Annotated in this window: 95 protein-coding genes (1 of these 95 running past the window's edge); 46 read left to right on the top strand and 49 right to left on the bottom strand. The window is 64.3% G+C overall.

Translation table 11 applies throughout. The features are described from left to right. Positions 1–5 precede the first annotated feature (5 nt). The 4 genes from J2Z17_RS05490 to J2Z17_RS05475 all read right to left on the bottom strand — a co-directional run bounded on the left by J2Z17_RS05490 (position 6) and on the right by J2Z17_RS05475 (position 2574). On the bottom strand, positions 6–224 hold the full coding sequence (locus J2Z17_RS05490) for a BAR domain-containing protein (protein WP_209942923.1): 219 nt from the start codon (positions 222–224) through the stop codon (positions 6–8). 130 nt (positions 225–354) lie between these two features. Next, the gene (locus J2Z17_RS05485) at positions 355–573 is read right to left on the bottom strand and encodes a hypothetical protein (RefSeq protein ID WP_209942922.1); all 219 of its coding nucleotides are present in this window, start codon (positions 571–573) and stop codon (positions 355–357) included. 474 nt (positions 574–1047) lie between these two features. Then, a complete protein-coding gene (locus J2Z17_RS05480; RefSeq protein ID WP_209942921.1) occupies positions 1048–2301 on the bottom strand; it encodes a type II toxin-antitoxin system HipA family toxin in 1254 nt (417 codons plus the stop codon). A gap of 12 nt (positions 2302–2313) precedes the next feature. After that, positions 2314–2574, bottom strand: coding sequence for a helix-turn-helix domain-containing protein (locus tag J2Z17_RS05475; RefSeq protein WP_209942920.1), 261 nt, complete (start codon positions 2572–2574; stop codon positions 2314–2316). A 256-nt stretch (positions 2575–2830) separates the two neighbouring features. Between J2Z17_RS05475 and J2Z17_RS25135 the strand changes: the two genes are divergently transcribed. From J2Z17_RS25135 to J2Z17_RS05450, 5 genes are all read left to right on the top strand, one after another. After that, positions 2831–5908, top strand: coding sequence for a DNA translocase FtsK (locus J2Z17_RS25135; protein ID WP_245223880.1), 3078 nt, complete (start codon positions 2831–2833; stop codon positions 5906–5908). A gap of 366 nt (positions 5909–6274) precedes the next feature. Continuing rightward, positions 6275–7444 (top strand): PQQ-dependent sugar dehydrogenase, encoded by a 1170-nt coding sequence (locus J2Z17_RS05465; RefSeq protein WP_209942918.1) that lies wholly within the window; start codon positions 6275–6277, stop codon positions 7442–7444. A 123-nt stretch (positions 7445–7567) separates the two neighbouring features. Continuing rightward, positions 7568–8593 (top strand): TRAP transporter substrate-binding protein, encoded by a 1026-nt coding sequence (locus J2Z17_RS05460; RefSeq protein WP_209942916.1) that lies wholly within the window; start codon positions 7568–7570, stop codon positions 8591–8593. 259 nt (positions 8594–8852) lie between these two features. Further along, entirely contained in the window at positions 8853–9356 is a 504-nt protein-coding gene (locus tag J2Z17_RS05455; protein ID WP_209942914.1) for a TRAP transporter small permease, read from the top strand. Between the two features lie 2 nt (positions 9357–9358). Next, the gene (locus J2Z17_RS05450; protein ID WP_209942912.1) at positions 9359–10639 is read left to right on the top strand and encodes a TRAP transporter large permease; all 1281 of its coding nucleotides are present in this window, start codon (positions 9359–9361) and stop codon (positions 10637–10639) included. Between the two features lie 70 nt (positions 10640–10709). Here J2Z17_RS05450 and J2Z17_RS05445 read toward each other — a convergent pair whose 3' ends face one another. The 3 genes from J2Z17_RS05445 to J2Z17_RS05435 form a co-directional block, all read right to left on the bottom strand. Continuing rightward, positions 10710–11090 carry a PRC-barrel domain-containing protein gene (locus J2Z17_RS05445; RefSeq protein ID WP_209942910.1) on the bottom strand — a complete coding sequence of 127 codons (381 nt, stop codon included), beginning with the start codon at positions 11088–11090 and terminating at the stop codon, positions 10710–10712. Positions 11091–11167: 77 nt separating this feature from the next. Beyond that, positions 11168–11638, bottom strand: a complete 471-nt coding sequence (locus J2Z17_RS05440; protein WP_209942908.1) for a DoxX family protein — start codon at positions 11636–11638, stop codon at positions 11168–11170. Next, on the bottom strand, positions 11625–12668 hold the full coding sequence (locus J2Z17_RS05435) for an alpha/beta fold hydrolase (RefSeq protein WP_209942906.1): 1044 nt from the start codon (positions 12666–12668) through the stop codon (positions 11625–11627). The genes J2Z17_RS05440 and J2Z17_RS05435 overlap by 14 nt, the downstream gene beginning before the upstream one ends. A gap of 244 nt (positions 12669–12912) precedes the next feature. Between J2Z17_RS05435 and J2Z17_RS05430 the strand changes: the two genes are divergently transcribed. The 3 genes from J2Z17_RS05430 to J2Z17_RS05420 all read left to right on the top strand — a co-directional run bounded on the left by J2Z17_RS05430 (position 12913) and on the right by J2Z17_RS05420 (position 16045). Further along, complete coding sequence (locus tag J2Z17_RS05430; protein ID WP_245223879.1) at positions 12913–13554, top strand: hypothetical protein; 642 nt, start codon at positions 12913–12915, stop codon at positions 13552–13554. Positions 13555–13713: 159 nt separating this feature from the next. Further along, positions 13714–14259, top strand: a complete 546-nt coding sequence (locus J2Z17_RS05425) for an iron transporter (protein WP_209942904.1) — start codon at positions 13714–13716, stop codon at positions 14257–14259. 220 nt (positions 14260–14479) lie between these two features. Continuing rightward, on the top strand, positions 14480–16045 hold the full coding sequence (locus tag J2Z17_RS05420; protein WP_209942902.1) for a putative bifunctional diguanylate cyclase/phosphodiesterase: 1566 nt from the start codon (positions 14480–14482) through the stop codon (positions 16043–16045). Between the two features lie 18 nt (positions 16046–16063). Here J2Z17_RS05420 and J2Z17_RS05415 read toward each other — a convergent pair whose 3' ends face one another. The 5 genes from J2Z17_RS05415 to J2Z17_RS05395 all read right to left on the bottom strand — a co-directional run bounded on the left by J2Z17_RS05415 (position 16064) and on the right by J2Z17_RS05395 (position 20854). Then, positions 16064–16576, bottom strand: coding sequence for a GNAT family N-acetyltransferase (locus J2Z17_RS05415; protein WP_209942900.1), 513 nt, complete (start codon positions 16574–16576; stop codon positions 16064–16066). Positions 16577–16597: 21 nt separating this feature from the next. Beyond that, the gene (locus tag J2Z17_RS05410; RefSeq protein WP_209942898.1) at positions 16598–17479 is read right to left on the bottom strand and encodes a carbohydrate ABC transporter permease; all 882 of its coding nucleotides are present in this window, start codon (positions 17477–17479) and stop codon (positions 16598–16600) included. Positions 17480–17481: 2 nt separating this feature from the next. After that, entirely contained in the window at positions 17482–18372 is an 891-nt protein-coding gene (locus J2Z17_RS05405; RefSeq protein WP_209942896.1) for a carbohydrate ABC transporter permease, read from the bottom strand. Further along, positions 18369–19469, bottom strand: a complete 1101-nt coding sequence (locus J2Z17_RS05400; protein ID WP_209942893.1) for an ABC transporter ATP-binding protein — start codon at positions 19467–19469, stop codon at positions 18369–18371. Before J2Z17_RS05400 ends, J2Z17_RS05405 begins: the two co-directional genes overlap by 4 nt. A gap of 131 nt (positions 19470–19600) precedes the next feature. Then, positions 19601–20854, bottom strand: a complete 1254-nt coding sequence (locus J2Z17_RS05395; RefSeq protein WP_209942891.1) for an ABC transporter substrate-binding protein — start codon at positions 20852–20854, stop codon at positions 19601–19603. Between the two features lie 193 nt (positions 20855–21047). Between J2Z17_RS05395 and J2Z17_RS05390 the strand changes: the two genes are divergently transcribed. The 3 genes from J2Z17_RS05390 (at position 21048) to J2Z17_RS05380 (ending at position 23150) form a co-directional block, all read left to right on the top strand. After that, entirely contained in the window at positions 21048–21824 is a 777-nt protein-coding gene (locus J2Z17_RS05390) for a GntR family transcriptional regulator (protein WP_209943000.1), read from the top strand. Positions 21825–21925: 101 nt separating this feature from the next. After that, positions 21926–22246: a putative quinol monooxygenase gene (locus J2Z17_RS05385; protein WP_209942889.1), complete on the top strand. Its 321-nt coding sequence runs from the start codon at positions 21926–21928 to the stop codon at positions 22244–22246. A gap of 28 nt (positions 22247–22274) precedes the next feature. Beyond that, entirely contained in the window at positions 22275–23150 is an 876-nt protein-coding gene (locus J2Z17_RS05380; RefSeq protein ID WP_209942886.1) for a sigma-70 family RNA polymerase sigma factor, read from the top strand. Between the two features lie 18 nt (positions 23151–23168). On the opposite strand, the gene J2Z17_RS05375 is transcribed toward J2Z17_RS05380, so the two are convergent. The 3 genes from J2Z17_RS05375 to J2Z17_RS25360 all read right to left on the bottom strand — a co-directional run bounded on the left by J2Z17_RS05375 (position 23169) and on the right by J2Z17_RS25360 (position 26167). Continuing rightward, positions 23169–24740 (bottom strand): DHA2 family efflux MFS transporter permease subunit, encoded by a 1572-nt coding sequence (locus tag J2Z17_RS05375; RefSeq protein ID WP_209942884.1) that lies wholly within the window; start codon positions 24738–24740, stop codon positions 23169–23171. A gap of 1 nt (position 24741) precedes the next feature. Beyond that, positions 24742–25947 carry an HlyD family secretion protein gene (locus J2Z17_RS05370; protein WP_245223897.1) on the bottom strand — a complete coding sequence of 402 codons (1206 nt, stop codon included), beginning with the start codon at positions 25945–25947 and terminating at the stop codon, positions 24742–24744. 88 nt (positions 25948–26035) lie between these two features. Further along, the gene (locus J2Z17_RS25360) at positions 26036–26167 is read right to left on the bottom strand and encodes a hypothetical protein (RefSeq protein ID WP_280923335.1); all 132 of its coding nucleotides are present in this window, start codon (positions 26165–26167) and stop codon (positions 26036–26038) included. On the opposite strand from J2Z17_RS25360, the gene J2Z17_RS05365 reads away from it, so the two are divergent. Together J2Z17_RS05365 and J2Z17_RS05360 are read left to right on the top strand one after the other, a co-directional pair. Beyond that, a complete protein-coding gene (locus J2Z17_RS05365) occupies positions 26166–27398 on the top strand; it encodes a metallophosphoesterase family protein (RefSeq protein WP_209942882.1) in 1233 nt (410 codons plus the stop codon). The two genes, J2Z17_RS25360 and J2Z17_RS05365, sit on opposite strands and share 2 nt — an antisense overlap. A 2-nt stretch (positions 27399–27400) precedes the next feature. Then, positions 27401–30841 carry an ATP-binding protein gene (locus tag J2Z17_RS05360; protein ID WP_209942881.1) on the top strand — a complete coding sequence of 1147 codons (3441 nt, stop codon included), beginning with the start codon at positions 27401–27403 and terminating at the stop codon, positions 30839–30841. Positions 30842–30940: 99 nt separating this feature from the next. On the opposite strand, the gene J2Z17_RS05355 is transcribed toward J2Z17_RS05360, so the two are convergent. The 3 genes from J2Z17_RS05355 to J2Z17_RS05345 form a co-directional block, all read right to left on the bottom strand. After that, a complete protein-coding gene (locus tag J2Z17_RS05355; RefSeq protein ID WP_209942880.1) occupies positions 30941–31966 on the bottom strand; it encodes a GlxA family transcriptional regulator in 1026 nt (341 codons plus the stop codon). Positions 31967–32102: 136 nt separating this feature from the next. Then, a complete protein-coding gene (locus tag J2Z17_RS05350; RefSeq protein WP_245223877.1) occupies positions 32103–32561 on the bottom strand; it encodes a VOC family protein in 459 nt (152 codons plus the stop codon). Continuing rightward, positions 32561–32776: a hypothetical protein gene (locus J2Z17_RS05345; RefSeq protein ID WP_209943002.1), complete on the bottom strand. Its 216-nt coding sequence runs from the start codon at positions 32774–32776 to the stop codon at positions 32561–32563. The genes J2Z17_RS05350 and J2Z17_RS05345 overlap by 1 nt, the downstream gene beginning before the upstream one ends. 96 nt (positions 32777–32872) lie before the next feature. Between J2Z17_RS05345 and J2Z17_RS05340 the strand changes: the two genes are divergently transcribed. Continuing rightward, entirely contained in the window at positions 32873–34273 is a 1401-nt protein-coding gene (locus J2Z17_RS05340) for a dihydrolipoyl dehydrogenase (protein ID WP_342454373.1), read from the top strand. On the opposite strand, the gene J2Z17_RS05335 is transcribed toward J2Z17_RS05340, so the two are convergent. From J2Z17_RS05335 to J2Z17_RS05315, 5 genes are all read right to left on the bottom strand, one after another. Further along, on the bottom strand, positions 34274–35158 hold the full coding sequence (locus J2Z17_RS05335) for a PCC domain-containing protein (protein ID WP_209942878.1): 885 nt from the start codon (positions 35156–35158) through the stop codon (positions 34274–34276). It lies immediately after the preceding gene. Continuing rightward, positions 35155–35910 carry an SDR family NAD(P)-dependent oxidoreductase gene (locus J2Z17_RS05330; protein ID WP_209942876.1) on the bottom strand — a complete coding sequence of 252 codons (756 nt, stop codon included), beginning with the start codon at positions 35908–35910 and terminating at the stop codon, positions 35155–35157. Before J2Z17_RS05330 ends, J2Z17_RS05335 begins: the two co-directional genes overlap by 4 nt. A gap of 23 nt (positions 35911–35933) precedes the next feature. Next, complete coding sequence (locus J2Z17_RS05325; RefSeq protein ID WP_209942874.1) at positions 35934–37565, bottom strand: acyl-CoA synthetase; 1632 nt, start codon at positions 37563–37565, stop codon at positions 35934–35936. Continuing rightward, positions 37562–38734, bottom strand: coding sequence for an acetyl-CoA acetyltransferase (locus tag J2Z17_RS05320; protein WP_209942872.1), 1173 nt, complete (start codon positions 38732–38734; stop codon positions 37562–37564). Before J2Z17_RS05320 ends, J2Z17_RS05325 begins: the two co-directional genes overlap by 4 nt. A 111-nt stretch (positions 38735–38845) precedes the next feature. Beyond that, positions 38846–39643: an IclR family transcriptional regulator gene (locus J2Z17_RS05315; RefSeq protein ID WP_209942998.1), complete on the bottom strand. Its 798-nt coding sequence runs from the start codon at positions 39641–39643 to the stop codon at positions 38846–38848. A 215-nt stretch (positions 39644–39858) separates the two neighbouring features. Between J2Z17_RS05315 and J2Z17_RS05310 the strand changes: the two genes are divergently transcribed. The 3 genes from J2Z17_RS05310 (at position 39859) to J2Z17_RS05300 (ending at position 42740) form a co-directional block, all read left to right on the top strand. After that, a complete protein-coding gene (locus J2Z17_RS05310) occupies positions 39859–40863 on the top strand; it encodes a DctP family TRAP transporter solute-binding subunit (RefSeq protein WP_209942870.1) in 1005 nt (334 codons plus the stop codon). 70 nt (positions 40864–40933) lie between these two features. After that, positions 40934–41419 (top strand): TRAP transporter small permease, encoded by a 486-nt coding sequence (locus tag J2Z17_RS05305; protein ID WP_209942868.1) that lies wholly within the window; start codon positions 40934–40936, stop codon positions 41417–41419. Further along, a complete protein-coding gene (locus tag J2Z17_RS05300) occupies positions 41412–42740 on the top strand; it encodes a TRAP transporter large permease (RefSeq protein WP_209942866.1) in 1329 nt (442 codons plus the stop codon). Before J2Z17_RS05305 ends, J2Z17_RS05300 begins: the two co-directional genes overlap by 8 nt. Before the next feature lie 45 nt (positions 42741–42785). On the opposite strand, the gene J2Z17_RS05295 is transcribed toward J2Z17_RS05300, so the two are convergent. Continuing rightward, positions 42786–43277 carry a MarR family winged helix-turn-helix transcriptional regulator gene (locus J2Z17_RS05295; protein ID WP_377300001.1) on the bottom strand — a complete coding sequence of 164 codons (492 nt, stop codon included), beginning with the start codon at positions 43275–43277 and terminating at the stop codon, positions 42786–42788. A gap of 96 nt (positions 43278–43373) precedes the next feature. Further along, positions 43374–44960: a phytoene desaturase family protein gene (locus J2Z17_RS05290; RefSeq protein WP_209942864.1), complete on the bottom strand. Its 1587-nt coding sequence runs from the start codon at positions 44958–44960 to the stop codon at positions 43374–43376. Positions 44961–45261: 301 nt separating this feature from the next. Here J2Z17_RS05290 and J2Z17_RS05285 point away from each other — a divergent pair, with 301 nt between their 5' ends. From J2Z17_RS05285 to J2Z17_RS05270, 4 genes are all read left to right on the top strand, one after another. Continuing rightward, a complete protein-coding gene (locus J2Z17_RS05285; protein WP_209942862.1) occupies positions 45262–46047 on the top strand; it encodes a cyclase family protein in 786 nt (261 codons plus the stop codon). Between the two features lie 57 nt (positions 46048–46104). After that, a complete protein-coding gene (locus J2Z17_RS05280) occupies positions 46105–47694 on the top strand; it encodes a phytoene desaturase family protein (RefSeq protein WP_209942860.1) in 1590 nt (529 codons plus the stop codon). 13 nt (positions 47695–47707) lie between these two features. Further along, on the top strand, positions 47708–48214 hold the full coding sequence (locus J2Z17_RS05275) for a MarR family winged helix-turn-helix transcriptional regulator (protein WP_209942859.1): 507 nt from the start codon (positions 47708–47710) through the stop codon (positions 48212–48214). A 475-nt stretch (positions 48215–48689) separates the two neighbouring features. Further along, positions 48690–50792 (top strand): TonB-dependent siderophore receptor, encoded by a 2103-nt coding sequence (locus J2Z17_RS05270; protein ID WP_245223875.1) that lies wholly within the window; start codon positions 48690–48692, stop codon positions 50790–50792. A gap of 42 nt (positions 50793–50834) precedes the next feature. Here J2Z17_RS05270 and J2Z17_RS05265 read toward each other — a convergent pair whose 3' ends face one another. From J2Z17_RS05265 to J2Z17_RS05255, 3 genes are all read right to left on the bottom strand, one after another. Then, complete coding sequence (locus tag J2Z17_RS05265; protein WP_209942858.1) at positions 50835–51725, bottom strand: helix-turn-helix domain-containing protein; 891 nt, start codon at positions 51723–51725, stop codon at positions 50835–50837. 293 nt (positions 51726–52018) lie between these two features. Continuing rightward, positions 52019–52597: a flavodoxin family protein gene (locus J2Z17_RS05260; protein ID WP_209942857.1), complete on the bottom strand. Its 579-nt coding sequence runs from the start codon at positions 52595–52597 to the stop codon at positions 52019–52021. Positions 52598–52696: 99 nt separating this feature from the next. After that, positions 52697–53047, bottom strand: a complete 351-nt coding sequence (locus J2Z17_RS05255; protein WP_209942856.1) for a DoxX family protein — start codon at positions 53045–53047, stop codon at positions 52697–52699. Between the two features lie 133 nt (positions 53048–53180). On the opposite strand from J2Z17_RS05255, the gene J2Z17_RS05250 reads away from it, so the two are divergent. Continuing rightward, the gene (locus J2Z17_RS05250) at positions 53181–53753 is read left to right on the top strand and encodes a TetR/AcrR family transcriptional regulator (RefSeq protein WP_209942855.1); all 573 of its coding nucleotides are present in this window, start codon (positions 53181–53183) and stop codon (positions 53751–53753) included. A gap of 330 nt (positions 53754–54083) precedes the next feature. Here J2Z17_RS05250 and J2Z17_RS05245 read toward each other — a convergent pair whose 3' ends face one another. Then, positions 54084–55634 (bottom strand): indolepyruvate oxidoreductase subunit beta family protein, encoded by a 1551-nt coding sequence (locus J2Z17_RS05245; protein ID WP_209942854.1) that lies wholly within the window; start codon positions 55632–55634, stop codon positions 54084–54086. 10 nt (positions 55635–55644) lie between these two features. Continuing rightward, positions 55645–57798 (bottom strand): ferredoxin family protein, encoded by a 2154-nt coding sequence (locus tag J2Z17_RS05240; RefSeq protein WP_209942852.1) that lies wholly within the window; start codon positions 57796–57798, stop codon positions 55645–55647. 336 nt (positions 57799–58134) lie between these two features. Between J2Z17_RS05240 and J2Z17_RS05235 the strand changes: the two genes are divergently transcribed. From J2Z17_RS05235 to J2Z17_RS05165, 15 genes are all read left to right on the top strand, one after another. Beyond that, positions 58135–59670 carry an ABC transporter substrate-binding protein gene (locus J2Z17_RS05235; RefSeq protein ID WP_209942850.1) on the top strand — a complete coding sequence of 512 codons (1536 nt, stop codon included), beginning with the start codon at positions 58135–58137 and terminating at the stop codon, positions 59668–59670. A gap of 81 nt (positions 59671–59751) precedes the next feature. Continuing rightward, positions 59752–60759, top strand: coding sequence for an ABC transporter permease (locus J2Z17_RS05230; protein ID WP_209942849.1), 1008 nt, complete (start codon positions 59752–59754; stop codon positions 60757–60759). Beyond that, positions 60752–61657, top strand: a complete 906-nt coding sequence (locus tag J2Z17_RS05225; RefSeq protein WP_209942846.1) for an ABC transporter permease — start codon at positions 60752–60754, stop codon at positions 61655–61657. Before J2Z17_RS05230 ends, J2Z17_RS05225 begins: the two co-directional genes overlap by 8 nt. Further along, entirely contained in the window at positions 61654–62529 is an 876-nt protein-coding gene (locus tag J2Z17_RS05220) for an ABC transporter ATP-binding protein (RefSeq protein WP_209942843.1), read from the top strand. The genes J2Z17_RS05225 and J2Z17_RS05220 overlap by 4 nt, the downstream gene beginning before the upstream one ends. Continuing rightward, positions 62526–63362: an ATP-binding cassette domain-containing protein gene (locus J2Z17_RS05215; protein ID WP_209942840.1), complete on the top strand. Its 837-nt coding sequence runs from the start codon at positions 62526–62528 to the stop codon at positions 63360–63362. The genes J2Z17_RS05220 and J2Z17_RS05215 overlap by 4 nt, the downstream gene beginning before the upstream one ends. Positions 63363–63528: 166 nt before the next feature. After that, a complete protein-coding gene (locus J2Z17_RS05210; protein WP_377299963.1) occupies positions 63529–64128 on the top strand; it encodes a VOC family protein in 600 nt (199 codons plus the stop codon). Between the two features lie 116 nt (positions 64129–64244). Next, the gene (locus J2Z17_RS05205; protein WP_209942836.1) at positions 64245–66572 is read left to right on the top strand and encodes a bifunctional salicylyl-CoA 5-hydroxylase/oxidoreductase; all 2328 of its coding nucleotides are present in this window, start codon (positions 64245–64247) and stop codon (positions 66570–66572) included. Positions 66573–66585: 13 nt separating this feature from the next. Continuing rightward, on the top strand, positions 66586–67374 hold the full coding sequence (locus tag J2Z17_RS05200; protein ID WP_209942834.1) for an SDR family NAD(P)-dependent oxidoreductase: 789 nt from the start codon (positions 66586–66588) through the stop codon (positions 67372–67374). Beyond that, positions 67371–68222 (top strand): enoyl-CoA hydratase family protein, encoded by an 852-nt coding sequence (locus J2Z17_RS05195; RefSeq protein WP_209942832.1) that lies wholly within the window; start codon positions 67371–67373, stop codon positions 68220–68222. The genes J2Z17_RS05200 and J2Z17_RS05195 overlap by 4 nt, the downstream gene beginning before the upstream one ends. A 3-nt stretch (positions 68223–68225) precedes the next feature. Beyond that, on the top strand, positions 68226–69419 hold the full coding sequence (locus J2Z17_RS05190; RefSeq protein ID WP_209942830.1) for an acyl-CoA dehydrogenase family protein: 1194 nt from the start codon (positions 68226–68228) through the stop codon (positions 69417–69419). Positions 69420–69421: 2 nt separating this feature from the next. Beyond that, positions 69422–70603, top strand: coding sequence for an acyl-CoA dehydrogenase (locus tag J2Z17_RS05185; RefSeq protein WP_377299965.1), 1182 nt, complete (start codon positions 69422–69424; stop codon positions 70601–70603). A gap of 8 nt (positions 70604–70611) precedes the next feature. Further along, positions 70612–71019, top strand: a complete 408-nt coding sequence (locus tag J2Z17_RS05180; protein WP_342454372.1) for an acyl-CoA thioesterase — start codon at positions 70612–70614, stop codon at positions 71017–71019. Next, complete coding sequence (locus J2Z17_RS05175; protein ID WP_209942827.1) at positions 71020–71421, top strand: RidA family protein; 402 nt, start codon at positions 71020–71022, stop codon at positions 71419–71421. It begins immediately after the preceding gene. Positions 71422–71431: 10 nt separating this feature from the next. Continuing rightward, a complete protein-coding gene (locus J2Z17_RS05170; protein WP_209942826.1) occupies positions 71432–73417 on the top strand; it encodes a 3-hydroxyacyl-CoA dehydrogenase NAD-binding domain-containing protein in 1986 nt (661 codons plus the stop codon). Positions 73418–73427: 10 nt separating this feature from the next. Beyond that, complete coding sequence (locus tag J2Z17_RS05165; RefSeq protein ID WP_245223874.1) at positions 73428–73826, top strand: acyl-CoA thioesterase; 399 nt, start codon at positions 73428–73430, stop codon at positions 73824–73826. 23 nt (positions 73827–73849) lie between these two features. Here the strand turns inward: J2Z17_RS05165 and J2Z17_RS05160 are convergent, their stop codons facing one another. The 9 genes from J2Z17_RS05160 to J2Z17_RS05120 form a co-directional block, all read right to left on the bottom strand. After that, entirely contained in the window at positions 73850–74389 is a 540-nt protein-coding gene (locus tag J2Z17_RS05160; RefSeq protein ID WP_245223873.1) for a flavin reductase, read from the bottom strand. A 17-nt stretch (positions 74390–74406) separates the two neighbouring features. Further along, entirely contained in the window at positions 74407–75498 is a 1092-nt protein-coding gene (locus J2Z17_RS05155) for an LLM class flavin-dependent oxidoreductase (protein ID WP_209942825.1), read from the bottom strand. Then, a complete protein-coding gene (locus J2Z17_RS05150; RefSeq protein WP_209942823.1) occupies positions 75498–76214 on the bottom strand; it encodes a GntR family transcriptional regulator in 717 nt (238 codons plus the stop codon). Before J2Z17_RS05150 ends, J2Z17_RS05155 begins: the two co-directional genes overlap by 1 nt. A gap of 114 nt (positions 76215–76328) precedes the next feature. Further along, positions 76329–77132, bottom strand: a complete 804-nt coding sequence (locus tag J2Z17_RS05145) for an aspartate/glutamate racemase family protein (protein ID WP_209942821.1) — start codon at positions 77130–77132, stop codon at positions 76329–76331. 17 nt (positions 77133–77149) lie between these two features. After that, the gene (locus J2Z17_RS05140; protein WP_209942819.1) at positions 77150–77962 is read right to left on the bottom strand and encodes a cyclase family protein; all 813 of its coding nucleotides are present in this window, start codon (positions 77960–77962) and stop codon (positions 77150–77152) included. A gap of 5 nt (positions 77963–77967) precedes the next feature. Further along, positions 77968–79233: an SDR family NAD(P)-dependent oxidoreductase gene (locus J2Z17_RS05135; protein WP_209942817.1), complete on the bottom strand. Its 1266-nt coding sequence runs from the start codon at positions 79231–79233 to the stop codon at positions 77968–77970. After that, complete coding sequence (locus J2Z17_RS05130) at positions 79230–80432, bottom strand: thiolase family protein (protein WP_245223872.1); 1203 nt, start codon at positions 80430–80432, stop codon at positions 79230–79232. The genes J2Z17_RS05135 and J2Z17_RS05130 overlap by 4 nt, the downstream gene beginning before the upstream one ends. Positions 80433–80441: 9 nt before the next feature. Next, complete coding sequence (locus J2Z17_RS05125; protein WP_209942815.1) at positions 80442–80867, bottom strand: organic hydroperoxide resistance protein; 426 nt, start codon at positions 80865–80867, stop codon at positions 80442–80444. 42 nt (positions 80868–80909) lie between these two features. Beyond that, positions 80910–82556, bottom strand: coding sequence for an AMP-binding protein (locus tag J2Z17_RS05120; protein WP_209942813.1), 1647 nt, complete (start codon positions 82554–82556; stop codon positions 80910–80912). A 108-nt stretch (positions 82557–82664) separates the two neighbouring features. Here J2Z17_RS05120 and J2Z17_RS05115 point away from each other — a divergent pair, with 108 nt between their 5' ends. From J2Z17_RS05115 to J2Z17_RS05100, 4 genes are all read left to right on the top strand, one after another. Continuing rightward, entirely contained in the window at positions 82665–83546 is an 882-nt protein-coding gene (locus J2Z17_RS05115) for a LysR family transcriptional regulator (protein ID WP_209942811.1), read from the top strand. A gap of 137 nt (positions 83547–83683) precedes the next feature. Next, a complete protein-coding gene (locus J2Z17_RS05110; RefSeq protein WP_209942810.1) occupies positions 83684–84442 on the top strand; it encodes an HpcH/HpaI aldolase family protein in 759 nt (252 codons plus the stop codon). Positions 84443–84455: 13 nt separating this feature from the next. Beyond that, entirely contained in the window at positions 84456–85421 is a 966-nt protein-coding gene (locus J2Z17_RS05105) for a C-terminal binding protein (protein ID WP_209942809.1), read from the top strand. A gap of 4 nt (positions 85422–85425) precedes the next feature. After that, the gene (locus tag J2Z17_RS05100; protein WP_209942806.1) at positions 85426–86355 is read left to right on the top strand and encodes an NADP-dependent oxidoreductase; all 930 of its coding nucleotides are present in this window, start codon (positions 85426–85428) and stop codon (positions 86353–86355) included. A 27-nt stretch (positions 86356–86382) separates the two neighbouring features. On the opposite strand, the gene J2Z17_RS05095 is transcribed toward J2Z17_RS05100, so the two are convergent. The 6 genes from J2Z17_RS05095 to J2Z17_RS05070 all read right to left on the bottom strand — a co-directional run bounded on the left by J2Z17_RS05095 (position 86383) and on the right by J2Z17_RS05070 (position 92611). Further along, positions 86383–87090: a hypothetical protein gene (locus J2Z17_RS05095; protein WP_209942804.1), complete on the bottom strand. Its 708-nt coding sequence runs from the start codon at positions 87088–87090 to the stop codon at positions 86383–86385. Positions 87091–87100: 10 nt separating this feature from the next. Next, on the bottom strand, positions 87101–88420 hold the full coding sequence (locus tag J2Z17_RS05090) for a TRAP transporter large permease (protein WP_342454371.1): 1320 nt from the start codon (positions 88418–88420) through the stop codon (positions 87101–87103). Between the two features lie 2 nt (positions 88421–88422). Then, positions 88423–88935: a TRAP transporter small permease gene (locus J2Z17_RS05085; protein WP_209942802.1), complete on the bottom strand. Its 513-nt coding sequence runs from the start codon at positions 88933–88935 to the stop codon at positions 88423–88425. Positions 88936–89062: 127 nt separating this feature from the next. Further along, positions 89063–90037 (bottom strand): TRAP transporter substrate-binding protein DctP, encoded by a 975-nt coding sequence (gene dctP / locus J2Z17_RS05080; RefSeq protein ID WP_209942801.1) that lies wholly within the window; start codon positions 90035–90037, stop codon positions 89063–89065. A gap of 316 nt (positions 90038–90353) precedes the next feature. Then, complete coding sequence (locus J2Z17_RS05075) at positions 90354–92000, bottom strand: AMP-binding protein (protein ID WP_209942799.1); 1647 nt, start codon at positions 91998–92000, stop codon at positions 90354–90356. Between the two features lie 146 nt (positions 92001–92146). Continuing rightward, a complete protein-coding gene (locus tag J2Z17_RS05070; RefSeq protein ID WP_209942797.1) occupies positions 92147–92611 on the bottom strand; it encodes an Lrp/AsnC family transcriptional regulator in 465 nt (154 codons plus the stop codon). A 153-nt stretch (positions 92612–92764) separates the two neighbouring features. Here J2Z17_RS05070 and J2Z17_RS05065 point away from each other — a divergent pair, with 153 nt between their 5' ends. After that, on the top strand, positions 92765–93514 hold the full coding sequence (locus J2Z17_RS05065; RefSeq protein ID WP_209942795.1) for a tryptophan 2,3-dioxygenase family protein: 750 nt from the start codon (positions 92765–92767) through the stop codon (positions 93512–93514). 297 nt (positions 93515–93811) lie between these two features. Here J2Z17_RS05065 and J2Z17_RS05060 read toward each other — a convergent pair whose 3' ends face one another. The 4 genes from J2Z17_RS05060 to J2Z17_RS05045 are packed head-to-tail and all read right to left on the bottom strand — an operon-like array spanning position 93812 to position 97222. Next, positions 93812–94786, bottom strand: a complete 975-nt coding sequence (locus J2Z17_RS05060; RefSeq protein WP_209942793.1) for a branched-chain amino acid ABC transporter permease — start codon at positions 94784–94786, stop codon at positions 93812–93814. Continuing rightward, positions 94783–95691, bottom strand: a complete 909-nt coding sequence (locus J2Z17_RS05055; protein ID WP_209942791.1) for a branched-chain amino acid ABC transporter permease — start codon at positions 95689–95691, stop codon at positions 94783–94785. The genes J2Z17_RS05060 and J2Z17_RS05055 overlap by 4 nt, the downstream gene beginning before the upstream one ends. After that, a complete protein-coding gene (locus J2Z17_RS05050) occupies positions 95688–96434 on the bottom strand; it encodes an ABC transporter ATP-binding protein (RefSeq protein ID WP_209942789.1) in 747 nt (248 codons plus the stop codon). The genes J2Z17_RS05055 and J2Z17_RS05050 overlap by 4 nt, the downstream gene beginning before the upstream one ends. Beyond that, positions 96431–97222: an ABC transporter ATP-binding protein gene (locus J2Z17_RS05045; RefSeq protein WP_245223894.1), complete on the bottom strand. Its 792-nt coding sequence runs from the start codon at positions 97220–97222 to the stop codon at positions 96431–96433. Before J2Z17_RS05045 ends, J2Z17_RS05050 begins: the two co-directional genes overlap by 4 nt. Positions 97223–97334: 112 nt before the next feature. On the opposite strand from J2Z17_RS05045, the gene J2Z17_RS05040 reads away from it, so the two are divergent. The 4 genes in view from J2Z17_RS05040 to J2Z17_RS05025 are tightly spaced (each overlapping or abutting the next) and all read left to right on the top strand, a layout consistent with a single transcriptional unit that may run on beyond the window. Next, positions 97335–98087 carry a GntR family transcriptional regulator gene (locus J2Z17_RS05040; protein WP_209942785.1) on the top strand — a complete coding sequence of 251 codons (753 nt, stop codon included), beginning with the start codon at positions 97335–97337 and terminating at the stop codon, positions 98085–98087. Then, positions 98084–98572, top strand: a complete 489-nt coding sequence (locus J2Z17_RS05035) for a DUF3830 family protein (RefSeq protein WP_209942783.1) — start codon at positions 98084–98086, stop codon at positions 98570–98572. Before J2Z17_RS05040 ends, J2Z17_RS05035 begins: the two co-directional genes overlap by 4 nt. Beyond that, positions 98569–98928: a TIGR04076 family protein gene (locus J2Z17_RS05030; RefSeq protein WP_209942781.1), complete on the top strand. Its 360-nt coding sequence runs from the start codon at positions 98569–98571 to the stop codon at positions 98926–98928. Before J2Z17_RS05035 ends, J2Z17_RS05030 begins: the two co-directional genes overlap by 4 nt. Further along, a protein-coding gene (locus J2Z17_RS05025) for an aldo/keto reductase (protein WP_209942779.1) crosses the window boundary here: on the top strand, positions 98925–99706 show its 5' portion. It continues 274 nt past the right edge of the window; only the first 782 of its 1056 coding nucleotides appear in the window; its start codon is at positions 98925–98927; its stop codon lies off the right edge, out of view. The genes J2Z17_RS05030 and J2Z17_RS05025 overlap by 4 nt, the downstream gene beginning before the upstream one ends.

The following is a 99706-nucleotide window of genomic DNA, read 5'->3' as shown; positions in this document are numbered from 1 at the left end:
GGGCCTTAGTGGTCGTTGGCTGTGCGGGTAACGAGCGACAGCGTGCGGTCGCCGTTGACCTTGTAGACTTCGTGCACCTGCTTGCCGTGGGCGAAGTATTCGTTGAACACGGTCGAGCCGACCGGGGCTTCGGACAGGGTGGCGGAGGCGGAGATCGGGCCGGCAAAGGCAGCGGAGGTGCCGAGAGCTGCGAGAACGGCGGCGGTTGCGATGAGGGTCTTCATGATGGTGTTTCCTTTGTCTCTTTTGGATGTCCGGCTGTCTTGATTGTTGGCGGGGCAGCCGTGACGCAGATGTCTTGTGGGGGATGTCGGCGGCGCCCGGGGTCAGACGACCCGGGCGGCCGTCAGGGCCTTAGTGGTCGTTGGCGGTGCGGGTAACGAGCGACAGCGTGCGGTCGCCGTTGACCTTGTAGACTTCGTGCACCTGCTTGCCGTTGGCGAAGTATTCGTTGAACACGGTCGAACCGATCGGGGCTTCCGACAGGGTGGCGGAGGCGGAGATCGGGCCGGCAAAGGCAGCGGACGTGCCGAGAGCTGCGAGAACGGCGGCGGTTGCGATGAGGGTCTTCATGATGGTGTTTCCTTCCTAGGGTCTCGATGTCCGTGCGGGTGTCTGGAGCGATATCTTGGGAGGGCTCCGGCCCTGCGCGGGGTGTTTGTTATTTTCTATATCGAACTGCTTGGTTCGATGAGCTGTATCTGGTCCTGTTCGACGTGGTTTGCAAGGGGTATTTTTGCAAATCGAACCGCATGGTTCGATGTTGTGTGTCCGTCTCACGAGAAATGTCATGCAATACCAATGGCTTGACTGTTTCATTCATATAACTGTGAACGAAGAGATTGATTATTGTGAACAACGACATCCGGTTCGAGCGCCGGTTCTGCGGTGTCCGGCAGACGGCCAGGCCCGCAGCGGAGCGCAGGAAAGCTGGAGGGGGTGGGGATGGTGGAGCGGCAATCGAGGCCGTCAGGGCCGGCAGACACGCTGCCCTCCGCCCGTTCATCGGGCGGAACCGTTTCTAGCAAAGGTCAGGGCGCAAAGATGTCAGCGGACTTGCCGGCGGATGCGCGCGCAGCGCTTGGCAATCTCGTGGGTGACCCGCTCCAGCACGCGCGACGGATCGCCGCTCTGCGCCGCGATCGCCCGGGCCGCCTCGGCGGTATGGGACGTAACCCGTTCGGCCAGATCCTCGACGCGTCGCAGCGTCGCAGCGGCGCTCAGCCCCACGGTTTCGGCAAGCGCCTTCCAGTCGGCGCCATGCAACTCTGCCGCATGCAGCTTGCCGGCGATCGCCTGCGGCAGGCTCTGGTCGACATTTTGATAAACCGCCGCACACATCAGGTCGTAGAAGGGCGCAAGCCTTGCCGTGCTGCCGGCGCCGATCAGCACCGAATAATTCTTCGCATGCGAATCCGAATTGCAGATCAGCGCGTTGAAGATCACCCCGTCCATCAGCGCCAGCCTTTCGCCGGGCGAAACATGCGCGGCAACCGCCTGGAACAGGTGTGCGAGCGTGGCGCCCTGGTGCCCGATCCTGCCGCTGCGTTGGTATTTTTCGGCCGGCAACAGTCCGGTCAGCTGGCAGAGATCCTCCTGGTGCACCCGGCGCACCACACCCGCAGCGTCGGTGATCCGGTCATAGCGCGCCACCAGCAGATAGCGTCGACTGCCGGCGATGCCGACGGTCGCCTCGGCGGCAGGCAGGCCACACAGTTTCGCCAGCATCAGGCAGAAGGCCTCGTTTTCGACACTGCCGGCAAGCCGCCGGATATCGGGCTTCAGGATATGCGTCGAGGGTGTGCCGTCGACGGGGATGGAAATCGCGCCGCCGTCACCGACGAAGACCGGCAGCTTGTCCTGGACGCCGGCAAGCGACATCGACACGCCGTGCTCGCCGACGAGGAAGGGACGTTCGGGCAATGCGTCGATGATCCGCTCCAGCGCCGCCGCGTCCGGCACGGGCCGCAGATTGTTGCCGGCCTTGCGCGGCGCGCCGAAGGAAAAGGCGCCGGCCGTGTCGCGGCCGAGATGGGCAAGCAGCCCCAGCACATCCTGCGGCGAGACCTTCAACCGAAGGCCGATCTCGTTCAGATGAGTTTCCGGCAGGAGATTGGCGAGAAACGGCAGCACCCGTTCGGCCCCATAGGGCCCCTGCCCCAGCGGCATGGTCAGGGATAGCGGAAAGGCGGAGGCCCGCGCCTCCCATTCGCGCCGGTAGGCGAGCGCCAAGGGAGCCTCAAGGGGAGTCTCATCGTTCAGATCCGCCACCGGGATCGTATCATAATAGACAATCGTCATGGCCGGGCCCCGTCAAAAACGCGGCAGATGCGCGAGATCGTCATCGCCGGCTGCAGGAGCCGCGACTATCTCGTGGCGATCGACCAGATCGAGGCCGACGACGCGGGCGGCGATCAACGCCTTTTCCAGCTGGCAGCTCGGTTTCCCGGCCTCCAGCTCGACGATGAAGCGTTCGCCCGTGCCGCATCGCTCCGCCAGCTGGTTCTGCGTCCAGCCCAGCGCCTTGCGCTTTTTGCGGATCGATTGGCCGAATTCGGCGGCGGTGCGGATCATCGGTTTCTCCTGTGAGTGAACTTACCGTACAGGAAGATTTATCGATTTTCCAGTTTTTCTTACCGGAAGGGAAGTTTTCTCGCTTTCGCCGAAAAACTTCCCGATCGGGCAGCAAACCCGAAAGACACACCGGCAAGCCAAACCGTCAAAATTTTCGTGATCGTGCCATTCGAAGGCGTCTTGGCAAGATGTGGTTAAGGTTTGTTTTCTATTAACAGGGCTGGTGTGACAGCTTGTTTGAATGGTCCCGCGTAGCATGCAATTTTCCCGTACCAATATCCACGCTTCCAACGCTAACGACGTCGATTTCGAAGCCGGTCAGGCGCCTGCAAGGCAGGACGGACAGGGGTTCGAGGCACCGGCCCATGCCGGTCATGACGCACAGACCTGCGAGCCGCCTGCCTGTGGTGCGGTGCTCGATCCGGACGCCCTGCCGACTTGGCAGAAGGCCTTCGTCATCGGCCCGAACGTGCGCTTTACCCGCACGCCCGGCCAGAATTATGCGAAGCGCGACGAGGACGACGATAGTGCCGCCGGCGCGGCCGACCCGCAGCCCGCAGTGGCCGCATCGTCCCCGTCCGCCCAGCGGCCGATCACGACTTCGCCGGCCGTGCCCGCGTCTCCGTCGAGTGCCGGCAGCATGTCGCCGCCGTCCCAGACCGGTCCGGCCACGCCCTTTGCCGGCCATATCCTGACCCGCGGCAATCCGGCCTTCATCCCGTCGGGCCAGAATGCCCGCACGCTGGTCGGCGATCTCGAGCGCAAGCTCGCCGAACCCGCCCCGGTTGCGACACCGGTCGCGACGCAGGCCCCGGCCGCGATCACCATACCCGGCTTCATCATGCCGCCACGTACCGGCGCGCCGCTGAAGATTACTCCGCGGCCGATCCCGCCGCGCACAGAACAGGTCGCCCGCCCGGCGCCCGCGGTCCAGCCGGCAGTGGCATCGCCACCGCCGACGGTGCAGCCCATGGCCGTCTCGCTCCAGACCAGGACCACGACGCAGGCCATACCGCAGGCTATGCCGGCCGCCATGCGGATGCCGCAGCCACCAGCCGGCACGCCCGCTGGCGCCGCGCCGGCGGCCCATAATACTGCTCCGGCTCCTGCCGCCGCGGCCCATGCAGCGCCGGCAAAACCCGCGCGCGCACCGATCGGCATTCCCGATCACCTGATCTGGGAAATGATGAGCCTCGGCGCCTCGGATGGCGCAGACGCCAACCGTCGCCGCGCCGCGGCGCCCGTGACCGCCTCCAACGCGACCGCTCTGCCGGCACAGCCGAACCCGGTCGTCCAGATGCAGGTACAGGCGCCGCTCCAGGCCCCAAGACGTCTGACCGCACCGGTCACCGCCTATGTGCCGCCACGCGAAACGGTCGCCGGACCAACCGAGACCCCCGCACCGGCCGTGGCATCCGTGCCCCTGCCCGTTGCGGCAGACATCACCATCGGCCCCTCGGCCATCGATCTCTATCGCCAGATTGCCCTGCGCCAGCCGGGGGCAAGCCAGCCGGCGACGCCCGATCCGGTGACAGAAGCCGTCATGGCTCCATCAACATCCGCCGTCGCGGCAGCATCTTTCCCTGTCGCCCAGGCAGCCTCTCTCCCCGTCGCCCAGGCAGCATCTCTTCCCGTCGCCCAGGCAGCATCTTTCCCCGTCGCCCAGGCTCCGGCATCGATCGCCGCCGGCCTGCAGCCTCCGCCGCCCGGCGCCACGCCGGTCGCCGCCCGCACCACGGCGCTTTCGCCGCTCGTGCATGTCCAGACGGAAGACTATCTCTTCCCCTCCGTCGAACTGCTGCAGCCCGCCCGCTCCGGCCAGACGGGTGCGCTCAGCCAGGAGGCGCTGGAGCAGAGCGCCGGCCTGCTCGAAAGCATTCTCGAAGACTTCGGCGTCAAGGGCGAGATCATCGACGTGCGTCCCGGCCCGGTCGTCACGCTCTATGAATTCGAGCCGGCACCGGGGGTCAAATCCTCCCGCGTGATCAATCTCGCCGACGACATCGCCCGCTCGATGTCCTCGGTCTCTGCCCGCGTCGCGGTCGTGCCCGGCCGCAACGTGATCGGCATCGAGCTGCCGAACAACGAGCGCGAGACGGTCTATTTCCGCGAACTGATCGAAAGCGGCGCCTATGTCGGCACCGATTTCCGCCTGCCGCTCTGCCTCGGCAAGACGATCGGCGGCGAGCCGGTCGTCGCCGAACTCGCCAAGATGCCGCATCTGCTCGTCGCCGGCACCACCGGTTCGGGCAAATCGGTGGCGATCAACACGATGATCCTGTCGCTGATCTATCACCTGCGCCCGGAAGAATGCCGGTTGATCATGGTCGACCCGAAAATGCTCGAGCTTTCGGTCTATGACGGCATCCCGCATCTGCTCACCCCCGTCGTCACCGACCCGAAAAAGGCCGTGCTGGCACTGAAATGGGCCGTGCGCGAAATGGAGGAGCGCTATCGCAAGATGTCGCGGCTCGGCGTGCGCAATATCGACGGCTTCAATGCCCGCGTCGCCGAGGCCCGCAACAAGGGCGAACAGATCATGCTCTCGGTCCCGGTCGGCTTCGACAAGGGTACCGGCGAGCAGATCTTCGAGGAGCAGCAACTCGACCTGACGGCGCTCCCCTATATCGTCGTCATCGTCGACGAGATGGCCGACCTGATGATGGTCGCCGGCAAGGAAATCGAAGGCGCCATCCAGCGTCTCGCCCAGATGGCGCGCGCCGCCGGCATCCACCTGATCATGGCGACCCAGCGTCCCTCGGTCGACGTCATCACCGGCACGATCAAGGCCAATTTCCCGACCCGCATCTCCTTCCAGGTGACGTCGAAGATCGACAGCCGGACGATCCTCGGCGAACAGGGCGCGGAAAACCTGCTCGGCCAGGGCGACATGCTGCACATGAAGGGCGGCGGCCGTATCGCCCGCGTCCACGGTCCCTTCGTCGCCGACTCGGAAGTCGAGAAGGTCGTGGCCCATCTGAAGACGCAAGGGCAGCCCTCCTATCTCGGCAGCGTCACCGAGGACGAGGACGACGACAGCGAGGTCGAGGAAGACAGCGCCGTCTTCGACAACACCGCCATGGGTGCCGCCTCCGGCAGCGGCGACGAGGAAGGCGACGACCTCTATGAGCGGGCGATCAAGATCGTCCAGCGCGACAAGAAGTGCTCGACCTCCTATATCCAGCGCCGCCTGTCGATCGGCTACAACCGTGCGGCCTCGCTGGTGGAGCGCATGGAAAAGGACGGCCTGGTCGGTCCCGCCAACCATGTCGGCAAGCGCGAAATCCTCGAACCCCGCATCCAGCATGCGGTCGAGGACCAGCACGAGGAATAGGATTTGGGGGCCGGCACCGTGCCGGCCTTTCAATGCGATGGCGGGGGATCGGACGTCGTTCGCAACCAGCGCCACTGCATGCAAGGACTTCAATTGCCTCGGTTGCCGCGCGCAATCGATCGTCCACGACATCTATCCTGCCTTCGCGAAATCGTGCGGCAAACCTTTGCCCGAGATCAGACACCGACAGGGGCCGTGTCTGAAGATGTCCCTTGCCGCGCCTACGCCCCTCATTGCGCGCGCTGGCGGCGGTCCACCTCTCCCATCTAACGCGAATTTGACCACGGACCGTCCTGCAAAGGGGCAGAAAAGCAGAGGGACCCGCCCTACCTATCCCTGGTAACGACAAACGAGACGAGGGATGAGATGAACGGCCGAAAGACCACCGCTAGCCTGCTCGTTGCAGCGACCGCCCTGACCGCAGTGCTTGTCATCGGCGCGCCGCCCCGCGCCCTTGCCGCAGACCCGATCAACGCGGGGGAGCGGCAGCCGGATGACGACAAGCCCTTCAGCGCCCACAAGGTCGCCGCGTTCGATACCCCATGGGCGCTCGCCTTTCTGCCGGATGGGCGGATGCTGGTGACGGAAAAGCCCGGCCAGATGTTCGTGGTCACAGAAGCTGGCAAAAAGACCGAGATTGCCGGCGTGCCGAAGGTCGCAGCCTCCGGGCAGAACGGGCTGCTGGATGTCGCGCCGGCCCCGAGCTTTGCCGAGGACCACATTGTCTACATCACCTATGTTGCCCCGGCCGATGGCGGCAGCGTTCTGGAACTGGCGCGGGCGACGCTTGCCGAGACAGAGGGCAAGGCCGAGCTTTCCGATCTCGAGGTGATCTGGCGCCAGACGCCGCCAGGCGGTGGCGGGCAACCGGGCGGCATCATCGCCTTTTCGCCTGACAGCAAGCACCTTTTCCTGACCTCCGGCGACCGGATGCGGCCGCAAAAGGCGCAGGACCCCGACCAGACGCCGGGCAAGATCCTGCGGCTGAACCTCGACGGCAGCGTCCCCGACGACAACCCGGATGCCGCCAAAGGCGGCGTTCCGGCAATGTCCTGGACCACGGGGCACCGCAATCCCTACGGCCTTGCCTTCGCACCCGATGGCCGGCTCTGGGAACATGAGATGGGGCCAAGGGGCGGCGACGAGTTCAACCTGATCGAACAGAGCAAGAACTACGGCTGGCCGGAGGTCTCCAACGGCATCAATTACAATGGCTCGCCGATCCCGGACCACGCGACCCGCCCCGAATTCGCAGCCCCGCCGCTCTACTGGACACCGGTGATCGCACCGGCCGGTCTTGTCTTCTACGAAGGCGACCTGTTTCCCGACTGGAAGGGCACGGCGCTGATCGGCGGCCTTGCCTCCACCGCCCTGGTCCAGGTCGGCTTCGCCGCGGACGGCCAGCCAGATGAAATCGACCGCTTCGATATGGGAGCCCGCATCCGCGACGTCGCGGTTGGCCCGGATGGCGCCGTCTGGCTGATCGAGGACGACAGCCCGGGGGCCTTGCTGAAGCTGACGCCGAAGGCAAAATGAGCGGACAAAGGACGGGATAACGCCGGTGATCCTGCCGCACTGCCGCAACAGTGATTGACGAGGCGTTTGCCGGTCCCCTAGATTTTGGCGGATAAACCTTCCAGAAAAGTCAGGGGAACCAGCATGACAATCCGAACGGCGCTGCGTCGCCGCACCCTCATCACGGCCGTCGTCGGCGCGATGCTGCCGATTACCGCCCATGCCGCCGACTTCGTGGCCAAGATCGGCCATCTGGAATCGGCCCAGCAGACCCGCAACCAGATGCTCGAAAAGGTGGCCGCTCTTGTCAAGGAGCGGACCAATGGCGAAGTCGAGTTCGAGCTTTACCCGCAGGGACAGCTCGGCAACCAGCGCGAGATGAACGAGGGCGTGCAGCTCGGCACGCTCGAGGCGACCGTCTCGCCGGCGGCCTTCCTCGGCGGGTTCAATCCGGCGGTCTCGATCCTCGACATTCCCTATCTGCTGCCCGACGACCCGAAGAAGTCGGTCGAGCTGACCAACGGTCCCTTCGGACAGGCGGTCTGCGACAGCTTCTCCGCCTTCGGCGTGACCTGTCTCGGCCTCTGGCCGAACGGCCAGAAAAGCTTCACCTCCAACAAGCCGATCGCCAGCATCGACGACTTCGCCGGCCAGAAATTCCGGGTGATGGATTCCAACATCCTGATCGAGCAGTTCAAGTCGATCGGCGCCTCGGCGATCCCGATCGATTTCGGCGAACTCTACACCTCGCTGCAAACAGGCGTCGTCGATGGCGAGGAGAACCCGCTCGACACGATCAAGAACATGAAGTTCTACGAGGTGCAGAAGCACCTGCTGGTCTCCAATCACGGCGCCATGGAAGACGTGATCCTGTTCAACCCGGCCTTCTGGGAAAGCCTGCCGGAAAAGGATCGCACGATCATTTCCGATGCCTTCGAGGAAGTGATCCCCGACATGATCGCGCACAAGACGGCGGCCGTCGATGCAGCGCTTGAGACGATCAAGGAAAACGGCGTGGACGTGAAGGTCGCAAGCGACGCGGAAAAGGCGAGCCTGCGCGAAAAGATGTACCCGGCCGCCCGCGACGCCTATGTCGCCAAGGTCGGCGATGCCGGCCAGACGCTGATCGACACCTATGAGACCGAATACAAGAAGGTCATGGCCGAATAGGCGATTGCCTTCGATATCGCGGAGCGCGAAGGCCAGACAGCCGGCGCGCTCCTCATCTGATGTAGGGCAACTGCATGTGAAGGAAGGCCCCTCCCAACCCTCCCCACAAGGGGGAGGGCTTAACCCGGTCGCACCGTTCACAGACATAGATGAACGGTTTCCGCGGGTCTTCTCCCCCCCTTGTGGGGGAGATGGCCGGCAGGCCAGAGAGGGAATTTTCTCACAAGCAACCGCCCGCTTTCCCACGCAAGGGCATGCCATGTCATTCGTCCACGGTCTCCGGGTCATCGAGCGCACCGTCATCGTGTCGGTCTTCCTCGCCATGGTCGCGCTCTATTTTGCCAATGTGCTGCTGCGCGAATTCGGTGGCACGCTGGCATCCGATTTTGCCTGGATCGATGCGGCCGTCGGCGTGCTCAATCTCTATTTGGTGTTCCTGACGGCGGGTCTTGCGCTGGAAAGGGGCCGGCAGGTCGGGATCAACACCTGGCGTGACCGGATCGCGGCAAGAACACGCCTGCCGCTCAGGCTGATCATCAACATCACCGGCTTCCTGTTCTCGCTGCATCTGACCTGGCTCGGCTGGCAGATGTGCCGCTTCGTGCTGCGGCTGCACCAGACCAATCCGTCGCTCAACATCTCGACCGCCTGGATCTATGCCGCGCCGACCATCGGCTTCGGCCTGCTTGCGCTGCGCTTCCTGTTGAGCGCCACCGGACGCATAGACCGCTTCTCCGGCCCGATCGAGACGGAGGCGGCCTGATCATGCTTATCCTGGTTGCCGCTGTCGCGGTCGTCCTGCTGGTTGCCGGCTTCGAAATGTTCCTCGTGCTCGGCGTGCCGGCGCTGGCAATCAAGGAAATCTTCTACGGCCGATTGCCCGACGTGCTGATCATCCAGCGGATCGTCGGCGGCGTCGATCATTCGACGCTGCTCGCCATCCCCTTCTTCATCCTGGCCGCCGAACTGATGGGCGACGGCCAGATCGCGGCCCGGCTGATGGGTTTCGTGCGCACGCTGTTCGGCGGCATGCGCGGCGGCTTCGGCTATTCCGCTATCGGCGGCGCCATGGCCTTCGGCTCCGTCTCCGGCTCGGCGCCGGCAACGGTGGCGGCCATGGGCGGCATGGTCTATCCGGAAATGCGCAAGGCCGGTTTCAGCGAGAAATTCTCCCTCGGCCTGATCGTCTCCAGCGCCGAGACGGCGCTTCTCATTCCGCCCTCCATCACCTTCATCGTCTATGGCTGGATGACCGGAACCTCGGTGTCGAGCCTGTTCATCGGCGGCATCAGCGTCGGCGTCGTGCTGGCGTTGACCTTTGCCGTCCTTGTTGCCATCGAGGCCCGACGCTCGGGCGTCAAGGGCGATATCGGCATTACCTGGCGCGACCGCTGCACCGCCCTCAAGCGGGCGATCGGCGCCCTCGGCATGCCGGTCATCATTCTCGGCGGCATCTATTCCGGCTTCTTCACCCCGACGGAGGCGGCCGCCGTCAGCGTCATCTATGCCATCGTCGTCGAGGCCCTGTTCTATCGCACGCTGACGCTGGCAAAGCTGGTGACGATCACCGAGCGCGCGGCCATCTCCACCTCGATCATCTTCATCCTGCTGGGGGTCGGCAGCGTGCTTGCCTATTTCATCACGCTTGCCCAGGTGCCGGTGGCGATCACCGGCCTGCTGCACGAGATCGACGCCGGACCGGTCACCTTCCTGATCGTCGTCAATATCGTCTTCCTGATCGCCGGCATGTTCATCGATCCGAACTCGGCCCTGCTGATCCTCATTCCGCCGCTCTTTCCGGCCGCCCAGGCGCTCGGCATCGACCCGGTGCATCTCGGCATGATCGTCACCCTGAACATCAGTCTCGGCATGATCACCCCGCCCTTCGGGCTGGATATCTTCGTCGCGTCCTCGACGCTCGGCAAACCGGTGACAACGATCATCTCCGGCGTCTGGCCGTTCATCATCGCCAATCTGGTGGCGCTGGTGATCGTCACCTATGTGCCGGCAATCTCGCTGTTCCTGCCACATCTGCTGATGCAGTAGCGCCGGCGCCCGAAAAGACGCTCAAACGAAAACAGGCCCCGATCCGGGGCCTGTTTTTCGAGTTGGACGCTTACATCCAGTAAGGTGAGACGCCGTAGTAATCGTAGACCTTGCGGCCGGTCTCCGGCGTCCAGTCATAATCGTCACCGTCGTATTTCGGGGCGCCTTCGACCTGTTCCTTGGTCACGTCGGTGCGGTAGCCGCCGAGGTTCTCGTCATAGCTGAGCTTGGCCCAGGGCAGCGGATAGTGGTCGTGACCGATACCGAGGAAGCCGCCGAAGCTCATCACCGCATAGGACACGCGGCCGCTGCGCTTTTCGACGATCAGGCGCTCGATCGAACCGATATGTTCGCCGTCGCTGCCATAGACCTTGGTGCCCTCGACCTTGTCGCTGGCGATCAGGTCGTGGGTTTCCTTGACATCGGATTTAGGGGAATATTCGTAGGCCATGTCTTTCTCCTCACACATTGTGAGCACTGACAACGGCAGGCCGCTCGCTTGGTTCCCTCGGCAACCGCCGATCGCGGTCAGCGTGGCAACGCGCGCCCGACCACCGGCTCCGGTCCGGTGTCATCCACAGTCAGAGGCGACGTCTTCTGCCGGCACGGCCAGGTGACGGTACCGCCGGCAAACAGCGCGGCCCAGACGATCAGCGGCTGCAGCGGCAGGCGCAGGAGATGATAGGCCCATTGCAACGCGGTTCCATGGCCGGTTCCCAGCGCATCGATCGCCTGCTTGATATTGGCGGGGTAGACGCAGATCGCGTACAGCGCCAGCCCGATGCCCGCCGCGCGGCGCAGCGCCGGCGTGGAAAGGCCCAGCGCGCCGAAAAGCTCGGCAAGGCCGGTCAGCATGATCACCTCGGCCGGCCATGGTACCCAGTGCGGGGTGATCGACAGGAATGGCACCGGCAAGGTCAGATGCAGCACGCCGGCCGTCGCGTAGAACAGGATCAATGCGCGACGCAGGCGCCCGCGGCCGCGCTCAGGGCTTTCCATCGCCGGCAATCCTTTCCTCGACGGCCCTGCGGATGGCATCCAGATCGGGATGCTTGCCCGCCACCGTCTCGATGGCGGCCACGGCCAGATCGCGGGCGACATAGTCCGACTTGTGGCCGAGATTGTGGACAACGAACAGGCTGGCCCCCGGGATGTCGCGGGCGAGCTGCTCCGAATGGATCTGCGGCGAGACGATATCGTCGGTATCGCCGGTGATCACCACGGTTGGCGCACGAATATTCCGGTAGAGCGGTGAAGCGGTCTTTGCCCAGTCATTCAGTGCGGCGATCTCTTCGGCATTGCGATGGAAGGATACCGGGTTCAGCGCCTGCGATGCCTTGGTCTTTTGAACGTAGTCGGCGGGCATGGTATTGGGGGCAAACACCGCCTTTGCCGCCGTATCGAGGGCGAAGAAGCCGATCGGCGGGGCAATCAGCGTCGAAAAGATCCAGCCGGCGATCGGTACGCTCGCCGCATTGTAGTACCAGTCCACCCCGCCCTTCCACGGATAGACGGCCGGCGACAGGAAGACCAGACCGGCGACCTTGTCGGGATGGCGCACGGCAAGTTCCGCCGTGATCGCGCCGCCGAAGGAATGACCGACGATGATCGCTCTGGTGATCCCGCGCCTTTCCATCAGCAGTGCGATCGCATCGGCCTGCGCGTCCGGCAGGATGTATTTGGCTGGACCGGCACCCGATTTCCCGTGACCGGGGCGGTCGACGAACAGCAGCCGTGCCTTGCCCTCGAGCGCCTGGCGGAACGAGAACATCGGATCGAGAAGGCTCGTGCTGGCACCATGCAGGAAGACGACCGGAGGCAGTTGCGGCTTGCCGGCGGGCTCCAGAAGCACGCTGTTCAGCGTGATGTCGCCGACATCGATGCGCTCGCCATCCGGCGACGCGGCGTCGGCACGGCCGGCGCCTGCAAAGGCTGCCAGCGACAATCCGACAAGCAGCAGCGTCGCGGCGAGGTTGCGGCCGGGGCTGCGGCGGTATCGGATCAAGGGTCGGGGGACAAATTGCGGCATGACGTCCTTTGCATGTTCTTCGGGCGAACTTCCGGCGTGGCGGCCGGACATGGCCCCAAGCCTTGCCGCACGGGCCTGTCCGAACCGTCACCGGAGCGCTGTCTGCCCTTGAGTACGCGCCTGACGCGGAAAAGGTTTTATGTTCGCCTGCGATTTTAATCTTGCAGACCGATCCATCCTCCCTGCCGCGGCGTAAAGCTTTACAATAGCCAAGAGGCCCTCAACTCGAAAAAGGAGCGTGGTCATGCACCCCGCGGACACATCGCCAGCCTTCAACGAGCGGCCTGCCCCTTTAAAGCCGGTCGGCGCAAGCGGATCGTCCGGCAGACAAACGGCGCCCCGCTTTCCCTTTTTCACCTTCCGGTCCAGCGCGCCGCGCCCTCCCCTCGATCCTCTGACGCAGGCAACCGTTACCGTCTGCTGGGTTGTGGCGGCCAACAAGCCGCTCTATCCCCTCTATGTCTGGTGGCTGGTCGGGTCCGGCACCGTGGCCTCGCTGGCAACCATGCTGACAATGCCGCTGTTTGCCGCCATTGCGCTTCTTGCACGGCGCTTTCCCTTCGCCGCCCGGCTGGCGCTGCCGCTGATCGGCACCCTCGATACGCTGTTCGAAACCAAACTGTTCGGCGCTGCCTCCGGCACGGCACTGTTCCTCGCGGCCTGCGCAATGCTTGCCGCACTTGGCTTCCGCTGGACCGAGAAATGGTGGCAACGCGCATCCGCCATCCTGATCTTCCTCGCCTATCTGGCAGTGCGCGGCGGCCTTGGGACCCCACTGCATGTCTGGAACGCTGACGAGCTTGCAAGCCTCTTCGAGATCAACGCCTTTGCCGTCGCCTGCCTGATGGCCTTCATCGCGCTGCGCTATGCCGGGGTAAAGCGGTAGAGGCCGGCGCTTCATCCTCTCGGCCGACCATCTCCGCCTTCCGGCAGGAACCACTCCCGACCCCAAGGCATTCTCCCCTGGACGGCAACATAGGTCTCGTTGCCGAAAACGCGCCATTGCCGCTGCCATCAGGCGGTCCAGTCCAGGAGTACGACATCCATGCGAAAGCCCCCTGAAAAGCCGAGTGACGAAGCCGACCGCCACCAGATCGCCATGGCGAAAAAAGAAGGCGCTGCCTATCATGCCTCGCTCAAATACATGGCCGAGGAGGTCGCCGACAGCGGCGGCATGAAGCGGGCCGGCGACTATATCGTTGCCTATGCGCAGGAACGAGCCGAAGGCATGTATATGCTGAAATCCGAAGGCGAACTGGTCTGGGATGCGCCGACCGACGAGAACTGCCACCTGGAGGTTTCCGTCAGCGATGCCGGCGACGAGCGTTTCATTCCCTATCTCGCCATCGAGGCGACGCTGACGCCGGAGGACGGCAAGCCGGTCGGTCCGTTCGAGGTGCCCTTCGTCTGGCACCCCGGGCTCTATCACTATGGCTGCAATATCAAGGTGCCGGGTGACGGCAAATACAGGCTCGACATCAAGATCAAGCCACCGACCTTCATGCGCCATGACGAGGTCAACGGCAAGCGCTACGCAAAGACCGTCGAGGTACGTTTCGACGCCATCGACATCAAGACCGGTCAGGAATAACGGGCGCCGGCGAAGTAAAAGACTGGCTCTGTGAGCCCGTCCGGGGCGGCTCTCTTCGATGCAAGAGCCGCCTTTTTGCATGGCTCTGCGCGTTTCCTGGGGCCCCGCGTGAATAAACCCGCCCTCTGCAACGCCCACGCGAAATTCTGACCCTTCGCTGACAACAGAAAATTTAGACTTTTCGACAACTATGCTGGCGGGATGAGGAAATCGACGTGAGATGTACGAATTCATTGCAAGCCGGGCCGGTCGCCAATTCTTAGCCCTCGCAGGCATCGCGATTGCGATCTGGCTGCCGGGCGTGATCTTTCATGCCGACCTTTTTGCCGGTGTGCGACAGCTCAGCGGCCCGAATATCGATGTCTTCCTGCTGACGCTGACCGTCGGCGGCGGCATCAGCTTCATCTATTCGATGCTGCGGATCTTCGACCTGCGCAAGGAAATGGTCCAGCGCCGTGCCGCCGAGCACAAGGCCGACTGGATCGCCACCCATGACCAGTTGACCCGGCTTCCCAACCGCTATGCCTTCGAGCGCGTCGACCTGCGCAGTTTTTTCGGCGACATGGACACCAACGGCGTGCAGATCTCGGCGCCGACCGTCACCATCTTCTCGATCGACCTCGACGGCTTCAAGAAGGTCAATGACCTTGTCGGCCATCATGGCGGCGACCTGCTGCTGAGCGAGGTGGCAAAACGGCTCTGCCAGTTCGCCGCGACCCCGAATGTCTTCCGCTTCGGCGGCGACGAATTCATCGTCATTGCCCGCAACCTGCCGGTCGAGCGCGAGGAAAAATATGCGCAGCTGCTGATCCAGCTGATTACCCGGCCGATCCCGGTCGGCGATCTCGCGACGGAAGTCGGCGCCAGCATCGGCTATGCCCGCTGGCCGATGCAGGGCGCCACGCTGGAGGAGGTGTCGCACAAGTCCGACGTCGCGCTTTACGAGGCGAAGTCACGCGGACCGAACCGCGCCTTCCTGTTCAGCGACGAGATGCAGCATCGGGTGGCCAAGCGCGCGCAGCTGGAGGGCAAACTGCGCAAGGCGATCGAAAGCGGCGATATCCGTCCCTTCTACCAGCCGCTGATCGACCTGAAATCCGGCGCAGTCTGCGGTTTCGAGGCGCTTGCCCGCTGGACCGACGACGAGGGACACGCCATCTCGCCCCAGGTCTTCATCACGGTGGCCGAAGAGACCGGCCTCGTCACCCGGCTGTTCCAGCAGCTGCTGGCCCAGGCGGCCCGCGACGCTTGCGGCTGGCCGGAAGACATCGGGCTTTCCTTCAACGTCTCGCCCGTGCAGATGGAAGACCGGCTGCTGGCCTCGCGCATTCTTGACGTGCTGTCGGCCAATAATCTCGCCCCTCATCGCCTTGAGGTCGAGATCACCGAAAATGCACTGATGCAGGATCCGGAACTGGCCGCCGAGGTGATCCAGAGCCTGCACGATGCCGGCATCCAGATCGCCCTCGATGATTTCGGTACGGGGTATTCGAGCCTGTCGCAGCTCGCCCGCTACAAGTTCGACAAGGTCAAGATCGACAAGAGCTTCGTTGCCACCTTCGCCGACGACGAGCGTCAGGAAAAGATCGTCCAGGCCATGCTCGGCCTGTCGAAGAGCCTCAACCTGAAGACCACCGTCGAGGGCATCGAAGAGCACACCCAGCTCGGCTATTTCCTCAAGCAGGGCTGCGATGTCGGCCAGGGCTATCTGTTCGGCAAGGCAATGCCGGCCGAAGACGCGCTGAGCTTTCTGCACGCGCATCGCCAGACGATCAAAAGCGCCTGAGCTCTACCGAACAAGCCTTCAGGCCTTCGTCGCGGCCTCTTCTTCCTCTTCATCTGGACGCGGCATGCGCAGCATGCCCTTGTAGATGCCGGGCACCGAGCCCTCGATCGGGATCGCGCCGACACTCTTCTTGTAGAAATCCATCGGTCCGGCTCCGCCGATGATGCCGTAGCCGTAGCCGAGCGCCTTCATGTCGAGCAGGGTTGCCAGAAGCAGCGCGTGGCCGATGCCCTTGCCGCGCATGGCGCTGTCGACCCCGGTCGGGCCGAAAAAGCCCTTCATCGTCGCCTCGTGACAGGCAAAACCGACCAGCGCCTCATCCTTCACGGCTATGAAGCAGGTGGGCGGCTGGCGCATGGCCGCCACCGTCGCCTCGCCGACCCAGCCATGGCCGAAGCGCGGCTCGATCCAGTCGGTCAGAAGCTTCATTTCAGGCGGCAGGAGGCGGCGGATGGTGACGTTTTGGTCGCGCATGCGCCGGCCGAGCGCATGATCGCCCTGGAGTTCGTAGAGTTTGACGAGCATGTCCATGATATCGGTCCTTATGAAATTTCAACCCTTGACTGCGCCGGCCGTCAGCCCGGCAACGATGCGGCGCTGGAAGATCAGCACCAGCACGATCAGCGGCAGTGTCACGGCAACGGATGCGGCCATGATCTGGCCGAAGGGATATTCGTAGCGGCTGTCGCCGGCAATCAAGCCGATGGCGACCGGCACCGTGCGGTTCTCGTCGGTCAGCGTGAAGGTCAGCGCGAAGAGGAATTCGTTCCACGCCAGGATGAAGGCGAGAATGCCGGTAGACGCCAGCGACGGCCCCATCAGCGGCAGGAAGATCCTCGTCAGGATGCGGAAATGCGAACAGCCGTCGATGATCGCCGCCTCCTCCAGCTCACGCGGAAATTCGCGGATGAAGGTCGTCAGTATCCAGGTGGTAAACGGCACCGTCGACAGGAGATAGGTGAGGATCAGGCCGCTCGGGCGGTTGAACAGGCCAAGCCAGTTGATCAGCTCGAACATGCCGGAAAGAACGACCACCTGCGGGAAGATCGAGATCATCAGCACGATCATCAGCATCAGCCGCTTCTGCGGAAAGTCGATGCGGCCGAGCGCATAGGCGGCCGTAAGCCCGATCACCAGCGACAGGAATGTCGAGCTGACCGCGACATAGGCCGAGTTCAGCAGCGAGTGCATGAAGACCGGATTGTCGAGCAACTGCAGATAATAGTGGAAGTTCAGGGCCGGCACGAGGGCGCTGTCATAGAGTTCGTTGCCCTGCTTGGTGGAGGACACGATCGCCCAGTAATAGGGAAACAAGGTGTAGAGCAGCACCAGCGCCAGCGCGAAGAGCTTGCATGCTTTGAGGATCTGGCGTCGGGTGCGGTAATAGCTGCCGGAGCGGCGCACATGCTGTTTTTCGAAGACAAGGTCGGCCATGATCAATGCCCCGCTGCCCGGTCGAGTCGCAGAAACCCGATGATCAAGATTGCGACCAGCGCGACGAGGAAGAAGACCCAGGTGGAGGCCGCCGACCCCGCACCGAGCTCCTGAAAGCTTACCAGACGGTCGCGTGCATAGATCGAGACGGTCATGACGTTCTCGTTGCTGCCGGCCACCACATAGGCCAGATCGAACATCCGGATGGCGTCCAGCATGCGAAACAGCACCGCGACGCCGATCGCCGGGCGCAGCATCGGCAGGGTGATCGACCAGAACCGCTTCCAGGCCGGAATGCCGTCGACTTCGGCCGCTTCCATCAGCTCCGATGAGATCATCTGCAGTCCGGCCAGAATCAGCAGCACCATGAAAGGCGTGGTCATCCACACGTCGGCGACGATCAGCGACCCCATCAGCAGCGTGCCGTCTGCGGTCCAGGCAATGCCGCGGTCGATGAAGCCGAGGCTTTCGAGGATCTTGTTGATCACCCCGAACTGGTCGTTCAGCATCCATTCCCAGATCTTGGCGGCGACGACGACCGGGATGGACCAGGGAATAAGGATCGCGGCGCGCACCAGGCCGCGGCCGGGGATCGCCTCGTTGATCAGCAGCGCGATCGCAAGACCCAGCGCCGTCTCGATCGCCACCGAGACGATCGCGAAGACGGCGGTGTTTCGTACCGCATGCCACCAGGTCGGATCGTTCCAGACCTCAAGGAAATTGTCGAAGCCGACCATGGAATAATTGGTCGGATCGTCGAGATAGGCATCGGTCAGCGAGAAGAAGAAAGTGCGACCGAGCGGCCAGGCGGCGACCAGAAGCATGACCAGGATCACCGGGATCAAAAACATCCAGGCGGCAAAATGGTCGCGGCGGGCAAGCCTTGCACTCATCGCGCCACCCCTGCGGTCAGGCCATCCCGGGCGGGCAGGGTCAAGCGCCGTTCATCCTTGTCGAAAAGATAGACGTCGGCGGCATCGAAACGCAGACCGACCGGCGCGCCGACAAGCTCCCGGCCGGGCGCCTGGGCGATGCGGACGACCCAGAGCTGATCGTCACCCAGCCGGCAATAGGCGAAATGTTCGTGGCCGAGATCCTCGACCCGTTCGAGGACGCCGTCCAGCTGTCCCTCCCCGGCTGGCCCCAGCGACAGCGCCTCCGGCCGGATGCCGATCGAGGCCGCGTTTGCGACGCTATCGGGCTGACCGATCGCAAGCGAAAGCCCGCCCGGGCCGGAGATCGTCCCCCCTGTCGCCCTGACCGGCAGGAAGTTCATACGCGGCGAGCCGATGAAGCCGGCAACGAAACGGTTCACCGGTTCGCGGTAAAGCATCTGCGGCGTGCCGACCTGTTCGATGCGGCCACCGTTCAGTACCACGATGCGGTCCGCCAGCGTCATAGCCTCGGACTGGTCGTGGGTGACGTAGATCATCGTCGTCTTCAGCTCGTCATGCAGGCGCGCGATCTCCATGCGCATTTCCATGCGCAGGTCGGAATCGAGATTGGACAGCGGCTCGTCGAACAGGAAGATTTCGGGTTGCCGCACCAACGCGCGGCCGATCGCCACGCGTTGCCGCTGGCCTCCCGACAGTTCCCGCGGCCGGCGATCGAGCAGATGGTCGACCTTGAGCATGGACGCCACGCTTTTCACCTTGTCGGCGATCGCGGTACGCCTCAGGCCCAGGGTTTCCAGGGCGAAGCCTATGTTGCGGGCCACCGTCATATGCGGATAGAGCGCATAGGACTGGAAAACGAAGGCGACCCCGCGCTTGGATGCGGGAACATCGGTCACGTCGTCGCCACCGATCGAGACACCGCCTTTCGACGGAGACACGAGACCCGCGACGATGCGCAGAAGCGTGGACTTGCCGCAGCCGGACGGGCCGACGAAGACGACGAACTCCCCGTCCTCGATGGCGAGATCGACGCCGTGGATGACCGGATGGGTTCCGAAGCTCTTCGAAACCGAATTCAGGGAAACTGATGCCATGGGGTACCTGAGTGCTGCCTGAGCTGAAGGCGATGCCATCCACGCGAAAGCGTTCGGTTTTTCCCGCGCGGACCGTTCAAAACGTCAGAACCGGCTGCGGAGACTTCCGGCCCCCCGCAGCCGCCTTGAAGTCAGCGGCTCTCCTTGAGCTTTTCCAGCCGCTTCGACAGTTGCTTCAGGCCGGGTTCGACCTTAGTGTCACCCGACAGCATGCCATGGACGGAGCGGTAGAAGGCCTGCGACACGCGGTTGTAGCTGGTGCCGGTATAGCCGGACGGACGGACGGCCGCATCGGCGAAGGCCTGGCGGTTGTCCTTCAGGAAGGGGATCTTCTTCAGCACGTCCGGGTCTTCATAGAGAGCGGGCACCGAGGGGTTGACGGCATATTCGACCGCCCGGTCCTTCTGGGCGTCCTTGCCGGTGATGAAGCCGACGAAATCGGCCGAGGCATCCGGGTGGGAGGAATATTTCGAGACGCCGAAATACATCGGACCGAGGCAACCGGAGGATTTCTCGCCTTCCTTGCCGACCGGGAGCGGCATGACGCCGACCTTGTCGACGATCTTGCTGGCGTCCTCGTGCGAAGTGCCCCAGACATAGGGCCAGTTGCGGTGGAAGACGGAATTGCCGTTTTCGAAGATCGCGCGCGACGCTTCCTCGTCGTAGTTCAGTACGCCCTGCGGCGAGATCGTGCCGATCCAGCCCTTGGCCTTGTCGATCGCTTCGGCAGCCTGCGGGTTATCGATCGTCACCTTGCCGTCGTCGGAGATGATGGTGCCGCCGCCGTTCGAGGCAATCAGTTCGATCGCGTCGCAGGTGAGCCCTTCATAGCTCTTGGCCTGCCAGACATAGCCCCACATGTCCTTGTTGCCGGCCTCGCGCTCCTTGTCCTGGATGTCCTTGGCGGTCGCTGCCATGTCGTCCCAGGTCTTGGGTGGCGTCTTGCCGTATTTCTCCAGCAGATCCTTGCGATAGAACATCAGGCCGACATCCATGTAAGCCGGCATGGCCACCAGCGCGCCATCGAGCCTCGCGGCGCCCAGCGTCGATTCGAACTGCGCGTCCTGCTCTTCCTTCGGGATCAGCTTGGAGAGATCCAGCATGTTGTTCTTGAACATGCCGAGCCAGATCACGTCGAGGAACAGCACGTCCATGTCGGTCGACTTGGCCGCGAGCAGCTGCTGGTAGAGCGGGATCGCATCGTCCAGCAGCGCCGGCATCTTGTTGATCTTGGCTTCGTTGCCGGTCTTGTCCTTCCACTCGCCGGCAATCTTCGTGCAGAAATCATATTCGGTCGGGGCGCAGAAGACATTGATGGTCTCGGCATGCGCGCCGGTTGCCCACAAGGCGGCCATGAAGGCCGCGGCTGCAATGGTTTTCTTCATCTGGAACTGTTCCCTGTTGGCTGACGATGAATGCGGTCACGGAGCTCTTCGTCTCCTTGGCGCCCATTAGGTCTGGTTATATCCAGTCATGTCAATATGGACTTTCACTTGTTTTGCGCCGACACTGGTCTAAAGGACGAGAGGCTTAAGACTTGGGAAGGGACAGGATCTGAACAGCGACAGCCGCTCCGGCATCGACGCCGACAGGTGGGGATCGACGATCGATCGCGACGATGCGAGGCCGCTTCATCGCCAGGTTCATGACGCCCTGCTGACCGCCATCCGCAATGGCAAGTTGCCGCTCAGAGGCAAGCTTCCCTCGGAGCGCGAACTGGTCGACCTGTTCAATGTCAGCCGCATCACCATCCGACACGCCGTCCGCGAGCTGATCAGCCAGGGCATCGTGCACAGCCAGCCCGGCAAGGGCCTCTACGTCGCCGAACATGTCGGCGGCTTCGAGCTGCAGGTCTTGAAGAGCTTCACCAGCACGGCGCTTGCCAATGGCCGGGTGCCCGGCAACCGGCTCCTCGAGGCGCAGGTGATCCGCGCGCCGCTCGAGGTCAGCCGCCCGCTATTCCTGCCGTCGGGGGCCGAAGTTCTGGTGCTGGCAAGGCTGCGCCTGCTCGACAATGTGCCGGTGGTGATCCAGACCGACTGGCTGCCCGCCGCCCAGGTGCCGGGCCTTGCCGACCTCGACTGGTCGGGCGGCAACCGCTCGCTCTATGCCGAACTGAAGGACCGCCACCATATCCGGCCCGTCAGGGGCCAGACGACGTTGAGCGCCCGGCTGGCAACGGCCGACGAAGCCGAAATGCTCGGGCTCGATCTGCCCTCCGCCGTGCTCACCGTCGACCAGATCGCCTTCGACGACCGCAACCGCCCGGTCAACATGACGGCGCTCGTCCATCACCCCGAGCGCTATCCGCTGACGCTCGCCCAGGCGGACGGCGGCGAACTGGAACAATACTGAAGCGCCGCCGGCGGATTTCCAATTTTTTTGCTGGCCTCCGATCCGTTTGACCGGCCTCGCTCGTCCTTGGTGCATTCCCGCCTGAAGAAAGGAACCGCACCATGCCGCATGAACCGATAACACTGGTCAATCTTCTGAAAGTCGAACCGGAGAACCAGGAACGGCTGATCGCCCTACTGCAGCGAAATATCGACGGCGTGATCTGCACGCTGGACGGCTGGAGGACCAGCCGGCTGATAGCGGCCCAAGACGGCGCAAGCGTCGTGATCTATTCGGAATGGGAGACAGCCGAAGCCGTCGATGCCATGCGCCGTGATCCGCGCATGATGGCCTATTTCCCAAAGATCCGTGAGCTTGCAGAATTCAGTTCCGTGACGGGCCATGTCGTACTGACACGGGAACCGCAGATGGCAGTATCCTGAACGTCATAGGGGAGAGACGGGGAGACCGATGGCAGAGCGGCAGATCGAGGACATCCTGCAGGAACTGCGCCCGCGCCTGCATCGCTACTGCGCGCGCATGACAGGTTCGGCAATCGATGGCGAGGATGTCCTGCAGGATACGCTGGTCAAGGCGCTCGACGCCTCGCGGAACGGCATGGTTGTCGACAATGTCGAGGGCTGGTTGTTTCGCATCGCCCACAATTCCAGCCTCGATTTCCTGCGCAGCAGGGCACGCCGCACTGTCGTCCCGCTCGACGAGAGCATCGGCATGGTCGCGCTCCCGCCGTCGGATATCGCGTCGGTCAGCTTCCATGCCTTTCTGCAACTGCCGGAACTGCAGCGCTGCGCGGTTATCCTGAAGGATGTCCTCGGCCATTCGGTCGAGGACATCGCACAGATCGCGTCCTGCAGCCCGGCTGCGGCCAAATCGGCACTGCAGCGAGGACGTGCCACCCTGCGCCGGCTCGCCGAGATGCCGGACGATATACGGTTGCCGCTGATGCCGGAGGAGCATCGCCGGAAGATGGCGACCTTCGTCGACTTGTTTCGTGCCGGCGATTTCGACGCGATCCGCGCCATGCTCGCCGACGAGGTCCGGCTGGAGCTGGTCAACCGGCTGAAGCTGGTCAACCGGCTGAAGCTGGAGGGCCGCGACGGCATCGGTCCCTATTTCACCCGCTATGCGCAGGCGCGGAACTGGCGCTTCACCCTCGGGGCCATCGAGGGGCATCCCGTCATGCTGGTCTTCGACCGGCAGGCCGACAGCACCAAGCCTGCCCATTTCGTCCTGATCGACTGGCGCGGAGACCGGATCGCGGCAATCCGCGACTTCCTTTTTGCGCCCTATGTGCTCGAGGCCATCGAGTGGGCCCGGATCGGCTGAGCACAGACACGGCACTGACTAGGCGGCCTTGCCGCCCCGCGTGCGCAGCAGCAGGATGAAGGGGATGACGATCGCCACGCTCCACATCAGCACGCGGAAGACGTCGATATAGGCAAGCATCATCGCCTGTCCCTGGATCTGGCTGTAGAGCGCACCGAGCGCCTTGGTCTTCGAGCCGAGTTCCGCCGTCATCTGGCCGAGCGTATGCTGGAAATAGGGGTTGAGCTCGTTGACCGTCTCCGTCATCCGGCTCTGGTGGAACTGGTCGCGGCGCGCGAGCAGCGTCTGGGTCAGCGAAATGCCGAAGGCGCCGCCGAGATTGCGGAAGAAGTTCAGCATGGCCGAGGCCTTGTCGCTTTCATCCGGCGGCAGGCCGACATAGGCGACCGTGGTGATCGGGATGAACAGGAACGGCAGCGCGATCGACATGAAGAAGCGGCCCCAGGCGGCATCGGCAAAGGTGCTGTTCAGGTTGAAACCGGAAAACGACCAGAAGGCGACGGCCTGCATGGCGAAGGCCGGGATCAGGAGCAGCCGCGGATCGACCTTGCCGGTTATCGCCCCCGACAGCGGCATCATCAAAAGCGCGATCGCCCCGCCATAGGTCAGCACCAGGCCCGCATTGTAGGCGGTATAGCCGAAGACCTGCTGCAGCATCTGCGGGATGATCTGGATCGTGCCGAAGACGAGAACGCCGAGCAGCAGCATCATGACGGTAGAGATCGCCAGATTGCGATTCTTCAGCAGTTTCAGCGGCACGATCGGGTCGTCATGGTTCAGCTCCCAGATGGTCATGCCACCGAGCCCCAGCACCGCCATCGCCGTCATCCAGCGGATCAGCGTCGAGTCGAACCAGCCCTCGGTCTGCCCTCTGTCGAGCATGATCAGCAGGCCGGCAAGCCCGACGGCTGCGAGGATGAAGCCGACATAATCGACCTTCAGTCCTTTTTTCAGCCGCGCGGCGCGCTCGCGCACCAGGACATCCGGCTCCTTGACCAGCAGTTGCACCAGGAAGATGGCCAGAATGCCGACCGGCAGGTTGATCAGAAAGATCCAGTGCCAGGAGATGGTGTCGGTGATGTAGCCGCCGATGGTCGGGCCGATGATCGGCGCGACGACGACGACAAGACCGAAGGCGGCGAAGGCCTGGCCGCGCTTTTCCGGCGGGAAACTGTCGGTCAGCATCGATTGTTCGACGGGTGCCAGCCCGCCGCCCCCGATCCCCTGCAGCACGCGCGCCAGAATCAGGAAACCCAGATTGGGCGACAGCGCGCAGGCAAAGGACGAGGCGGTGAACAGAAAGATCGAAAACAGGAAATAGCGCTTGCGGCCGATTGCCCGCGACAGGAAGCCGCTGATCGGAATGACGATCGCGTTCGCCACGAGATAGCTGGTCACCATCCAGGTCGCCTGGTTCTCCGACACGCCAAGATTGCCGGCGATGTTGGACAGCGACACATTGGCAATCGAGGTGTCGAGGATCTCCATGAAGGTGGCGATCGAGATGATGAAGGTCATCAGCCACGGGCTGCGATTGCCCGCGGCCGAACGGGCATCCGTCCAGCCGCCTGCCGCTTTCTGCTGCGCCATCTCAGTCGACCCGGATGCTCGAGACGACCGACATGCCGGGGCCGAGCAGATAGCGCTTCGGATCGGGATTTTCGATCGAGATCCGCACCGGCACGCGCTGCACGACCTTGACGAAGTTACCCGTCGCATTTTCCGCCGGCAGCAGCTGGAAGGCCTGGCCGGCGCCCTGCTGGACGGAGATCACCTTCCCCTTGAAATCGACGTCGGGATAGGCGTCTACCGCCACATCCACGGCCTGGCCCACGCGGATGTCGGCAAGCTGGGTTTCCTTGTAATTAGCGGTGACGAAGATATCGTCCGGCACCAGCACCATCAGCGGATTGCCTTGGCTGGCAAAGGCGCCGACGCCGAGGCTGTTCTGCACGATCTGGCCCGACTGCTGGGCCGTGATGGTCGTGTGGTCGACATCGATCTGGGCGGTATCGACAGAGGCTTGCGCTGCCTGCACCGCAGCTTCTGCTGCCGTCACCTTGGCGTCGGCAACGCCGATGCTGGCCTTGGCGGTTGCGACTTCCTGGCGGCCGGCTTCGGCCTGCGCCTGCGCCTGCTTGTAGGCGGCTTCGGAATCATCGACCACCTTTTCCGAGATCGAGCCGGAATTGTCCTTGAACAGGCTCTGATTGCGCTTGAAATTCTCGTTGGCGTTCTCGGCCTCGACCTTCAGCGCATCGAGTTGCGCCTGCGACTGCGCTTCCTGCTGGCGGGCCTGTTCGGCGCTGGCCTTGGCCTGCTGCAGTTCCGCGCGGGCCTGGGCGAGCTGCGCCTTGGCGGATGCGAGGTTTGCCTTGGCGGGGGCCGGATCGATCGAGACCAGCAACTGGCCGCGATTGACATGGGTGTTATTGCCGACACCGACCGCGACGATCTGGCCGGAAGTCTGCGGCGAGATCTGGATCGTGTTGGCGTCGATGAAGGCGTCGTCGGTGGTTTCGTAAGGCGCGACATTGATCCAGTAATAGATGCCGCCGGCGATCAACGCGAGGATCACCACGGCAACGAAGATCAGGAATACAGGCCTTTTCCAGATCGGCTTTTTCGGCGCAGCGGCCTTGTCGTCGCCATCCCCGTCGTCTGCCTGGTCGGCATCGTTCCCATCGGCGCTGCTGTCGGCCGTCGCAGCTTCGGGCGGGGTCTCCTCGACCCGGTCTTCGTGCTCGCGCTCGTCCTCTTGCGGGTTGAGGGGACGTTCCTGTTTTCCGGTTTTCATATCCACGGCGGCAGTTCCTGTTTGACGCTGACCTCCCCGTTGCCATGAACGCATGACCCGCGGATTCGTTTCTAAAACAATTCGTCTGCTATCGACCAAGCGAGAGGATCGGCTGAAGGCCGGTGGGATCGGCGCGATCGACAATTCCGGTGATCTCAGCCGCGCAAAGCCCGTTCGGCGGTTTCTCAAGCCCGCCAAACCCTTTATAGAACATGCCCATGAAGCTTCTTCACACCGCAGACATCCATCTCGATTCGCCGCTGCGCTCGCTGGCCCTGCGCAATGCGGCGCTGCGAGACACGGTGCAGGCGGCCTCGCGCATCGCGCTGACGCGGATCGTCGACGCGGCGCTGTCTGAGAATGTCGCGGCCGTGCTGATCGCCGGCGACCTGTTCGACGGGCAGGAGCGCAGCGCCAAGACCGCCGCCTTCCTGATCGGCCAGCTGGAACGGCTGCGTCCGGCCGGCATCCAGGTGTTCTACATCAAGGGCAATCACGATGCCGAAAACCCGGTGACCGGCGAGGTCACGCTGCCCGATCACGTGCATGTCTTCGACGGGCGCGGCGGCAAGGTGCAGATCGGCAATTCGGATGTCTTCGTCCATGGCATCAGTTTTTCCGGCCGGCATGCGCCGGACAGCCTGCTGCCGAAATTCGGTGCGCCGGTCGCTGGCGCCGTCAACATCGCCATGCTGCACTCGTCGCTGGCCGGCGCCAGCGGCCACGACACCTATGCGCCCTGTTCCGTCAGCGAGCTTGCCGGCATGGGCTTCGACTACTGGGCGCTCGGGCATGTCCACAAGCGGCAGGTCCATGGCGACAAACCCTGGATCGTCATGCCCGGGATTCCGCAGGGGCGCGATATCGGCGAGGCAGACACCAAGACGGCGACGCTGCTGACGATCGAAGACGGGACGATCTCGGTCTCCGAGATCGTCACCTCGCATGTGGAATTCCGCGCGCTTGAGATCGACACTTCCCAGGCGGCCGACGGCGATGCCTTGCGGCGGATCCTGCGCCAGAGCCTACGGGACGAGGCCGAGCGGCTGCAATCCGACCACGCGATCCTGCGGGTGACATTGGCCGGCCGCTCGCCGATCGGCTGGACACTGTTGCGCGACCACGAGGTCTGGGAAGAGACCTTGGCGGGCTTGGCAGAAGAGACCGGGCGGCTCTGGATCGAGAAGGTGCGCTTCGACATCGATCTTGCGCCGGGCGGAGCGGATACGCCTTCTGCCGTCGGCGAATTGCAGGCGCTGATGCAGGCGATCGAAGGCGAGACCAGTTTCCAGACGGCCATTCTGGCCGAGGCCGAGGAGATGCTGGCGCTTCTGCCGCCGGACCGGCGGCAGGATCTGCTGCGCGAGGCCGACAGCGGCGCCACGCTTGCAAGGGCACTTGCCGAAACCGGGGCACGCCATGTCACGGCCCTGATGAAAGGCTCCGCGTAACCGTGCGTCTTCGCAAGCTCAACCTCGACTATTTCGGCCATTTCACCGACAAGGCCCTCGACTTCGGCGAGGCCCGGCCGGGCATCCCCGATTTCCACATCGTCTATGGCCCGAACGAGGCCGGCAAGACGACGACGATGGAAGGCTTCCTGCGGCTGCTCTACGGTTTCGAACACCGCGAGCCCTATGATTTCCAGCACCAGCGCAAGAATCTGCGCGTCTCCGGCGTGATCGATCTCAACGGCGAGGAGACCTTTTTTGCCCGCCTGCCGACACGGGCCGGCTCGCTGATCGACGCCAATGGCCATCCCCTGCCCGAGACCGCCCTTCAGGGTTCGCTGGCCGGCCTCGGCCAGGAGGATTACCGCAAGCTGCTTTGCCTCGACGACGAGACGATCGAGCGCGGCGGCGAGGAGATCGCAAGCTCGAAGGGCGATATCGGTCGCCTGCTGTTTTCCGCGGCCGCCGGCGTCAACGATCTTTCCGAGCGTCTGGCGACCGTGGAAGAGCAGGCCCGTGCGCTCTATCTGAAGGGCAGCTCCAAGGCCCATTTTGCCAGCCTGAAGAAGGAACTGGACGAAACCTCCGCGCAGATCAAGGCGCTCGACGTTCCGGCTTCGGCCTATCGCAAGCTGAAGACGGCGCTGGACGAGGCCAAGGCCGAGGAAATGCGGGCAACCGAGGCGCGCAAATCCGCCTTTGCCGAGAAGACGCAGCTGCAGGCGATCCATGACGCCTTGCCGATGCTTGACCGGATCGACAGGCTGGCGGACGAACTCGCACCGGTCGCGCACTATCCCGAGCGCCTCGACATCCATCCGGACCTGCTGGTGCGGATGCTGGCCGACCGGGAAACGCACCGCGCGCGGATCGAGCAATTGAGCGCCGACATCGCGGCGCAGGAGCGCGAACTGGGCGCGATCACGCTTGCACCGGAACGCCTGCCGCTTGGCCCTGCCCTGGCACCGCTCGGCGAACTCAATAGCCGCTTCGTCACCGCCGAGGTCGATCTGCCCAAGCGGCGCCGGGTACTGGCAGAGGCCGTCTCCGACATGACGGCCGTCGCAGCCTCCCTTGGCCTGGAGGGTGAGGTGTCATCGACCCTGCTGGTTCTGGCCCAGCCGGATCTGGCAAGGCTCGAGACGGCGCGCGAGGCCCTGCTCGACGCGCAAAAGGCGCTGGCCCGCGAGCAGTTGGAACAGGCCGGTCTCTCGGACCGCCTGCAGGAGGCCAGAATGGCTGCCGACAAGGCCGAGGCTGCAACCCTGCCCGACCAGGACCTTGCCACCTTCTGGCATAGCCAGGTCGGACCGAAACTGGTGGAGGACCATGCGGTCGCCGCCAATGCGGTAAAGACGGCGCGACACGCCTATCTTGCAAGCCTGAAGGCGCTGACAGTCAAGGGGCAGGCCTTCGACGGGGTGCCGATCGGGCAGCTGACGGTACGCGAGGCCGAAACACTCGGCCGCGACATCGCCGAAACGCGCACCGAACACGACCAGTTGCTTGACGAACGCGACCAGCTGAAGCGCCAGCTGGCCCGGATCTCCACACAGATCGAGGCGTTGAAGGCCGCCCACCAGCTGGTCTCCGACAGCGAAAGCCGCACCGCGCGGGCGGACCGCGACCGGCTCTGGGCCGAGCACCGGCAGACGCTGTCCGCCGAGAGCGCGCTTCCCTTCGAGACCGCCATGCAGACGCTGGACGGCATGTTCGAGCGCCGGCTGCTCGGCGCCGAGGCTGTCGGCCAGCTGCGCCAGCTCGAACAGGACGCGCTCGACCGGACGGCAAAACTCGCCGAAGCGGAGAGCCGGCTGGAAAAGCTGACGGCAGCGCTTGCCCGCCTGCAGACGCAGGCGGAAAAGGCATTGCAGGGGTCCGGGCTGACCGTCGATCTGTCGCTGGAAAGCTATGTCGACTGGCTGCGCCAATGCGATGCCGCGGCCAAGGCGAAGTCGGAACTGGACCTTGCCCTTGACGATCGCAGGCCGGTGCTGGACACCGCGGCGCGCCATGGCGCGCAGCTGAAGACACTGCTGAACGTCGCCCATGAGGATTTCGACACGCTCTATGCTCTCGGCCAGGAGCGGGTGCGCGACCACCGGGCGCGGCTGGAGATCCGGGAAAAGGCGCTCTCCCGGCTGGCCGATCTGCAGGCCGAGGCAGAGCGGCGCGAGGCAGCCCTCGACCGGATGTCGGCGGCGCGCGATCATGCTGCGACCGAATGGGCGCGCCTGATCGCCGACCTCCTGCCGCCCGGCCTTGCGCCCGAAACCCTGCTCCCCTCCCTGGATCCCTTGCGCCAGCTGCGCGAGATCGAGCTCGGCCGCAAACAGGCCGAACGCCAGGTCGACGCCATGGCACAGGACCAGGCAAGCTTTGCCGAGCAGCTGGCGATACTCTCCACCCGCTTCGGCCTGCCGGTCCCCGACGATGTTTCCGAGGCCTATGCAAGGCTGGCAGCCGCCGCAGAGCATGCGAAAAAGGCCGATGACGAGGCCCGGCGCCTGAGCGGCGTCATCGAGGACAACAGGCAAAAACTGGAACAGGCCCGCCAGCTGCTGGAGGAGATCGCCCACCAGATCGCCGCGCTCGGGCAGGCCTTCGACCCGGCCATCCCGACAGATACCCTTGAGGACCTGCGTCAGGCGGTCTCGACGTCAGCCCGCGTGATCGACAGCCGTCGGCGCCTTGCCGAAATGACGGGGGACCTGCTTGTCCGCCTCTCGGTCAAGGATTTGGAGGCCGTCAGGGTCCTGCTGGCCGATTACACCCTCCTAGATGTCGCGGCCCGGCTGGATGCGATCGAGCGGGATCTGCAGGAATTCGAGGAGCGCTATCGCCAGGCCATTGCCCGCCGCGCCGAGGCCGAAAGCGGGTTGCGGGCCGTCACCGGCGATGCGGATGTGGCAGTGCTGGTCGAGCGCCGCCGCACAATCGAACTCGAAATGCAGGAGACCATACTCTCCTATCTCGAGCTGCGCTTCGGCCACCAGCTGGCGGAAGAGGCGATCCGCCGCTACCGCGACCGCCACCGGAGCGGCATGCTGGAAGCGACCGAAAAGGCCTTTGCCGACCTGACGAACGGTGCCTATACGAAACTGCGCACCCAGCCGGAGGGCAATGCCGAGGTGCTGATGGCGCTCTCGGCCGAGGGTACACCGAAGCGTGCGCAGGACATGTCGAAGGGCACACGGTTCCAGCTCTATCTGGCCCTGCGTGCGGCGGCCTACGAACAGATGGCGGCCTCAGGCCATGTATTGCCCTTCTTCTGCGACGACATTTTCGAGACCTTCGACGAGGAACGCACCCGCGCTGCCTGTCACCTGATGGCCCGCATCGGCGCCACCGGCCAGGCGATCTATCTGACCCATCACCGGCATGTGGTGGAGATTGCCAGACAGGTTTGCGGCGATGATGTCAGGGTGCACGAGATTGGATGATGACTCAAATTAACCGAAATTGAGTTCATCGCATTTTTCGTATTATTATCAATGTCATAACATAGAGTCTTGAATCTGCATCGCAGCAGTTGACAGCCGTCAACCCTTGACCGCCGAGCGATTCTGTCGTCGCAGCGCATTGGGGGTTACCGAAAACGCCTTCTTGAAGCGCCGGTTGAAATGCGAGGTGTTCTCGAACCCGGTTTCGAGCGCGATCTCGATCAGCGGCCGGTCGGTTCCGGTCACCAGCCGCATGGCCTCTTCCAGCCGGATGCGCTGATAGGCAACGGCCGGCGACAGGTTGAGCTCGGTGAGGAAGATGCGTTCCAGCTGCCTCCGCGAGACACCGATGCGCCGGGCGATCTTTTCGACGCTCAGGACATTCTCGACATGCTGCTCCATCAACAGCAGGGCGGCGCCGATACGCTTGTCATGATAGCTGCCGCTCGCCAGCGGATTGCGCGGCTGCACCTCGGTCGCGTCGCGCCGGCGGATGATCTGCAGGATCTCCAGGGCGTTGCGCTCGGCGGCCGGCCCGACATGGCGACGGATCAGAAAGGCGGCGAGATCGGCCACGCTGCTGCCGCCCGCGCAGGTGATGATATTGCCATCCTCGACGAAAATGCTGTGCGAGGTCGCCTTGTTGTCGGGAAAGCGCTCAAGGAATTCGCGGTAATGCAGCCAGCTGACGCAGGCCAGCCGGTCTTCGAGCAGCCCGTTGTCGGCCAGGATGAAACTGCCGGTGCAGACCCCGATCACCGGAACGCCCGCCTCCACCGCCTTGTGCAGATAGGCGATCGTCTCGCGGTCGATCGGCTCCTCGACATTCAGCCGGCCGCCGATCACCGCGATATAGCTGAATTCCTGCGGCGGCTTCAGCGAGGCCGTCGGCGACAGCTGGATGCCGCAGCTGGACGTCAGCAGATGCCGGCTGGAGCTCAGGACTTCCCAGTCGCAGTGAATGCGCCTGGAACGGTCGGCCTCGTCGCTGCCGAGCCGCAGCGCATCGACGAACAGCGAAAACGCGCTCAGCGTGAAGCTGCGCGCCAGCACGAAGCCGACCTTCAGCACCTTCGCCGGAGGCGGCGCAGTCTTCGGGTTCTGGGCCGGTGAACGTTGATCCATGGGAAATGCTGAAACAGAATTCCATCCCGCAGGCAAGAGGCTTGCGCCGAATGAGCCAGGATCGTTGCAAAACAGGCGTGGCCGGGTAGGTAATCACGGCTCGGGCAAAGGTCGCTCGCCGATCACGCCCGCCTCGTCACGCCATCTTCTTCAGGCGAAGCTCGTCCATTGCAGCCGGGCTCTTGTCGAGATCGAGGCCCATGGCAGACAGCACTTCCGGGGTCTTGCTGTATTGCAGGTCGCGATATTCGACCACCTCGATTCGATTGCCCCAGGGGTCGAGAAAATCGAGGAAGCGACCGTCGAGCACGTCTGCGCCGGCCGCCCGTGCCAGCGCCTCGACGGCGCTGCGGTCGTCGACCACCAGGCCGAAATGCCGCCCGCCATCCGGCTTCGGATCACCGCCGGCACTCAGCGCCAAGAACTGGTCACCGAGATCGATGAAGGCCATTTCCAGCCTGTCATCCTCGCCGCGATGGGTGCCGCGCAGGTCGAAGGTGAAGATGCTGCCATAGAAATCGAGCGCCTGCTCGACGTCGCCCACTTCGAGCGCGACATGGTTGAGACCGACAAGTCGGGGTTTTCTGTGATTCATCAGGCCTTGTCTCCATTTTCCTTGCCGGCGCCCGGTTTCTCCAGGAAAGGTGGCGGCTCGGCACCCTCCAGGGCACCGGTCGCACCCTCGGTTTCCTCGTTCCGGGCAACCGCTCCGGTCGGGGCATCGCTGCCTTTTTCGAGCGAGGGGACGGTTTCGGCATCCGCCTTGGCATCCGTCCGGCCTGCGGCTCTGCGCCTTTGCGCAACTGTCATGTTCATCTCCGCTTGTAAAAACACATGGGGTCGGAACGAATGGGGCGGCCCGGCTGTTCCTCAAGCCTTGTGCATTTGCGTGAAGGAGCAGGGACAGTGGCCGAACGGAAAACAGAGATTGCCATCATCGGCGCGGGCACTGCGGGACTTGCCGCCGAGCGCAGCGCGCGGCGCGCCGGCGCCCGCACATTGCTGATCGACGACCGCTTTGCCGGCACCACCTGCGCCACCGTCGGCTGCATGCCCTCCAAGCTGCTGATTGCAGCGGCCAAGGCCGCGCAAGGGATCCGCGAGGCCGACCGGTTCGGCATCAGCGCCGGACCCGTCCGCATTGACGGCAAGGCCGTGATGCAGCGGGTCCGTCGCCTGCGCGACGATTTCGTCTCCTCGATCCTGGAGACGTTCGACGCGCTTCCCGCAGACAGCAAGCTGAAAGGCAAGGCCCGGTTCACGGGAGGCACCACGCTCGACGTGGACGGTCTTGCAGTCGAGGCAAGGGCGATCGTCATCGCCACCGGCTCGTTTGCCATGGTGCCGAAGCCCTACCGGGATCTCGACAACCTGCTGACCAATGAAAACGTCTTCGAGCTCGATGACCTGCCCGCCTCGCTGGGGGTCATCGGTGCCGGGCCGCTCGGGCTGGAACTTGCCCAGGCCTTTGCCCGGCTGGGGGTCAAGGTGCAGGTGTTCGGCGAGGGCGGAAAGATCGCCGGCCTCGGCGACGCGGCCGTCGCCACATCCCTTCGCGCACTTCTGGAAAAGGAATTCCCTGTCCATCTCGATGTCGAGATCACGCCGGAAAAGGTGTCCGGTGGAACCCGGATCCGTTGGTCGGGCAAAAGCGAAGGCAGTGCCGTCTTCAGCCATGTGCTGGTCGCCACCGGTCGCCCGCCGAAGCTCGACGGCCTCGGTCTGGAGGCGACCGGGCTCGATCTCGACGACCACGGCACCCCCGTGTTCGACATCACTACACTGCAATGCGGCGCCGCGCCGATCTTCATCGCCGGCGACACGAATGCGAAGGCGCCGCTGCTGCATGAAGCCTCGGCCGAGGGGGCGATTGCAGGCCATAATGCTGCGACCTTCCCGAAGGTCACCCCGTCGAAACGCAAGACCATGCTGGCAATCACCTTTACCGAACCGTCGAGCGCCATGATCGGCAAGCCGCCGGAAGACGACACGATCGTCGGCGAGGCCGATTACAGCGATCAGGGCCGCGCCAGGGTCGAAGGTCGTGCCGGCGGGCTGGTGCGGCTCTATGCCGATCCGAAGGGCCTGCTCACCGGCGCCAGCATGGCAGCGCCCGGCACGGAACACATGGCGCATCTGATTGCCTGGGCGATCGAGAGCCGCCAGACCGCCGCCGACCTCCTGAACCTGCCGATCTATCATCCGACGCTGGAGGAGGGTATGCGCGGGGCACTGCGGCAGATCTGCAAGACTGCCGCCCTTCCCGTGCCGGAGGACCGCGACGAGGGCAATGCCGCCGGGGTCTGATCAGACGCCGGCCGCCGCTTGTCCGCCGCGCATCTCGACGATCAGCAATTCGAAGGTGACGCAGACCGGGTTGGCGCCGCGTTTCAGCTCGCCTTTGGTCCAGTCGCCGTTCATGTCGACCACGGCGATGTCGAGCGTGGCGACCGGCGCGCCGTCCACGGTCACCACGCGGCCGCGGCGGATCAGCACCTCGGTCGCATAGGACGGCACATGCCGGCCATCGGCATAGTCGACACCGACAAGACTGCCGATGCCATGCACGATTGCGGCGGCAAACCCGGCCTGCCGGCAGATGATCTCGATCGTCTCGCAGAGATCGACATTCGGCTTGATCGTCGCCAGCAAGGCGCGCGACAGGCTGTCATGGCGCTCATCGACAAAGACCTCCGGCGAAAACAGACGGAAATTGGTCTCCGCATCGTCGCGCGCCACCAGTCCGGCCCCGGCGATCCCGAGCGCCGTGATCTCCACCGGTTCCAGCAGCCGCGCCTCCGCCGGCAGCAGGTGTCCCATCCGGGTGCCCTGCTGCGGGATCCGCCAGAGACCATGGCCATGCAGAAACGGTTCGTCGTCACGTTCTCCCAGATGAAGCCCGGCCGCCTCGATCACCCCGCCATGCGGCGGGCGGTGCGTCTCGCTGTACCAGGCGGCATGGGTGGCGTCCGGACTGCCGGCCGGTATCACATAGTCGAGCCGCACCATCGGCACCGAGGCCATGTGGGCATAGCCGAAGCGATAGCCTTCGCAGGCAAAGGCTTCGGCGATCGCAGCGCCGAGCGGCCGCCTGGCACTGACCGTCAGTTGCAAGGGCTCGACGCCGCAGGGTTGGACGCGGTAGCGCTCGGTGTCTATCGGACCGGGATGGCGGATCGTGCGCATGCTCATGCCGACAGCCCGGCGGTGACGAAACCGCCATCAACGGCCAGCACCTGCCCGTTCACATAGGCCGCATCGTCGGAGAGCAGGAAGGCAACCGCGCCCGCCACCTCTTCCGGCTGGCCATAGCGGCGCAGCGGCACGCGGTCATGCCATTGGCGGCGCACGTCATCGGTATGTACGGCGCGCGCAAGCGGCGTGTCGATCGGACCGGGCGCCACCGCGTTGACCCTTACGCCGGACGGGCCGAGCTCGTTGGCCATGATCATCGTCATGACATTGATGCCGCCTTTGGAGGCGCCATAGGCGGCCCGACCCTTGTTGCCGCAAAGCCCTGAAATCGAGGAGATGTTGACGATCGACCCGGTTTCGCCACGCGCGGTCCAGAACCTGGCCGCCGCCTTGCAGACGATGAAGCTGCCGATCAGGTTGATGTCGAGCACGCGGCGGAAATCCGCAACGCTGGTGGTCATTGCCGGCTGGTCGAAGCCGATCCCTGCCGAATTGACCACGCCGGCAAGGCCCGTCGCCCCCAGTTGCGCAATCGCCGCCTCGACCGAGGCTTCGTCCGAGACGTTGCAGACCAGGCCGAAGCCCGGGTCCATACCGAGATCGGCGCAGGCCTCGTCGAGCGCAGCCTGCTTCAGGTCGAGCAGCCAGACCGTCCAGCCGCGTTCGATGAGCAGCCGCGCCGTCGCAAGACCGATGCCCGAGGCACCGCCGGTGATGGCCACCGCCTTCTGTGTCGCATTCTCTCCCATGCGTTCCTCCCTCCGGTCCCGGCTCAGGCCGATTGTACCGTTTCACCATCCGCCAGGTCACCGCGCCGCGCCAATTCCTCGCGGATCAGCTTCTTGCTGATCTTGCCATAGGCCGATTTCGGCATCTCCTCCCAGAAGACCACCTGTTTCGGCAGCTTGTAGCGGGCGATCTTGTCGCCGAGCCAGGCTTTCAGATCGATCGCATGAGCATCGACCCCGGCCCGCGCAACGCAGACCGCGACCCCCACCTCCCCCCAGACGGGATCCGGCATGCCGAGCACCGCGACTTCCGAGATATCGGGATGGGTGAGGATCTTTTCCTCGATCTCCCGCGGATAGATGTTCGAACCGCCGGAGATATACATGTCGGAGGCCCGGCCGGTGATGTAGAGAAACCCCTCTTCGTCCATGTGGCCGAGATCGCCGGTCAGGAACCAGCCGTTGCGGAAGGCTTTGGCATTGGCCTCGGGATTGTCGTAATAACCGGCAAAGACGGCCGGCCCGATGACGCAGATCTCCCCTGTCCGGCCCGGGGACACTTCGTTGCCCTGCCCATCCTGGATCTCGACCTGCATGCCGGTGCGCTCATAGCCGCAGGTGCCGAGGCGCGCTTCCGGCCCGTCTTCGGCCCGGTGGTAGGCCGGCGGCAGGACGGTGATGTTGCCGGTGACTTCGCCAAGGCCGAAATACTGGACAAGCACCGGCCCGAGGGTTGCCAGCGCCCGCTTCTGGTCGGCCCGGTACATCGGCGCGCCGGCATAGATAACATAGCGCAGGCTCGAATGGTCGAAGCGCTCGACGCTGGGATGCTCGACCAGCATTTTCAGGATGGTTGGCACGGTGAAGGCGTTCGTCACCTTCCAGCGTTCGATGAGTTGCCAGACCGTTTCGACATCGAGCTTCTCGCCCGGCGGCAGCACCGTCTTGGCGCCGTGAGCGACCTGCATCAGCTGGTGGATGCCGGCGCCGTGGCTGAGCGGTGCCACCACGATCGAGGCGTCGCCCGGACCCGTGCCCGGCATCAGGTCGCAGAGATGGTTGTTGACGACGAAGGCCATCTGGCCATGGGTCAGCACCGCCGCCTTCGGCCGGCCCGTCGTGCCCGAGGTGAAGAAGAACCAGCACGGATCGTCGCGATCGACATCGGCAGCGCGGATGGTCTGCCCCAGATGGCGCTGGACCACCGCGTCGTACGCCTCGCCGAAGTCCGAGGCGCCGATCGACAGCACAAAGCCGATATCCGGCGCGGCGGCGCGGCATTCGGCGGCATGGCCGGCAAAGGCGGCGCCACAGATCATCCCGCGCGCACCGCTCGCCTTTGCCAGATAGGCGACTTCGGTCGGCGACTGCCGGTAATTGGTCGGCACCCAGACCGCGCCCAGCCGGAAGCAGGCGAACATCGATTCCAGCATCTGGTTGCAGTTGGCGGACTGGACGAGCACCCGGTCCCCCTTCGCCACGCCGAATTCGGTCGAGAGCGCGTAGGCCATGGCATGGACGCGCGCCTCGATCTCGGCCCAGCTCCAGGTCTTCTCGCCCCAGACGAGACCGATCTCGGCCCCATGGCGGCGGGCCGACTGGGTGAGGAAATTGGCAAGGTTCATCACCCGGACGCTGCAAGGTGCCGTGCCGCCCTTCGGTGCGGTCATGCTCATTTCACCCGCTCCAGGATCGACACATAATTGGCAACGGCGGCACCACCCATATTGAACACGCCGGCAAGCGTGGGATCAGCGAGCTGCATGTCGCCCGCCTCGCCCATCAGCTGCATGGCGGCCATCACATGCATGGAGACGCCGGTGGCACCGATCGGGTGCCCCTTGGACTTCAGCCCGCCGGAAGGATTGACCGGCAGGCGCCCGTCCTTCCTTGTGATGCCTTCGCGCACGACCTTATAGCCCTCGCCGGGGGCCGCCAGACCCATGGCTTCGTATTCGATCAGCTCGGCGATGGTGAAGCAGTCATGCGTCTCGACAAACGAGAGGTCGTCGAGCGCGGCGCCGGCCTGTTGCAGGGCACCGCTCCAGGCCCGCCTTGCCCCCTCGAAGGCCAGCACATCGGGCCGATGGCTGAGCGCGAGGATGTCGTTGGCATGGGCGCGGGCGCGAAAGCCGATGGCGCGCGAAAGACCGGCCGCCGTCTCCGCGTCGGCAAGCACGATGGCGGCTCCGCCATCCGAGACCAGTGAGCAGTCGGTGCGTCGCAGGGGGGCCGCCACATAAGGGTTCTTGTCCGAGACCGTATTGCAGAAGTCGAAGCCGAAATCACGGCGCATATGGGCGTAGGGATTGGCCATGCCGTTGGCGTGGTTCTTGGCCGCGATCATCGCCAGCTCTTCCGCGCGATCGCCGTAGCGCTGGAAATAGGCGCTGGCGATGCGGCCGAACAGGCCGGCAAAGCCGCCGTCGACATCGGCTTCCTCGCGGCGGTAGGAGGCGCCGAGCAGGATGTCGCCGACCTCCGCCGTCGGGGTCGCCGTCATCTTTTCCGCGCCGACCACAAGGGCGATCCGGCCCCGGCCCGCCTCGATGAAGTCCATGGCGCTGTAGAGCGCCGCAGACCCGGTGGCGCAGGCATTTTCCATCCGGACCGCCGGCACATGGGCGAGTGCCGCATTGCCCATCGCCACCAGCGCGCCCTGGAAATCCTGGGCGGAAAAGCCGTTGTTCATCACCCCGACAAAGATGCCGTCGACATCGCCGGCATCAAGCCCGGCATGCTCCAGCGCCGGGCCGACGACCGAGGCCATCAGCTGCTCGGTGTCCTCCAGCGGCGACCGGCCGAACTGCGAATGCGACCAGCCGACGATCTGTGCTCTGCTCATGACGATCTCCTCCTCGTCTTTGTCTGTCCGTGCCGAATTGCACCGCATTTCGGCTCCCGGTCCTGAGGCCAGGCGTCGGGCGACGCCGGCGCGCGACCCATGCGGCAAATTTCACCGCCCCGCAGCCGCTCCCCTGCGGGCTGCAAACATCGCCGCCAGCTTCTGCTCCACCTTGGCCGCCTCCTCCGTCAGATAGCCGGCAAGCTCGACCTGGCGGGCCTCCTGCATGCGGCTGTCGATCGCCGCGATGCTGAGCGCGCCGGCGGGCTTGCCGTCCGGCTGGCGGATCGCCACCCCGATGCCCCAGGAATTGGCAAGGATGCGCCCCGGATTGAGCGAATAGCCCTTGGCCCTGGTCTCCGCCAGATCGGCCCGGACCCGTGCCGCCGGCAGACCGGGATAGCGTTCGGCAAGAACCGGCGCATTGGCCTCCATCACCTGATCGACCTCCGCTTCGGAACAGGCGGCCAGCATTGCCATCGATCCGGCCCCGACGCCGAGCGGATGCTCAAAGCCCACCTGCAGTGCGTGGGTGCGCACCGGATAGGTGCCCTCCTCGCGGTGCAGGCAGACCGAATAGAACCCGCGCCGGACCGAGACGAAACTCGTGTCCTCCGTCTTGCGCGACAGTCGCGCCAGGCTGTCGAGGCAAAGCTCCACCAGGCCGAAGCGCGGCGAAGCGAGCGTGCCGAGCACATAGCTTTCCTCGCCGAGAAAATAGCGGCGGCTCTCCTCGTCCTGCTCGACGAGACCGGCACGGATCAGCGCCAGCAGAAGGCGCCGCACGGTCGGCTTGTTCAGCCCGCTCTCCTCCACCAGCGCCGACAGCTGTACGCCGCGCCCGGCATGGCGGCCGACCATGGACAGAAGCGAAAGCGCTCGGTCTGTACTCTGGGAGCCGCTCAACATGGGCAAGATCAAATACCGTTAGGTCTACAATATGGACCTTAAAATTAGCATTCCCGTTCATTTTTGTAAATATGGATAAGTCTCTGCAACGTTCCAAGCAAGAAGTTGCATTTTTAAGCTTTCGCTGCGAAATAAATTGATCCATGATATGGACCATAAGATTTTGAGAGGGGTACCTGGAGGAGACCGGTGCCCGATCGGAGTGGAGGAAGAGAATGAAGTTCACCAAGCTGGGCGCACTCGCCCTGTCATCGGCCCTTGCCTGTTTCGCTCTTGCCGCAGGGGCGCAGGCCGAGACCCTGCGCCTGTCGCACAACACAGGCGACACGACCACCTGGCAGAAGGGGGCCGACAAGTTCAACGAATTGCTGAGTGCCGCGACCGACGGCGAGCTGAAGGTCCGCGTCTTCCCCAATGCCCAGCTATCGGGCGGCGACCAGATGAAGCAGGCCGAGATGGTCAGCCGTGGCGCGCTCGATTTCGTCGTGACCTCGGCGATCAACGTGACGCCGCTGGTGCCCGAGATGGCGGTGTTCTCGCTGCCCTATCTGTATTCGAACTACGACCAGGTCGATGCCACCACCGATGGCGCACCGGGCGAGAAGATGAAGGAGATCATGGCAAGCCACGACATCATCGTGCTGGCCTGGGGCGAAAACGGTTTCCGGGAGGTCACCAACAACGTCCATCCGATCAAGTCGCCCGACGACATGAAGGGCCTGAAGATGCGCGTCGCCGGGCCGATGTATATCGACGTGATGAATGCACTCGGCGCCAACCCGCAGCAGATGCAGTGGACCGAGACCTTCACCGCCCTGCAGCAGGGGGTCGTCGATGGGCAGGAAAACCCGATCGGCGCGGTGATCATTCCCCAGCGCGTCTACGAGGTGCAGAAATACCTGACCACCTGGCACTATTCCTACGACCCGATCTTCCTCGGCATTTCCAAGAAGCGCTGGGACAGCTTCGACGATGCGACCAAGGAAAAGGTGCAGAAGGCGGCCACCGAGGCCATGGCCTACCAGAAGCAGATCACCCGCGAGAGCACGGATAGCGGCATCTCGCTGCTGAAGGAAAAGGGCATGGAGATCTACGAGCCGAGCGACGCCGAACTGCAGGCCTTCCGCGACGCGACGGCACCGGCCTTCGACACCTGGGCTGCCAAGGTCGGCCCGGAGCTGGTGGCCTCCTTCAAGGACACCGTCGCCTCTGCCAAATAGGCAGACCAACCGACGGGCCGGGCGCCTTGCGGCCGGCCCTTATCCTGACCGACTGCCGGAGACATCCCCCATGTCCTTCATCCTGCGCGATGCGGAAAAGATCATCTGCGCGGTCATCTTCCTCGCCATGACCCTGCTCGGCTTCGTCAATGTCGTGGTGCGCTATGCGACCAATTATTCGCTGGCCTCGTCGGAAGAGATCCTGACGAATGGCTTCCTGCTGCTGACGATTTTCGGCGCGGCGATCGCGGCGCGCAAGGGCGACCATCTGGCCGTCACCCTCGTCTATGAAATGATGCCGGGCGCCGGCCGCCGGGTCATGCTGATCGTCGCAAGCCTGCTGTCGATCTTCCTGCTGGTCGCCTCGGCCTGGTTCACCTGGCAGCTCGTCGAGAACCAGATCGCGAGCGGTATCAAGTCCTACGCGCTGCAGATCCCGGCGTGGTATTATTCCATCGGCCTGCCTTTCGGATTCCTGCTCGTCGCCCTGCGCTATGTCCAGCATGCGTTCGACACCTGGCGTGCGCTTTCGCTGGAGGATCCGACCCATGCCTGATATCGGCGCGGGCACACAGATGCTCATCCTGTTCTTCATCCTGCTGGTGCTGCGCCTGCCGGTCGCCTTCGCGCTCGGCCTGTCGGCGCTCTACGCCATGTGGGTGCTCGGCTTCGGGCTCGATCTCGTCGGCGACCTGATCGCGACCGGCATCGCCAAATATTCGCTGCTCGCCATCCCCTTCTTCATCCTTGCCGGCGCCCTGATGGGAAGCCTCGGCATCGCCGAGCGGATGATCCGCTTCTTCCGCGTGCTGATCGGCGGCTTGCCGGGCGGCATGGGCGTCGTCGGTACCGCCGTCTGCCTGTTCTGGGGTGCGGTCAGCGGCTCCGGCCCGGCTTCGGTTGCCGCCATCGGCCCGCTGATCATCAAGGGCATGGAGGAGGACGGCTATTCGCGCGCCTTCGCAGCCGGCCTCGTCTGTACCGGGGCCGCGCTTTCGATCGTCATCCCGCCCTCGATCGGCCTGGTCATCTACGGCGTGATCGCCGAGACCTCGATTTCGGACCTGTTCATCGCGGCCATCGTGCCCGGCCTGTTCATGGGTCTGCTGATGCTCGCCACCCTGCCCTTTGCCCGCAAGATCCCGCATCGCAGCGGCGATGGCTCGAGCCTCGACCGGCTGGTGCCGCCGCCCTATGCGGGCCTGCCCTATCACAAGCGCCTCGGGCGCGCCTTCCTCGACAGCTTCTGGGGGCTGATGACGCCGGTCGTCATTCTCGGCGGCATCTATTCCGGCGCCTTTACGCCGACCGAGGCCGCCCTTGTCGCCACGGTCTACGCCCTGCTCGTCGGCGGCCTGTTCTACAAGACGCTGACGCTGAAGGGCCTTTATGATTCGCTCGGCGAAGCCGCGGCCTCGTCGGCGGTGGTGATGCTGGTGGTCGCCTATGCCAGCCTGTTCGGCTGGGTCGTCACCGTCGACGACCTGATCGGCCAGTATTCCGACACCCTGCTCGGCATCAGCGACAACCAGTGGGTCATCCTCGCGGTCATCATGCTGGTCCTGCTGCTGGCGGGCATGTTCATGGACGCGATCACCATCATGTTCATCTGCCTGCCGATCTTCCTGCCGGTGGCAAGCCATCTCGGCTGGGACCCGGTCTGGTTCGGGGTGCTGGTGATGATCAACCTCGCCATCGGGCTGTTCACGCCGCCGGTCGGCATCAATCTCTATGTCGCGGCCAATGTCACGCGCCTGCCGCTGGAACGGGTGGCGCAAGGGGCAATCCCCTTCCTGATCATGAGCATCATCGGCATGGCGATCGTCGCGCTGCTGCCGGAAATGTCGACCGGGGTCGTGGCCCTGCTGAAGCCCTGAGGGCCGGGATGGACAGGTTTTCGCGCGATCAGGCCCGCCGCAGCCCTATTCGTCCTCGCCGCCGGACAGATGGTTCTGCGCCGAGCGCTTCAGCAACTCCATTTCGGAGAGAAGCCGCTCGATCGTGGCGGGCTCGACATCGGCCATCATGTCGTGCAGCCAGCCCTCATGGGCGGCCGCCATCCTGGCGAAGCTGTCGCGCCCCTGATCGGTCAGGCGCGCCACGGTCACGCGACGGTCGGCGCCGGGGGTTTCGCGGATCACCAGGCCATCGACTTCGAGCCGCTCGACAAGGCCGGTGACGTTGCCGTTGGTGACCATGGTGCGCTTCGACAGTTCGCCCAGCCGCAGACCTTCCGGCTCCCGGTAGAGTTGCGCCAAAAGATCGAACTGCGGCAGGGTCATGCCGAATTCCAGCCGCAGGCGGCGGCGGATGTCCTGGGATACCAGCTTGGTCGTTGCCAGCAGCCGCAACCACAGCCGCAACTCCTGCTTGCTGTCACCCTGCTCGCCGTGCGCGATGATTTCGAGATCGATGGCCAACCGTATTGCTCCTCAACAGTCTTCCTGACTGCAAGAAGATGTCGCGGCCGTCAAGTACAACTAATTGAAGCCTAAATAAATCAACATAATTCAGGGGCCGGCAAGCATTTTACCCAGCAGAAAGCCCGATCCGGCACCCGTTCCCGCGCCCGGCCATGTCGAGGCGCCACACATGTAGAGCGCCGGCACCGGTGTCCTGTAGCGCGAATACCCGGCGACTGGGCGAAAGAGGAAATTCTGGTCGAGGTGATGCGAGCCCGACAGGCTGTCGCCGCCGACGAGATTGGGATTGTCGCGCTGAAGGTCGAGCGGGGAATAGACCGCGCGTGCGCGGATCTTCGCCCTCAGCCCCGGCGCATAGGTCTCGATGATGTCGATGACGCGGTCGGCATAGGCCTCCTTGATCTCATCCCAGTCCGTGCCCTCGATCTCACCCCTGGCATCGCCACGGATATCGAAGGGCAGCACCCGCACCTGCACCCAGAGCACATGACGGCCGTCGGGCGCGCGGCTCGGATCCACCGCGGTCGGCTGGCCGACAACCAGCGCCGGCTCGGCCGGCAGCAGCCCGTCCATCGCCTCGGCATAGAGCTTCGACATCATCCGCATGTCCGGCGCAACATGCACATAGGCAAAATCGCGCAGATGCGCGCCGGCCGTCCAGTCCGGCACGTCGTCGAGCGCCAGATGGATCATCATCGCGCCGGGACCGGGGCGGAAGGCCTCGACCTTCTCGACAAAACGGGGTTGCAGATCGGCCGCCGGCAGCAGATTGCCGAACAGCAGTTTCGGATGAATGTTGGCGATCACCGCCTTGCCGGCGCTGATCGTCTGCCCCGTGGCGAGTTGCACGCCGACGGCCCGGCCGGATCCGTCGCGCTCGATGCGCGCCACCCGCGCACCCAGCCGGATCTCGCCGCCACTCTGCGTCAAGACCGTGGACATGGCCCGAATGATGGTATCGGCCCCGCCCTTACCGATCACCATGCCGAAGGCCTGGTTGGCCATCGATTCCAGATAGGGAAACAGCGCACCACCGGCGACATCCGGAGCAAAGTCGAGATGCAGGCCCCAGGCCGCCATCATCACTTTCAGCTTCTCGGCCTCGAAATGCCGGTCGAGAAAGTCGCGGGGCGTGGTGACCAGCAGGTTCGCGAGGCGATAGAGGCCATCGAGCCCGATCGCCCGCCACGCCTTCCAGATCGCTTTCACCGTGCCGAATGACGGCATGGGCGCGCCGAGCAGGGCAAAGATATGCGGCGCGTCGCGGCCGAAGTCGGCAAGCATCGCCTTCCAGGCCGCGGCATCGGCGGCCGACAGCGGCTCGATGCCGGCCACCGTCTTTTCGACCTCGGTGGACACGCCGAGCGCCGTGCCGTCGCGAAAGACGCTGGCAAAGCAGTTGGCGGCCGGCATCAGTTCCAGGCCGGCGGCGACAAGCGCATCGCGATGGGTGGCGAAAAAGGCCGAGCCTGCGAACATCGAGAGATTCATCGCGCAAAGGTCGTGGCGGAAGCCGGGCTCCGTCAGTTCCAGCGTCTTGACCGCGCCGCCCGCCTGGTCGGCGGCCTCGACGACGATCACCTTCCATCCCCTCGACGCCAGATGCACCGCCGCCGCAAGCCCGTTATGCCCGGCCCCGATTACCACTGCGTCGCAGTCTGCCGCCGACGTCATTCGCCCCTCCTCGCATCCAATATACCTATATGCATACATAATTGGCCTGCAGCAGCAAGAGCCGAGGCAGCGACCGAGATTTTCAATCTGGGGAGAAAACGACTGCCTGCACGGTATCTAGGCAATTGCCCTGCTTCTGGTCAGCCGCCCGGGCAGAGTTTCAATCCTCGAAACAGGGCCTCAGGATACTTGCAATATCATATTTTCTTTCATAGGCTCGACCCAATGCCCGAAAAGAGACCGGTTGATCAAGACCGCAAGAGGTGCCGGCACCGGCTCCGGGCGACAAAAGGGGAATACCATGAATGACATGTCCGTTCTCGGCGGCCTCGGCGCTGCCCTGCTTTCCGGAAGCGTCAAGGTCGTCGACATCACCGCGCCGCTCGGGCCTGAGACCCCGGTCCTCTATTTGCCGCCGCAGTTCGGCAAGAATACGCCGAATGTGAAGGTGCACAAGATCTCCGCCTATGACCAGGACGGTCCGTTCTGGGCCTGGAACTGGATCGAGCTTGGCGAACACACCGGCACCCATTTCGACGCGCCGTCGCACTGGATCACCGGCAAGGATCACGAAGGCAACACCACCGACACGATCAAGCCGCAGAACTTCGTCGCCCCGGTCAATGTCATCGACCGCTCCAAGGAAGCGGCAGCCGATCACGACTACCTGCTGACTGTCGACAGCATCAAGGACTGGGAAGCCGAGCACGGCGAGATCGAGGCCGGCACCTGGGTGCTGATGCGCACCGACTGGTACAAGCGCAACGGCTCCACCGAAACCTTTCTCAATGCCGACGAAAACGGCCCGCATTCCCCCGGACCGACGGCCGAAGCGATCGAATATCTGCTGTCGAAGGGCATTATCGGCTGGGGCCAGGAAACGGTCGGCACCGATGCCGGCTCGGCCGGCGGGATGACCCCGCCCTTCCCGGCCCACAACCTGATGCACAAGGCCAACAAATTCGGTCTCGCAAGCCTTTCCAATCTCGACCAGCTGCCGGCCAAGGGCGCGATCCTGATCGCCGCACCGCTGAAGTTCGTCGGCGGCACCGGCTCCCCGGTGCGGGCGCTTGCGCTGATCGTCTGATCCCAACCTGCCTGGCCCGGTGCTTTGTCGCCGGGCCATTTTTTTCAGGTGACGACCTTGGCTGATTTCGACCACATCATCATCGGCAGCGGCATCAATGCGCTGGTCGCCGCAGCCCTACTCGGGCGCAAGGGCAAGCGCGTCCTCGTGCTGGAGCGCAATGCGACGATCGGCGGATGCCTGCGCACGCAGGAGATCACCGCGCCGGGTTTCGTGCACGACGTGATGGCAACCACGATGGTGCTGTTCATCACCTCGCCCGCCTTTGCGGCGCTCGGAGAAGATCTTGCGGCACGCGGCCTGGAATTCTGCCAGAGCGAGCTGCCGACCGGCGTGCTGCGGCCCGATGGCTCGCATCTCACCTATGCGATGGACCGCAAGCGCAATATTGCAAGCTTCGACGCCAAGGCCGCCGGTGAAGGCGAGACCTTCAACGCCGAGATGGCGGCTATGGGCGGCGACGCAGACTTCGTCTTCTCGCTGCTCGGAGGCCATCTCTGGTCCGGCGCGACGCTGAAGAAGATCTTGCGCGAGGCATGGAAGCGTGGGCCGCGCGGGCTGGCGGCCTGGTTCGGGGAAGCGCTTACGCCTGCGCGCGGCTATCTGGAAACCACCTATGCCTCCGAGGAGGCGAAGGCGCTCTGGGCGCCCTGGGTGCTGCATTGCGGCCTCTCGCCGGAATCCAGCTATTCGGCGCAGATGCTGAAGGTGATCGGCTTTGCCATCGAGCTTGCCGGCTGCCCGATCGTCAAGGGCGGCGCGCAGAACCTGGTTCTGGCCTTCGAGCGGCTGATCCGCGACCAGGGCGGCGAGATCCGCACCGGGGCCGATGTCGAAACCATATGTCTCGACGGTGCCGGAAAGGCTGCCGGCGTCAGGCTTGCCGATGGCACGCATTTGCAGGCAAGCGGCGGCATCATTGCGTCCGTCACGCCGCACCAGCTTTACCAGCGCCTGCTCGGCGACCAGCGTTCCGACCTGCCTGCTACGGTGAAGAAGGGCCTTCAGGCCTATCGCTACGGCAAGGGCAACATGCAGATCCACTATGCGCTGAAGGCGCCACCGCGCTGGAAGGCCGGGGCAGATCTCGCCAAGGTCGCGCTGCTGCACCTGACACCCGGCCTCGACGGCGTTTCACGCTCGGCCAACGAGGCCGAACGCGGCCTGCTGCCGGCGGAACCGACCGTTTGCGTCGGCCAGCCGACGGCGCTCGACCCGAGCCGTGCGTCGCAGGGGGCTGCAATCCTATGGCTGCAGCTTCCCGACACCCCGCGCCAGATCAAGGGCGATGCCGCCGGTATCATCGACTGCCCCGAAGACGGCGGCTGGACCGACACCGTGCGCGAGGCCTTCGCCGACCGCGTGCATGCCATGCTGAATGCCCAGATCGAGGATTTCGACGACAGCGTGATCGCAAGGCGCAGCTATTCGCCTGCTGATCTGGAGGCGATGAACATGAATCTGGTCGGCGGCGATCCCTATGGCGGATTTTGCGGGCTCGATCAGTTTTTCCTCTGGCGTCCGTTCAAAACCACCGCTAACCACCGGACCCACATACCGGGCCTCTACCATATCGGCGCCTCGACCCATCCGGGTCCGGGCCTTGCCGGAGGCTCCGGCTACCTGCTGGCCTCCTCGTTGACATAGGCGGAGTGTATTGATGGATGAACGGTTTTCAGGCTCGGTCCTGCAAGGGTCTGCCGATGGCGAGGAGATCGTCCGCAGCCTTGGCGAAATCGGCCTGAACGGCTTTGCCCCCTATCTGATGAACCGGGTGATGGCGCGCTATAACGCCAATCTGGCCGAGGAACTGAAACATCTCGACATGTCGACCGCCAAGGTGCGCACGCTGGCCGTGTTGTCGGTGACCTCCTCGGCGACGATCAACGAGCTTTCGATCTTCGCCGTCACCGAGCAATCGACGATGAGCCGCACGCTGGATGCGCTGGAGGAACAGGGCTATATCCGCCGCCAGCCGCGAAGTGGCGACATGCGTGTGCGCGATGTCTCGATCACCGAAGAGGGCCGCCTGGCCTTCGACGCGGCCTGGCCCACCATGTACGGTTTCCTGCTGCAGATGTTCGACGGCATCGACGAGGACGAACACCGCGCCTTCGTCACGACGCTGCAGAAGATCCTGCGCAATGTGAAGAAGAACGATATCTGAAGGGCTCCGGCCCGGTGCGTATCGGGTCGCCCGGCACTGAGTGTGCCGCTCTACTGCAGGCGCAGCCGCCCCGCGTCGCCAAGCCCTTCCGCATCCCGTCCTCTCCAGATTGCCGACCGACCTGGCATGCCGCGCGCGATTTGCCAAAATTTGCCGACATCCCGCCCGAACTTTCCGGTCCTTTGTACAAAAGGTTGGAAATTTACAATACCGGATAATTACACTCAAGTTATAAGGCCTGCGAAGGGGATGTCCATTTCGCAGGCCCGCCCGTTTGCCAGAGGGGAATTTCGGGCGACGTGGCCGGGGGTGCGGCAGGCTTGCCTGCACGCGTGATCGTCTCCCGCACAGTGTTTCGTCGGTCGCCCGGGCCTTTTCCGGCCGGGGCATATTTTTGAGGTTTGGACTTTTGATCATGAGCAGGCAGGGATGCCGGGTTGACGGCAGGCGGACACTTATCGGTCCCTTCAGGACCATGCTTTTGGGATGCACGGCACTGGCGGCCTTCATGCCGGGCGCGCTTCTGGCACAGGAGGCGGGCGGTTCCGGCGACACGACCGTGCTGGACACGATCAAGGTGCAGGACGCCGCCGCGCAGGACAGTTCCAAGACCATCGTCGCCACAACGTCGGCGGGTGCCGGCAAGATCCCGGGCGATATTCTCGTCACACCGGCCGCCGTCTCCGTCGTCACCTCGAAGGAAATCCAGGAGCGCCATGCCGACAGCATAGAGCAGGTGGTGCAGTACACGGCGGGCGTCGTGACCGATTTCTACGGCTCCGACGACCGCTATGACTATTTCAAGATCCGCGGCTTCTATCCCTATACCTATCGCGACGGCCTTGCCCTCGGCAGAAGCTGGGGCGGCGTGCTGGAAGAGCCGTATGCCTTCGATCGCGTCGATATCCTGAAAGGCGCGAGCTCCACGGGTTTCGGCGTATCCGATCCGGGCGGCGCCGTGAACTACGTGACGAAGACGCCCAAGACCGGACGGTTTGGCGAAGTCTACGCCACCGGCGGCTCCTATGATCACAAGGAGGCCGGCTTCGACTTCGGCGACAACATCACCGCCGACGACACCCTGTCCTACCGCCTCACGGGCAAGATCCAGCGGTCGGATGCGGAATACGACTATTCGCAGGACGACGAGAACTTCATCATGGGCGGCCTGACCTGGCGGCCTGATGACACCACCAGTCTGTCCTTCGTCTTCGATCATCTCGACAAGGACGGCACGCCGAGCAATGGTGGCTACCCGATCGGGACGGATCTCGACCGCGACAGCTTCTTTGGCGAGCCGGACTTCAACTACAACGACACGAACCGGAACACCTATAGCCTGCTGTTCGACCACGATTTCGGCGACGGGCTGAAATTCAACGCAAGCGGCCGCTACAGCAAGTCCAATTCCGCGTTCGGCTATGCCTATATCAACGATGCCCTTGGCGCCAACGATCCGTCCGACACCTCGGTGAACCGTGACTTCTTCGCCAGCGACACCTCGAACGAGCAGTTCGCCATCGATGCGCATCTGCTCTACGAGACCCGTTTCGACAATGTCGAAAGCCGGACCCTGGGCGGCGTCGAATACAATGCGGTGAAGACGACGGATGCCACCTATTACGACAGTTCCTCGCCCTATCCGGGATACTGGCCCGGTCTGACCACGCCGATCGACTGGGAAAACCCCGTCTATTCCGGCCCGCTCCCCGACCTGCCCTTGTTGTCCAGCACGGCAAAGGACCAGAAGACGAAGGCGATCTATGTTCAGCAGGACCTCACCTTTTTCGACCGGTTGACGGCAAGCATCGGGCTTCGCAACGACTGGCTCGATCTCGATGAGACCGACCGGGTCGCCGGCACCACCGCCCGCGGCGACTATAGCGAATTGTCCAAGCGGCTCGGCCTCAGCTACAAGATCACCGAAGAACTCGCAGCCTATGCAAGCTATGCCGAATCCGTGGCGCCGCCGAGCACCGGCACCGAGCCGACCACCGGCAAGCAGTACGAGGTCGGCATCAAATACCGGCCGGATGCCTTCCCGGCCATGTTCACCGCGTCCGTCTACGACCTGACGATGCAGAACATCACCACCTATGACGCCCCCACCTATCTGCCGGCGACCGTGGACAAGATCCACCATCGCGGCCTCGATCTGGAAGCCAAGGCCGAGGTCACGGACAATATCGAGCTGATCGCCGCCTATTCCTACATCGACTCGAAGATCGTCGAGCCGGGTGGTGCCTATGACGGAAAGAGCTTTTCCCAGGTGCCACGGCACATGGCCTCGCTCTGGGGCACCTACAAGCTGGAGGGCGAGGGCCAGCGCGGCGACATGACCTTCGGGCTCGGCGCCCGCTATGTCGGCTCCTACTATTTCAACAATGCCAATACCGGAAAGTCGCAAAGTGCGATCGTGTTCGACGCCGCCTATACCTATGCGATCCGGGAGAACACGAAGTTCGAACTGAATGTCAGCAATCTGTTCGACGAGAAGCATCTCGCCCACAGTGACGGCGGCGCGATCTTCTACAATCCGGGCCGCACCATCTACGCCACGATCCGCCAGACCTGGTAATGCCCGCGGGCCGGCACGGCGATCGCCGTGCCGGTTCTTTCCTCAAGGCCCGAGCTTCATCCGCCGCCAGGCGGCGGGCGTCTCTCCGGCGACGTGCCGGAAAGCCTTGGTGAGATGCGCCTGGTCGGAAAAGCCGAGCTGGGCTGCGATATCGGCAAGGCTGAGCTCGCTGTCGACCAGCAGCCGTTGCGCCGCATCGATGCGCCGGGCAAGCTGCCATTGCAGCGGGGTCCTGCCCGTGGTCTGCTTGAACACGGTGGTAAACCAGCTCTCCGACAGGCCGACGGTCGTCGCCATCTCGGCCACCGTCATGCGCTCGCCGCCGCCCGCATCGAACCGGGCAAGAAGCGCCTCCATCTGCAATTGCGTCAGCTGTCCGATGGCCGTGTCGTCTTCGGCCGGAATATCGAGCAAGGCCGACGCGATGGCCGCGACCAGGCTCTCGGCATAGATGGCATGCCTTGCCGGATGCGATAGCTCTTCGACCAGCAAGCCGGCCAGCGTCTCGATGGCACCGATATCCTGGATCTCGACCGGCCGGCGCAGCACCGCGCGGGCGGCCGACGGTCCAAGCGAAGGCGCCAGCATGCGCAGCAAGCGGTTCTGGTGCACATGCAGGTCCAGATGGGAAAAGCGATGATCGCCGGAAAACCGGGTCCACAGCGGCATGCCGGCCGGGACATAGGTTGCCCGGGTCATCGGCCGCTCCTGTCGACCAAAGCCACTCTCCCGGTTGGCAATGCGGATATGCTGCGACACGTCGTTGAAGAAGATGACGATGCGCGGATCGGGCGAGAGGTAGTAGGCACTGGCCCCGGATTGCCCCGTGGCATGCCAATAGACGCTCATCACCCCGTCGAAACCGCGCCAGGTCGGGGGCCGGACGGGGGTGATGCCTTGCGTGCGGCCAATCATCGAATGCTGGTAATTCATCTCACGCTTCCGTCTACGCCAAACACGCACTCCACGGGGCAGCACTCCAAGAGGCGGCCGGCCATGCCGGCACGGTGGATGGGGAGATTGCCGACACGCGATCAACGTGTGCGGAGGTGGAGATCAGTTCTTGACTGGAATACTCATCTTTTTGACGGATGGCAAGACGGGAGGCTTTGGCGGGAGAAATGTCCGGTTGCAGGGATATCGCACCTTCCGTGCTCACGCCCGGAAGGTGCCTCGACGATTGCCCCGGCCGCCTTAATGTCGAGGGTTGACCAACAATCCTTTGCTCACCGTGTCGACGTGTATTGCCGCGTGACACCGGCAACGCGCGCGCCATAGAGACGCGCCGTTTCGAGATCACCTGCCGACATTTCCTCCGGTGCGGCATCGGCGTCCGATTGCGCCATCGGGCCGATATAGGATCCCATGCGATTCACATCATCACGCTTGGACGCTTTCACATTCGATGGCTTGAGACCCAGGCTTACCCACAAGCCACCATGCTGTCCTGAAAGAAGGACAAAATATTGCAGGGTGTTCAGCTTGTCGCCATTGAGGCTGGCGCTGTTGGTGAAGCCGCCGAAGACCTTGTCTTGCCATTTCGCGGAAAACCAGGGCTTGGAAGATGCATCTGCGAATTTCTTAAATTGCCAGCTCGGTCCACCCATATAGGTCGGCGCACCGAAGATGATGGCGTCGGCGGCATCCAGCGCCGCCCATCCATCGTCGGAAAGGTTGCCACCGGCATCGATCGCATGGAGCACCGCCCCGGCACCGTTCGCGACAGCCTCCGCCATGCGTTGCGTATGCCCGTAGCCGGAGTGATAGACGATCGCGATTGCTGGGGACGGATTGAATTCGGTCATGACTGGCTCCTTATGCCGTGATTTTGCGCCTCGCTGCTCGATGCAGCGCGGTTAGAACTGGGTGAGAGAATGGCTGGGACTGTCGGACTGCCGTGGCGGCTAGGACGAGACCTGGAAGAAGGCGGCGGTCATCAGCAGAAGCAGGAAGACCGCCGGCGGCGGCAGGTGGCCGAAATCGCGCGCCCGGACGACGGCCAGGATCGCGGCGAGCATGATGCCGGTGCCAAGTACCAGGCCGATCGTGAAGGTCGGCGGCAAGACAAGCAGAATGGCCGTCAGGATCTCAAGCAAGGCAGTGACCCGGCACCACCACCAGGGAAAGCCGTAGCGCACGAACTCTTCGCGGACGGCCTTGCGGCCGGAAGCATTGATTACTCCACCGAGGAGAAACGCCGCGGCGGCCGCGAGCGTCGCGGCATTCCCAACGGTAAGCGATAGGATATTGGACATCGAAAGATCCTGACGGGCCGATTACAACAATTTATATCGCTGCCATTAAATCTAGCATTGCTATATTGTCAATCGTTGCCGGAAATTATTTCTGCCGCTACAGTTCCAGGAATAAGTGGCTGACGGGGTATCCATGGGTGTAAACGAGCGCAAAGAGCGGGAACGAGCCGAACGGGAACGTCGGATCATCGCAGCGGCCAGAAAGCTTGCCGAGGATGCGGGCTGGGCCTCCGTGACGATCCGCAAACTTGCGCAGGAAATCGAATACAGCCAGCCTGTCCTTTATGCGCATTTTGAAAACCGGGACGCGATCATCGGCGCGGTCGCGCTCGAGGGATTCGCAGAGCTAGGACCCGCCTTGCGGGCATCGGTTCGCCGGGACGCAGCACCGGAACAGGCAATCGAAGACGTTGCAACCGCCTATCTCGATTTCGCATTCGAACGGCCGGCGCTGTATGAAGCCATGTTCATCCTGCCGAGCGGTCTGCGCTTTGCAAGGTCAGACACGCCCCAGGTCTTGCGCGACACGTTCGGGGCGATGATGACGGTCATCGCGCGGTTTCACCCTGACGCGGAGATCGTCACCGAGGCCTTCTGGGCAACCCTGCACGGCCTGGCGGAACTGGAGCGCCACGGCCGGATCCGGGCGGCCTTTCGCAAGGAGCGCGTGGAACGGATCGTCGAGATGTTTGCGCGGGAGAGATGAGGTCCGGACCCGAGGGCCTTGAGCCGATCGATCGCGCGCCGGTGCCAGTCGACGTTCATTTCCGATGTTTCCGCCGAGAAGGCGGCGAGGCAATCATGGCGACCATCACGGAGTGATGGCCTTCGCGGATCTATGCCGGACAGTCCCATCCACCCCTTCCCTGAGGTTCTGGACTTGATTTTCAAAGCCCGGCCCCTCAGCCCTGCCTTTGGCTTCGGAGCGCCCAGGTCTAAACCCTATAAGGGCTGGCGACAGGCAGGAAAGGGCGCTCTCCGACCGCCTTGCGCTGCCCGCGGACCGTGACAGCACACCCGCCTCGCCATACCCCTCTCAGAGCGTCGCGACCGTCTTCAGCGCACCGTCCAGCGCAATGCCGGTCTCGTCGAGCAAAGCTGCCTGTCGCAGGCGTTTCAGCCAGACGGCACCGTCTTCGCGGGCACGCAGCATCGGCAGGGCATCCAGCACCCGGTCGAATTTCGACAGGCCGCGGGCATGGGTGTCGGAATAGCCCTTGACCAGCCGGCGGGTGCCGATCACCTCGACGGCCAGGTCGTAATTGATCGGCAGCACCTCCAGCGCCTTGTGCAACCAGGCTTCGCGGTGCTCGATTTCGCGGAAATGGCGAAGGCTGCCGCGGCGGATGCGGCGCAGGGCCGAGATCAGGTAGAGGCCGGAAAACCAGAACAGCGTGCCGGTCTTGACCCGCCGCCCCTTGTTGATCCGCTTGTCGAGAAAGGCAAAAACCTTGGGGCGCTGCTCGATCCACAAGCCGAGCCCCTTCGGCAGCGTGCCGCAGACCTCGTCCATCCGCGGATGCATGTATTCGGTCATGTAGAGGATCTGGTCTTCCTTCACGCCGACTTCCTTGCGCACCCGCTCGAAGCGCGAGCCGCGCACCTTGAGGTCGGCCACCCGCACGACATCGTCATAGGCCATGGCAACGGCCACATATTTTGCCGCCTGCACGGTGAAGGCAAAGCCCTTGTCCGCACCGCCCTGCGCCCGATCGGCTGCATGCAGTTCGGCGACCCGCGTCAGATATTCGTCGGCGTATCGCGGGTCCTGGAAGTCGGTGAGCTTCTTCACCCCCGCATAGAGCATAGGGTGCGCAATCTCGGGGAATTCGGCGCGGATGCGCGTCAGCAGCCTGTCGAGCTCGGCATGACCGGCAGTCTGCGGCAAAGGATCGAGGCGCTTGACGGGGGTTGCCGACAGCTTGTCGTTTTCGCCCTTGAGCGCCCTCAGATAGGCGGCATCGAAGGCCTTCAGGCTGGCCGAAACGCCCTTGCCACCGGCCTTGATCGTTTCCTCGTAGGCTTCCTTGGCAAAGGGAAGCGCCCGTGTCGCGGCAAAGGCGCCGAACATGGCAGAGGATATCACGCTGCCATTCTTCGCCGCCAGCGTTTCCATGTCGAAGGCGACCGTCTTCTTCGCGGCGAAGTCGGTGGCGTCGACCACGGTCTCGGGATTGCCGATGCCATCGCCCGGCTTCTCCTTCTCGCCGACGGCAAAGGAGCGGTGGGTGGAGGCGACCAGCAGCGTCTTGTCCGGCGTGACGAGACCGCGCATCACCGAACGGCCGGCCTCCATCAGCTCGGCAGCGATGACCACGTCGACATCGCCCGGCGTCGGCATCAGCGAGAGGATCGGGGTAACGCCTTCGCGCGCGGGGATCATCTCCAGGTAATAGATCGTCGCGCCGGTGCGCTGGGCAACGCCCGGCACCGACGAGGTCTGGGCCACCCAGCCCTGGCTTTCGGCGAGCGCGACGATCCAGTCGGCGAGAACGCCGCCGCCCTGCCCGCCCATGGCCAGAATGGCGATCGAGAAGGGCTTGTCGGCGGAGAGCATGGTGCCCATGCTGTCGGTAAGGGTATCCATCTTGCGCTCCTCAGTCGGCAAACACGATGCGGGACGACTGGCGGCGCTGCTGCAGCCAGCCGATCACCGCATTGCGGGCCCGATGAAGAAAGCGATCCCAGCCGGTCGGATTGTTGATCACATCGGCCCGATAGAACGAGGGGCAAAGCACGGCGGCCTCGGAGACCTCGCCGCAATTGCCGCAGCCGACGCAGGAATTGTCGATCGCCGCCACCGGATCGTCCTTCAACGGATCGTCGGTGTGCTTGACCGACAGCGACGGACAGCCGGACAGCCGGATGCAGGCGTGGTCGCCGGTGCACACGTCCTCGTCGACGCCGAATCGCTCCTTGACCATGCGCTTACCCTCCTTCACCGCCTTGTTGAATTGCGGTTTTACCCGGCGCTGCTTGTTGAGCATGCATTCGGACGAGGCGACGATGATCTTCGGGCCGGTCTCCTTGGTCGTCAGCGCTTCGCGCAGGGTGTCGCGCATCTTGGCGACGTCATAGGTACGATCGATCTGGCGCACCCATTTGGCGCCGATCCCGGTCACGGCATCGACGATCGAATTATTGGTCTTGCGACGGGCATTCTGCGCGCGGGACGACAGGATGTCCTGCCCGCCGGTCGCTGCCGAATAGAAGTTGTCGACCACCAGGATGACGCCGTCCTGCTTGTTGAACACTGCATTGCCGACCGAGCTTGCCAGGCCGTTGTGCCAGAAGCCGCCATCGCCCATCACCGAAATCGACCGCTTGTCGGCCTCGACGTTGAAGGCGGAGGCGGACGCAGGCCCGAGGCCGTAACCCATGGTGGTGCCGCCGATATTGAAGGGCGGCAGGATGGAAAACAGGTGGCAACCGATATCGGCCGAAACGTGGTGCTCGCCGAGTTCCTTTTCGACCAGCTTCATCGCGGCAAAGATCGGCCGCTCGGGACACCCGGTGCAGAAGCCGGCGGGGCGGGCCGGCACGACCTCGGCAAGCGCCTTGACCTTGGGGTCATTGAGCACCGGCTCGGCATCGGGCACCGGCGGACGGTTGCCGAGCAACTGCGGCGCATTGGCCTCGAAGAAGGCGGCGAGCCCCTTGACCAGCACCGGTGCAGTATATTCGCCGCCGAGCGGCAGTATGTCCTTGCCGGAGACCTTCGTCTGGATGTCGCGGCGGCGCATCAGCGTGTGCAGGGTCTGCTCGATATATTCGGGCGCGCCTTCCTCCAGCATGATCACCGCCTTCTTGCCCGCGGCAAAGGCGATGACCTCGTCGTCGATCATCGGATAGGCGACATTCATGCAGTAGATCGGAACCCGGCTATTGCCGTAGACATCGGCAAGGCCAAGCTGCTGCAGGGCGCGCATGGCGCTGTTGTAGAGACCGCCCTGCAGGATGATGCCGACATCGCCTTCCTCAGGACCGAAGAATTCGTTGAGCCTGTTGTCCTTGACGAACTGGACGGCGGCCGGCCAGCGGCGCTCCAGCTTTTCCTTCTCGTGCAGGAAGGTCGCCGGCGGCAGGACGATGCGGCTGACATCCCGGCGCGGATTTTCCATGGCCTCTCTCAGCGTGAAGGCCGGGCGCTTGTTGTCCTTGGCGGTAAACTGGCCATGCACGTGACAGCTGCGGATGCCGACCTGCAGCATCACGGGCGTGTTGGAGGCTTCCGACAATTCGAACCCCTTCTCCACCGCATCGACGATCGCCGGCAGGTTCGGCCGGGGCGTCAAAAGCCACATCTGCGATTTCATCGCGAAGGCGTGGCTGCGCTCCTGCATGATCGAGGAGCCCTCGCCGAAATCCTCGCCGATGATGACGAGCGCCCCGCCGGTGACGCCGCCCGACGACAGGTTGGAGAGTGCGTCGGAGGCGACATTGGTGCCGGCGGTGGACTTCCACGTGACCGCGCCGCGCACCGGATACATCACCGAAGCCGACAGCATGGCGGCGGCGGCGGCCTCGGAGGCCGAGGATTCGAAGTGGACGCCGAGGTCGTTCATCACGTCCTTGGCGTCGGCCAGCACGTCCATCAGGTGGGAAATCGGCGAGCCCTGATAGCCGCCGACATAGGAGACGCCCGACTGCAGCAGCGCCTTGGTAATGGCGAGAATGCCCTCGCCCCTGAAGATATCGCCCTCGCCGAGTTTCAGATCCTCGACTTCGCGCGCGAATGACCGCTCCGCCATCTCACATTCCCCTTTTCCGTAAACCGGAATTCTTCAATTAGCATGCATTAGCATATTTTTGGCATTTGGGAAATGTCAACAGGAATAGACCACGACGGACAGCATGCGGCACTTTTCTCATGATCCACTGCATGCGCCGCCCCATCCGGCCGTTAAAAGACATGCAATTGCATATTTATGCATCAGCATGCATTCGCACACCGGGCGAAAGTTTTAAACCTCAAATATTTGCCTTGCTGGACCGCCATATTTGCTCTTAGACTTGGCTCAAACAACAAGCGTGCCTCCGCGGAGAACCGTCCGACGGAGTTCAGGGGAACAAACGGAGCAAAATCAATGTCGACACTGACACGTCGCCAGACGCTTGGCCTTGGCGCAGCCGCTTTCCTGTCCGGAATCCTGGCGGGCCGTATCCCGGTCAACGCCGCCGAGGCAGGCACTCTCACCATTGCTTTCAACGTCAACCTGCCGTCCTTCGACCCGACCGTCGGGCCGTCCGCCGTCAACCCGACCATCCAGGCGATCTACCGATCGATCTTCGACCAATATGTCGGCCAGAAGCCGGATCTTTCCTTCGAACCGGGCCTTTTGACCAAATGGGGCTGGAACGATGACAAGAGCCAGGTCTTCATGGATGTCCGCGAGGGCGTAACCTGGCATGACGGATCGGCCTTCACGCCGGAGGACGTCGTCTGGTCGCTGGAGCGCGCGGCAAAGGCCGAGACCGGCAACCCGATCCAGTTCGTCTGGTCCACCGTCGGCAATTTCAAGATCGACGGCAACCGCATCACCGCCGACGTGCTGCGCTTCGAGCCGACGCTGTTCATGTGGATGGCCTTCCTCACCGGCTATGTCATGCCCAAGGCCTATTACGAGAAGGTCGGGGCGGAAGGTTTCGAAAAGAAGCCGATCGGCACCGGGCCCTATATGGTCGATGCCTATGAGGGCAACGCCTTCCTGCGGCTGAAAGCAAACCCTGCCTATCATGGCGGCAAGCCGCCCTTCGACACGGTCGTCTTCAAGTTCGTGCCGGATACCACGAGCCGCGTCGCCGAGATCGAATCCGGCTCCTCCGACGTGACGCTTGAGATCCCCTATGAGGAATATGACCGTCTGAAGGAAAAGGACGGCCTGTCCGGCGTCGCCATTCCCGTCTCCGACATCGGCATGATCTTCATCAACAATATCGAGGTGATGCTCGACAAGAACGTGCGACTTGCCGCCCATCATGCGATCAACAAGGAAGCCATCGTCAAGCGGCTGCTGTCGGGCTACGGCGTGCCGATCGACACGCTGGAGGCGCCGGAATATTCGGCCTATGATCCGTCGATCAAGGTAGCCTACGATCCGGACCTCGCCGTCAAGCTGCTGGCGGACTCGGGCTATTCGACCGACAAGCCGGCCAAGTTCACCATCCAGACCACGCGCGGGCTGAAGCCCAAGGACTACGAGATGATCCAGGCGATCGTCGGCATGTGGCGAAAGGTCGGCATCGAGGCGGAAATCGAGGTCTACGAGATCGCCAAGCACTATGAGCTGCGCGCGGCAGACCAGCTCGCGCCTGCCGCCTTCTACAACTGGGGCAATGCGATCGGCGACCCGACGACCTCCACCGGCTTTGCCATGTTCGGGCCTTCGCCGCATTCGGTCTGGAATACCGACGATCTCGACAACATGATCGCGCCGCTCTGGGGCGAAAAGGACGAGGAAAAGCGCATCGCAGGCTGGAAGGCGGTCAGCAAGTACATCGCCGAACAGGGCTATGTCATTCCCCTCCTCCAATATGTCCAGCCGATCGTGTTCAAGAGCACCATGGCGGTAACGCCGAACGTGTCGGGCGCCCTGCAGCCGACGCTCGTCGCGCCAGCCTGATCAATGCCCGGGGCGGGCAGTCCTGCCCGTCCCGGCGTATCGCGCGGCATGCAATCCACGAAGCACCTCGGAGGGTTCTTCATGTCTCTCACCGGCATTCTCAATCGGGCCGCCATGGCGGTGGTGACGCTTTTAGGCGTCGCCGTCATCGTCTTCGGGCTCCTCAGGATCGTGCCGGGCGATCCGATCGCCATGATGATCTCGCCCGGCGCCTCTGCCGCAGATATTGCCGCCCTCAGGGTCAGATACGGGCTTGATTCCAGCATTCCCGTGCAGTTCGGCGTCTGGATGCGCGACATGCTCGCCGGCGATTTCGGCACCTCGATCTCGCTCAAGCGCTCGGTCCTGTCGCTGCTGCTCGAGCGCCTGCCGGCAACGCTGGAACTGGCCTTTGCCGCCCTTTTGCTCGGCGTGCTCGGCGGTGGCCTGATCGCCATTCTTGCCACGCTTGCCAGGCGCACCCCCCTCGATCCGCTGATCGACGTGCTGAACGGCCTGTTCCTGGCGGTACCGGATTTCGTCTGGGCGCTGATCCTCGTTCTCGTGCTCGGCGTCGCCTTTCCGGTCTTTCCGATGTCGGGTCGCATCGACCCCTCGCTGTCTCAGGGTTTCGCCACGAATTTCTACCTGATCGAGAGCCTGTTGACGCTGCGCTTCCCGCTGTTTGCCGACATCCTGTCCCATATGGTCATGCCGGTGCTGGCGCTCGGCCTGCCGCTGGCGGCCGTCATCGTACGCACGCTGAAGGAAGCGCTGTCCGAGGCCATGCTGCAGGATTATGTGGCGCTTGCCCGGCTCAAAGGCATGTCGGAACTGCGCCTCGTCGTGCAGGAGGCGCTGCGCAACGCGATCGGCCCGACGCTGACGCTGACCGGCGTGCAGTTCACCTTCATGATCGGCGGCACGGTGATCGTCGAGCGGATCTTTTCCTATCCCGGCATCGGCAACATGGCGATCGACGCGGTGATCAATCGCGACCTGCCGCTGATCCAGGGGCTGGTGCTTATGTTCGGCCTGATCTTCATCGTCATCAACATCATTGTCGACATGCTGGGCGCCCTCTTCAATCCGCGGATGAAACATGGCTGATATCCCGACGACCACAGGCCCAACCGGCGCCGGGCGCCTCGGCAAGCGCGGGCATCCGATGCTTTCGGCTCTGCGGCGCGAGCAGCGCGTGCTCTGGGGCGGCGGCTTCATCGCCCTTCTGGTGCTCGCCGCCCTCTTCGCCCCGCTGATTGCGCCGCACGACCCGCTGGAACAGGACCTGATGCTTTCGACCCTGCCGCCGATCAGCTGGCCGGATGCGGAGCCGGGCTATTATCTCGGTACCGACGATCTCGGCCGCGACGTGCTTTCCCGGCTGATCTACGGCACCCGCACGGCGCTGACCGTCGCGGTGATCGCCGCCGGCCTTGCCGCCGTGCTGGGTTCGCTGCTCGGTCTTGCCGCCGGCTGGTTCGGCGGCTGGACCGACCGGGTGATCTCGCGCCTCGTCGACATCTGGATGGCCTTCCCGCCGGTTCTGCTCTCCGTGCTGCTGGTCGCCGTGCTCGGCTCCGGCCTGCATTCGGTGATCGCCGCCATCGTCATCATCGACTGGACCCGCTTCTGCCGCGTCGTCCGGGCCGAGACGATCGCGCAGGGCAGCATGGACTATGTGACGGCGGCCCGCACGCTCGGGTTTTCACGCCTGCAGATCCTGGCAAAGGAGATCGCGCCGAACATCGCGCCCGTCTTCGTCGCCCTGCTCAGCCTTGAAATGGGCATTGCCGTGGTGGTGGAGGCAATCCTGTCCTTCGTCGGCCTTTCGGTCTCCTCCGACACCCCCACCTGGGGCGGCATGATCGCGGCCGGCCGCCAGACGATCCATCACAGCCCCTGGGTGCTGGCAGCACCGCTCGTCATGCTGCTTTTGACCGTGCTGTCGTTCAACCAGCTCGGCAACGGCCTGCGCCGGGCGCTGGATCCGGTGATGCGCCGATGACCGAACCGCTTCTGTCCATAGAGGCGCTGAGCGCCGTTTCCCTGCGCGACCGGAACCGGCCGGTGCTGCGCGACGTCTCGCTGACCCTGAAGCCCGGCGAGGTCCGCGGCCTCGTCGGCGAAAGCGGCGCCGGCAAATCGACCATCGCCAAGGCCCTGCTCGGCATGCTGCCGGCAACCGTCAAGGTCACCGGCGGCTGGATCCGCTTCGAGAGCCGCGATCTGCTGCGACTGTCGCCGCGCTCGCTGCGCGAGATCATGGGCAACGAGATCACGCTGATCCCGCAGGACCCGCAGACGGCGCTCAATCCGGGCCGGCGGATCGAAGCGCAGCTGACCGACGGCCTGCGTCTCAAGCGCGGGATGACGAAGGCGCAGGCGCGCCTCGAAGCCCTGAAGATGCTGGCCGAAGTCCATATCCGCGATCCCGAGCGCGTGCTGGGATCCTATCCGCACGAATTGTCCGGCGGCATGCGCCAGCGCGTGCTGATCGCGGCGGCCTTCGCCATGAAGCCGAAACTGGTGGTTGCCGACGAGCCGACAACGGCGCTCGACGTCACCGTACAAAAGCAGATCCTCCGGTTGATCCGGCAGATGCAGAAGGCGAACGACACGGCGGTGATCTTTGTCACCCACGACCTCGGCGTCGTCGCCCAGATTTGCGACACCGTCACGCTGCTCTATGCCGGGCGGGTGATCGAGGAGGGAGCGACGGCCGAAGTGATGACCACGCCGCGTCACGCCTATACCCGGGCGCTGATCGCCGCAGGACCCCGTTACGACCGGCCGGATGCGGGGCTGGAGCCGGTGCCCGAGGCGATCTTTGGCCAGTTGCGGACGGAAATCGGCATGGCCGGGGAGGACCGGGGATGAGCGAGCCATTGCTGTCTGCCACCGGCATCAAGGTCACCTACGGCGCCGGCGCCCGGTTGTTCGGCGGCCGAAAGCCGGGCAATACCGTGCTGCACGGCGTCGATGTCGAGATCGCGGCGGGCGAAACCATCGGCATCGTCGGCGAATCCGGCTCCGGCAAGACGACGCTCGGCCGGGCGCTGCTCAGACTTGTCGATGTCGAAGACGGCCGCATCCGCTTCGATGGGCGCGATATCACCGACCTTGCCGACGCCGAGATGCGGCCCTTGCGGCGGCGCATGCAGATGATCTTCCAGGATCCGATGGCCTCGCTCAATCCGCGTCATTCGATCGGCCGGATCCTGACCGAGCCGCTGATGCTGCACGGTCTGGCCGGCACCCGGGAGGAGGCCCGTTCCCAGGCAGCCGCCATGCTGCAAAGGGTATCGCTGCCGGCGGAACTGCTGCAACGCAGTCCGCATGAACTCTCCGGCGGACAGCGCCAGCGCATCGGCATTGCCCGCGCAGCCCTTCTGAAGCCCGATTTCGTTCTGGCCGACGAGATCGTCTCGGGCCTCGATGTCTCCACCCAGGCGCAGGTGCTGAACCTGCTGAAGGATCTCAGCCGCGAGATGGGGCTGGCGATGGCCTTCATCAGCCACGACCTCTCGGTCATCCGGGCCGTCTGCGACCGGGTCTATGTCCTGCAATTCGGCCGGATCGTGGAACACGGTCCCTGCGCCGCCGTCTTCGACGAGCCGAAATCGGCCTATACCCGCACGCTTCTGGACGCCATTCCCCTGCCGGAAATCGATCCCGGCTGGCTGGATCGGGAACCGGGCGAGGCGGCCTGATGATTTTCATGGCGGGCGCGGCCGACGACCCTGCCCGTATCGACGACCAGACCCGAAAAACCGGACCGGCGGCCATCGCGCAAGACTGCCGGACGGCGGAGCCGTGCCTGCGACACGCAGCCCGGCAACGATCCAACCGCGCGCTGAAAAGGGGAATGAGATGCATATGCGCATGGCAATTTCAGCAAAGATCCTCGCGACCGCCGCTTCGATGGCCGCCTCAACCGCCCATGCCGGCGGTTTGCCGGGCATGCGGGGGCACGACCATACCGGCATTACCGTCCCGGACCTGAAGCAGGCCGTCGGCCTCTTCACCGATATCCTCGGATGCCAGACCGCCCTCTCCTTCGGCCCGATCGCCGACGACAAGGGCAGCTTCATGACCGATGCGCTCGGCGTCGATCCGAAGGCTGAGATCGAGAAGGTGACCATGGTGCGCTGCGGTTTCGGCTCGAATATCGAACTGTTCCAGTATGCCGCGCCCGACCAGCGCGACCTGAAGCAGAAGAACAGCGATATCGGTGCCTTTCACATTGCGCTTTATGTCGACGATATCGCGGCGGCCAAGGCCTATCTCGACCAGAACAACGTTGCCACCCGTCTGGGGCCGATCCCGATCACCGAGGGTGAAAACGGCGGGCAGAGCATTCTCTATTTCCAGGCGCCCTGGGGCCTGCAGTTCGAGGCGATCAGCTACCCTGACGGCATGAACTATGAGAAGACTGCAACTTCAAAGTTGTGGGACACGCGCAATCCGGGCCAGTAAGGGCGGACAGGACGGTGGCGTCGGGAGCGCGATTTTTCCTTGACGCCCCTCTTTGGCCGATGATATTTGAAGTTTAAAGTAATTGACGGCGAAACGGCAGAACGAGGGAGACGGCTATGCGTATTGTCTGCATTGGGGGTGGTCCGGCCGGTCTCTATTTCGGTCTCCTGATGAAGAAGCTCCACCCGCAGCACGAGATCCGCGTCGTCGAGCGCAACAAGCCCTACGACACGTTCGGCTGGGGCGTCGTCTTCTCCGATGCGACGATGGAATCGATGAAGGTGTGGGACGCGGAAAGTGCCGCCGAGATCCAGGACGCTTTCAACCATTGGGACGACATCGAGGTCCTGTTCAAGGGCACCCGACAGCGCACCAGCGGCCACGGCTTTGTCGGCATCGGCCGCAAGAAGCTGCTGAACATTTTGCAGGCGCGCTGCGAGGCGCTCGGCGTCGAGCTGATTTTCGAGACCGATGCCAATGGCGATCAGGACTATCCCGACGCCGACCTGATCATTGCCTCGGACGGGCTGAATTCGAAGATCCGCAACCGCTATCAGGAGATCTTCCAGCCCGACATGGTAACCCGGCCGAACCGCTATATCTGGCTCGGCACCCACAAGCTCTACGACGCCTTCACCTTCGATTTCCGCAAGACCGATCACGGCTGGTTCCAGGCGCATATCTACAAGTTCGACGACAAGACCTCGACCTTCATCATCGAGACCACCGAAGAGGCCTATCAGGCCCATGGGCTTGGCGAGATGGACCAGCAGGGCTCGATCGACTTCTGCCAGGATCTGTTTTCCGAGGTGCTCGAAGGCGCCGAGCTGATGACCAATGCGCGCCATATGCGCGGCTCGGCCTGGCTCAATTTCAACCGCCTGATCTGCGGCAACTGGAGCCATTTCAACGGCAAGTCCCATGTGGTGCTGATGGGCGACGCCGCCCATACGGCGCATTTCGCCATCGGTTCGGGCACCAAGCTTGCGATCGACGACGCGATCGAACTGACCAACCAGTTCGAAAAGCTCGGCCACGACAAGGACAGGATCCCGGCCGTGCTGGAGGCCTATGAGGACATCCGCCGCGTCGACGTCGCCCGCATCCAGAATGCGGCGCGCAACGCCATGGAATGGTTCGAGGTGGTCGGGCAGCGCTATGCCGACACGCTGGAACCGGAACAGTTCATGTATTCGATGCTGACCCGCTCGCAGCGCATCAGCCACGAAAACCTGCGCCTGCGCGACAAGGACTGGCTGGAAGGTTACGAGCGCTGGTTTGCCCGCAAGCAGGGCCTGAACGTAGTCGAGGGCGAACGCTGCCTGCCGCCGATGTTTACCCCTTACCGATTGCGCGAGGTCACACTTCCCAACCGCATCGTCGTCTCGCCGATGGCGATGTATTCAGCAACCGACGGCCTGATCAACGATTTTCACATGGTGCATCTGGGCAGCCGCGCGCTCGGCGGCGCCGGGCTTGTCTTTGCCGAGATGACCTGCGTGTCGCCCGACGCCCGCATCACCCCCGGCTGCCTTGGCCTCTGGAACGACGAGCAGACCCGCGCGTGGAAACGTGTCGTCGATTTCGTTCATGCCAACAGCGACGCCAAGGTCGCCATCCAGCTTGGCCATGCCGGCCGCAAGGGTGCAACGAAGCTTGCCTGGGACGGCATGGACAAACCGCTCGACGACGGCGGCTGGCCGCTGCTGTCGGCCTCTGCCCAGCCCTATCTGAGGAACAGCCAGGTGCCGAAGGCGATGGACCGCGCCGACATGGACCGGGTCAAGGCCGACTTCGTCTCTGCCACGAAACGCGCCGCCGAGACCGGCGCCGACTGGCTCGAATTCCACGCCGCCCATGGCTACCTGATGTCGAGCTTCCTGTCGCCGCTCACCAATCTGCGCGAGGACGAATATGGCGGCTCCCACGAGAGCCGGGCCCGCTATCCGCTCGAAGTCTTCCGCGCCATGCGCGAAGTCTGGCCGGCCGACAAGCCGATCTCGGTGCGGCTCTCCTGCCATGACTGGTTCGAGGGCGGCAATACGCCTGACGATGCGGCGATCTTTGCCGAAATGTTCAAGGACGCAGGCGCCGACCTGATCGACTGCTCGTCGGGCCAGGTGTGGAAGGGCGACCAGCCTGTCTATGGCCGCCTCTACCAGACGCCGTTCTCCGACAAGATCCGCAACGAGATCCACATTCCGACGATCGCGGTCGGCGCGATTTCCGAGGCCGATCACGCCAACTCGATCATCGCCGCGGGCCGCGCCGATCTCTGCGCGGTCGCCCGCCCGCATCTGGCCGATCCCGCCTGGGCGCTGCATGAAGCCGCGAAAATCGGCATCACCTCGGTGCCCTGGCCGAAACAGTATGTCTCCGGCAAGTCGCAATACGAGGTGAACATCACGCGCGCCGCGGCGAATGCCGCGCAGCCGGCGAAATGAGGATGGGCAGAGCATGATCTCTTCCCCTCTCGACGGCCATCATGCGCTGGTCACCGGCGCCGGCAGCGGCATCGGTGCGGCAATTGCAAGGTCGCTGGCCAAGGCTGGCGCATCGGTGACGCTTGCCGGGCGTCGTCGCGCGCCACTCGTGGCGGTCGCAGAGGAGATCGGCGCGGCCGCAGCCTTCATCGCCGACGGCTTCGACGTGACCGACCGAGGCGCGATCACTGCAGGCCTCGACAAGGCACGCGCCGCCCTCGGCCCGGTCAGCATTCTGATCAACTGTGCCGGCGAAGCGCCGAGCGCATCGTTCGAGAAGACGACCCTGGAGATGTGGAGCCGGGTTGTCGATGTCGATCTGACCGGCGTCTTCAATGTCACGCAACTGGCGCTGCCGGACCTCAAGGCGCGCGGCACGGGCGCCCGGATCATCAATGTCGCCTCGACGGCGGGGCTGATCGGCTATGCCTATGTCAGCGCCTATTGCGCGGCCAAGCATGGCGTCGTCGGGCTGACACGGGCGCTGGCGCTTGAGCTTGCGAAAAAGGGCGTAACGGTCAATGCGGTCTGCCCGGGCTTTACCGACACGCCGATCATCAGCCGCTCGATCGCGCAGATCGTCGAAAAGACCGGCAGGACGCCGGAAGAGGCATTGGCCGAATTTACCAGGCACAACCCGCAGGGGCGACTGGTGCAACCGGAGGAGGTTGCCGACACCGTGCTGTGGCTCGCTTTGCCATCAGCACAATCGATCAACGGGCAGGCGATCGCGGTCGCCGGCGGGGAGGTTATGACAGGATGAGTTGGAAGAGGCTCAACGAGGCCGGCGCCTGGGCGCCGCTGAAGACCTATGAAGGAAGGCATTTTCTCTGGACCGTGTCGGAAGATGGCCGCATCGGCACGCTGACGCTCAACCGGCCGGAGCGGAAGAACCCGCTGACCTTCGAAAGCTATGCAGAACTGCGCGACCTGTTCCACAAGCTCGCCACCGCGACCGATATCCGCACCGTGGTCCTGACGGGTGCCGGCGACAACTTCTCGTCCGGAGGCGATGTCTTCGAGATCATCGAACCGCTGACCAGGATGGCGATGCCCGAGCTTCTGGCCTTTACCCGGATGACCGGCGAAGTGGTGCGCGCCATGCGCAAATGCCCGCAGCAGATCGTGGCCGCCATCGACGGTGTCTGCGCCGGCGCCGGCGCCATCCTTGCGATGGCGTCCGACCTCAGATATGCGACGCCCGAGACGAAGACCGCCTTTCTGTTTACCCGCGTCGGGCTTGCCGGCGCCGACATGGGCGCCTGCGGCATTCTCCCGCGCATCATCGGCCAGGGCCGCGCCGCCGAACTGCTCTATACCGGCCGCGCGATGACCGCCGACGAAGGCGAGCGCTGGGGCTTTTTCAATGCCCTGCACAACCGCGCCGACCTGCTTGCCAGTGCCGAGGCGATGGCGCGACGGATCGCCGACGGTCCCTGGTTTGCCCATGGCATGACCAAGACCATGCTCAATCAGGAATGGGCGATGGGGATCGACGAGCTTCTGGAAGCGGAAGCCCAGGCCCAGGCGATCTGCATGGCGACCAACGACTTTCGCCGCGCCTTCGAAGCCTTTGCCGAAAAGCGCAAGCCGGAATTCGAGGGGGACTGAGCCATGGCGCATGCCTCCAACCTCAAGGCGCCCCGCGAGCATCTGTCCTGGCCGTTTTTCGAGGCGGATCACGCCGCATGGGCGGGCCAGCTCGACGCCTACGCGGCGACCGGCGCCCTTTCCGGCATCGACCATGCCGACACCGACAATACCTGCCGCAAGCTTGTGAAATCGCTCGGCGATGCCGGCCTGCTGCAAGCTGCCGTCAGCCTCACCGGCGGCGACGGCATATCGTCTCGCAAACTCTGCCTTGCCCGCGAAACCCTTGCCTTCCATGACGGCCTTGCCGATTTTGCCTTTGCCATGCAGGGCCTCGGCACCGGCGCCATCAGCCTCACCGGTTCGCACGCCCTGAAACAGGAAGTGCTGCCGAAGATCGCCGCGGGCGACTGGATCTCGGCCTTCGCGCTGTCCGAAAAGCTTGCCGGTTCGGATGTGGCGGCCATGACCTGCGCAGCCCGGGCCGATGGCGACGCCTATGTGCTCGATGGCGAAAAGACCTGGATTTCCAATGGCGGCATCGCCGATGTCTATACGGTCTTTGCCCGCACCGGCGAGGCACCCGGCACGCGTGGCATTTCCGCCTTCGTCGTCTTTGCCGACGATCCCGGCTTCTCGATTGCCGAGCGCATCGACGTGATCGCACCGCATCCGCTGGCAACGATCCGCTTCGATGGCTGCCGCATTCCCGCGTCACGCAGGCTCGGTGCTGCCGGCGAAGGCTTCAAGATCGCCATGCGCACGCTGGACATCTTCCGCGCGTCGGTCGCCGCCGCATCGCTCGGCTTTGCCCGACGCGCACTCTCCGAAGCCCTCGCCTACAGCCTCGAGCGGCCGATGATGGGCGGCAGGCTCGCCGATCTGCAACTGACCCAGGCAGCCCTCGGCGACATGGCAACCGCGATCGACAGCGCAGCACTGCTGACCTACCGCGCCGCGTGGCGTCGGGACGTCGAGAAGCTTTCGACCACCAAGGAGGCGGCGATGGCAAAGATGACGGCGACGGAAAATGCGCAAGGCGTGATCGACCGGGCGGTGCAGATGTTCGGCGGACGCGGCGTCAAGAGCGGCGAGATCGTCGAGAGCCTCTACCGCGAGATCCGGGCGCTCAGGATCTACGAGGGCGCGACGGAGGTGCAGAAGCTCATCGTCGCCCGCGAACTCATCAAGGAACAGGCAAATTCGGGAGAGGCATGACCATGGACAAGCAGATATTCGACTGGGCCGATCCCTTCCGTCTCGAAGAGCAGCTGACCGACGAAGAGCGCATGGTGCTGAAGACCGCGCATGATTATGCGCAGGACAGACTGGCGCCGCGCGTGCAGCAGGCCTTCCGCAACGAGACAACCGATACCGCAATCTTCCGCGAGATGGGAGAACTCGGCCTGCTCGGCGCGACGATCTCGCCCGAATACGGCGGTGCGGGCCTCGGCTATGTCGCCTATGGCCTGATCGCCCGCGAAGTCGAACGCATCGACAGCGGTTACCGCTCGATGATGAGCGTGCAGTCCTCGCTGGTGATGGTGCCGATCGAGACCTTCGGTTCCGAGGCGCAGAAGCAGAAATACCTGCCGAAGCTTGCCAGCGGCGAATGGATCGGCTGCTTCGGCCTCACCGAACCCAATCACGGCTCGGATCCTGGCTCGATGGCGACGCGTGCCAAGACCGTCGATGGTGGCTATGCGCTGTCAGGCTCTAAGACCTGGATCACCAATGCGCCGATCGCCGACGTCTTCGTCGTCTGGGCAAAGACCGAGGACGGCGCGATCCGCGGCTTCATCCTGGAAAAGGGCTGGAAGGGCCTGACGGCTCCCGCCATACACGGCAAGGTCGGCCTGAAGGCCTCGATCACCGGCGAGATCGTCCTCGACCAGGTCTTCGTGCCGGAGGAAAACATGCTGCCGGACGTGACGGGGCTGAAAGGCCCGTTCACCTGCCTCAACTCGGCCCGCTTCGGCATTGCCTGGGGGGCGCTCGGGGCCGCTGAATCCTGCTATGCGACGGCGCGCCAATACGTGCTCGACCGCCAGCAGTTCGGTCGGCCGCTCGCCGCCAACCAGCTGATCCAGAAAAAGCTTGCCGACATGGTGACCGAGATCACGCTCGGCCTGCAGGGCTGCCTGCGCCTCGGACGGATGAAGGAGGACGGCCATCCGCCGGTCGAACTGACGTCCATCCTCAAGCGCAATTCCTGCGGCAAGGCGCTCGCCATTGCCCGGGAAGCCCGCGACATGCTCGGCGGCAACGGGATTTCCGACGAATTCCCGGTCGCCCGCCACCTGGTCAACCTCGAGGTCGTCAACACCTATGAGGGGACCCACGACATCCATGCCCTGATCCTCGGTCGCGCGATCACCGGCATCGCGGCCTTTGCCAATTGAGGATGCCGATGTTCAAGACCCAGAGACCCTTGCGGTTTGGAGACTGCGATCCCTCCGGCATCGCCTATTTCCCCTCCTATCTGAACATCCTTGTCGGCGTCGTCGAGGAGTTCTTCGAGGCTGTCGGCACGCCCTGGGACACGATGATCGCCGAACGGCGGATGGGCACCCCGACGCTGAAGCTCGACCTCACCTTCGTCAGGCCCGGCATCCACGGCGACCTGATGGATTTCGAGATTGCCGTCAAGCGCGTCGGTAACAGTTCGCTCGACCTGTCCCATCGGATCTCCTGCAAGGGCGAATTGTTGTGGTCGGCCGAGCAGAGACTGGTCGCCACATCGCTCGACACCCACACATCCTGCCCCTGGCCCGACGACATGCGCAAAGCCTTCTCGTCCCATCTGGAGAGCCCCTGAATGCACAAGATCCTGCAACCCGAAGGCTGGGCGAAGCCCGTTGGCTATTCCAACGGCATGGAGGCGCGCGGCCGCCAGGTCTATGTCGGCGGCCAGGTCGGCTGGAACGCCAATTGCCAATTCGAGACCGACGACTTCGTCGGCCAGGTGCATCAAACGCTGAAGAACGTGGTCGCCATCGTGCGGGCGGCCGGCGGCGAACCGCATCACATCACCACCCTCACCTGGTATTTCACCGACCGCGACGAATATCTGGCAAGCCTGAAGCAGCTCGGCCCCGCCTATCGCGAGGTCATGGGCCGGCATTTCCCGGCCATGGCCGCCGTTCAGGTGGTGGCGCTTGTCGAAGAGCGCGCCAAGGTCGAGATCCAGGCGATCGCCGTCATTCCGGACGGAACCTGAAGGAGCCAGCATGGGCGCGGCCACAGATCTCACCGACCCGGTAAAGACACGACATGACGACGGCGTGCTGGTCGTCACCATCGACAATCCGCCGGTCAATGCGACAGGCGCCGCGGTCCGTGCCGGCCTGATGGCAGCCCTCGACCAGGCAAGGACCGATGCCCTGGTCGCAGCGGTCGTCATCACCGGCGCCGGCAAGACCTTCATCGGCGGTGCCGACATCCGCGAATTCGGCAAGCCGCCGGTCGATCCCGCGCTGCCGGCGGTGATTGCCGCAATCGAGGCTTTCGACAAGCCGGTGGTTGCCGCGATCAACGGAGCGGCGCTTGGCGGCGGGCTGGAGGTGGCGCTTGCCTGCCACGGCCGCGTGGCCGGCCAGACCGCTTCGCTCGGCCTGCCGGAAGTCCACCTCGGCCTTGTACCCGGCGCCGGCGGCACCCAGCGCCTGCCGCGCCTGGTCGGCACGCTTGTCGCGCTCAAGATGATCACCGATGGCAAGCCGGTCGGGGCAAGCCAGGCGCTGGAAACCGGTCTCGTGGATCGCATGGCGGATGCCGATCTGCTGGCCGCGGCCACCGGTTTTGCCCGCAGCCTTGTCGCCCAGCCGCTCCGCCGCACCGGCCAGCTCACCGTGCGCCCCCACGATGCCGGGGCCTTCGAGGCAGAGGCAGAGCGCGTGGCGAAAAAGGCACGGGGCCGAAGCGCCCCGCTGGAGGGGATCCGGCTGGTGCGGATGGCAACCGAAAGCGATCTCGACACCGGGCTGAAGGCGGAGCGCGAAACCTTTGTCAGATTGCGCGACAGCACGGAATCCGCCGCCCTTCGCCACATCTTCTTTGCCGAGCGCAGCGCCGGCAAGCCGCCGGAGCTGAAGGCCGTGGAACCGCGCAGGCTCGAGACGATCGGCATTGCCGGCACCGGACTGATGGGCTGCGGCATCGCGGTCGCCACCCTTGCCGCCGGCTACCGGGTCATCGCCCTCGACCAGACGGCAGAGGCTGCGGAAAAGGGTGCGGTACGCATCCGCGAGACGATCGCAAAATCGGTCGCCTCCGGCCGGCTGTCGCAGGAAAGCGCGGACACGCAGCTCTCAAGACTGACCGTCACCGCCGATGCGAACCTGCTGTCGGCGGCCGACCTCGTCATCGAGGCCGTGTTCGACGATCTCCAGGTCAAGACCGATCTTTTCCAGCGCCTCGACGGCATCGTGCCCGAGACCACGATCCTTGCCACCAATACGAGCTATCTCGACCCGGACGAAATCGCGGCTGCGACCGCCCATCCATCCCGCGTCGTCGGCCTGCATTTCTTCTCGCCCGCCCATATCATGAAGCTGGTCGAGGTCGTGCGCTGCGCGTCTACTGCGCCCGAGGTGCTTGCAACTGCGCTCGCCTTTGCCCGCACGTGCCGCAAGATCCCGGTCGTCACCGGCGTTTGCGAAGGCTTTATCGGCAACCGGATCTTTTCGGCCTACCGCGACGAGGCCGAGCGGCTGATCGAGGAAGGGGCGCTGCCCCAGGATGTCGACCGGGCCATGGAGGCCTATGGCTTCCCGATGGGCCTGTTTGCCGTCTACGACATGGCCGGCCTCGAGATCGCCTGGGCGCGGCGCAAGCGTCAGGCGGCCACCCGCGATCCGAACCTTGCCTATTTCGAGATCCCCGACCGGCTCTGCGAAGCCGGCCGCTTCGGGCGAAAGGCGGGCCGCGGCTTTTATCTCTACGAGGACGGCCGGAAGAAAGTCGATCCCGAGATCGACCGGTTGATCGCCGATTACCGCGCCGAGAAGGGCTTTATCGCCCGCGCGATCGGTGACGACGAAATCATCGCCCGACTGCTGGCGCGGATGGCGCGCGAGGGCCAGGCACTGCTCGACGAAACGATCGCGGCCAGGGCAGAGGATATCGACGTCGTGCTGGTCCACGGCTATGGCTTCCCGGCACACAAGGGCGGGCCGATGTTTGCCGCGCCGCAGCAATTGAAGACGACGACGTGAAGGACGCCAAATGACGATGCAAGAGCCGATGACCGAGCAACAGCCGACCGGCGAGCTGACGCTGCGCACGCTCGCCATGCCGTCCGATGCCAATCCGGCCGGCGACATTTTCGGCGGCTGGGTCATGGCCCAGATGGACCTTGCGGCCGGCATCCGCGCCAATGAGGCGGCCAGCGGTCGCACGGCTACAGTTGCGGTGAAGGAAATCACTTTCAAGCGACCGGTCAAGGTCGGTGACACGCTCTGCGTCTACACCACCGTCACGAAGATCGGCCGCACCTCGATCACCCTCTATGTCGAGTGCTGGGCGCGGCGCCAGTATATGGACCTGCGTGAAAAGGTGACCGACGCCAGTTTCGTCATGGTGGCGCTCGACGCCGAAGGACAGCCGCGCCCGGTCGAAGGCTGAGACCCGTCGCTGACGGACGGGTTTCAGTCGCTGCCTGCAACCGTGTGATAGCGCCTGGCGAAATAGACAAGCGCATCCTCCTCGCCCTCGGTCGAGACGATATCCTCGACCGCGCAGAACAGCACCTTGTGGCTCCCCTGCTCGATGACGTTCATGACCCTGCAATCGAAGGAGACCAGCGCGCCCGCAAGCCGCGGCACGCCGTTCGGCGTCCGCTCGAAGAGGCCGCTGGCAAAGCGCTCGTCCATCGGGCGGCCGCTGGCAAAGGCGCTGGCGACCTCCTGCAGGTGCGGCGCCAGCGTGTTGACGCAGAGCACCCCGTTGTTCAGCAGCCCTTGCAGCGACGAGGTATTGGCGTTGACGCAGACAAGCAGCGTCGGCGGCGTGTCGGAGACGCTGCAGACGGCGGTCGCGGTAAAGCCGAAACGGCCGGCCGGGCCATCGGTGGTGATCACATGGACGGCGGCGGCAAGCCTTGCCATGCCGTCGCGAAAGGCCGCCTGACCGGGCACGCTGACCGTCACCGTCTCGGTGTTGGCCGGCTGATTTGACATGGCGCTCATGCGCTTTCCTTCTCCGTTCAGGCCCTGAGCCCCGCGCGCTGCAACAGGGGCAGCACCCGATCGCAGAAATAGGGCAGTTCGTGAAGATAGTTGACGAAAGAAAGCGCGATTCCCTCGTAGCCCTGATCGGCAATCTCGACCATTTCCTCGACGATCCGCTCCGGCGTGCCGATCAGAGGATAGGAGCCGGCACCGCCGGCGAAGCGCTTGCGATAGCGCTCATAGGCATCCGTGTCGTGCGACTGCGAGAATTCCTTCTTGCCGGCCATATGCGCATCGACGGCGGCCGTGTCGGCCTCGCGCACCGCATAGCGCTCGTAATAGTCTTCCGCCTCGGCCTGGCTGTCGCGGCAGACCACGTGGCAGACGGTGTAGCAGCCGACATTGCGGCCGACCTTGTCGGCGCGACCCCTGATGTCCTGGACATGACGGCCGGCATCGGCGATCTCGGTGAAGGTGGTGAACAGATAGTCGCAATGGGCCGCGGCAAAGTTGCGGCCGGGATCGCCGAAGGCGGCGTTCATCGTCACCGGCCGGGGCGCCTGCAGGCTGGCCGGTCGGCTGACCACCTGCTTCAGGTTATAGTAGTGGCCCGCATAGTCGAACGGTGCGTCCGAGCCGTAGGCCCTTTCGATAACGTCGATCCATTCGGCCGCCTGGTCATAGCCCTTCTCCACCGGGGGCACGCCAAACATGCCGAATTCCTTCGGGTTCCAGCCGCAGACGATGTTGAGCCCGGCGCGGCCATGGCTCACATGGTCGACGGTCGCCAGGGCCTTGGCCGCATAGATCGGATGGATCATCGGCACATGCACGGTCATGAAGAGACCGATCCGCTCGGTCGAGGCCGCCAGCGCCGCGGCCCAGGTAAAGGTCTCGAACGACCATTCGCGCACCCTGTTCTTGCCGCCGAAACCGGCCCAGCGGGCGATCGGCAGGAAGAAGTCGAGACCCTTGCGGTCGGCGATCTGCGCCGCCGTCAGCACGTCGTCCCACTTCGCCGTCCAGCGGTCCGGCACATCGGTGATCGCCAGGCCACCATCGGCATTGGCGGAGAACACGCCGAGCTTCAATTTGTCGGGGCCTTTCAGGGGATGCGGTCTGATCATCACTGCCTCGTCTTTCGGGAGCCGGAGCGATGGCGTCCGGCGGATCGGGTCTGTTCGGCGGCCTCGCGCTGCATCTCGTCGAGCGCTGTCAGATAGGCGGCCTCGGCGGTAAACAGGAAGAGCGTCATGCGGTCGCCTGCGGCCAGCGAATCGCGGGCGACCAGCGCCTCGTGCAGCCGGCCAAGGGCGGCCACATAGCCGCGGCGGGTGGCAAAATCGTCGAAGGTCTGCAGACGGATCGCCTGGAAACAGTCCATATGGCCGGAGATCGCGATCGCCAGCCGGCGGTTGGTCAGGCAGCCGGTCCAGGCATTGCGGAAATCGAGATTGGCCCGGACCATGGCGGCGCTGTCGCTTACCTCGTGCGCCTCGCGAATGACCGCCATTGCCCCATCGAGCGCGGCCTTCGCCTCCGGCGTCAGGTCCCGCGCCGCCGCAGCGGCCGCCCGGGGCTCCAGCTGGCGACGCAGTTCGAAGAGATCGGCGACATCTTCGCGCGACAGGTCTGGCACGATGAAGCCGCGGGTCGACCCGACGAGAAAGCCTTCCGCCACGAGCCGCAGCAGCGCTTCCCGCGCCGGCATCCGCGAGGTGCCGTATTCGGCGGCCACCTCGGTGTCGACGAGCCGGTCGCCGAGACCGATCTCGCTCAATTGCAGACGCTGGCGCAGCGCCGCATAGACGGAATCGACAAGGCTGAGGGTGGCTGCGGTCATGGAAACTCCTTGACCTGAACCGTATTCAGTTTTCTGGTTATTTCAAGCCTAAAATATCGACTTGTAGCGCATTTAGTTTCCAGTGAATATTATTTCTGCCATTTCCGTATACGCTTAGCGCCTCGGCACAGGCGATGCACCCCGTCCATTGGCCACCAGCCGCCGGAAATCCTCGATTGCCTGGCGTGGCGCCTTGGCGCAGAAGGGACCACGGCTCGGCTGAAGTCCGTTGAGCGCGCAGAGCTTTACCTGCATTTCCGCCGCCTTCAGCGCCACCGCCGCGCAATTGATAACCGGGGCATGGCCGAAGCAGAGGCCGTGCTCGCTGCCGATCAGCAGGCCCGGCAGCACGCCGGCCGGCACGATCACGTCGGCGCCGCCTGTGACCATCGGCTCGGCGACCAGCCGGAAGGCCTCGATCATCCGCGCCTTGGCTTCGAGATCGCCGGCAAAGCAGGCGGAGAAGTCGGATGGGTCGGCATTCAGTCCCGCCACATGGCTGATGCGCCCCGAAAGGCCGTAGAGATCGCCCTGCTCCAGATGCATGGTGCGGAAGACATCGTCGAGGGTTACCAGCCCGATATGGCGGCCCTGCTGGGCGGCGAAATGCATCGTCGCCTCCCCCGTCCCGATCACCGGAATGGAGACGGCCGACTTCAGCTCCAGCAGGCCCGGATCCTGGAAGTGCCCCATGACCACGGCATCATAGCCGGCCTCTTCGGCAGCAAGACCATTGTCGATCGCAAGGATGGCGCAGCGGAATTCGGAAAGCCGCCCGAACGACCGGTCCGGAGGGCTGATGCCGTGTACCTCCACTGTCGTGCCCGGTTCGGCGATGCCGTTCAGGTAGTCCGAAAGCCGCGCCATATAGGCGGCCGAGGCCGTCTCGTCGATGAAGCTCTGCCAAAAGATGCGCAATGCCGGTCTCCTTCCCGTCAGCGGTTGCCGGGCACCAGGGCGATGACCCGCAGCGGGCTGCCGGACCCGTTGAGGATCTTCAAAGGTGCCGCCAACACCATGGCGCCCTTTGCCGGCAGCTGGTCGAGATTGCAGAGGCACTGCAGGCCATAGCGCCCCGCCCCGTGCAGGTAATGATGGGCCGGATAGGGTGGATGAAAATGCCCGCCCTGCCCGGCATCGGTGCCGATCGTCTCGGTGCCGAAGCCGAGGATACCGCGCTCCTCGACCAGGAAGCGGATCGTCTCGGCATCCGGTCCCGGCGTGTGGGGACCGTCATCCTCGAAATTGGCATAGGCCGCCCCTGTCCGTTTCGACCAGTCGGTGCGCATCAGCACCCAGCAGCCCCGGGGTATCTCGCCATGCTCGGTCTCGAAGTCCGCGACATGATCACGCGTCAGCAGGAAGTCGCCGTCATCGGCAGCGGCAGCCGAGCAGTCGATCACGCAGGCCGGCGCCAGCATGTCGGCCACCGGCAGCGTGTCGACCGCATTGTTGGCGAGATCCCTGCCGGTAAACCAGTGGATCGGCGCGTCGAAATGCGTGCCGGTATGTTCGCCGAAGGACAGGTTGTTCCAGTACCAGGCCGGCCCCGACCCGTCATAATGCGAGATCCGCTCGATGCGCACCGGCATCGACTGGCCAAGTTCCGGCGGCATGACGATGGTCGGAAAATCGGGCGACAGCGTCTGGGTGAGGTCGACAATCTTCACAGCACCACCGGCAAGGGCGCGGGCCAGGGCGTCTAGGGTATCGGCGTGAGAGGTGTCGGGCGGGGTATCGGGGGTCATCGGCATCATCCTTGGCGGCCAGCGCCGAGTTCACGTTCCAGCGCCTTGGGATTGCGGCGCCGGCGCTCCAGCAGGTCCTGGGCGACATCGCCGACATGGCTCTCCTCCAGCCCGCGCATCAGCGCGTCGAGGATGGCAGCGGCCAGCGCCTTCTGGTTGACCTTCGGCTGCGGAACGGCCTGATACCATTCGCTGTCGGTCGGGCCGCAAAACACATTGGCAAGGCGGATGCCGCCCTGGGCAAGCTCGGCGCGCAGGCTGTGCGACAGGGCAAGGCTTGCCGCCTGCGCCGCCGCATAGGCGGCATAGCCGGGCGCATGTGCCTCGGCAAAGACCGAAAGCAGGTTGACCCAGGCGGCAGCCCCCGCCTCGCCATCCGCGCCGCGCGCGATCATCACCGGCGCGAAGGCGCGGGCAAGCCGCATCTGGCCGAAATATAGCCGTTCCATAGCCTCGCGCGCCGGGTTCATCTGGCCCGGCTCCAGCAGGCTGCCGGGACGCAGATAATCGGCGGTATTGACCAGGATCTCGGTCTTTGCCGCATAGTCGCGGGCGACATCCACTACCGATTTTTCGTCGGTCAGGTCGAGCGGCACGATCGTCACGCCGTCGATGGCCTGAAGCTGCTCGCGGGTGGCGAACGGCTTCCACGCTTCCGACAGACCGATGACGATGTCCCGCGCGCCGGCACGCTTCAAAGCCGTCACGAGGGGCACCGTCACCGGATGACGCCCGTCGGTGACGAGCACGCGGCGGTGTTTGGGGTCGGCGCTAAGTTCGCGCCACTGCGGATCGTCGGCCAAGTCGATGTCTCCTAATAGAGGTGTCGCATAGAACACCGCCTGCCCCGCCCGGTCGAGCCTGAGGAAGAGCCGCAGCCTGTCCCCGGGGATTGCCGCGGGGTTCAGGTGGCAGAGCACGGCAGGTCCGCAATCCAGCTGGACCAGCCCGACATGGGCAGGCGCGCGCTCGCGGAAATAAGTGTCGGCCGGCACCTCGGCCCGCGTTGCCGACAGCAGGGCGCCTGTGTCGGGCGCATCCCGCATCACCAGGTCTTCCGACAGGCATTGCGGGCAGGCTTCGCGCGGCGGATAGGAGAACGCGCCGCACTGGGTGCAGGCATGCAGCGCGAACCGGCCCTCGGCTGCGGCCCATGTCAGGTCATGCGCGCGACGGCTGCGCCTGGCAGGCGGCAATAATGGCTGGCGGGTGCGGGTCAGCGGATTCTTGCGCTTGGGCACGGCAAGCGGGCCAAAGGTCGAGCCGGTCATGGACCTTCTCCCGCAAGGATGATCGCGCCCGATGCCAGGCCACGGTCGTAATTGATCATGCCGAAGCCGGAGGCGAGCGCCAGGCGGGCTCCGTTCACCTGCGCGCCCCCGGCGCTGCCGGTCACCTGACGGATGGCCTCGACGATGCCGAGATGGCCGCCGGCGGCTCCGGCCTGGCCGGTTGACAGCTGTCCACCGCTGGTGTTGTGCGGGAAGCTGCCGGTGACCGTCAGATCGTGCCGGCGGACGAAATCCGGCCCCTCGCCCTTGCCGCAGAAGCCGAGATCCTCGAACTGCATCATCGAGATCACCGGATAATCGTCATAGGTCTCGACCACGTCGATCGCATCAGGCGTCACGCCAGCCATGGCATAGAGCTCGCCGATGTCCATGGCCCAGCCACCACGCTCTTGGACCAGGTCTTCCGCAAAGGCGTGATGCCGCTCGATCGCCGACAGCAGCCGGGCAAAGGGCAGGCCTTGCGCCTTCGCCGTTTCCTCGCGCATGACCAGAAACGCCTCGGCGCCGGCGCAGGGCATGACGCAGTCGAAGAGGTGGATCGGCTCGGCGATCGCGCGTGCCGCCATATATTGATCCAGCGACAGCGGCTTCTTCATCAGCGCGTTCGGATTGTGCAGCGCATTGTCGCGCTGGGCGACGCAGATCCGGCCGAAATCCTCGCGGGTCGCACCGTATTTCGCCATGTAGTTGGCGGCGATCAGCGCGAAGCTGACATTCGGGCCACCGGTGCCATAGGGATAGACGGCATCCTGCGAGAAGCGGGAGAAATTCTCCAGCGAATGCCGGAAGGAATGGACGTGGTTGGTGTCGGCGGCAATGCAGGCGACGACGTCGACATCGCCCGCCTGTACCGCACGGGCGGCATGGCGGATCGAGACGATACCGGACGCTCCGCCCATCGGGATGAAATCGATGAAGCGCGGCGAAAGGCCGAAATGCTGGGTCAGCCCGATCGCCGTATCGGGCGCGGTGGAAAAGCTGGAAAGCGAAAGGCCGTCGAAGGCGCGGTGCGAGATGCCGGACGCTGTCGAAAGGGCCGCCAGCGCCCGTCCGACCCACCAGGCCGTCGCCTCCGTGCTGAAGCGAACATAGGGCACGGTGACGGGGGCGGCCAACACCACGCCGTCATATCCCTGTCGCCTGCCCGCCCGCATCCGGCCGCTTGCCAATCCGCTCATCCCTCTACCTTAAGCGACCGTCAGCTTGACGTCGACATTCCCGCGCGTGGCATTCGAATAGGGGCAGCGTTCATGGGCGCCGGCCACGATTTCTTCCGCCGTGGCGCGCTCTACCCCCGGCAGCGACACGGTGAGTTCCACCGCCAGCGCATAGCCGACCGGTACAGGGCCGATCCCGACCTTGGCCGTGACGCTGGCCTCGTCGGTCAGCGGCACCTTGGAGGTGCGGGCGACCAGCTTGACGGAACCCAAAAAGCAGGCCGCATAGCCGGCGGCAAACAGCTGTTCGGGATTGGTGCCCTCGCCGCCCGGGCCACCGAGCCCCTTGGGCACGCTGAGCGACAAGGAAATGCTGCCGTCGGGGCTTTCCGCCTTTCCGTCGCGGCCGCCATGGGCCTTCATTTCGGCTTCGTAGAGGATCTTTTCCGGCGTCATCGGCCTGTCTCCATCATTGTGTCTTGATCTGTCATGGTAGCGTCAGCCCCCGGCTGCTGCCGGCTTGTCCGCCTTGCGGATCGCCGCCTTATCTTGCCGCAGGTCGAGCATGCCGCCCTCCGTCAGCAGCCGCGCGGCCTCGGATTTCAGCACGCCACGTTGCAGCTTCTGGGTAGAGCCGACCGGCAGTGCATCGATAAAGGCGATGTAGCCCGGAAGCTTGTGATAGGAGAGCGACTGCGCCGCCTGCTGCAGGATTTCACCGGCAAGCGTGTCGCGATCCCTGGTTCTCGCCTCGCCGGAAAGCACGACGAAGGCGAACACCTCCTCGCCGCGCAGGTCATCCGGCGCCGGAGCCACGGCGACCGCCTCGATCGCCGGATCGCGGTTGAGCACCGCCTCGACCTCCAGCACGGCGATGTTCTCGCCGGAGCGGCGCACGACACTCTTCTTGCGGTCGAAGAAATAGAGAAGCCCGCCCTGATCGCCATGGACCAGATCGCCGGTGTGGAACCAGCCACCGGCCCAGGCCTCTTCGGTGGCCGTGGGATCGCCGAGATAGCCGGAGAAGAAACCCCGGCGCGGATCGTCGCCCTTCGCACGGACCAGAAGCTCGCCGGGTTCGCCGAGCGGCACGTCCTGGCCGGCATCATCGACGATCCGGTAGTCCATGCTGTCACGGGCACGGCCGATGCATCGCCGGCCGGCCTCGTAATCGTCGCGTGCTGTCGTGGTGACGGCCGCGCCACCGGTCTCCGTCATCGCCCAGGCTTCCACGATCGGCAGGCCATAGCGGGCCTCGAACACCTGCTTGTGGCGGGCATCGACGCCGGGTCCGAGCGCGAAACGGGCCTTGTGAAGACGCTCGGCCGGATCCTCGGGCAATTGCAGCAGGATCGCCGGGATGACGCCGAGGCAATGGACGATGGTGGCGCCACTGTCGGCGACAGTTGCCCACCAGCGCCGGGCGGAAAAGCGGTCGAGCGGAACGATTGCGCCGCCCTTGACCATCATGCCAACGGCCGTGCAGCCGAGCGCGTTCATGTGGAAGAAGGGAAGCGGCGTCAGCGCGATCTCGCAGTCCTCGCCCATTTCGGCAATGCCGCCCTGGGTGACGTACCAGTCGGCAAGCGTCATGAAATAGCGGTTGGAGAGGATGCAGGCCTTGGGCTTGCCGCTGCTGCCGGAGGTAAAGAGAAGCGCGCATTCGCAATCCGGATCGCCGGCCGTCGTCCCGGCCAGCATTTGCGGCGCCGCCTGTGGCAGGGGATCGCCCGGATGGACCGCCACGGCATCTGCGGTCAGGCCGCCCGTAACCAGCGCGTCGTGCTCGGCCAGTGCCACCACGAGACGCGCCCCGGACACCTCGAGCTGGAAGCGCAGTTCCTCGGCGCGCATGTCGGGATTGATCGGCACGATCGAGACGCCGAGGGCGTTCAACGCCAGCCAGTGAACGAAAAACTCCGGGCGGTTTTCCAAAAGCAGCGCCACGCGGTCGCCGGCCGTGTAGCCGGCAGCGGCGAAGCGGTCGCGAAGGGCAAGACAGGCATCGTGGATCGCGCCATAGCTGAAGCGGAAACCGTCCGGCGCATAAGGCAGCGCCGCACTTGCCGGCGCCAGCAGCAACGGCAGGTCCGGTCGGGCCAGAGCCTTCTGCCGCAAGGCGCTGTAGGGTGACGATGGAGCCAATGCAGTTCCCCTTTCCGGATTTACTTTAAACATAAACTATCTTGCCGCAAGCCGGCATTTCCAATTCAATTTCGCTGGCAAACCGATCGCAAACTGCTATCGATTGGCATGGAACTGAGACAACTTCACTATTTCAGGGCGATTGCCGAGGCCGAGCATTTCGGCCGCGCTTCGGCAAGGCTTGGCATCGCCCAGCCGGCGCTCAGCCGGCAGGTCCGGCTGCTGGAAGACGAGCTCGGCCTCGCATTGTTCGAGCGTCTGCCGCGCGGCGTCCGGCTGACGGCGGCGGGCCATGTGCTGCTCGGTCACTGCCGCCAACTGGCCGGCGCGCTTGACCGGGCGGTGACCGAAACCAGAGCGGCTGCGGCCGGAACCGCCGGCACGCTGCGCCTCGGCTTCATCGAGGTGGCGGCATGGCATGGCATCGTGCCGGATGCGATCCGCAGCTTCCGCGCCGAGGTGCCGGGGGTGGCGCTTGCGCTTTCCTCGCTGTCATCGGGGGCGCAGTTGCAGGCCTTGCGCGAACAGCGGCTCGACGGCGGCATTCTCTACAATCCGCCCGAGGATCCCGGCCTTATATCCATCCCGCTTGAGCGCCACCCGGTCATGCTCGCGCTGCCGGCAGACGATCCGCTCGCCGCAGCGGCGTCGATCCGTCTGGCCGACCTTGCGGGCCGCGCATTCATCGGTTTTCAGCGCGCCGAAAGCCCGCGCTATTTCGACGATCTGGCCGGCGCGCTGGCAACAGCCGGTTTTGCCGGGCAAGAGGTCGCGCAGATGCATTCCGAGGCCGACATGCTGGCGCTGGTACATGCCGGGGCGGGGCTTGCCTTCGTCAATTCCTGCCAGCGCTGGCGCCCGCCCGACGGCATCGCCTTCCGGCCGGTCGAGGACCTCGATGTCGGCCTCGATCTCTGTCTCGTCCATGCCCGCAGCCTATCGAGCCCTCCGCTCGAACGCTTCATCGCGCTATTGCCCGATCGCGCCTGATGCGCGGACGGGCCGAAGGGCTGCATTGTCGAACCGGCTTGCCAGCGCAATATATTTTATGCTTAAAATTTCTCGACCGGCGACGCAGAGCCGCGCCCCGCCTTCATCACGCCCGCCAACAACCTTGAGGATTCCCCATGACCGGCTTTCGTCAAAAATGCATTGAATTCAAGCACGTTGTCGGGACATTCGCGGCGATCCCGCATCCGGTGGCGATCGAGGTCACGGCGGCAGCCGGCCTCGATTTTCTCTGCATCGACTGGGAGCATTCGCAGATCGGTCGCGAGCGGATCGAGGACCTGATCCGCGCCGCCGACGTGCACCAGGTGCCCGCCATGGTGCGCGTGCCCGGCCATACGCCGGAATGGATTGCCTCGGTTCTGGATGCAGGGGCCGCCGGCGTTCTGGTGCCGCGCATCTCGACTGCCGCGCAGGCGAAGGCCGCCGTCATGGCCACCCGCTACCCGCCGGTCGGCGAGCGCGGCGTCGGCCCGGGCCGCGCGGCCGCCTATGGCTACCGCATTCCCGACTACCTGAAATCGGCCAATGAAACGCTGGTGCTGGCCATTCAGGTGGAGACCGCAGAAGGGCTCGCCAATATCGACGAAATCGTCAAGGTCGAGGGTGTCGACGTGATCTTCATCGGCCCCGGCGATCTCTCCGTCTCGATCGATGCCATGGGACCGGCCGGCGCCGACAAGCTGAATGCGGCGATCGAGACAATCACCAGCACCGCGCGTGCCGCCGGCAAGGCCGTCGGCATCTTCCGCCCTTCGGCCGATGACGTGGGCAAATGGTCGAAGGCCGGCATCAGTTTCTACATGCTGGCCTCCGACACGATGTTCCTCGGCGCCAGCCTCGCTGCCGGCATCGCCGCCGCACGCGCTGCAGAATAGGAAAGGCCCCGCCATGACGATGACCATCATCAAGACCGACGGCATGCTGACCGTCGAGGACGAGCAGCGCGCCTATCTCGAGGGCATGGACGTCACCTTCCTCGAAAAGACGCTGCTTACCGAAGACGAACTGATCGCCGAATGCCAGGATGCCGACGCGCTGATGGTGCTGCGCGAACCGATCACCGCGCGCGTGCTGGCCGCCCTGCCGAAACTCAAGGTCATCGGCCGCTTCGGCGTCGGGCTGGACACCATCGATGTCGAGGCCTGCACCAAGGCCGGCGTGCAGGTGACCTATGTGCCCGACAGCAATATCGACGAAGTCTCGACCCACGCGCTGGCGATGATCCTTGCCCTACAGCGCCGGCTGAAGCTGTTCGACACCGCCGTGCGCGGCGGCCGCTGGAAAGCGCTTGCCGATGGCGACGGCATAACGCGGCCCGATCGCCAGACGCTCGGCCTGATCGGCTTCGGCCAGATCGGCCGGCTGACGGCGAAGAAGGCGTCCGCCTTCGGCTACCAGATCATCGCCTATGATCCCTTCCTGCCGGCAGAGCGGGTCGAGGCTGCGGGCGCCCGCGCCGTCGATCTCGACACGCTGTTTGCGACCGCCGATATCGTCTCGCTGCATATCCCCTTTACCGAGGAGACGAAGAACATCGTCTCGGCCGAGCGGATTGCCCGGATGAAACCGGGTGCTGTGCTGATCAATGTCTCGCGCGGCGGGCTGATCGATGAGGCTGCCCTGGCGGAAGCGCTGAAAAGCGGCAGGTTGTCGGCAGCAGGTCTTGATACGCTGGCCGACGAACCGCCAAAGCCGGACAATCCGCTGCTGGCGATCGACAACCTTCTGCTGTCGCCGCATGCCGCTCATTATTCCACTCAGTCCTATGCCGAGGTGCGCTCCAAGGTCTTTGCCGACGTCACCGCCGTGCTGAAGGGTGAAAAGCCTGTTTACCCCGTCAACCTGAAGGACTGAGCCGATGAGGGCCTGCTTCTACGAGTCCTATGGCGGGCCGGACGTGCTGCAGTTCGGCGACCTGCCCGATCCGGAACCGGCCGAAGGCGAGGTGCTCGTGGCACTGGAAGCGGCAAGTGTCGCACCGCTCGACTGGAAGCTCAGGGCCGGCGAGCTTTCGGCGCATTTCACCCCGCACTTTCCGAAGATCCCCGGCCGTGACGGCACGGGAACGGTCGTCGGTTGCGGCGAAGGGGTAACGCGGTTCAAGCCGGGCGACCGGGTCTGCGTCATGGCGCCGCCCATGCCGTCGGCCGGCACTTATGCGCAGAGGATCGCAAGCGCCGAGGCGCTGGTCGTGCTCCTGCCCGACGCGCTGTCGATGCAGCAGGGTGCCGCGATCATCAATGCCGGCCTGTCGGCCTGGATCTCGGCCGTCGTCACCGCCGACGTGAAGCCGGGCCAGAAGGTTCTCGTGCATGGCGGTTCCGGCGCTGTCGGCGGCATCCTTGTCCAGCTCTGCCGCCATCTTGGCGCCGAGGTGACCGCCACCTGCCGCTCGACCAATGTCGACTACGTGCGCTCGCTCGGTGCCGGCAAGGCGATTGCCTATGACCGTGAGGATTTCACCGAACTGCAACAGCAGGACGTCGTCTTCGACCTGATGGGCGGCGAGGTGCATGACCGCTCCTACCGGGTACTGAAGCCCGGCGGCCATCTGGTCTGGCTGACCGCCCTGCCGATTGCCGATCGCGGCGCGGTGTTCGGCGTCACCGTGACCCGTGCGATGATCAGCGACAATGCAGGCGCCGTCTCGTCCATCATGGCGCTGTCAGCCGACGGCGTGATCCGCCCGCAGATCGCAGATGTCCTGCCGCTCGAAAGGGCGGCCGAAGCGCAGCGGATGATGGAAGACGGCCGGGTCACCCGCGGCCGCCTGATCCTCGAGATCTGAAACCTGAAAGATCCCTGCCTGCCGGCCTCAGCCGGCCGGCAGGACCGTCTCGGTTGCCATCGGGTAGTGGAAATTTCCGCCCTCGAAGGGCGGGAAGGTGTGGAAATCGGCCCGCATTTCATGGCGCACCGGCGACTGCAGCGCCGCTTCCAGCGCCGCCGCACTGTCGAAGACGATGCGATTGCGCTGGATATGGGCGACGCGTTCGGCGTCAATGCCGCCGCACCAGTCGACGCGGCTGAGGATCTCGATCGAGCGTATCGCGGGGAACTTTCGCATGATCGGAGGATGCCCGGCGATATAATGGCTGAGCCAGGCGTTGATGTCCTCGGCCGGTCCCGGATAGTGGACGACATAGGAGCAGGGCAAGGCTCCTTCGGACGTGCGCAGCATCGGATCGTCGACCGGATAGGGCCGCACCACCATGGCCTGCTGCGTGACTTTCGCACCCTTCAGCCCCGACAGGACGCCCGGAGACGACAGTGCCTGCAGGTGGCCCGTAGGTCCCACTGCCGTCTCCAGTTCGTCCAGCGTCTCGAAATGCAGCTGAACGCCAAGCGGCGGCGAGGCGCCGTCATGATTGAACAGGTCTTCCGCCGTCTCCGGCGTGAAGATCAGCCCGGACGACAGGCCCGGCGTGCGGGCAATGATGTCGCGCAGCTGGGCCAGATCGTCGGGACCCGCCGCAAGCGTAGTGCCGTTCTGGTTCCCGTAGAAGACGATATAGGCAAACATGGCCTCTCCTTCATCGCTGGATCAGGCTTGGCAGGAAGAGCGCCAGCTGCGGGAAGATCACGATCAGCAGGATCGTGAACAGGGTCAGACCGATATAGGGGGCGGCTGCAAGCGCCATGGTCTTCAGCGAGGTGCCCTTCGGCGCCACGCCCAACATGACGAAGAGCAGCATGCCGAAGGGCGGCGTGGTGAAGCCGACCTCGTAGGCGAGCAGCAGCAGCAGGCCGAACCAGACATTCTCGAAGCCGTATTGCGCGGCGATCGGCATGAACAGCGGCAGGGTGATCAGCATCATCGACACCTGGTCCATGAACATGCCGAGCACCAGGATCACCACGATCATCATCAGGAGGATACCGTAGGGGCCCATGTCGAAGCCGGTGATGAACTGGATGAAGCCGTTGGAGGCACCGGAGAAGGCGAAGACCTGGGAGAAGGTGGTAGACGCCGAGATGATCAGGAAGGTCATGCCGGTGACCTTGACCGCGTCGTCCAGCGACTTCCAAACGACCGCCCAGGAGAACTTGCGGTAGACGATCAGCAGGGCCGCGACGCCGGCACAGCCGAGTGCTGCCGATTCCGTCGGCGTGGCGATGCCGAGAATGATGGTACCGACCACCATGAACACCAGCACGCTCATCGGGATGATGTTGAACAGCACCGCCTTCAGCTTGACCATGCCCGAGGTCTGGACGACCTCGTATTGCGGGGCGGCCTCAGGGTCGATCGTCGTCTGCACGAAGATCAGCGCGCAGTACATCACAAAGAGCACGAGACCGGGGACCACGCCGGCGATCAGCAGTGCGCCGACATCGATCTGCGCCAGCGAGCCCAGGAGCACGCCGAGCGAGGACGGAGGAATGACGACCGCGAGGCTGCCGGCGCCGAGAATCGGGCCGAAAGCCATATGCGGTTTGTAATTGCGCTTCAGCATTTCCGGCGCCATCAGCGAGCCCATCATGCCGGCATTGGCAAGCGACGAACCGGAGAGTGCCGCAAAGACCGCGCCGGCGGCCAGCACGACATAGGAGAGCCGGCCCTTCAGATTGCCGATCGCCAGATCCAGCGCGTAGATCACCCGCTCGCCGAGACCGGAGCGGAAATAGAGGCTGCCCATGACGAGGAACATCGGCAGCGGCGCCAGCGCATAGGTCGAGACGGCGTCGGAGAAATTGGCGACCATCTGGATGACGCCGGTCGTGCCGCCGAAGAACAGATACATGCCGAGGATGTTGGTGACGAAGAACGCAAAGGCGACCGGCAGGCCGAGCCCCATGAAGACGAGAATGGCGCCGACCAGAAAGGCGAAGGGGAAGAACCAGGTCATCATGATCACAGTCCTTCCATCTCGAGCGGGTCGAGATCGTAGAGCGAGGCGTGGCCCATGAGATAGCGCAGCCACTCGATCGCCGAGACGAAGAAGCCGATCGCCATCGGCAGGAAGACCGCCCATTTCGGCATGTCGAAGCTGCGGGTCTCGTATTCCCCGCTGGCGGCCGTGCCGATCAGCGATGTGACGGCGATGAAGCCGAGGACGAGACAGAGAGCGACGCAGACGAGATAGACCACCTTTTCGAGCACCGCCCGGCCGCCCGGCGGCAACAGGTTGCGCAGGAACTCGACGAAGACATGGCCCTTGTTGTGCACCAGCCAGGGCATCGGCAGGAAGGTCACATAGAGAAGGATATATTCCGACACCGACACGCCCCAGGAGATGGGCTTCAGGTCGAGGTTTCGGATGACGACGTCGGCGATCACGATGAGGATCATCGCACCGATCAACAACTTTGCCAGCGCGGCCAGCGCCTGGCTCAGCCTGCCGGTGAGATCGAAGAGGAATTTCATGGCATGGACCTTGACCAAAACAGTGCACGCAAGCCTGCCGTTTGACAGGCATTGCCGAATGGGAACGCCGTCAGACGTCCGCCGCAAGACCGCGGGCCGGCCTGTCCGGCCGGCCCGCCTTCAAGGATCAGGGGAAGTATTTGTGCAGCGTCTCGATATTGGTCGGATCGCGTTCGGTCATGCGGTCCCAGCTGGCCTTGGCCGCCGTTGCCAGGAACTTGTCACGGCCCTCTCCCGTCATTTCGACCACCTGCTGGCCATTGTCGATCATCTCCTTGGCGAGACGGTCGGTTTCCTTGAGGTTGGCCTCGTAGCTCTGCTTCTCGTATTCGACGGAGACCTCGTTCAGGATCTTCTTCGATTCGTCGGAGAGCGAGTCCCACTTCTTCTTGTTCATCGAGACGAGCACGTCGACCTGGAAGAAGGAGGGATCGATGCGGTATTTGGTAAACTTGTCCCAGCCGAACGAGGCATAGCCCATCACCGGATAGGCATTGGCGTTGATCACGCCGCGCTCCAGCGAGGTGTAGACGTCGGTCGCGTTCTGCACGATCACCGAGGCGCCCAGCGCTTCGAAGAACTGACGGTAGAGCGGCGAGGCGCGGATCTTCAGCTTGGTGAAGTCGATGGCGCCGTCCTCGGTCATCTCCGGCTTGTTGACGGTGAACATGTGAAAGCCGGTTCCGGCATCGATATGGGCGAGCAGATGGGCATTGCCCTTCTTTTCGTAGATGCCGTTGACGAAATCCCAGCCGCCATTGGCCCGGGCGTCCCAGGGCTTGATGGTCGAGGCGGAGAACACCTCACCCTCCGGCACCATTTCCAGATAGGCGCCGGCCGGTGCGTTCAGCATGTCGATCAGGCCGGATTTCTGGGCCGTGCCGAGCTGCGGATAGGGAATGACTTCCGGACCGCCGCGCACGTCGATGCGCACCACGCCCTTGCCCTTCTCGTTCACCAGTTTGACGAACTTCAGGAAGCTTTGGGCATAGCCGTTCTGGGCCGGTGTGAAGTGGACGGCGTTGATCACGTCTTCGGCTTTCGCCGAGACTACGACGCCGCTGAGAAGGGAAGCTAAGGCGAGAGCCTTGAGAAAGCGCATGTGAAGGTTCCTCTGAAACGGTTTGACCTGGCCAGATGTCATCCCGGAAGGATGCTCCTGACTTCTTGTTCGCTCCGCTCGAGGCCTGCGAGCCCGCTCCTCGGCGGGCCGGCATTTTTGCCGGCAATCAAATTCAACATGCAGCACGGCCAAAAAACAAGTTTAAACTTAAAATATATCGGTATTTTTTTGCTTGGAGCTTTGGAGGTTCCGTGTTTCGCAATATTGTCAGATAGTTAGGAATATGCTCGGCTGGCCCCACAGTGGCCTCATGTGCCCCTGACGATCTCCTTTCCGTCTCGATAAGCGCGGCGTATCACCCTTTCAAACGCAGCCGCTGCTTGTGTTCGCGAAAATCAAAGCTATGGCGCGCAGCCATCGGGTCTGTGGCGACCACGCCCAGATCCTGCTTGCGAACCTTCTGGGTTGAAGTCGTCGGCAGCGCATCGAGGAAAACGACGTAGCCGGGCACCTTGTAATAGGTGAGCCGGGCGGCGGCATGATCGAAGAGGGCGCGGGCGAGTTCGGCACCCGGTTCGACACCGCTGCGCGGCACAACGACGGCCAGAACCTCCTCGCCGCGCAAGGGTTCGAGAACGGCGACGGCCGCCACCTGTCCGACGTCGGCATGAGCTGCGATCGCCCCCTCCACCTCGACGGCCGCGATATTCTCGCCCGAGCGGCGGATGATGTTCTTCTTCCGGTCGACGAAATAGAGCGAACCGTCCGCGTCGCGCCGCATGATGTCGCCGGTGTTGAGATAGCCGTCCTTCCAGACCTCTCTCGTGGCAGTCTCGTTCTTCAGGTAGCCGGAAAACATGGCCCGGCGCGAGTCGTCGCCTGCCGCCCGCACCAGGAATTCGCCGGGCGTGCCGTCTTCGCAGTCACGGCCCTCATCGTCGACGATGCGGATGTCTATGCCTGGACCGGGCCTGCTCCAGCGGCCGAGACAGCGTTGCCCAACATGCCGGGGCTCGTCGGCGGCACAGAGAAGCGCCGCCCCTCCCCCTTCGGTCATCGCCCAGCCCTCCAGCAGCGGCACGCCGAAGCGCGCCTCGAAGACGCCGTGATGATCGGGATGCACGCCGCCGCCCAGACCGAAGCGGAGCCCGTGCGCCCGATCGAGATCGGAGGGCGGGATTTCCAGAAGGATGGCCGGCATGACGCCGAGATAATGGAAGCAGGTGGCGCCGGTCTCCGCTGCACTCTCCCACCAATCGCGCGGGTGAAAGCGGTCGATGATCACCTGCGCGCCGCCGCAGGCGAGCATGCCCATGAAGGAATTACCCATGGCGTTGACGTGAAAGGTCGGTAGCGGCGTCATCAGCCGCTCGACGCCTTCCCTCAGGCTGATCGCGCCGGTCTGGGCGGTGTACCACTCACCCCAGGCGAGGAAATAGGCGTTCGACAGCAGGCACCCCTTCGGACGGCCCGTCGTACCGGAGGTGTAGATCACCGCGCATTCCCGGCCCAGCGTCTCGCCGGCAAGCGGGCCAGTCAGAGTGTCGCCCGCGGCTGCGACCTGTGGAAGGTCGTCGAGATCGGGGCCCACCAACGGCACGCCGAGACCCGCCGCGACATCCCGCACATGGCCGTGCCGGCTCTCGACCGCAACCAGGGCCGCGCTCTCGCTGTGCTCCAGAAGATAATGTAGTTCGTCGGCCTTGTAGTCCGGATTGACCGGCACGATCGAGACCCCGAGACTGTTGAGCGCCAGCCAGTGGAAGAAGTGGTCCGGCCGGTTTTCCAAGAGCAGCGCCACCCGGTGACCAAGGCTATAGCCGGCTTTTCGATAGCGTCCGGCGAGCGTTTCGACCGCATCAAGCGCCTGCCGGTAGCTCCACGCGCTCTGCCCCAGGTCCCAGAGATCCGCCACCTTCTGCGGCAGGATCAGCAGCGGTTTCTCGCCAGAGCGCGCCGCCTGCCGGGTGAGGAGTTCATGGGGGCTGGCCGGGTTCGTCATCAGATCGCCTCGCTGGTCGCGGCGCGCAAAACCGCCATCGCCCCTCCACGAACGACGGCACAGCGCCAAGATAGTTTAAATTTAAAATATCTTGGCGCCGGTTTGTCAAACCGCTTTTTACGAGGTCACGAACTTCTGGCGCAGGATCAGAGCCCGGCGTGCTGGTGCGCGTCGGCCATCGAGTTTTCCGCCTTGATCTCGCGCGTGATCATCGCCGTCACCGTGCGGCGCACACCGGCCAACTGGCTGATCTCCAGCCGCAGCAGCGTGTCGAGCGCGCCCATGTCGGCGGCCATGATATGCAGCAGGTAATCCGCCTCGCCGGTCGTCGCATGCGCCCGGCGTACCAACGGGTGTGCCCTTACCCCGCGCTCGAAGGCCTCGAACCGTTCCGGGTCGATGGTCACCTGCACCAGCGCCTCGACGCCGAAACCGAGTTTCACCGGATCGATGGCGGCGAAATAGCCGCGGATCAGGCCCGCCGCCTCGAGCGCCTTCACCCGGTTCCAGCACGGCGTCTTCGACAGCCCGACCGCCTCGGCCAGCTCGGCAAAGGAGATCCGGGCATCGGTTTCGAGAAGCCGGATGATCTTGCGATCGACGCTATTCATGGGTCATCATTCCTCGATTGGTCCTCTGGCGAGAATAACGTACTGAAGATTTTGCGGCAGGCGCAAGGTCCGAAACAATGTTCGCCCGGCAGCACGCTAAGCTTTCCGAAGAGCCAAGGGCCTGGAAGGCCGCCAGAAGGGAATGCTGAGACCATGGACAAGCTGCCGTATCACGACCGCATCGAAAAGCCCGTCATGCTCGACTACGGCGTCTACCTGAACGTCGAGCAGTTGCTGACCTGCCAGAAGGCGCTTTCGGAGATGGCCAATGCCGACGAGCTGCAGTTCCAGATCGTCCACCAGGTCGAGGAACTGTGGATGAAGCTGATCGCTTATACCCTGGTCGAGGTGATGGACCACATGGAACAGCAGGACACAAACCGCGTGGTGACGCTGATGGGGCGGGTGCACCGCCTGATGCGGCTGATGACGGCGCAGCTCGACGTGCTGGAAACCATGTCGCCGAAGGAATACCAGGAGATCCGTCTGCAGCTCGGCAATGGATCGGGACAGGAATCGCCGGGCTTCAAGCTGCTCCTGCGCCTGCCGCCGGATATCTGGCAGATGTTCAAGGCGCAGTATCTCGACGGCCGCGGGCTGACGGTGGCGGATGTCTATGACGGCAAATATGATCACGGCGACAGCTATGTGGTGGCGGAAGCCCTGGTCGAGTTCGACGAACTGTTCCAGAAATTCCGCGCCCACCATGTCTACCTGATCCACCGCTCGATCGGGCTCGGCTCGAAATCGCTGAAAGGTCGCCCCGTCGACCTGCTGCAGGCCGGCGCCCGGCATCGCTTTTTCCCCGACCTCTGGGACATCCGCTGCGACATGACCGACGCTTGGGGGCGTTCCTATGGCGTGGTGCGCGATTCGATCAGCGCGGAGAAGGCGAAGGGGTGAGGGATTAACGTCTGGCGTCGAGAGTCCCGCTCACCCCCCTCTGCCCTGCCGGGCATCTCCCCCTCAAGGGGGGAGATCAGCTGGGATCGACCGAACGTTTTTACCGCCAATGCCTCGCTTGCCGCAGCCGATGTGACTGCCACATCTGTAAACATGCGCGCCATCTCCCGCCACATGCGGTGGCGTGGAGCCTCGCAACACGGTGATCTCCCCCCTTGAGGGGGAGATGTCCGGCAGGACAGAGGGGGGTGGCCATGCCCTCCACCATCGATTTACCCCGCCACGAGCGCTCCCGCCTCAGCCTCCCGCCTTGCTTTCCGCCACCGCCGCGCCTGCCGTTCGTCTGCGCCTAATCCTCTCGCCCAATATCCCCTGCGGGCGCACGAGCAGAATGACGCAGAGCATGACGCCGATGGCGACGATCTGCAGGGAGGCGGCGCGGGCCTGCTGGTCTGTCGGCACGAAGACCGAGAGAACCGCGCCGGATCCGGCCCAGATCGCCCAGACGAGGATGCTGCCGAGCAGCGCGCCGCGATTGCTGCCCGAGCCGCCGACGATCAGCATCACCCAGACCTGGAAGGTGAGCGTCGGCAGGTAGTTGTCGGGCGCGATGAAGCCGATGAAATGCGCCTGCACGGCGCCGGCAAGCCCCATCACCGCACCGCCGATGGCGAAGGCCTGGACGCGGTAGAAACGGGCGCTCTTACCGAGCGAGACGGCGGCCGTCTCGTCCTCGCGCAGCGCCCGCAACACCCGGCCCCAGGGGCTTTTCGACAGATGCTCGAGCCCCAGATAGGCAAGCACCACCACCACCACCACCGTGCCGAGCATGGTAAGGTTGAACCAGAACGGCGTGGAGGCGAGTTCCCCGAAGGGGCGCGGGATGAAACCGACACCGAAAGGGCCACCGGTCAGGCTCTGGGTGTTGAGCGCCACGAGCTGGACGACGACCGCGACGCCGAAGGTGGTGATCGCCAGATAGTCGGCGCGCAGCCTCAGGGTAGCGATGCCGGTGATTGCCGCGGCAATGCCGGCCGTCACCATGGCGGCAAGCCAGCCGGCCAGGATCGGCCAGTCGAAGCCGCCGAAGCGGGCTGCATCGTCCGGCGTCGTCAGGATTGCCGAGGTATAGGCGCCGATCGCGACAAAGCCGGCAACGCCGACATTGAAGAGGCCCGTCAGCCCCCATTGCAGGTTGAGGCCGAGCGTGATCAGCGAAAAGATCAGCGCCGTCGTCAGGAAGAAGGCGCCGTAGCCGAGAAGATCGATCATCGTTCCTTCACTCCGAAAAGGCCGATCGGACGAACGAGCAGCACCGCCATCAGGATGACGAAGGAGACCGCGGCGCGCCATTCCGCGCCGATCAGCTGGACAGCCGCGGCCTCGCTGATACCGATGATCAGCCCGCCGAGCACCGCGCCCGGAACGCTGCCGATGCCCCCGAGGATCGCGGCCGCAAACATCGGCAACAGCATGTCGAAGCCCATCAGCGGGCGGATCTGCACGAGAATGCCGATCATCACGCCGGCGACGCAGGCGAGCGCCCCGCCGGTCATCCAGGTGATACGGACGACGCTCCGGACATCGATGCCGACAACCTTGGCCAAGGCAGGGTTCTGGCTGACGGCCCGCATGGCGCGGCCGGACTGGGTGCGGGTCATCATCAGATGCACGGCCGTCACCAAAATGACGGTGAGGATCAGAAGGGCGATCTGGTCGGGTGTGATACGAATGCCAAACCCGATCGGCATGGCGATCTGGATTGCCCGGCTGAAATAGGCGGGCCTGGAGGTGAAGAGAAATTCGAGGAAATTGCGCAGCGCCATCGAGGCCCCGAAGCTTGCCATGACGACGATGATCATCTGCCCTTTGGCCCGCAGCCTGGAAAACAGCACCTTGTCGAGGGCGATCGCCATCAGTCCGATCAAGACCATGGCGATCAGCAGCGAAACGATCAGCGGCCAGCCGAAGGAAAGCGGCTTCAGCGGCGCGACCTTGCCGAACAGCGCACCGATGAGGCCAAGCACCGTCAGCGTCGCATAGGCGCCCCAGGCCATCAGGTCGCCATGGGAGAAGTTGGAAAAGCGCAGGATCGAATAGGTGAGCGTCACGCCGATGGCGCCAAGCCCGATCATCGCGCCGGTGAGCGCGCCATCGACGATGAATTGCGGGTTCATGGGGCACTCCCGTCGGACTTTTTGGCGCGCTGGCCGAGATAGAGTTCGGCGACCACCGGATCGTTCCAGAGCGCGGAGGCGATACCCTCGTGCTCGTCCTTCCCCTCGACCAGCACATAGGCGCGGTCGCCGATCGCAAGGGCTGCCCTTGCATTCTGCTCGACCAGCAGGATGGTCATGCCGTGGCCACGGATGCGCGACAGCATGTCGAAGACCATCGAGACGAATTTCGGCGACAGGCCGGCCGAGGGCTCGTCGAGCACCAGCAGCGTCGGGCGCACGATCAGCGCGCGCGCCACCGCCAGCATCTGGCGCTGCCCGCCCGAAAGATTGCCGGCCGCCGTGCGGCGGCGCTCGGCAAGATCGGGAAAGACCGCATACATCTCCGCGATCCTGGCCGGGATCTCCTTCTTCGGCAGGATGGCGGCCGCCACCTTCAGATTGTCCTCGATGCTCATCAGCGGGAAGATGTTTTCCGTCTGCGGCACGAAGGCGAGCCCGCGGCGCACCATCTGGTGGGCGGGCACGGTGGTGATGTCGTCGCCGTCGAGATGCACGGTTCCGCCGCTGACCGGCACCAGACCGGCGATTGCCTTGATGAAGCTGGATTTGCCGGCGCCATTCGGGCCCAGCACGACGACAATCTCGCCTTTGTCGACCCGGATAAAGGCCCCGCGCACGATCGGCACGCCGGGCTCGTAGCCGGCAACCAGATCCTTGACGAGAAGTACCGGCTGCGTCATGCGGCACCTCCCAGATAGGCTTCGATGACCCGCGGGTCGGTGGCGACCTGCTGTGCCGTGCCCTCGCACAGCAGCTGGCCGCTCGCCATCACCAGCACCCGGCCGCAGAGCCGGCTGACCATGTCGATATTGTGCTCGATCAGCAGGAAGGAGATGCCGCGCCGGTTGATCTCCGTGATGCGGTCGATGATGACCTCCAGAAGCGTCGCATTGACGCCGGCCGCCGGTTCGTCGAGCAGGACGATCGCCGGGTCGGCCATCATCACGCGGGCCAGTTCCAATAGCTTGCGCTGTCCGCCCGACAACACCTTTGCCGGCTCCGATTCCAGCCGCGACAGCAGGACGAAGTCGAGAAGCGCGCGGGCCTTTTCGACCGCCGCCCGCTCCTCGGCCGCGACCCGCCGGGGGCTGAGGAAATTGGCAATCACCCCCTCGCCGGTCTGATTCTGGCGCGCCAGCAGGACATTGTCGATCAGGCTGAGTTGCGGGAACGGCCTTGGAATCTGGAAGGTGCGGCCGAGACCATGGGCGATGCGCCGGTGGGCACTCTGGCCCGAGACATCGCGGCCATGGACCGCAATCCGGCCCGAGCTCGGCTTCTGGCTGCCGGCCACCAGATCGAACATCGTCGTCTTGCCGGCCCCATTCGGCCCGATCAGGCCGAGAATCTCGCCCTTTGCGAGATTGAAGGACACATCATCGACGGCCACCAGCCCGCCATAACGCTTGCTGGCATGGCTGACGGACAGCACGGTTTCCGGCCCCGAGGGGCCACTTGCCGCAATCATCATTCCCCTCGCTCGTTTTTGAGCTGCAGTTTTTTGATCTGTGATCACACTTGTTTTGATCACGTTATTGAGGTTTAAAATATCTCGCAACCCGAAAAGTGCGAGGGAGAGGATGCAAGACTGGCAAGCCCAGCCGCCGGACGGCACGCAGTCCCTGCAATTGTCCCCGATCCAGCGGGAGACCGTGCAGGAACGCGTCTACAAGGAGTTGCGCCGTGCGCTGATCTGCGGCCTGTTCGAGCCGGAACAGGTTCTGACCATTCGCGGCCTTGCCGATGCGATGATGACCAGCACCATGCCGGTGCGCGAGGCGCTGGGGCGGCTGATCAGCGAAAAGGCGCTCGAGGCGCTGCCCAACCGGTCGGTGCGCGTGCCGCCGGTCACGCTTGCGCGGCTGGAAGACCTGTTGCGCACCCGTATCCTGATCGAGGGAGAGGCAATCGCGCTGGCCTGCGCCACCATGGGGCCGCGGGATCTGGCGCGCCTTAGCGATATCCTTGCCGAATGGGACGATGTGCGCGGGCTGAAGGAACCGAGCGATTTCGACCGCGAGGCGACGCTCAACCAGAAATTCCACTTCGAGATCTATCGCTGCAGCGGTTCCTCCGTGCTGCTGCCGATGATTGAAAGCCTGTGGCTGCAATCCGGGCCCTGCACGCGCTATGCCGCCTATGCCTTTTCCCGCGCTATCGACGGCCGCGCCACCGAGGATGTCGGCTTTTACCACCGCGCCATGGTCGATGCCCTGAAGGGCCGCGACGCACAGGCCGCCCGCGCAGCCCTGGTGACCGATATCAGCCGCCCCTTCGCGTTTCTGCGCGACCAGATCCTCACATCCGACGAAAAGACTGCGAGCAAAGCATGACCGAGCGCACCATCCTGATCCGCGAGGCCCGGTCCGGCCTCTCTCTGACCGCCCCGCTGCTTTATGACAAGGCGCCGGACAATGCAGCCTTCCTCTGGGAATACCTGGCGGTCGAGCGCACGGTTCCCGGCCTGCACGCGATGTGGACCGGCCCGGAAATCTCCTGCCCCATCCCCTCGGCCCATCTGGACGGCGCCGGTTATGCCCATCCCCTGCCGCCGGAAAACGCCACGCTCCACCCACAGCCGGGCGACATCGTCATGGCCTATGTGCCGGCCCGCATGTGGGGCGGCAGCCCGAACCCGATCTTCGACATCGGCCTGTTCTACGGCCCGGGTGCCCGCATGCTGTTTCCGATCGGCTGGCTTGCCGGCAGCGTGGTTGCCAGGGTGCCGGCCGGAGACATCGCCCATTTCGCCGAGGCCTGCGGCACCATCCGCCGCAACGGCGCCTGCGATGTCGTCTTCTCGCGGGGCGGCGCATGAGCGGGACCGACGACAGCTTCGAACTCTACGATCTCCGCGTCGAGGCGGTGATCCCGAAGGGGAAGCCGATCTATTGCGGCGCGCGCGAGGGCGATCATTTCGAACTGCGCGGCGAGATGCTGCATCTGCCCGACGGCCAGGGCTTCTCGATCTATTCGATCGCCGCCGTCCTGCCGCTGCTCGCCGCCAAGCAGCGCGACACCCACCCGAACGACTGGATGACCTCGGATGCCGAGATCGCCTGCCCCGACCCCAATTGCGCCAGCCGGCTGAAGATCATCCGGCTGAAGCGCCGCCGTTTCAGCCATGCCGAGACGACAGCGGTGCCGCTCCCCGATGCAAAGGATGACGCATGACGACCCAGACCTTCGAACTTGCGCCCGGCTACACCATTCCGCGGGTCATTCGCGGCGGCTGGCAACTGGCCGGCGGCCATGGCGAAATCGATCGCGAACAGGCGGTCCAGGATCTGGTCGCCGCCTTCGATCTCGGCATCACCACCTATGACTGCGCCGACATCTATACCGGCGTGGAAGACCTGATCGGCGCGGCGCGCCAGCATCTGAAACAGACGCGCGGCGCGGCGGAAGCCGCCCGCATGCAGGTCCACACCAAGCTCGTGCCCGACCTCGACGTGCTTGCCAATATCAGCCGCGACTATATTCGTGGCATCGTCGACCAGTCGCTCGGCCGGCTGAAGACCGACCGCCTCGATCTGGTGCAGTTCCACTGGTGGGACTACACGCTGCCCGGCCATCTGGAGGCCATGCACTGGCTGAAGGAGCTGCAGCAGGCCGGCAAGGTGCGCAATCTCGGCACCACCAATTTCGACACCGACCACCTGGCCGGGATCATCGACAGCGGCATTCCGCTGGTCAGCCAACAATTGCAATATTCGGTGCTCGACCAGCGCCCCGCCAAGCAGCTGGCAGCGCTTGCGGAAGACAAGAATTTCTCCTTCCTCTGCTACGGTACGGTCGCCGGCGGCTTTCTCGCCGATCGCTGGCTCGACCAGCCGGAACCGGAGATGCCGCTCGAAAACCGGTCGCTCGTTAAATACAAGCTGATCATCGACGATTTCGGCGGTTGGGACCTGTTCCAGTCGCTGCTTGCAGTCCTGCGGCAGGTCGCCGA

Origin of the sequence: Heterorhizobium halophytocola (assembly GCF_017873095.1) — a bacterium.
Lineage (GTDB): Bacteria > Pseudomonadota > Alphaproteobacteria > Rhizobiales > Rhizobiaceae > Allorhizobium > Allorhizobium halophytocola.
The sequence above is the reverse complement of the archived record's forward strand: the minus strand, read 5'-3'. Positions and strand labels throughout refer to the sequence as shown.

Excerpts from the sequence above, each read along its gene's own strand:
- J2Z17_RS05490 (WP_209942923.1), bottom strand. The coding sequence starts at position 224 with ATGAAGACCCTCATCGCAACCGCCGCCGTTCTCGCAGCTCTCGGCACC.
- J2Z17_RS05485 (WP_209942922.1), bottom strand. The coding sequence starts at position 573 with ATGAAGACCCTCATCGCAACCGCCGCCGTTCTCGCAGCTCTCGGCACG.
- J2Z17_RS05480 (WP_209942921.1), bottom strand. The coding sequence starts at position 2,301 with ATGACGATTGTCTATTATGATACGATCCCGGTGGCGGATCTGAACGAT.
- J2Z17_RS05475 (WP_209942920.1), bottom strand. The coding sequence starts at position 2,574 with ATGATCCGCACCGCCGCCGAATTCGGCCAATCGATCCGCAAAAAGCGC.
- J2Z17_RS25135 (WP_245223880.1), top strand. The coding sequence starts at position 2,831 with ATGCAATTTTCCCGTACCAATATCCACGCTTCCAACGCTAACGACGTC.
- J2Z17_RS05465 (WP_209942918.1), top strand. The coding sequence starts at position 6,275 with ATGAACGGCCGAAAGACCACCGCTAGCCTGCTCGTTGCAGCGACCGCC.
- J2Z17_RS05460 (WP_209942916.1), top strand. The coding sequence starts at position 7,568 with ATGACAATCCGAACGGCGCTGCGTCGCCGCACCCTCATCACGGCCGTC.
- J2Z17_RS05455 (WP_209942914.1), top strand. The coding sequence starts at position 8,853 with ATGTCATTCGTCCACGGTCTCCGGGTCATCGAGCGCACCGTCATCGTG.
- J2Z17_RS05450 (WP_209942912.1), top strand. The coding sequence starts at position 9,359 with ATGCTTATCCTGGTTGCCGCTGTCGCGGTCGTCCTGCTGGTTGCCGGC.
- J2Z17_RS05445 (WP_209942910.1), bottom strand. The coding sequence starts at position 11,090 with ATGGCCTACGAATATTCCCCTAAATCCGATGTCAAGGAAACCCACGAC.
- J2Z17_RS05440 (WP_209942908.1), bottom strand. The coding sequence starts at position 11,638 with ATGGAAAGCCCTGAGCGCGGCCGCGGGCGCCTGCGTCGCGCATTGATC.
- J2Z17_RS05435 (WP_209942906.1), bottom strand. The coding sequence starts at position 12,668 with ATGCCGCAATTTGTCCCCCGACCCTTGATCCGATACCGCCGCAGCCCC.
- J2Z17_RS05430 (WP_245223879.1), top strand. The coding sequence starts at position 12,913 with ATGCACCCCGCGGACACATCGCCAGCCTTCAACGAGCGGCCTGCCCCT.
- J2Z17_RS05425 (WP_209942904.1), top strand. The coding sequence starts at position 13,714 with ATGCGAAAGCCCCCTGAAAAGCCGAGTGACGAAGCCGACCGCCACCAG.
- J2Z17_RS05420 (WP_209942902.1), top strand. The coding sequence starts at position 14,480 with ATGTACGAATTCATTGCAAGCCGGGCCGGTCGCCAATTCTTAGCCCTC.
- J2Z17_RS05415 (WP_209942900.1), bottom strand. The coding sequence starts at position 16,576 with ATGGACATGCTCGTCAAACTCTACGAACTCCAGGGCGATCATGCGCTC.
- J2Z17_RS05410 (WP_209942898.1), bottom strand. The coding sequence starts at position 17,479 with ATGGCCGACCTTGTCTTCGAAAAACAGCATGTGCGCCGCTCCGGCAGC.
- J2Z17_RS05405 (WP_209942896.1), bottom strand. The coding sequence starts at position 18,372 with ATGAGTGCAAGGCTTGCCCGCCGCGACCATTTTGCCGCCTGGATGTTT.
- J2Z17_RS05400 (WP_209942893.1), bottom strand. The coding sequence starts at position 19,469 with ATGGCATCAGTTTCCCTGAATTCGGTTTCGAAGAGCTTCGGAACCCAT.
- J2Z17_RS05395 (WP_209942891.1), bottom strand. The coding sequence starts at position 20,854 with ATGAAGAAAACCATTGCAGCCGCGGCCTTCATGGCCGCCTTGTGGGCA.
- J2Z17_RS05385 (WP_209942889.1), top strand. The coding sequence starts at position 21,926 with ATGCCGCATGAACCGATAACACTGGTCAATCTTCTGAAAGTCGAACCG.
- J2Z17_RS05380 (WP_209942886.1), top strand. The coding sequence starts at position 22,275 with ATGGCAGAGCGGCAGATCGAGGACATCCTGCAGGAACTGCGCCCGCGC.
- J2Z17_RS05375 (WP_209942884.1), bottom strand. The coding sequence starts at position 24,740 with ATGGCGCAGCAGAAAGCGGCAGGCGGCTGGACGGATGCCCGTTCGGCC.
- J2Z17_RS05370 (WP_245223897.1), bottom strand. The coding sequence starts at position 25,947 with ATGAAAACCGGAAAACAGGAACGTCCCCTCAACCCGCAAGAGGACGAG.
- J2Z17_RS05365 (WP_209942882.1), top strand. The coding sequence starts at position 26,166 with ATGAAGCTTCTTCACACCGCAGACATCCATCTCGATTCGCCGCTGCGC.
- J2Z17_RS25360 (WP_280923335.1), bottom strand. The coding sequence starts at position 26,167 with ATGGGCATGTTCTATAAAGGGTTTGGCGGGCTTGAGAAACCGCCGAAC.
- J2Z17_RS05355 (WP_209942880.1), bottom strand. The coding sequence starts at position 31,966 with ATGGATCAACGTTCACCGGCCCAGAACCCGAAGACTGCGCCGCCTCCG.
- J2Z17_RS05350 (WP_245223877.1), bottom strand. The coding sequence starts at position 32,561 with ATGAATCACAGAAAACCCCGACTTGTCGGTCTCAACCATGTCGCGCTC.
- J2Z17_RS05345 (WP_209943002.1), bottom strand. The coding sequence starts at position 32,776 with ATGACAGTTGCGCAAAGGCGCAGAGCCGCAGGCCGGACGGATGCCAAG.
- J2Z17_RS05335 (WP_209942878.1), bottom strand. The coding sequence starts at position 35,158 with ATGAGCATGCGCACGATCCGCCATCCCGGTCCGATAGACACCGAGCGC.
- J2Z17_RS05330 (WP_209942876.1), bottom strand. The coding sequence starts at position 35,910 with ATGGGAGAGAATGCGACACAGAAGGCGGTGGCCATCACCGGCGGTGCC.
- J2Z17_RS05325 (WP_209942874.1), bottom strand. The coding sequence starts at position 37,565 with ATGAGCATGACCGCACCGAAGGGCGGCACGGCACCTTGCAGCGTCCGG.
- J2Z17_RS05320 (WP_209942872.1), bottom strand. The coding sequence starts at position 38,734 with ATGAGCAGAGCACAGATCGTCGGCTGGTCGCATTCGCAGTTCGGCCGG.
- J2Z17_RS05315 (WP_209942998.1), bottom strand. The coding sequence starts at position 39,643 with ATGTTGAGCGGCTCCCAGAGTACAGACCGAGCGCTTTCGCTTCTGTCC.
- J2Z17_RS05310 (WP_209942870.1), top strand. The coding sequence starts at position 39,859 with ATGAAGTTCACCAAGCTGGGCGCACTCGCCCTGTCATCGGCCCTTGCC.
- J2Z17_RS05305 (WP_209942868.1), top strand. The coding sequence starts at position 40,934 with ATGTCCTTCATCCTGCGCGATGCGGAAAAGATCATCTGCGCGGTCATC.
- J2Z17_RS05300 (WP_209942866.1), top strand. The coding sequence starts at position 41,412 with ATGCCTGATATCGGCGCGGGCACACAGATGCTCATCCTGTTCTTCATC.
- J2Z17_RS05290 (WP_209942864.1), bottom strand. The coding sequence starts at position 44,960 with ATGACGTCGGCGGCAGACTGCGACGCAGTGGTAATCGGGGCCGGGCAT.
- J2Z17_RS05285 (WP_209942862.1), top strand. The coding sequence starts at position 45,262 with ATGAATGACATGTCCGTTCTCGGCGGCCTCGGCGCTGCCCTGCTTTCC.
- J2Z17_RS05275 (WP_209942859.1), top strand. The coding sequence starts at position 47,708 with ATGGATGAACGGTTTTCAGGCTCGGTCCTGCAAGGGTCTGCCGATGGC.
- J2Z17_RS05270 (WP_245223875.1), top strand. The coding sequence starts at position 48,690 with ATGCTTTTGGGATGCACGGCACTGGCGGCCTTCATGCCGGGCGCGCTT.
- J2Z17_RS05265 (WP_209942858.1), bottom strand. The coding sequence starts at position 51,725 with ATGAATTACCAGCATTCGATGATTGGCCGCACGCAAGGCATCACCCCC.
- J2Z17_RS05260 (WP_209942857.1), bottom strand. The coding sequence starts at position 52,597 with ATGACCGAATTCAATCCGTCCCCAGCAATCGCGATCGTCTATCACTCC.
- J2Z17_RS05255 (WP_209942856.1), bottom strand. The coding sequence starts at position 53,047 with ATGTCCAATATCCTATCGCTTACCGTTGGGAATGCCGCGACGCTCGCG.
- J2Z17_RS05250 (WP_209942855.1), top strand. The coding sequence starts at position 53,181 with ATGGGTGTAAACGAGCGCAAAGAGCGGGAACGAGCCGAACGGGAACGT.
- J2Z17_RS05245 (WP_209942854.1), bottom strand. The coding sequence starts at position 55,634 with ATGGATACCCTTACCGACAGCATGGGCACCATGCTCTCCGCCGACAAG.
- J2Z17_RS05240 (WP_209942852.1), bottom strand. The coding sequence starts at position 57,798 with ATGGCGGAGCGGTCATTCGCGCGCGAAGTCGAGGATCTGAAACTCGGC.
- J2Z17_RS05235 (WP_209942850.1), top strand. The coding sequence starts at position 58,135 with ATGTCGACACTGACACGTCGCCAGACGCTTGGCCTTGGCGCAGCCGCT.
- J2Z17_RS05230 (WP_209942849.1), top strand. The coding sequence starts at position 59,752 with ATGTCTCTCACCGGCATTCTCAATCGGGCCGCCATGGCGGTGGTGACG.
- J2Z17_RS05225 (WP_209942846.1), top strand. The coding sequence starts at position 60,752 with ATGGCTGATATCCCGACGACCACAGGCCCAACCGGCGCCGGGCGCCTC.
- J2Z17_RS05220 (WP_209942843.1), top strand. The coding sequence starts at position 61,654 with ATGACCGAACCGCTTCTGTCCATAGAGGCGCTGAGCGCCGTTTCCCTG.
- J2Z17_RS05215 (WP_209942840.1), top strand. The coding sequence starts at position 62,526 with ATGAGCGAGCCATTGCTGTCTGCCACCGGCATCAAGGTCACCTACGGC.
- J2Z17_RS05210 (WP_377299963.1), top strand. The coding sequence starts at position 63,529 with ATGCGCATGGCAATTTCAGCAAAGATCCTCGCGACCGCCGCTTCGATG.
- J2Z17_RS05205 (WP_209942836.1), top strand. The coding sequence starts at position 64,245 with ATGCGTATTGTCTGCATTGGGGGTGGTCCGGCCGGTCTCTATTTCGGT.
- J2Z17_RS05200 (WP_209942834.1), top strand. The coding sequence starts at position 66,586 with ATGATCTCTTCCCCTCTCGACGGCCATCATGCGCTGGTCACCGGCGCC.
- J2Z17_RS05195 (WP_209942832.1), top strand. The coding sequence starts at position 67,371 with ATGAGTTGGAAGAGGCTCAACGAGGCCGGCGCCTGGGCGCCGCTGAAG.
- J2Z17_RS05190 (WP_209942830.1), top strand. The coding sequence starts at position 68,226 with ATGGCGCATGCCTCCAACCTCAAGGCGCCCCGCGAGCATCTGTCCTGG.
- J2Z17_RS05185 (WP_377299965.1), top strand. The coding sequence starts at position 69,422 with ATGGACAAGCAGATATTCGACTGGGCCGATCCCTTCCGTCTCGAAGAG.
- J2Z17_RS05180 (WP_342454372.1), top strand. The coding sequence starts at position 70,612 with ATGTTCAAGACCCAGAGACCCTTGCGGTTTGGAGACTGCGATCCCTCC.
- J2Z17_RS05175 (WP_209942827.1), top strand. The coding sequence starts at position 71,020 with ATGCACAAGATCCTGCAACCCGAAGGCTGGGCGAAGCCCGTTGGCTAT.
- J2Z17_RS05170 (WP_209942826.1), top strand. The coding sequence starts at position 71,432 with ATGGGCGCGGCCACAGATCTCACCGACCCGGTAAAGACACGACATGAC.
- J2Z17_RS05165 (WP_245223874.1), top strand. The coding sequence starts at position 73,428 with ATGACGATGCAAGAGCCGATGACCGAGCAACAGCCGACCGGCGAGCTG.
- J2Z17_RS05160 (WP_245223873.1), bottom strand. The coding sequence starts at position 74,389 with ATGAGCGCCATGTCAAATCAGCCGGCCAACACCGAGACGGTGACGGTC.
- J2Z17_RS05155 (WP_209942825.1), bottom strand. The coding sequence starts at position 75,498 with ATGATCAGACCGCATCCCCTGAAAGGCCCCGACAAATTGAAGCTCGGC.
- J2Z17_RS05150 (WP_209942823.1), bottom strand. The coding sequence starts at position 76,214 with ATGACCGCAGCCACCCTCAGCCTTGTCGATTCCGTCTATGCGGCGCTG.
- J2Z17_RS05140 (WP_209942819.1), bottom strand. The coding sequence starts at position 77,962 with ATGACCCCCGATACCCCGCCCGACACCTCTCACGCCGATACCCTAGAC.
- J2Z17_RS05135 (WP_209942817.1), bottom strand. The coding sequence starts at position 79,233 with ATGACCGGCTCGACCTTTGGCCCGCTTGCCGTGCCCAAGCGCAAGAAT.
- J2Z17_RS05130 (WP_245223872.1), bottom strand. The coding sequence starts at position 80,432 with ATGAGCGGATTGGCAAGCGGCCGGATGCGGGCGGGCAGGCGACAGGGA.
- J2Z17_RS05125 (WP_209942815.1), bottom strand. The coding sequence starts at position 80,867 with ATGACGCCGGAAAAGATCCTCTACGAAGCCGAAATGAAGGCCCATGGC.
- J2Z17_RS05115 (WP_209942811.1), top strand. The coding sequence starts at position 82,665 with ATGGAACTGAGACAACTTCACTATTTCAGGGCGATTGCCGAGGCCGAG.
- J2Z17_RS05110 (WP_209942810.1), top strand. The coding sequence starts at position 83,684 with ATGACCGGCTTTCGTCAAAAATGCATTGAATTCAAGCACGTTGTCGGG.
- J2Z17_RS05105 (WP_209942809.1), top strand. The coding sequence starts at position 84,456 with ATGACGATGACCATCATCAAGACCGACGGCATGCTGACCGTCGAGGAC.
- J2Z17_RS05100 (WP_209942806.1), top strand. The coding sequence starts at position 85,426 with ATGAGGGCCTGCTTCTACGAGTCCTATGGCGGGCCGGACGTGCTGCAG.
- J2Z17_RS05095 (WP_209942804.1), bottom strand. The coding sequence starts at position 87,090 with ATGTTTGCCTATATCGTCTTCTACGGGAACCAGAACGGCACTACGCTT.
- J2Z17_RS05090 (WP_342454371.1), bottom strand. The coding sequence starts at position 88,420 with ATGATGACCTGGTTCTTCCCCTTCGCCTTTCTGGTCGGCGCCATTCTC.
- J2Z17_RS05085 (WP_209942802.1), bottom strand. The coding sequence starts at position 88,935 with ATGAAATTCCTCTTCGATCTCACCGGCAGGCTGAGCCAGGCGCTGGCC.
- dctP (WP_209942801.1), bottom strand. The coding sequence starts at position 90,037 with ATGCGCTTTCTCAAGGCTCTCGCCTTAGCTTCCCTTCTCAGCGGCGTC.
- J2Z17_RS05075 (WP_209942799.1), bottom strand. The coding sequence starts at position 92,000 with ATGACGAACCCGGCCAGCCCCCATGAACTCCTCACCCGGCAGGCGGCG.
- J2Z17_RS05070 (WP_209942797.1), bottom strand. The coding sequence starts at position 92,611 with ATGAATAGCGTCGATCGCAAGATCATCCGGCTTCTCGAAACCGATGCC.
- J2Z17_RS05065 (WP_209942795.1), top strand. The coding sequence starts at position 92,765 with ATGGACAAGCTGCCGTATCACGACCGCATCGAAAAGCCCGTCATGCTC.
- J2Z17_RS05060 (WP_209942793.1), bottom strand. The coding sequence starts at position 94,786 with ATGATCGATCTTCTCGGCTACGGCGCCTTCTTCCTGACGACGGCGCTG.
- J2Z17_RS05055 (WP_209942791.1), bottom strand. The coding sequence starts at position 95,691 with ATGAACCCGCAATTCATCGTCGATGGCGCGCTCACCGGCGCGATGATC.
- J2Z17_RS05050 (WP_209942789.1), bottom strand. The coding sequence starts at position 96,434 with ATGACGCAGCCGGTACTTCTCGTCAAGGATCTGGTTGCCGGCTACGAG.
- J2Z17_RS05045 (WP_245223894.1), bottom strand. The coding sequence starts at position 97,222 with ATGATTGCGGCAAGTGGCCCCTCGGGGCCGGAAACCGTGCTGTCCGTC.
- J2Z17_RS05040 (WP_209942785.1), top strand. The coding sequence starts at position 97,335 with ATGCAAGACTGGCAAGCCCAGCCGCCGGACGGCACGCAGTCCCTGCAA.
- J2Z17_RS05035 (WP_209942783.1), top strand. The coding sequence starts at position 98,084 with ATGACCGAGCGCACCATCCTGATCCGCGAGGCCCGGTCCGGCCTCTCT.
- J2Z17_RS05030 (WP_209942781.1), top strand. The coding sequence starts at position 98,569 with ATGAGCGGGACCGACGACAGCTTCGAACTCTACGATCTCCGCGTCGAG.